The 99,039-nt window shown below is 71.1% G+C and carries 77 protein-coding genes and 6 pseudogenes; 33 read left to right on the plus strand and 50 right to left on the minus strand.

Annotation, left to right across the window (positions count from 1 at the left end):
* Positions 1-402 precede the first annotated feature (402 nt).
* From N5I75_RS38130 to N5I75_RS38140, 3 genes and pseudogenes are all read left to right on the plus strand, one after another.
* A complete protein-coding gene (locus N5I75_RS38130; RefSeq protein WP_476684964.1) occupies positions 403-1,722 on the plus strand; it encodes an MbnB/TglH/ChrH family RiPP precursor modification enzyme in 1,320 nt (439 codons plus the stop codon).
* A 108-nt stretch (positions 1,723-1,830) separates the two neighbouring features.
* Entirely contained in the window at positions 1,831-2,565 is a 735-nt protein-coding gene (locus tag N5I75_RS38135; protein WP_476684966.1) for a DUF4142 domain-containing protein, read from the plus strand.
* A 98-nt stretch (positions 2,566-2,663) separates the two neighbouring features.
* Positions 2,664-4,261: pseudogene (locus N5I75_RS38140) on the plus strand (alpha/beta hydrolase).
* Positions 4,262-4,264: 3 nt separating this feature from the next.
* Here N5I75_RS38140 and hemQ read toward each other — a convergent pair.
* Both hemQ and hemG read right to left on the minus strand, forming a co-directional pair.
* Positions 4,265-4,996: a hydrogen peroxide-dependent heme synthase gene (gene hemQ / locus N5I75_RS38145; RefSeq protein ID WP_476684968.1), complete on the minus strand. Its 732-nt coding sequence runs from the start codon at positions 4,994-4,996 to the stop codon at positions 4,265-4,267.
* A gap of 4 nt (positions 4,997-5,000) precedes the next feature.
* Entirely contained in the window at positions 5,001-6,506 is a 1,506-nt protein-coding gene (gene hemG, locus N5I75_RS38150; RefSeq protein WP_476684970.1) for a protoporphyrinogen oxidase, read from the minus strand.
* A 142-nt stretch (positions 6,507-6,648) separates the two neighbouring features.
* Between hemG and N5I75_RS38155 the strand changes: the two genes are divergently transcribed.
* Together N5I75_RS38155 and N5I75_RS38160 are read left to right on the plus strand one after the other, a co-directional pair.
* Positions 6,649-7,599 (plus strand): DUF4349 domain-containing protein, encoded by a 951-nt coding sequence (locus tag N5I75_RS38155; RefSeq protein WP_476684972.1) that lies wholly within the window; start codon positions 6,649-6,651, stop codon positions 7,597-7,599.
* A 10-nt stretch (positions 7,600-7,609) separates the two neighbouring features.
* Positions 7,610-9,001, plus strand: a complete 1,392-nt coding sequence (locus tag N5I75_RS38160; RefSeq protein ID WP_476684974.1) for an FAD-dependent oxidoreductase — start codon at positions 7,610-7,612, stop codon at positions 8,999-9,001.
* 191 nt (positions 9,002-9,192) lie between these two features.
* Here the strand turns inward: N5I75_RS38160 and hemE are convergent, their stop codons facing one another.
* On the minus strand, positions 9,193-10,272 hold the full coding sequence (hemE, locus tag N5I75_RS38165) for a uroporphyrinogen decarboxylase (RefSeq protein ID WP_476684976.1): 1,080 nt from the start codon (positions 10,270-10,272) through the stop codon (positions 9,193-9,195).
* Between the two features lie 228 nt (positions 10,273-10,500).
* Between hemE and N5I75_RS38170 the strand changes: the two genes are divergently transcribed.
* The 6 genes from N5I75_RS38170 (at position 10,501) to N5I75_RS38195 (ending at position 17,826) form a co-directional block, all read left to right on the plus strand.
* Entirely contained in the window at positions 10,501-11,190 is a 690-nt protein-coding gene (locus N5I75_RS38170; RefSeq protein ID WP_476684978.1) for a DUF3000 domain-containing protein, read from the plus strand.
* Between the two features lie 277 nt (positions 11,191-11,467).
* On the plus strand, positions 11,468-12,130 hold the full coding sequence (locus N5I75_RS38175; RefSeq protein WP_361071171.1) for a response regulator transcription factor: 663 nt from the start codon (positions 11,468-11,470) through the stop codon (positions 12,128-12,130).
* Between the two features lie 121 nt (positions 12,131-12,251).
* Complete coding sequence (locus tag N5I75_RS38180; protein WP_476684980.1) at positions 12,252-13,526, plus strand: HRDC domain-containing protein; 1,275 nt, start codon at positions 12,252-12,254, stop codon at positions 13,524-13,526.
* Between the two features lie 92 nt (positions 13,527-13,618).
* Entirely contained in the window at positions 13,619-14,404 is a 786-nt protein-coding gene (locus N5I75_RS38185) for a ferritin-like domain-containing protein (RefSeq protein ID WP_476684982.1), read from the plus strand.
* Positions 14,405-14,470: 66 nt separating this feature from the next.
* The gene (locus tag N5I75_RS38190; protein ID WP_476684984.1) at positions 14,471-15,697 is read left to right on the plus strand and encodes a thiolase family protein; all 1,227 of its coding nucleotides are present in this window, start codon (positions 14,471-14,473) and stop codon (positions 15,695-15,697) included.
* Entirely contained in the window at positions 15,694-17,826 is a 2,133-nt protein-coding gene (locus N5I75_RS38195; protein WP_476684986.1) for a 3-hydroxyacyl-CoA dehydrogenase NAD-binding domain-containing protein, read from the plus strand. The genes N5I75_RS38190 and N5I75_RS38195 overlap by 4 nt, the downstream gene beginning before the upstream one ends.
* Before the next feature lie 94 nt (positions 17,827-17,920).
* Here N5I75_RS38195 and N5I75_RS38200 read toward each other — a convergent pair whose 3' ends face one another.
* The 6 genes from N5I75_RS38200 to N5I75_RS38225 all read right to left on the minus strand — a co-directional run bounded on the left by N5I75_RS38200 (position 17,921) and on the right by N5I75_RS38225 (position 25,738).
* Entirely contained in the window at positions 17,921-18,952 is a 1,032-nt protein-coding gene (locus tag N5I75_RS38200; RefSeq protein WP_476684988.1) for a hypothetical protein, read from the minus strand.
* Positions 18,953-19,001: 49 nt separating this feature from the next.
* On the minus strand, positions 19,002-20,063 hold the full coding sequence (locus tag N5I75_RS38205; RefSeq protein ID WP_476684990.1) for an NlpC/P60 family protein: 1,062 nt from the start codon (positions 20,061-20,063) through the stop codon (positions 19,002-19,004).
* A gap of 31 nt (positions 20,064-20,094) precedes the next feature.
* Positions 20,095-20,577 (minus strand): poly-gamma-glutamate biosynthesis protein PgsC/CapC, encoded by a 483-nt coding sequence (locus N5I75_RS38210; protein WP_476684992.1) that lies wholly within the window; start codon positions 20,575-20,577, stop codon positions 20,095-20,097.
* Positions 20,574-22,061 carry a poly-gamma-glutamate synthase PgsB gene (pgsB, locus tag N5I75_RS38215; RefSeq protein WP_476684994.1) on the minus strand — a complete coding sequence of 496 codons (1,488 nt, stop codon included), beginning with the start codon at positions 22,059-22,061 and terminating at the stop codon, positions 20,574-20,576. The genes N5I75_RS38210 and pgsB overlap by 4 nt, the downstream gene beginning before the upstream one ends.
* 9 nt (positions 22,062-22,070) lie before the next feature.
* A complete protein-coding gene (locus N5I75_RS38220; protein WP_476685070.1) occupies positions 22,071-24,305 on the minus strand; it encodes a HAMP domain-containing protein in 2,235 nt (744 codons plus the stop codon).
* 254 nt (positions 24,306-24,559) lie between these two features.
* Positions 24,560-25,738: a CapA family protein gene (locus N5I75_RS38225; RefSeq protein ID WP_476684996.1), complete on the minus strand. Its 1,179-nt coding sequence runs from the start codon at positions 25,736-25,738 to the stop codon at positions 24,560-24,562.
* Between the two features lie 65 nt (positions 25,739-25,803).
* Here N5I75_RS38225 and N5I75_RS38230 point away from each other — a divergent pair, with 65 nt between their 5' ends.
* Together N5I75_RS38230 and N5I75_RS38235 are read left to right on the plus strand one after the other, a co-directional pair.
* Positions 25,804-26,781 (plus strand): hypothetical protein, encoded by a 978-nt coding sequence (locus tag N5I75_RS38230; protein ID WP_476684998.1) that lies wholly within the window; start codon positions 25,804-25,806, stop codon positions 26,779-26,781.
* Positions 26,778-27,131, plus strand: a complete 354-nt coding sequence (locus tag N5I75_RS38235) for a PIN domain-containing protein (RefSeq protein WP_476685000.1) — start codon at positions 26,778-26,780, stop codon at positions 27,129-27,131. The genes N5I75_RS38230 and N5I75_RS38235 overlap by 4 nt, the downstream gene beginning before the upstream one ends.
* Positions 27,132-27,162: 31 nt before the next feature.
* On the opposite strand, the gene N5I75_RS38240 is transcribed toward N5I75_RS38235, so the two are convergent.
* From N5I75_RS38240 to ngcE, 10 genes are all read right to left on the minus strand, one after another.
* Entirely contained in the window at positions 27,163-28,599 is a 1,437-nt protein-coding gene (locus N5I75_RS38240) for a glycosyltransferase family 39 protein (protein WP_476685001.1), read from the minus strand.
* 23 nt (positions 28,600-28,622) lie between these two features.
* The gene (locus tag N5I75_RS38245) at positions 28,623-30,128 is read right to left on the minus strand and encodes an amino acid permease (protein WP_476685002.1); all 1,506 of its coding nucleotides are present in this window, start codon (positions 30,126-30,128) and stop codon (positions 28,623-28,625) included.
* Between the two features lie 219 nt (positions 30,129-30,347).
* Positions 30,348-32,276 carry a 1-deoxy-D-xylulose-5-phosphate synthase gene (dxs, locus tag N5I75_RS38250; protein WP_476685003.1) on the minus strand — a complete coding sequence of 643 codons (1,929 nt, stop codon included), beginning with the start codon at positions 32,274-32,276 and terminating at the stop codon, positions 30,348-30,350.
* Positions 32,277-32,499: 223 nt separating this feature from the next.
* A complete protein-coding gene (locus tag N5I75_RS38255) occupies positions 32,500-33,792 on the minus strand; it encodes a sugar ABC transporter permease (protein WP_394429340.1) in 1,293 nt (430 codons plus the stop codon).
* Positions 33,789-34,580, minus strand: a complete 792-nt coding sequence (locus tag N5I75_RS38260) for an ATP-binding cassette domain-containing protein (protein ID WP_476685004.1) — start codon at positions 34,578-34,580, stop codon at positions 33,789-33,791. Before N5I75_RS38260 ends, N5I75_RS38255 begins: the two co-directional genes overlap by 4 nt.
* A 180-nt stretch (positions 34,581-34,760) precedes the next feature.
* The gene (locus N5I75_RS38265; RefSeq protein ID WP_476685006.1) at positions 34,761-35,888 is read right to left on the minus strand and encodes a sugar ABC transporter substrate-binding protein; all 1,128 of its coding nucleotides are present in this window, start codon (positions 35,886-35,888) and stop codon (positions 34,761-34,763) included.
* Between the two features lie 121 nt (positions 35,889-36,009).
* A complete protein-coding gene (locus tag N5I75_RS38270; protein ID WP_476685007.1) occupies positions 36,010-37,209 on the minus strand; it encodes an ROK family transcriptional regulator in 1,200 nt (399 codons plus the stop codon).
* Between the two features lie 205 nt (positions 37,210-37,414).
* Complete coding sequence (locus N5I75_RS38275) at positions 37,415-38,353, minus strand: carbohydrate ABC transporter permease (RefSeq protein WP_476685008.1); 939 nt, start codon at positions 38,351-38,353, stop codon at positions 37,415-37,417.
* A complete protein-coding gene (locus N5I75_RS38280) occupies positions 38,353-39,276 on the minus strand; it encodes a carbohydrate ABC transporter permease (RefSeq protein WP_476685009.1) in 924 nt (307 codons plus the stop codon). The genes N5I75_RS38275 and N5I75_RS38280 overlap by 1 nt, the downstream gene beginning before the upstream one ends.
* 88 nt (positions 39,277-39,364) lie before the next feature.
* The gene (gene ngcE, locus N5I75_RS38285; RefSeq protein WP_476685010.1) at positions 39,365-40,828 is read right to left on the minus strand and encodes an N-acetylglucosamine/diacetylchitobiose ABC transporter substrate-binding protein; all 1,464 of its coding nucleotides are present in this window, start codon (positions 40,826-40,828) and stop codon (positions 39,365-39,367) included.
* A gap of 800 nt (positions 40,829-41,628) precedes the next feature.
* On the opposite strand from ngcE, the gene N5I75_RS38290 reads away from it, so the two are divergent.
* Together N5I75_RS38290 and N5I75_RS38295 are read left to right on the plus strand one after the other, a co-directional pair.
* Positions 41,629-41,964 carry a hypothetical protein gene (locus tag N5I75_RS38290; RefSeq protein ID WP_476685011.1) on the plus strand — a complete coding sequence of 112 codons (336 nt, stop codon included), beginning with the start codon at positions 41,629-41,631 and terminating at the stop codon, positions 41,962-41,964.
* 226 nt (positions 41,965-42,190) lie between these two features.
* Positions 42,191-46,024 carry a GH92 family glycosyl hydrolase gene (locus tag N5I75_RS38295; RefSeq protein ID WP_476685012.1) on the plus strand — a complete coding sequence of 1,278 codons (3,834 nt, stop codon included), beginning with the start codon at positions 42,191-42,193 and terminating at the stop codon, positions 46,022-46,024.
* Between the two features lie 73 nt (positions 46,025-46,097).
* On the opposite strand, the gene N5I75_RS38300 is transcribed toward N5I75_RS38295, so the two are convergent.
* From N5I75_RS38300 to N5I75_RS38310, 3 genes are read right to left on the minus strand one after another with little or no spacing between them, the layout of a single operon-like run.
* Complete coding sequence (locus N5I75_RS38300; protein ID WP_476685013.1) at positions 46,098-46,430, minus strand: type II toxin-antitoxin system PemK/MazF family toxin; 333 nt, start codon at positions 46,428-46,430, stop codon at positions 46,098-46,100.
* Entirely contained in the window at positions 46,427-46,660 is a 234-nt protein-coding gene (locus N5I75_RS38305; protein WP_476685015.1) for a hypothetical protein, read from the minus strand. Before N5I75_RS38305 ends, N5I75_RS38300 begins: the two co-directional genes overlap by 4 nt.
* A gap of 10 nt (positions 46,661-46,670) precedes the next feature.
* Entirely contained in the window at positions 46,671-47,078 is a 408-nt protein-coding gene (locus N5I75_RS38310) for an ATP-binding protein (protein WP_476685071.1), read from the minus strand.
* Positions 47,079-47,251: 173 nt separating this feature from the next.
* Between N5I75_RS38310 and N5I75_RS38315 the strand changes: the two genes are divergently transcribed.
* From N5I75_RS38315 to N5I75_RS38330, 4 genes and pseudogenes are all read left to right on the plus strand, one after another.
* On the plus strand, positions 47,252-48,031 hold the full coding sequence (locus N5I75_RS38315; protein WP_476685016.1) for a helix-turn-helix domain-containing protein: 780 nt from the start codon (positions 47,252-47,254) through the stop codon (positions 48,029-48,031).
* A pseudogene (locus N5I75_RS38320) lies at positions 48,028-48,096 on the plus strand (DUF397 domain-containing protein); the annotation flags it as partial. The gene N5I75_RS38315 and the pseudogene N5I75_RS38320, both read left to right, overlap by 4 nt.
* A gap of 6 nt (positions 48,097-48,102) precedes the next feature.
* A pseudogene (locus N5I75_RS38325) lies at positions 48,103-48,387 on the plus strand (DUF397 domain-containing protein); the annotation flags it as partial.
* On the plus strand, positions 48,384-49,214 hold the full coding sequence (locus N5I75_RS38330) for an arylamine N-acetyltransferase family protein (RefSeq protein WP_476685018.1): 831 nt from the start codon (positions 48,384-48,386) through the stop codon (positions 49,212-49,214). The pseudogene N5I75_RS38325 and the gene N5I75_RS38330, both read left to right, overlap by 4 nt.
* A gap of 66 nt (positions 49,215-49,280) precedes the next feature.
* On the opposite strand, the gene acnA is transcribed toward N5I75_RS38330, so the two are convergent.
* Complete coding sequence (acnA, locus tag N5I75_RS38335; protein WP_476685019.1) at positions 49,281-51,995, minus strand: aconitate hydratase AcnA; 2,715 nt, start codon at positions 51,993-51,995, stop codon at positions 49,281-49,283.
* A 303-nt stretch (positions 51,996-52,298) separates the two neighbouring features.
* Here acnA and N5I75_RS38340 point away from each other — a divergent pair, with 303 nt between their 5' ends.
* Positions 52,299-52,499 carry a DUF4236 domain-containing protein gene (locus N5I75_RS38340; protein ID WP_476685021.1) on the plus strand — a complete coding sequence of 67 codons (201 nt, stop codon included), beginning with the start codon at positions 52,299-52,301 and terminating at the stop codon, positions 52,497-52,499.
* A gap of 64 nt (positions 52,500-52,563) precedes the next feature.
* Positions 52,564-54,093, plus strand: a complete 1,530-nt coding sequence (locus tag N5I75_RS38345; protein WP_476685023.1) for a helix-turn-helix domain-containing protein — start codon at positions 52,564-52,566, stop codon at positions 54,091-54,093.
* 19 nt (positions 54,094-54,112) lie between these two features.
* Here N5I75_RS38345 and N5I75_RS38350 read toward each other — a convergent pair whose 3' ends face one another.
* From N5I75_RS38350 to N5I75_RS38360, 3 genes are all read right to left on the minus strand, one after another.
* Positions 54,113-55,246: a hypothetical protein gene (locus N5I75_RS38350; RefSeq protein WP_476685025.1), complete on the minus strand. Its 1,134-nt coding sequence runs from the start codon at positions 55,244-55,246 to the stop codon at positions 54,113-54,115.
* Positions 55,247-55,376: 130 nt separating this feature from the next.
* Complete coding sequence (locus N5I75_RS38355; RefSeq protein ID WP_476685027.1) at positions 55,377-56,105, minus strand: cysteine hydrolase family protein; 729 nt, start codon at positions 56,103-56,105, stop codon at positions 55,377-55,379.
* Positions 56,105-56,689, minus strand: a complete 585-nt coding sequence (locus tag N5I75_RS38360; protein WP_476685029.1) for an isochorismatase family protein — start codon at positions 56,687-56,689, stop codon at positions 56,105-56,107. Before N5I75_RS38360 ends, N5I75_RS38355 begins: the two co-directional genes overlap by 1 nt.
* Before the next feature lie 143 nt (positions 56,690-56,832).
* Here N5I75_RS38360 and N5I75_RS38365 point away from each other — a divergent pair, with 143 nt between their 5' ends.
* Complete coding sequence (locus N5I75_RS38365; protein WP_476685030.1) at positions 56,833-57,831, plus strand: GlxA family transcriptional regulator; 999 nt, start codon at positions 56,833-56,835, stop codon at positions 57,829-57,831.
* Positions 57,832-57,845: 14 nt separating this feature from the next.
* On the opposite strand, the gene N5I75_RS38370 is transcribed toward N5I75_RS38365, so the two are convergent.
* The 3 genes from N5I75_RS38370 to N5I75_RS38380 are packed head-to-tail and all read right to left on the minus strand — an operon-like array spanning position 57,846 to position 60,312.
* The gene (locus N5I75_RS38370; protein WP_476685032.1) at positions 57,846-58,682 is read right to left on the minus strand and encodes an alpha/beta fold hydrolase; all 837 of its coding nucleotides are present in this window, start codon (positions 58,680-58,682) and stop codon (positions 57,846-57,848) included.
* A gap of 32 nt (positions 58,683-58,714) precedes the next feature.
* Entirely contained in the window at positions 58,715-59,113 is a 399-nt protein-coding gene (locus tag N5I75_RS38375) for a RidA family protein (protein ID WP_476685034.1), read from the minus strand.
* Positions 59,110-60,312 carry an acyl-CoA dehydrogenase family protein gene (locus N5I75_RS38380; protein WP_476685035.1) on the minus strand — a complete coding sequence of 401 codons (1,203 nt, stop codon included), beginning with the start codon at positions 60,310-60,312 and terminating at the stop codon, positions 59,110-59,112. The genes N5I75_RS38375 and N5I75_RS38380 overlap by 4 nt, the downstream gene beginning before the upstream one ends.
* A gap of 185 nt (positions 60,313-60,497) precedes the next feature.
* Between N5I75_RS38380 and N5I75_RS38385 the strand changes: the two genes are divergently transcribed.
* The 8 genes from N5I75_RS38385 (at position 60,498) to N5I75_RS38420 (ending at position 68,454) form a co-directional block, all read left to right on the plus strand.
* Entirely contained in the window at positions 60,498-62,153 is a 1,656-nt protein-coding gene (locus N5I75_RS38385) for an AMP-binding protein (protein WP_476685037.1), read from the plus strand.
* Between the two features lie 4 nt (positions 62,154-62,157).
* Positions 62,158-63,000 (plus strand): PaaX family transcriptional regulator, encoded by an 843-nt coding sequence (locus tag N5I75_RS38390; protein ID WP_476685039.1) that lies wholly within the window; start codon positions 62,158-62,160, stop codon positions 62,998-63,000.
* A gap of 116 nt (positions 63,001-63,116) precedes the next feature.
* The gene (locus N5I75_RS38395) at positions 63,117-64,010 is read left to right on the plus strand and encodes a sulfotransferase family protein (RefSeq protein WP_476685040.1); all 894 of its coding nucleotides are present in this window, start codon (positions 63,117-63,119) and stop codon (positions 64,008-64,010) included.
* Positions 64,007-64,459 (plus strand): hypothetical protein, encoded by a 453-nt coding sequence (locus N5I75_RS38400; protein ID WP_476685042.1) that lies wholly within the window; start codon positions 64,007-64,009, stop codon positions 64,457-64,459. Before N5I75_RS38395 ends, N5I75_RS38400 begins: the two co-directional genes overlap by 4 nt.
* On the plus strand, positions 64,456-65,724 hold the full coding sequence (locus N5I75_RS38405; RefSeq protein ID WP_476685043.1) for a glycosyltransferase family 4 protein: 1,269 nt from the start codon (positions 64,456-64,458) through the stop codon (positions 65,722-65,724). The genes N5I75_RS38400 and N5I75_RS38405 overlap by 4 nt, the downstream gene beginning before the upstream one ends.
* Positions 65,721-66,290 (plus strand): adenylyl-sulfate kinase, encoded by a 570-nt coding sequence (gene cysC / locus N5I75_RS38410; protein ID WP_476685045.1) that lies wholly within the window; start codon positions 65,721-65,723, stop codon positions 66,288-66,290. The genes N5I75_RS38405 and cysC overlap by 4 nt, the downstream gene beginning before the upstream one ends.
* Positions 66,287-67,189 (plus strand): sulfate adenylyltransferase subunit CysD, encoded by a 903-nt coding sequence (cysD, locus tag N5I75_RS38415; RefSeq protein WP_476685046.1) that lies wholly within the window; start codon positions 66,287-66,289, stop codon positions 67,187-67,189. Before cysC ends, cysD begins: the two co-directional genes overlap by 4 nt.
* 2 nt (positions 67,190-67,191) lie before the next feature.
* Positions 67,192-68,454: a sulfate adenylyltransferase subunit 1 gene (locus N5I75_RS38420; protein ID WP_476685047.1), complete on the plus strand. Its 1,263-nt coding sequence runs from the start codon at positions 67,192-67,194 to the stop codon at positions 68,452-68,454.
* A 206-nt stretch (positions 68,455-68,660) separates the two neighbouring features.
* On the opposite strand, the gene N5I75_RS38425 is transcribed toward N5I75_RS38420, so the two are convergent.
* Positions 68,661-70,952, minus strand: coding sequence for a bifunctional salicylyl-CoA 5-hydroxylase/oxidoreductase (locus N5I75_RS38425; RefSeq protein WP_476685048.1), 2,292 nt, complete (start codon positions 70,950-70,952; stop codon positions 68,661-68,663).
* A gap of 7 nt (positions 70,953-70,959) precedes the next feature.
* Complete coding sequence (locus N5I75_RS38430; protein ID WP_476685049.1) at positions 70,960-71,790, minus strand: enoyl-CoA hydratase family protein; 831 nt, start codon at positions 71,788-71,790, stop codon at positions 70,960-70,962.
* A gap of 241 nt (positions 71,791-72,031) precedes the next feature.
* On the opposite strand from N5I75_RS38430, the gene N5I75_RS38435 reads away from it, so the two are divergent.
* On the plus strand, positions 72,032-72,499 hold the full coding sequence (locus N5I75_RS38435; protein WP_476685050.1) for an ATP-binding protein: 468 nt from the start codon (positions 72,032-72,034) through the stop codon (positions 72,497-72,499).
* Here the strand turns inward: N5I75_RS38435 and N5I75_RS38440 are convergent.
* The 13 genes and pseudogenes from N5I75_RS38440 to N5I75_RS38500 form a co-directional block, all read right to left on the minus strand.
* Entirely contained in the window at positions 72,453-73,919 is a 1,467-nt protein-coding gene (locus tag N5I75_RS38440; RefSeq protein WP_476685051.1) for an amino acid permease, read from the minus strand. The two genes, N5I75_RS38435 and N5I75_RS38440, sit on opposite strands and share 47 nt — an antisense overlap.
* Before the next feature lie 135 nt (positions 73,920-74,054).
* Complete coding sequence (argF, locus tag N5I75_RS38445; protein ID WP_476685052.1) at positions 74,055-75,071, minus strand: ornithine carbamoyltransferase; 1,017 nt, start codon at positions 75,069-75,071, stop codon at positions 74,055-74,057.
* Positions 75,072-75,170: 99 nt separating this feature from the next.
* Entirely contained in the window at positions 75,171-76,400 is a 1,230-nt protein-coding gene (locus N5I75_RS38450) for an arginine deiminase (RefSeq protein ID WP_476685053.1), read from the minus strand.
* Positions 76,401-76,591: 191 nt separating this feature from the next.
* A complete protein-coding gene (locus tag N5I75_RS38455) occupies positions 76,592-79,192 on the minus strand; it encodes a polynucleotide kinase-phosphatase (RefSeq protein ID WP_476685054.1) in 2,601 nt (866 codons plus the stop codon).
* Positions 79,189-80,691, minus strand: a complete 1,503-nt coding sequence (locus tag N5I75_RS38460; RefSeq protein ID WP_476685056.1) for a 3' terminal RNA ribose 2'-O-methyltransferase Hen1 — start codon at positions 80,689-80,691, stop codon at positions 79,189-79,191. Before N5I75_RS38460 ends, N5I75_RS38455 begins: the two co-directional genes overlap by 4 nt.
* A gap of 194 nt (positions 80,692-80,885) precedes the next feature.
* Positions 80,886-81,806: an LLM class F420-dependent oxidoreductase gene (locus tag N5I75_RS38465; RefSeq protein ID WP_476685057.1), complete on the minus strand. Its 921-nt coding sequence runs from the start codon at positions 81,804-81,806 to the stop codon at positions 80,886-80,888.
* A gap of 207 nt (positions 81,807-82,013) precedes the next feature.
* Positions 82,014-82,505 (minus strand): DUF6099 family protein, encoded by a 492-nt coding sequence (locus tag N5I75_RS38470; protein WP_476685059.1) that lies wholly within the window; start codon positions 82,503-82,505, stop codon positions 82,014-82,016.
* Positions 82,506-82,810: 305 nt separating this feature from the next.
* Positions 82,811-83,134 (minus strand): annotated as a pseudogene (locus N5I75_RS38475) (nucleotide pyrophosphohydrolase); the annotation flags it as partial.
* Entirely contained in the window at positions 83,131-84,312 is a 1,182-nt protein-coding gene (locus N5I75_RS38480; protein WP_476685060.1) for an AAA family ATPase, read from the minus strand. The pseudogene N5I75_RS38475 and the gene N5I75_RS38480, both read right to left, overlap by 4 nt.
* A gap of 160 nt (positions 84,313-84,472) precedes the next feature.
* The gene (locus N5I75_RS38485) at positions 84,473-84,859 is read right to left on the minus strand and encodes a cell division protein SepF (protein WP_398193452.1); all 387 of its coding nucleotides are present in this window, start codon (positions 84,857-84,859) and stop codon (positions 84,473-84,475) included.
* Positions 84,860-84,984: 125 nt separating this feature from the next.
* Positions 84,985-86,382 carry an ABC transporter permease gene (locus N5I75_RS38490; RefSeq protein ID WP_476685073.1) on the minus strand — a complete coding sequence of 466 codons (1,398 nt, stop codon included), beginning with the start codon at positions 86,380-86,382 and terminating at the stop codon, positions 84,985-84,987.
* Between the two features lie 12 nt (positions 86,383-86,394).
* Complete coding sequence (locus N5I75_RS38495; RefSeq protein ID WP_476685061.1) at positions 86,395-87,315, minus strand: ABC transporter ATP-binding protein; 921 nt, start codon at positions 87,313-87,315, stop codon at positions 86,395-86,397.
* Positions 87,316-87,456: 141 nt separating this feature from the next.
* Positions 87,457-88,215: an ABC transporter ATP-binding protein gene (locus tag N5I75_RS38500; RefSeq protein WP_476685074.1), complete on the minus strand. Its 759-nt coding sequence runs from the start codon at positions 88,213-88,215 to the stop codon at positions 87,457-87,459.
* Positions 88,216-88,528: 313 nt separating this feature from the next.
* On the opposite strand from N5I75_RS38500, the gene N5I75_RS38505 reads away from it, so the two are divergent.
* A complete protein-coding gene (locus N5I75_RS38505) occupies positions 88,529-89,866 on the plus strand; it encodes a sensor histidine kinase (protein ID WP_476685062.1) in 1,338 nt (445 codons plus the stop codon).
* Positions 89,863-90,525 (plus strand): response regulator, encoded by a 663-nt coding sequence (locus N5I75_RS38510; RefSeq protein WP_476685064.1) that lies wholly within the window; start codon positions 89,863-89,865, stop codon positions 90,523-90,525. Before N5I75_RS38505 ends, N5I75_RS38510 begins: the two co-directional genes overlap by 4 nt.
* Positions 90,526-90,528: 3 nt before the next feature.
* On the opposite strand, the gene N5I75_RS38515 is transcribed toward N5I75_RS38510, so the two are convergent.
* From N5I75_RS38515 to N5I75_RS38540, 6 genes and pseudogenes are all read right to left on the minus strand, one after another.
* Positions 90,529-91,179, minus strand: coding sequence for a potassium-transporting ATPase subunit C (locus N5I75_RS38515; RefSeq protein WP_476685066.1), 651 nt, complete (start codon positions 91,177-91,179; stop codon positions 90,529-90,531).
* Positions 91,180-91,204: 25 nt separating this feature from the next.
* Positions 91,205-93,226: a potassium-transporting ATPase subunit KdpB gene (kdpB, locus tag N5I75_RS38520; protein WP_476685067.1), complete on the minus strand. Its 2,022-nt coding sequence runs from the start codon at positions 93,224-93,226 to the stop codon at positions 91,205-91,207.
* On the minus strand, positions 93,223-94,887 hold the full coding sequence (gene kdpA / locus N5I75_RS38525; protein WP_476685069.1) for a potassium-transporting ATPase subunit KdpA: 1,665 nt from the start codon (positions 94,885-94,887) through the stop codon (positions 93,223-93,225). The genes kdpB and kdpA overlap by 4 nt, the downstream gene beginning before the upstream one ends.
* An 8-nt stretch (positions 94,888-94,895) precedes the next feature.
* Positions 94,896-94,985: a K(+)-transporting ATPase subunit F gene (gene kdpF, locus N5I75_RS38530; RefSeq protein ID WP_476679851.1), complete on the minus strand. Its 90-nt coding sequence runs from the start codon at positions 94,983-94,985 to the stop codon at positions 94,896-94,898.
* Between the two features lie 300 nt (positions 94,986-95,285).
* Positions 95,286-97,614: pseudogene (locus N5I75_RS38535) on the minus strand (ATP-binding cassette domain-containing protein).
* A 1-nt stretch (position 97,615) separates the two neighbouring features.
* Positions 97,616-99,039, minus strand: a pseudogene (locus N5I75_RS38540) (cryptochrome/photolyase family protein); the annotation flags it as partial.

The raw sequence follows: 99,039 nt of genomic DNA on the forward strand, positions 1-99,039 counted from the left end.
CGCGCCGGGGTCGCCGAACTCCCCCGAGACCCCGGGACCGCACCGCGCACAGCGCCACAGGCGGCCGGGACGTTCTCGCCGACGCACGCCCCGGCCTCACGCCCTCCCGGTATCCGGAGCGAACTCCCGCACGCCCCTGGGCCGACGAGGGCGACGAGCACGCGAACCGCGCCGGGGGAGACGCGTCCTCGCGTGTTCACAGGCCGCCGCCGATGCCGGCACAGCCGCCGGCGGCGGCCGCTCCCTCCTCCGCGCACCCTTGCGGACACGTGCGCCCGGCGATGTCACGCCGAACCTCAAATGTAGCTCTGAACGAACCTTCTCCAGGGTTCACCGCCGCCGCTCCTGGCGAGGACAACAGCACGCAGCAGCGCGTGCGCACGGCACAGGAGGGGGACGGCCATGCAGCGACCGACACGGCTGGGGACGGGGATCGGCTGGCGGCCGGAGATCGCCGACATCGTCGAGGCCATGCCCGGCATCGACTGGGTGGAGGCCGTCGCCGAGAACGTCTGCTCCGGGCATCTGCCCGACTCCCTGCGGCGGCTCCGCGCGCGCGGGGTCACCGTCGTACCGCACGGCGTCTCGCTCGGCCTCGGCGGCGCCGAACGCCCGGACGAGCACCGGCTCGCGGCCCTCGCCGCGCGCGCGGAGGCGCTCGGCTCCCCGCTGGTCACCGAGCACATCGCGTTCGTCCGGGCGGGCGGCGAGCGCACGGCGTCGCCGCTCCTGGAGGCCGGGCACCTGCTGCCCGTACCCCGCACCGAGGACGCGCTCGACGTGCTCTGCGAGAACATCCGCATCGCCCAGGACGCGCTGCCCGTACCGCTGGCCGTGGAGAACATCGCGGCGCTGTTCGGCTGGCCGGACGAGCGGATGACCGAGGGGCAGTTCCTGTACGAGCTGGTCGAGCGGACCGGCGTACGGCTCCTGGTCGACGTGGCGAACCTGTACACCAACTACGTCAACCGCGGTGAGGACCCGGGCCGGGCGCTCGACGAGATGCCGGTCGAGGCCATCGCGTACGTCCATGTCGCGGGCGGCTTCAAGCGGGACGGCGTCTGGCACGACAGCCACGCCCACCCGGTGCCGCCCGCCGTCTTCGGCATCCTCGCCGACCTGGCCTCCCGGGTCGCGCCGCCGGGTGTCCTCCTCGAACGGGACGAGAACTTCCCCTATGACGAGACGGCCCTGGAGCGGGAGGTGACGAAGATCAGGGCGACCGTGGCCGCCGCGACACCCGCGCCGCCCGCCGACCGTGCTCCGGTGCGGCCGGCGCCGGCCGCGGCGACGCCTGTCGCCGAGGGCGTACGCGAGCGGGTCGCGCTCGCCCAGGCCGCCCTGCTCTCCGCGCTCGTCGCGGGCACCCCCGTGCCGGAGGGCTTCGACCGCGCGCGGCTCTCCGTGCAGGCCCAGGCGCTGCTCGCCAAGCGGGCCGACGTCGTCGCCAAGGTGGCGCCCGAACTGCCGAACATCCTGGGCGCGCAGGCGTACCGCACGGCGTTCCTGGCGTACGCGCAGAAGCGGCCCATGACGGACGGCTACCGGCGCGACGCGCTCGACTTCGCCGAGGACATGCTGCTCGAACAGCGCGTCGAGGAACCGTTCCGGCGCAAGCAGCTGACCGACTGGTGGCTGGAGCGGTCGGGCCCCGCGTCGCTGAAGGGGCGCCCGATGGCGCGGGCGCTGCGGGCCGCCCGGTTCGCGCTGCGGCGGAGCTGACGCAGGGCGTCCGACGGGTTCCCGTACCTCAGCCGGCGTAGTCGGCGCCGATCCGCGGCGCCGCGTGCCCACGGCGCACTAGCGTGCGGTGCCGCACCAGGAGGCACCATGCGATCGTCACGCGTCAACGGCACCGCGCTCATCGTCACCGCGCTCGTGGCGACCCTCGCCGCGCTCGTCTTCCCCGTCTGGTCCTACGCCGACCGCTCCGGCACCGGCCTCGACACGCTGGACTCCGAGACGGTGGCGACCCCGTACGGGCCGCTCTCGGGCACCGACCGGATCTTCGTCACCAAGGTCCGCCTCGCCGGACTCTGGGAGCTCCCCGCGGGGCAGCAGGCCGAGGAGCGGGCGCCGAGCCGGGCCGTCGTGACGGCGGGCCGGCATCTCGTCGAGGGGCACACGTTCCTGGACGCGCGCGTGCGCGAGGTCGCGGCGCGGCTCGGCCTGGAGCTGCCGAACCAGCCGAACGAACAACAGCGGGGCTGGCTGCGGACGTTGACCGCCGCGCGGGGCGACGACTACCAGCGCACGTTCGCCAACATCCTGCGCCGCGCGCACGGCCAGGTCTTCGCCCTGGTGGCACAGGTGCGCGCGGCGACCCGCAACGCGCTCGTGCGGGAGCTCGCGGACGACGCCAACACCACCGTCCTGGACCACATCAAGGTCCTGGAGGCGACCGGGCTCGTCGACTTCGACGGGCTCGCGCGGGACGCGGCCACGGCGAGCCCGCCGCCCGCGACCCGCTCCCCCGCCCCGCCGGGCCCGCTCCCGTCCCCGCCCGCGGCGACACCGCTGACGCCGACACCGGCGCTGCCGCCCGCCACGCACCGGGTCCGTTGACCGACGGTCGTTGATCGACGGTCGCCGAGCCGACAAAGTATCCCTTTGACCGTGATCCGCGACGGGCCGGTCCGGAGCACCACGAAAGGGATGCGTCCATGCGTCAAGGAGTGCGAACCGTGTCCGCCGTCCACGCCGCCGCGGGATCGCTCGTCCTGTCCCTCCTCGTCGCGGTCCCGGCGGGCGGCGCGAGCGCCGACACGGCGTGGCCCGGCTCGCCGGAGGCGCAGGGCACCGCGGTCGCCGCGCAGCGCGCCGCCGCGCAAGGCGTCACGTTCGGCACGTGCCCGGCTGTCGAGGACCTGCCCTCGCCCGTGACCTGCGGCACCGTCTCCGTACCGCTGGACTACGCGCTCCCCGACGGCAAGCAGATCAAGCTGACCGTCAGCCGCGCCAAGGCCACCAGGAAGCTCGGCAAGGCGCGGGTCGCGCGGCAGGGCACGCTCGTCTTCAACCCCGGCGGGCCCGGCGGCAACGGCATGTACTTCCCGCTCGTGCGCATGGTTCCCGAGTGGAAGCGGATCGGCGCCGCCTACGACCTCGTGGGCTACGCGCCGCGCGGCGTCGGCCGCTCCGCGCCGCTGTCCTGCAAGGACCCGAAGAAGTTCGGCAAGGGCCCCACGCAGGCGCCGACGCACCCTTCCGAGGCGTACAAGCGGAAGCGGATCGCACGGGCCAAGGCGTACGCGCGCGGCTGCGCGGAGCGGAACCCGGGGCTGCGGCACTACACGACGCTGAACAACGCCCGCGACCTGGACGTGCTGCGGGCCGCGCTCGGCGAGAAGAGGCTGACCTACATGGGCGGCTCGTACGGGACGTACATCGGGGCCGTCTACGCGCACCTGTTCCCGCGCACGTGCGGCGCATGGTGTTCGACTCGGCGGTCGACCCGGACCCGCGGAAGATCTGGTACCGGAGCAACCTGGCGCAGTCGGCCGCGTTCGAGCGCCGCTGGGCCGACTTCCGGGCCTGGGTCGCCAAGCACGACGCCACGTACCACCTCGGTAAGACCGCTGAGAAGGTGGCGCACGCGTACGCGCGCGTACGCGCGGCACTCGCGCGCAAGCCGGCCGGCGGCAAGGTCGGCCCCGGCGAACTGCAGTCCGCGTTCCTCCAGGCCGGGTACTACGACGACTACTGGCCGAGGCGGGCCGCCGCGCTCTCCGCCTATCTGAAGGGCGACCCGGAGCCGCTGATCGCGCAGGCCGCGCCGCCGGGCCCGAAGGCCGCCGTGGAGAGCGAGAACAGCTCCGCCGTCTACACGGCCGTCGAGTGCAACGACGCGCCCTGGCCGACGGACTTCCGCGTCTGGGACCGCGACACCACGCGCGTGGCGCGCACCGCCCCGTTCGAGACGTGGGACAACACGTGGATGAACCTGCCGTGCGCGTACTGGCCCGCGCCGCGCCAGACCCCGGTCGACGTGCGGACCGGGCCCGGCGTCCTGCCGCCCACACTGATCCTGGCCGCCGAGCGGGACGCGGCGACGCCGATCGCGGGCGCGCGCGAGCTGCGCGACCGGATCGGCGGCTCGGTCCTGGTGACAGAGCGGGGCGCGGGCACCCACGGCGTGGCGGGCGGCCCCAACGCCTGCGTCAACGGGCACCTGGACGCCTACCTGCTGCACGGCACGGTGCCGGCCCGGCGCGCGGCGACGTGCGCGCCCCATGCCGAACCGGCACCGGTCAAACCGTAGGAGCTAGGCCAGGCCCGCCACCAGCTCGGCCACGCTCTTGCGGCGGCCCGTGTAGAACGGGACCTCCTCGCGCACGTGGCGGCGCGCCTCGGAGGCGCGCAGGTGACGCATGAGGTCGACGATGCGGTACAGCTCGTCGGCCTCGAAGGCGAGGATCCACTCGTAGTCGCCGAGCGAGAACGAGGCGACCGTGTTGGCGCGCACGTCCGGGTAGCCGCGGGCCATCTTGCCGTGGTCGGCGAGCATCTTGCGGCGCTCGTCGTCGGGCAGCAGGTACCACTCGTAGGAGCGCACGAACGGGTAGACCGAGACATAGTCGCGCGGCGTCTCGTCGGCGAGGAACGCCGGGATGTGCGAGCGGTTGAACTCGGCGGGGCGGTGCAGCGCCATGTTCGACCACACCGGCTCCAGGGCGCGGCCCAGCTTGGTGCGGCGGAACAGGTTGTACGCCTCCTGGAGCTCGTCCGCGGTCTCGGCGTGCCACCAGATCATGAGGTCGGCGTCGGCGCGGAGCCCGGAGACGTCGTAGGTGCCCCGGATCGTCACGTCCTTCGCGGCGAGCTGGTCGAACAGCTCCTGGACCTCGTCCGCGTAGCCCGTCCGGTCGTCGGGGAGGACGTCCTTCAGCTTGAAGACCGACCACAGGGTGTAGCGGATGACCTCGTTGAGGTCCTTGGCCAGCTTGCCCTTGTTGGGGATCCGCGCCGGGTCGGTGTTGGGGGTGTCGTCGCTCATGTCCTCATTCTCCCGCTCCGCCGTGCAGGCTCTGCACCGGGTTGGCCTTCAGCGCGGTACGCGCGCGTGAGTCGCCGCCCAGCTCGTCGGCGGCGGCGTACGCGCTCGCGATGCACGCGGGGATGCCGACCCCGTCGTACGCGGCTCCGCACACGGCCAGGCCGGGCAGCTGCGCGACGTGCTCGCGGATGCGGGCCACGCGCGCGGTGTGGCCCACCGGGTACTGCGGAAGGCCGTCCTGCCAGCGGGTGACATGGGCGGCGACCGGGGCGGCCGCGAGGCCGGTGGCGGCGCGCAGGTCGCGGCGGGCCACGTCGACGAGGTCGGCGTCGTCGCGGGTCAGGTCCTTCTCGTCGCCGTAGCGGCCCACCGAGGTGCGGACGACGAAGAGGTCCGGGTTCTGCTCGCCGATCCAGCCCCACTTGTGCGAGGCGAACGTGGCCGCCTTGATGGTGTGTCCGTCGACCGGCGGGACGAGGAAGCCGCTGCCCTCGGGGAGGCTTGCCTCGCTCCTGCGGAACGCCATGGTGATCAGCGCCATGGAGGCGTAGTCGATGCCGCGCAGCTCCTGGGAGGCGAGCGGCGACGCGGTGCGCAGGAGGCTGGCGGCGGCCGGGGCGGGGAGCGCGATCACGACCTGGTCGGCGGTGAACGTGCGGCCGTGCTCGGTGACCACGCGCCACAGCGGCTCGGCCGGGGACGGCGTCCCGTTGGCCCGCAGGGTGCTGGCCCGCTCCCCCGTCAGGATCGTGCCGCCCTTGGCGCGCACCGCGTCGGCGACCGCGCCCGGCAGGGTGCCGATGCCGCCCTCGATGCCCGCGAACACAGGTCCCGTCTGCTGGTTCCGCGCGGCCCGCTCCTGGATCGCCCGGACGGCCGCCGTCAGGGACGGATGGCGGCGGGCCTCCTCGAAGAGCTGGGGCACGGCGCTGCGCATCGAGATGCGGTAGGCGTCGCCCGCGTAGACACCGCCGAGGAGCGGCTCCACGAGCCGGTCGACGACCTCACGGCCGAGGCGGGCCGCGACGTACTCGCCCACGGCGATGTCGTCGCCGATCTCGGTCGGCGGCAGTCCGGCCTCCTCGCCGATGCGGCGCAGGCCCTCCTCGGAGAGGACCCCGGCGAGCGCGTCGGCGGTGCCGGGGACGCCCATGACGTGGCCCTTCGGCATGGGGCGCAGGGCGTCGCGGGTCCAGATCGACGCCGTCGCGGTGGACGGCGGCTGCATCCGGTCCGCCAGTCCGACCGCGCGGGCCAGGCCCACCGCCTCCGGGCGGCGCGCCAGCATCGACTCGGCGCCGAGGTCCACGCGCGCGCCCGCGATCTCGCCCGCGAGGAGCTTGCCGCCGAGCCGCTCGGACGCCTCAAGGACGGTCACCTCGACCCGTGCGCCGTCCTCCCCCTCGGTGTCGAGCAATCGGTGAGCGGCCGCCAGACCCGCGATGCCGCCGCCGATGACGAGGACTTTCCTGCCCCCTGCTGTTCCCGTACCTGTGTCCGTTTCGCGCATGCCCCCACTCTCTCAGAGCCCGGCGCGCGTCCCGCCGAGTCCCGACCGTGACCCGTTCGGAACCGCCCGGCAACCACCGAAAGGACCACTCCGGCGTCGTAGGGGCGTCAGAAGACCAGGACGTCCCCCGGGGGTTACCACCATGCACCTCTCCCATCCCTCCCGTACGCGGGCGCTCGCCGCGCTGCTGCTCACCGCGGTGCTCGCGCTCGCGGGCTGCAGCTCGGGCGGGGACGACGGTGACTCGAAGAGCGCTTACGGTGCCGGGGCCCGGCAGGACGCGGGCGGGGACGCGGACAGCGGCTCCGGCAGCGCCAAGTCGGGCGCCGCGCCGGGCTCCTCGTCGAGCGCCAGGAAGCCGCCGAAGCTCACCGGCGTCCACGTCATCCGCACGGCGAGCCTCTCCGTACGCGTCAAGGACGTGCCGGACGCCGTCGGCAAGGCGCGCACGGCCGCCGAGGACGCGGGCGGCATGGTCGGCAACGAGACGACCGACCGCGACCGCCACGGCCAGGAGCGCTCGCGCCTCACGCTGCGGGTGCCGCAGGACGCGTACGAGGAGGTCCTCGGACAACTTTCCGGTTCGGGGCGCCTGTTGAAGCGCCAGGAGAGCGCGAAGGACGTCACCGACCAGGTCGTCGACGTGGACAGCCGCATCGCGACCCAGCGGGCGAGCGTGGCGCGCGTACGCGAACTCATGGACCGTGCGACGAAGTTGAGCGACGTGGTGACGCTGGAGGGCGAGCTGAGCAGCCGCCAGTCGGAGCTGGAGGCGCTGCTCGCGCAGCAGGCGTCCCTCAAGGACCGCACGACGCTCGCGACGATCACCCTGACGCTCTCCGAGAGGGCCCCGGAGGCGGCGGGCGACGACGAGGACGGGCCCGGGTTCCTCGACGCGCTGGCGGGCGGCTGGAGCGCCTTCGTGACCGTGCTGCGGTGGGCGGCGATGGCGCTCGCGGCCGTGCTGCCGTTCGCGGCGGTCGCGGCGGTGCTCGTGTGGGTGTGGCTGCGGCTGGTGCGGCCCCGGCGGCCGCGGCGCGAGGTGCCCGCTCCGGTCCACGGGACGCGGGAAGGCGACGGGCAGCCGACGTAGCGTTGAGCGCATGAGTATCGACACCCCCGCGCGGGAACGGCTTGTGGTCATCGGTGGCGACGCGGCGGGCATGTCCGCCGCGTCGCAGGCGCGCCGCCTCCGCGGCGCCGGCGAGCTGGAGATCGTGGCCTTCGAGCGCGGGGACTTCACCTCGTTCTCGGCGTGCGGCATCCCGTACTGGGTGGGCGGCCTGGTGGAGAGCCGGGACGAGCTGATCGCGCGCTCGCCCGAGGAGCACCGGGCGCGCGACATCGACCTGCGGACGCGGACCGAGGTCGTGGAGATCGATGTCGCCGGGCGGCGCGTACGGGCACGCGCGCGTGACGACGGGGCCGAGTCCTGGGTCGCGTACGACAAGCTCGTCATCGCGACCGGGGCACGGCCGCTCCGCCCCGACCTGCCCGGCATGGACGCGCCCGGGGTGCACGGTGTGCAGACGCTCGGCGACGGGCAGGCGCTGCTCGACACCCTGGGCACGACGGAGGGCCGCAAGGCCGTCGTGGTGGGCGCCGGCTACATCGGCGTCGAGATGGCCGAGGCGCTGCTGCACCGCGGCTACGAGGTGACCGTCGTCAACCGGGGCGCCGAGCCCATGGCGACCCTGGACCCGGACATGGGCCGTCTGGTGCACAAGGCGATGACGGGCATGGGCATCACGCTGGTCGACGACGCCGAGGTGACGGAGGTCCGCACCGGGGACGACGGGCGGGCGCGGGCGGTCGTCACGAAGGACGCCGAGTACCCCGCGGACGTCGTCGTCCTGGGCATGGGAGTACGCCCGGAGACCACGCTGGCCCGCGCGGCGGGGCTGCCCCTCGGCGCGTCCGGCGGCCTGCTCACGGACCTCTCCATGCGTGTGCGGGGCCATGAGGACATCTGGGCGGGCGGCGACTGCGTGGAGGTCCTCGACCTGGTCGCGGGCCGCGACCGGCACATCGCGCTCGGCACGCACGCGAACAAGCACGGCCAGGTCATCGGGGCCAACGTCGGCGGCGGCTACGCCACGTTCCCCGGCGTCGTCGGCACGGCGGTCAGCAAGGTCTGCGACCTGGAGATCGCCCGCACGGGCCTGCGCGAGAAGGACGCCCACCGCGCCGGGCTGCGCTTCGTGACGGCGACGATCGAGTCGACGAGCCGCGCCGGCTACTACCCCGACGCGGCGCTGATGACCGTGAAGATGCTGGCCGAGCGCCGCACCGGCCGTCTCCTCGGGGTCCAGATCGTCGGCCGCGAGGGCGCCGCGAAACGCGTCGACGTGGCGGCCGTCGCCCTGACGGCCGGGATGACGGTGGACCAGATGACCGCCCTGGACCTGGGCTACGCGCCCCCGTTCTCCCCGGTGTGGGACCCGGTCCTGGTGGCGGCCAGGAAGGCGGTGGCGGCGGTGCGGGCGGCCGGGTAGCCGCCCGCGGCGACGGCTAGGGCCTGTCTGACAATTCCCGTCGTCGCCCGCAGGGCGGCCCCGCGGCGTCTGGTGCGTGCTCTCGGCGTGCCGGGTGCAAGGCCTCGTACTGGACGTACTTGGCCTTGTGCCCGGTGCGGCGAGAGTGCGTGCCAGGCGTCGTGGGGCAGACGGGAATTGTCAGACAGGCCCTAGCGGGCCGTCTGCGTGTGCACGTACTCGACGAGACGGGTCAGCGCGTCCGGGTCCGTCGTCGGCAGGACGCCGTGGCCGAGGTTGAAGACGTGGCCCTCCAGGGAGGACGCCGCGTCGAGCACCTCGCGGGCCTTCGTCTCGATCGCCTCCGGAGTGGAGAAGAGGACCGCCGGGTCGAGGTTGCCCTGGAGCGCCTTGCCGGGGCCGACGCGGCGGACCGCCTCGTCGAGCGGGACGCGCCAGTCGACGCCGACGACGTCCGCGCCCGCCTCGCCCATGAGGCTGAGCAGTTCACCGGTGCCGACACCGAAGTGGATGCGGGGCACGCCGTACGCCTCGACGGCCCGGAAGACCTTCTGCGAGGCGGGCATGACGGAGCGCCGGTAGTCGGCGGGCGACAGGGCGCCGACCCAGGAGTCGAAGAGCTGGACGGCGCTCGCGCCCGCCTCGATCTGCACCTCGAGGAAGGCGGAGGTGATGTCGGCGAGCCGGTCGAGCAGGTCGGCCCAGAGCTGCGGGTCCCCGTACATGAGCGCCTTGGTCCGCTCGTGGTTGCGGGACGGGCCGCCCTCGATGAGGTAGCTGGCGAGCGTGAAGGGCGCGCCCGCGAAGCCGATGAGCGGCGTGGCGCCGAGCTCGGCGGTGAGCAGGCCCATGGCCTCGGTGACGTACCAGACGTCGGCCGGGGTGAGGTCGCGGAGCCGGTCGAGGTCGGCGCGGGAGCGGATCGGGTTCGCGACGACCGGGCCGACGCCCGGCTTGATGTCGAGGTCGACGCCGATCGCCTTGAGCGGGACCACGATGTCGCTGAAGTAGATCGCCGCGTCCACCTTGTGGCGGCGCACCGGCTGCATCGTGATCTCGGCGACCAGCTCGGGCCGCATGCACGACTCCAGCATCGGGATGCCCTCGCGGACCTTCAGGTACTCGGGCAGTGAGCGCCCCGCCTGCCGCATGAACCACACCGGCGTGTGCGGCACGGGCTCGCGCCTGCACGCCCTGAGGAAGGCGGAATCCTTGACGGCGTCGTGCGTCGCTGACGGCTGCTGGCCCGTGGCCTCGGTGTTGGCACTCACACCGGAAAGTCTCGCATGACCGGGAAGTGCCACGGTTACGGCGTCGCGGGCGGGTGTCCTTGCCCGCGCGCGGGCCCTCTTCCCCTTAACCTTCCCCGCATGGCCGCGGACCGGGGACGCCGTCGGGCGGCCGGACGGACACACGGCACCCCAGGGCGACACACGGCGACGCAGGACGACACGGACGGGATGAGTGAATCGGTGCGGGAGGGGCAGAACGCTCGGGACATGAACGCTGCACATGACGACGGCACGGCCGGTTCGGCCGGTTCGGCTCCGTCGACCCCCCTGCCCTTCCGGACGGCGGTCGACGCCTTGCGCTCCGCGCGCCTCCGCCCGGAGATCGAGATCGACCCCACGCGCCCACCGCAGCGCCTGGCCCCCTTCTCCTACGCCCTGGAGGCGACGGTCGTCGACCCGGCCGAGGACGTCGACCCGGACGACGACGTGCTGGCCGACGGGCGCCTCGTCCTGCTGCACGACCCGTCCGGGCACGAGGCGTGGCACGGCACGTTCCGCCTGGTGACCCTGGTGCGGGCGGAGCTGGAGGCCGAGATGGCCGCCGATCCGCTCCTTCCGGACGTCTGCTGGTCGTGGCTGACGGGCGCCCTGGCCGCGCGCGGCCTCGCGTACGGGGAGCCGTCCGGCACGGTCACGCGCGCGAGTTCGCACTACTTCGGCGGGATCGGCGACCGGCCCGCCGCCTCGCAGATCGAGATCCGGGCGTCCTGGACGCCGCGCGAGGGGCGGGGCGGGGTGCCGGACACGGCCGCGCATCTCGCCGCGTGGTGCGAGCTGCTCTGCCAGGTCGCGGGGCTGCCGCCGGTGGCGGCCGGTGCTCCGCACCCTGCGCTGGACGGCACGGCGGACGGTGCCGTGGTCACGCTGCCCCAGCGCCGGGGGCCCCGCCCCACCTGATCCGCACGAGCGATTGTTTTCGGCCGCGTCGGCGAGTGCCCGGCGCGGCCGTCGCTCGTTCGGGGGACGAGCTGGTCCCGCTGGGTTCCGCTTCGATTCGGTTCGATCTTCGGATGATCGATACTGTGTCTGAATTGCCTGGATTGTTACTCACCAAATCGTGATCTTTCTCTAAAGGCGGGCGGGTTTGGTGCCGAAGACCTCTGTGACCTTGAAAGCACGGTTCGTCCCGGCTTCATCCCCGAGCCGGCACAGTCCGCACCCCCCAGGAGGCCTGGTGTCCGTTCTCCTCGAGCAGCCCTCAAGCCTGGTCGCCTACCGCCCGAACAAGCCGACCGCGATGGTGGTCGTGGCCGACCCCCGCGTCCGTTCCACCGTCACCCGCCATCTGTGGGCGCTCGGTGTGCGCGACGTGATCGAGGCCTCGTCCGTCGCGGAGGCTCGTCCCCGCATCGGCAACCCCCGTGACATCTGCGTCGCCGACGTCCACCTCCCCGACGGATCCGGCCTGACGCTCCTCTCCGAAACCCGAGCCGCGGGCTGGCCCAACGGCCTCGCCCTCTCCGCCGCCGACGACATCGGTGCCGTGCGCAACGCCCTCGCGGGCGGCGTGAAGGGCTACGTCGTCACCGGCACCCGCACCAACGTCGGACTCCCCTCCCGGCCCGGCGCCGCCCCGATCGGTGCCGCCGCCGCCCGTATGCACCGCCGCCCCCCGGGTGCCCCGAGCCACCCGGGCGGCTACCGCGAACTGTCCGGACGCGAGGTCGAGGTGCTCCGCCTCGTCGCCGAGGGACAGTCCAACAAGGCCATCGGCGTCTCGATGGGCCTGTCCGCGCTGACCGTCAAGAGCCACCTCGCCCGGATCGCCCGCAAGCTGGGCACGGGTGACCGGGCCGGGATGGTGGCGGTCGCCCTGCGCACCGGCATCATCCACTGAACCCGGGGCCCGGCCCCCTTCGATCACCTCTGGCCGGATCTTTCCGGTTCGCATCTCTTCGGCGCCCGTCGACGGAACGTTCCGTCGACGGGCGCCGTCCGTTCACAGATACCCTTGACAGGTGACCGACGCCCAAGAGACCGCAGCAGACAGTTCACTGCGCACCACCGGAGGCGCTCCTCCGGACGACGTCGAGACGGCGCCGATCCCCCTGCTCGAACCACGCGAGGGCATTCCGCCGGTGATCGCCGACGAGGCCGCGCTCGCCGAGGTCGTCGCGGCCTTCGCCGCGGGCACCGGACCCGTCGCCGTCGACGCCGAGCGCGCTTCCGGTTACCGCTACGGGCAGCGCGCCTACCTCGTGCAGCTGCGCCGCGAGGGAGCGGGCAGCGCGCTGATCGACCCCGTCGCCTGCCCCGACCTCTCCGGGTTCGGCGCGGCGATCGCGGACGCCGAGTGGGTGCTGCACGCCGCGACCCAGGACCTGCCGTGCCTGCGCGACATAGGCATGGTCCCCACCGAGCTGTTCGACACCGAACTGGCGGGGCGCCTCGCAGGCTTCCCGCGGGTCGGCCTCGGCGCGATGGTGGAGAACGTCCTCGGCTACGTCCTGGAGAAGGGGCACTCGGCGGTCGACTGGTCGACGCGGCCGCTCCCCGAGCCCTGGCTGCGCTACGCCGCGCTCGACGTCGAACTCCTCGTCGACCTGCGCGACGCCCTGGAGAAGGAGCTCGACCGGCAGGGCAAGCTCGACTGGGCCCACCAGGAGTTCGAGGCGATCGCGGCGGCGCCGCCCGCGCCCCCGCGCAAGGACCCCTGGCGGCGCACGTCCGGCATGCACAAGGTGCGGCGGCGCCGGCAGATGGCCGTCGTGCGCGAGCTGTGGACCGCCCGGGACCGGGTCGCGCAGCGCCGTGACGTGTCGCCGGGCAAGGTGCTCGGGGACACCGCGATCGTCGAGGCGGCGCTGGCGCTGCCCGCCAATGTGCACGCCCTCGCCGCGCTGCCCGGCTTCGGGCACCGCATGGGCCGCCGTCAGCTCGAGCAGTGGCAGGCGGCCGTGGACCGGGCCAAGGAGCTGCCGGACTCCGAACTGCCCCAGCCCGGGCAGCAGGTGGCCGGCCCGCCGCCGCCCCGCGCCTGGGCGGACAAGGACCCGGCCGCGGCGGCCCGCCTCTCCGCGGCGCGCACGGCGGTCTCCGCACTGGCCGAAACGCTGAACATGCCGCAGGAGAACCTGATCACCCCTGACACGGTGCGCCGGGTCTGCTGGGAGCCGCCGAAGCCGGTCACCCCGGAGTCGGTGGCGGAGTCCCTCACCGCGCACGGGGCGCGGCGCTGGCAGGTGGAACAGGTGACGCCGGTGCTGGTGCGGGCCCTCTCGACAGGGAGCTGATCCGGCGGCCCGCAAGGCTGTTGCCGAATCCGGACATCGCCAGGCTGTTGAACATGTTCAGAACTCACTAGGTTCTGAACATGTTCTTGAGCGTGTTCAAAAACAGACGGCCCAGCGCGGCACCCGGCTACGGCGACTGGATCCAGGACTTCGAGGCGGCCCGCGACGCCCGCGCCCGGCAAGGCGACCCGGACTGGTCACGCGGCGCGCGCCTCCCCGCCGCGCTGGTCCGCAGCGTGCAGCGGTTCCAGGTGGGCGAGGACGGGGACGGCGGCGAACTGCTCGCCAAGGCGGCCCGCGCGGGCGATCCGACGTACACCGCCGCCGCCCGGCTCTTCGTCGCCGAGGAGCAGAACCACGCGCGCGTGCTCGCGCACGTCCTGGCGGCGGCCGGAGCGGAGACCCTGGGTACGCACTGGAGCGACGCCGCGTTCGTCCGCCTGCGCCGCCTGCTCGGGCTCCGGCTCGAACTGCTCGTCCTGATGGTCGCCGAGGTCGTGGCGCTCAGGTACTACAGGGCGCTGCGCGAGGGCGCGCCCGATCCACTGCTCGCCGAGGTCGCCGGGCGCATCCTCGACGACGAGCGGCGCCATGTCCCCTTCCACTGCCGACGGCTCCGGGAGGGCTTCGCCCGCCTCCCGCGACCCGCCCGGCACCTGGTGACCACGGCGTGGCGGGCACTGCTCGCGGGCGCCGCGGTGGTGGTCGCCGCGGACCACGGACCGGCTCTGCGGCGGTGCGGCGTGACCCGGCGCGCCTTCGTCCGGGACGTCGTCTCCTCCTCCGCGCCGATGGCGGCTGTGATCGCGGGCGCGGATGTGACGTTCGCCGCTTGGGGCGAGGGGGCTGGGCAGTCTGGTTACCCGCAAGTAGCATGAGGGTGTGAGCGCGCGCTCAGGCGCGCGCCGTGGCAGTGCCGTCCCGCATCTTGGAGGAGAGCCATCGTGCCTCGTACCGTCAGGGACGTCGTCTTCGTCGACGGCGTCCGCACCCCGTTCGGCAAGGCGGGCCCGAAGGGCATCTACCACGAGACCCGCGCCGACGACCTCGTCGTCAAGGCCATCCGGGAGCTGCTGCGGCGCAACCCGAACCTCGACCCCGCCAAGATCGACGAGGTCGCCATCGCCGCGACCACGCAGATCGGCGACCAGGGCCTGACCCTCGGCCGCACCGCCGGCATCCTCGCGGGCCTGCCGCAGTCGGTCCCCGGCTACTCGATCGACCGCATGTGCGCGGGCGCGCTGACCGCCGTCACGACCGCCGCCGGCTCCGTCGCGTTCGGCGCGTACGACGCCGTGATCGCCGGTGGCGTCGAGCACATGGGCCGCCACCCGATGGGCGAGGGCGTCGACCCGAACCCGCGGTTCGTCTCCGAGAAGCTGGTCGACGAGTCCGCCCTGTTCATGGGCATGACCGCGGAGAACCTGCACGACCGCTACCCGCAGATCACCAAGGAGCGCGCCGACAAGTACGCCGTCGCCTCCCAGGAGAAGGCGGCGAAGGCGTACGCGAACGGCAAGATCCAGCAGGACCTGGTCCCGATCTCGGTGCGCAACACCAACGCCGAGGTCGGCGAGCAGGGCTGGGGCCTCGTGACGGCCGACGAGCCGATGCGCCCGGGCACGACGCTGGAGAACCTGGCGAACCTGAAGACGCCGTTCCGCACGCACGGCCGCGTCACCGCGGGCAACGCGGCGGGCCTGAACGACGGCGCCACCGCCTCGATCATCGCGTCCGAGGACTTCGCCCGGGAGAACAACCTCCCGGTCAAGATGCGCCTCGTCTCCTACGCCTTCGCGGGCGTCGAGCCGGAGGTCATGGGCTACGGCCCGATCCCGGCCACGGAGAAGGCGCTCGCCAAGGCGGGCCTGTCCATCGAGGACATCAACCTCTTCGAGATCAACGAGGCGTTCGCCGTCCAGGTCCTCGCCTTCCTGGACCACTACGGCATCGCCGACGACGACGCGCGCGTCAACCAGTACGGCGGCGCCATCGCCTACGGCCACCCGCTCGCCTCCTCCGGCGTCCGTCTCATGACGCAGCTGGCCCGCCAGTTCGAGGAGCAGCCGGAGGTCCGCTACGGCCTCACCACCATGTGCGTCGGCTTCGGCATGGGCGCCACGGTGATCTGGGAGAACCCGCACCACAAGGACGCCGGAGGCGACAAGTGAGCACCACCACCGCTGAGCTCCTGAAGGGCGCGGCCGAGCTGTTCCCCGGCGAGGTCGTCACCTCGGCGCACGTACGCCACCTCGACCTGCCGTACGGGGCCGGACGCTTCGCGCTCATCACCCTGGACAACGGCTTCGACCACACCAAGCCGACCACCTTCGGCCCGGGCTCGCTCGCGAACCTGAACACCGCGATCGACCAGGTCGAGGCGGAGGCCAAGGCGGGCGACATCGTCGGCGTCGGCATCACCGGCAAGCCGTTCATCTTCGCGGTCGGCGCCGACCTCAAGGGCGTCGAGCTGCTGAAGAACCACGACGACGCGCTCGCCATCGGCAAGGGCGGCCACGAGGTCTTCAAGCGCCTCTCGGGCCTGGCCGTGCCGACGTTCGCGTACTACAACGGCGCGGCGATGGGCGGCGGCGTCGAGGTCGGCCTGCACTGCCAGTACCGCACGGTGTCGAAGGCGCTCCCCGCCTTCTCCCTCCCCGAGGTCTTCCTCGGCCTGGTCCCCGGCTGGGGCGGCTGCGCCCTGCTGCCGAACCTGATCGGCGCCGACAAGGCCGTCTCGGTGATCATCGAGAACAGCCTGAACCAGAACAAGCAGCTCAAGGGCGTGCAGGTCTACGACCTCGGCATCGCCGACGCGATCTTCGAGGGCGCTGACTTCCTGGAGCAGTCGCTGCTCTGGACCGCGCAGGTCCTGAAGGGCGACGTCAAGGTCGAGCGCCCCGACGTCGACCGTGGCGAGGCGTGGGACCAGGCCGTCGCGCGCGGCCGGTTCATCGCCGACTCCAAGGTGCACGGCGCGGCCCCGGCCGCCTACCGCGCCCTGGAGATCATCGCCGCCGCGAAGAGCGGCGACCTCCAGGCCGGTTTCGACGCCGAGGACAAGGCCCTCGCGGACCTCATCATGGGCGGCGAACTCCGCGCCGGGATCTACTCGTTCAACCTCGTGCAGAAGCGCGCCAAGCGCCCTGCCGGGGCCCCGGACAAGAGCCTCGCGCGCCCGGTCACGAAGGTCGGCGTCGTGGGCGCGGGCCTGATGGCCTCGCAGCTCGCGCTCCTGTTCCTGCGCCGCCTGGAGGTGCCGGTCGTCCTGACCGACATCGACCAGGAGCGCGTCGACAAGGGGGTGGGCTACGTCCACGCCGAGATCGACAAGCTGCTCGGCAAGGGCCGCGTCAACCAGGACAAGGCCAACCGCCTGAAGGGCCTCGTCTCCGGCGTCCTCGACAAGGCCGAGGGCTTCGCCGACGCGGACTTCATCATCGAGGCCGTCTTCGAGGAGATCGGGGTCAAGCAGCAGGTGTTCGCCGAGGTCGAGGCGGTCGCCCCGGCGCACGCGATCCTCGCCACGAACACCTCCTCGCTCTCGGTCTCCGAGATGGCGTCGAAGCTGAAGCACCCCGAGCGGGTCGTCGGCTTCCACTTCTTCAACCCGGTCGCGATCCTCCCGCTCCTGGAGATCGTGCGCGGCGAGAAGACTGACGACGCGGCGCTCGCCACGGCGTTCGGCGTCGCCAAGAAGCTGAAGAAGACCGCGGTCCTCGTCAAGGACGCCCCGGCGTTCGTCGTGAACCGCATCCTGACCCGCTTCATGGGCGAGATCCAGAACGTCATCGACGAGGGCACCCCCGTCGAGGTCGCCGAGAAGGCCGTCGAGCCGCTCGGCCTGCCGATGTCGCCGCTGGTCCTCCTTGAGCTGGTCGGCCCGGCGATCGGTCTGCACGTCTCCGAGACCCTGAACCGCGCCTTCCCGGAGCGCTTCACCGTCTCCCCGAACCTCGCGGCCGTCGTCAAGGCGGGCAAGCGCGGCTTCTACGTGTACGACTCCGGGAAGCCGGAGCTGGACCCCGAGGTCGCCGCGCTGCTCAAGCAGGGCGATGTCGTCCTCACCGAGGAGCAGGTCCGCGACCGCGTGCTCGACGCCGTCGCCCAGGAGATCGGGCTCATGCTCGACGAGGGCGTCGTCGCCGAGGCGCAGGACATCGACCTGTGCCTGATCACGGGCGCGGGCTGGCCCTTCCACCTGGGCGGGATCACTCCGTACCTGGACCGGGAGGGTGTCTCGGAGCGGGTCAACGGCAAGCGGTTCCTCGATGCCGGGGTTGCCAGCGTGCCCGCCTAAGGGCGTACGCACCGTCCTGCATGCCTGAGGGGCGTGGGGCGACTGCGGACCGGTTGGGGCCGGTCGCGCAGTTCCCCGCGCCCCTTGCGGCGTTCTAGCCGACCCCGCGCCACGCCTCCAGGGCCAGGCCCGGCTCGTCCTTGCGGCGGGTGAGGTGCATGCGGGGCGGGTTGCCGGGGACGTAGGTCGCGGCGACCACGCGGTCCGTCGCGTCCTTCGCCAGGGCGATCCGGGCGTCGGAGGGCAGGGCGGGGCCCGACTCCGCCCACCAGGCGCCGGCCGACTCCGTCTCCGTGGGGTACGCGGCGAAGGCGACACGGCCGCTGTCGGCGCGCTGCGCGAGCAGGGTGCAGTCGACCCCGTCCAGCAAGCAGCGGATCGCCGCGACGGCGCCGGGGCCCGCCGCGTCCACGAGGCGTACGGGAGCGTCGTCGCCGCGCCAGGCGCACAGGCCGCCGTCCTCGTCGGTGAAGAAGAGGGTGGTGTGCTCGGGCGAGGTCGCCACGGCGCGCAGGGTGTCGGGGCGGGCGGTCGCCGGACACGGCTTCTCGTCCAGGACGGGGTTGCCGCCGGGCTTCTCCTGGCGCCAGCGCAGGACGGATTCGCCGGTGGCCGCGTACAGGGTGATCAGGCCCGACTCCCCGGCGACGGCGGCGAGTTCACCGCGTACGCCCTTGCCCTTGAGGTCGCGCCAGGGCCCCCAGCCGCCCTTCTCCGCTTGCGCGCGCATGCTCACGCCGCCGCCCCGGTTGCGGACGAAGACATGGGCGCGGCCCTGCGCGTCGACGGCGACGGCGGGCGGGCCCGTGCGGTCGCCGGTCCGGTTCGGGTGGCCGATGGACGCCCAGTCGAGCGCGGCGAGGTGCGGCTGGAAGTGCGTGGCGTGGACGAGGCCCGACTCGCCGGGGACGGTGGGCCGCCACGACACCAGGTGCACGTAGCCCGCCCGCGCCTGCGCCAGCGCGAGAACCGGGTGCAGCCGCTGGTCGCCGCCGACCGTGCGCGGATCGCTCCAGGCGCCGCCCGGGACGCGTTCGGTGCGGCACTGGACCGCGTCGCCGTCGGGGGTGAACGCGTAGGCGCAGAGCCCGCCGTCGCGTCCGCGTATCAGCCAGTCACCGTTCACGGTTCCACTGTAAAGGGGGCGGATCATGTCCGATGACCGCCCCGTACGGTCACAGGCGCTTGGCGCTGCGGAACAGCCCCGCGTAGAAGCCGTTGCCGTCGATCCGCGACGTACCGCCCTTGTCACCCATCGTGGGACCGTTCACCTCCTTGCGGCTGGAGATGAAGACGCGGTGGCCGTCACCGTCGAGGCCCAGGTAGAGGGCCACGTGGTCCAGGTGGTTGCCCGTGCGGTGGTCCATCTTGAAGAACAGCAGGTCACCGGGTTGCAGCACGTCGATGTTGGCCGGGCGCTCGTACCAGGGCGACGCGCCCTGCAGCTTGATGACGTCGACGCCGACCTTGGAGCGGGCCATGCCGTCCGCGGTTCGCGCCAGGCCGTCGCCCACACTGTTGGTCGCGGCCAGCGGAAAGCGGGCCCGGTAGCCGAACACCATGCGCATGAAGCCCGAGCAGTCCAGCGAGCGGAAGCGCTCCTGGTGCGCCTGGAGGGTGGTGCCGTCGCGGAAGGTGTAGGGGGTGCCCAGGTAGTCGTAGAAGTCGTTCTGCTCGAGTCGGTCGACGCCGTCCTCCTTGAACGGCCCGAAGAAGGCGTCGCCCGCGTACTGGATCCCCTCGTCGTCCTTCTTGGCGGGCGCGCCCTCCGCGTACTGGAAGGCGTACGCGAAGATGTCGTCCTCCTCGCTGCCGTAGAACTCCTTGAACCAGTCCTTGAACCACTTCTCCTTCTCGGCGCCCTTGCGCCACGCCTCGGGCATGAGGCGCACCCAGTCCTCGGTGACGACACGGGACTTGGTGTTGGCGGGCTCGCTGAAGGTGCGCGAGGGGCCCTTGAGCGTGGCGGTGCGGGCGCCGTCGGTGAACGTGGCCAGCACCTGGCCGCTCTCGCCCCGCAGCACGGAGCGCTCGGGGCTCTTCAGCCGTTCCCAGGTCTGCGCGCCCCCCTTCTGCCCGCTGCTGGACTCGAGGAGGGGCGAGTCGGTGACGGCCTGCACCGCGGGCGCCTTCTCCTGCTCGTCCTTCTTCAGTTCCACGGTGAGGTAGCCGCTGGCGCCGAGCAGGGCGAGCACGGTGACGGCGTGCAGGACAGGGCGCTTCTTCTTGGGAGGCACGAGAAATCAGCTCCGGTCGGATGGTCGGCGGTCAGACGGACGGCATGAAGCCGAGAAGGATCGCGGCGGTCAGCACCACGTACGCCATGAGGGTCACCGAGCCGGTCGCGAGCAGAGTGGGGCCCTTGGGCTGACGGACGAGCTGGTACGCGATCAGGCCGGGCACGATGAAGCCGAGCGTCTGGTTCGCGTACATCAGCGGGAACTCCAGGGACAGCACGATCATGACCGTGCCCTGGAGGCTGACGCCGAGCAGTACGACCGCCGCGAAGAGCCGCTTGCCGTAGAGGATCACGTACTTCTGCAGCAGGAGCGTGCCCGCGTAGGTCAGGACCGTGACGCCGACGACCATGGCCGCGCGCTGCAGGTCCTCGACGAGGGTGAGGGCAAGCCAGCCGGGCGTGATCATGCCGCCCGGCGACAGGTTCGTGGTCAGGTAGCAGACCAGGGAGAACATCAGCCCGATGGCGATACCCACCGCGGCGATCTCGGGGGTGAGGACGGAGGGGATCAACGGTGCTGCTCTCCTGCTGGATCGTGCCACTGCCCGAGGTCGTCGGCAGGGGTGGTCGGGGGGACGACGGGCTCGAACAGGCCGCGCGGGGCGGCCGGTTCGCGGTGCTGCCGCTCCGGGTACGGCTGGTGCGCGTCGCGCTGATCGGGCACGGCGGGCGGCGTCGCGTACCGCGTCTCGAACGCGGGCGAGTACTGCTGGTACGGGTCGATGTGCGGGGCGTACAGCTGGAGCGTCTCCGCGTGCCGGGGCGGTTCGACGGACACGGCGGCGGACGTCTCGGCCGGTGCCTCGTCGGGCGTCTCGTCGGCCGGCAGTTCGGCGAGGTACTCCAGGAGGTGCTCGCCCTGGCCGTGGATGTTGCCGATGGCGACGAGGGAGGAGTCCGGACCGAGGCGGCCGAGGAGCTGCCCCATGAACTCCTCGGGGTCGCGGCGGTCGCCGCCGAGGTCGACGGCCCGGTCGCGGTAGGCGGCGGGGATCGCGTCGATCGCGGACTTGGCGGGGTGCCCGATGACGAAGACGTGCTCGGGGTCGAGCTCGGGGATGATCTCGCCCATCTGGCCGTTGCGCTCGACGCGGTCGGGGCGGCAGTTGATGACGACGTTGAGCGGGCGGTGGATGGCGCCCAGGTCGAGGAGCTGGTTGATGTTCATCAGCGTCGACTCGGGGTCGTTGGCCGCGAAGACGTTGGCGAAGCGGAGCTTCTTGTCGTCGGGGGTCACGTATCGCTCGACGGAGAGGACACCCGGGTCCGGCGGAGCGTCGTACATGCCCTGCAGGGCGGTGTCCCGGTCGACGCCGAGGAGGTCGGCGACGACGAGGGCGATGGCGACGTTCTCCTTGAAGGTGAACCAGCTGAAGCCGCGCAGTTCCTCGTCGCTGACCATCTCGGGGTCGGCGTAGACCAGCTTGCAGTTCCGCGCGTCCGCCTCCTCCTGGAGGATGTGGAAACGCTCCACCTCGGCCGTGACGCAGATGCCGTCCTGCGGCATCGAGCGGCACAGCGAGCGCGCGACGTCGTCGAGGGTGGGGCCCATCTCGGCGAGGTGGTCCTCGCGGACGTTGCACAGGACGCCGATCGTGGAGCGGATCAGCTTGGACTGGTTGATCTCCTGGAGCGCCGGCATGACCGCCATGCACTCGATGACGAGGGCGTCCGGGTTGTACGCGGCGGCCCGGCGCACGATGCCGATCTGCTCGACGACGTTGGCGATGCCGAACTTGCGGTAGACCGGCTCCTCCGTGGCGTCGGGGTGGATGAAGCGGGCCGCGGTGCCGGTGGTCTTGGCGACCGTCGTCAGGTTCCCGCCGCGCAGGGCGCCCGCGCACAGGCGGGTGATGGACGACTTGCCGCGGATGCCGTTGACGAGCACGCGGGTGGGTATGTGTTCGAGGTTGACGAAGTGGCGTCGCTGTTCGATCACTCCGGCGATCGCCAGGATGACTCCGCCCGCCACGAGCACGGTGTAGAGGAAGAGCACGGGTCGGTCCTAGTTCCTTCCGGTGCCGGCGGACGTGCGCGGGCCGCCCTGCCGTCGCTGCTGTTGCTGCCTGTCCTGGAGCTGCTGCCGGACGAGTTCGAGACTGCGGGTGACCGCTCCGACCTCGTCGTGGTGGCGGGGGTAAAGGACCGACTTGCGGTCGCCGTCGGCCAGCCGCTCGGCCCGGTCCGCCAGCTCACGCAGCGGGCGGACGACGATGATGTGCAGCCAGCCGAGGCAGGCCGCCGCCGCGGTGATGCCGAGCAGCCCCGCGAGGACGGTGCGGTTCTGGTACTGGTACTCGGGGATGGCGAGGCCGGAGGCGGGCTGCCAGCTCACGACGGTCCAGCCCAGCTCCTTGGCGGCGCCGCCGCCGACGAACGGGGCGGCCGCGGCGATCTGGTTGTCGCCGCCGGCGCGGTACAGGACGCCGCTGGGCTTGGCGGCCATGCCGACCTTCTGGTTGGTGGCGTCGGCCAGCTCGTCGATCCGGGAGGGCAGCTTCTGGAACTCGCGGTAGCCGGAATTGCCCGCGATCACCCGGCGGTCGGCGTCGACGACCCGGACGGTCCCGAGGCCCGGCCGCTTGACGAGCGAGTTGAGGAAGTCGATGCGGAACTCGCCGACGACGGCGGCGCCGTCGCGGCCCGGGATCTCGGCGGTGCCGATCACCACCGGCTTCTTGCCGGAGTCGTCGAGGACGCGCAGCGGCTTGTCGGAGGGGCCCTTGCCCGTGGGGCTGTGGACGTCGCCGCCCGCCTTGGCGACGATCTCGCCGTGTGCGCCGAGGACGTACAGCGCGTCGTAGCGGGGGTGTTCGGTCATGGTCCGCTTGAGGACCTCGGTGATCTGCTCGGGGCCGGTGCGGTCGCCGATCAGGGTGCCGACGGCGGCGAGGTCGGCGTGCCCCTCGTTGAGGGCGCGGCGGACCCGGTCGGTGAGGGTGTCGGTGCGCTCGCGCTGGTCGCTGACCATCTGCTGCGGAACGGCGACGTCGTCGCCGGCCCGGTTGAGGAAGAGGACCAGCGGCACGCACCACACGAGGAGCAGCGCGCCGCTGACCGCGACGAGCACCCGGGCGCCGAGGCGGCCACGGACGGGCCGCACCTCGTCGCTCTCACCGGTCAGCTGGCGGCGCAGCCGTTCCAGGGCGTTGCCGATGCGGGCGCCCTCGCCGTAGCGGGGCGCGGACACCGGCCGGGTCAGATCACCGCGGGTGAGGCGGCGGCTCTCGAGGAACAGCCGGATCAGCGGGCGCTGCACGGTGCCCAGGAGCAGCGCGACGGTGAGCGCGCCGATGAGGAGCAGGGCGCCCGCGGCGAGCAGGCCGAACGCGAGCGAGGCGATGTGCGTGGCGTCGTCGGTGACGTGGACCAGGGTGACGACGGTCAGCCCGAGCTCGCTCGCCCGGGTGAACTCGCCGGGCTCGGGGCCGGTGAGGGAGGCGTAACCGGCCAGGGCCCGGTCGCCCTGCACGGTGTCGCCGAGCAGCGAGCCGCTGACACCGAGGTACCCGCCCGAACCGGGTTCCTTGGTCGTGGAGGGTTCGCGGGAGGCCTTTCGCGCGGCCGTCTTCGCGAAGTCGTCGAGCTGCTTGCGGGAGGCGGCGGACGCCTCCTTCACGGTGTCCGAGAGGATCTGTTCGGGGGCGAGGATGCCGTCGCTGCTGAGCACGGTGCCCTCGGCGTCGACGACGGCGATGGCCCGGAACTTGCCCAGGCTGACGCCCGGGAACTTCAGGCTGCTGGTCGTGACCAGGAGTTGCTGCGGGCGGCCCTCCCAGGAGAGCAGGGCCAGAGTGAGCAGCCGGGTCTCGCCGTTCTCCAGGCGGATCAGGCGGGGCCGCAGCCCGTCGTCGGCGGAGAGCTTGCTCCGGTCGATCGCGGTGACCGGCACGTTCTCACCGCGGGCGGCGAGCATCTTGCCCGACTTGATCTCGATGACGGCGGAGCCGCGCCACTTCTGGTAGACGTTGCCGACCTTGTCGAGGACGGTGTCGGCGCTGACCGGCCGGCCCGCGCTGAACAGACTGGCCGTCCGGTTGAGGTCGGTGATGGACTCGTCGAGCGACGCACGCAGAGCGACGGCGCCGTCCTCCGCGAAGTGCTGCTGGGACTGGAGCACCGCCTTGGGCACAGGCCCGTCGGCGGACCGCCCGATGGTGAGGGCGGTGACACCGGCCAGACCGAGCAGCAGGACCGACAGCAGTGCGATGGGCGGCCGGATACCGCCGAGCAGGGACATGTCGGCCCTTTTGCGGACCTTGTGCCGTCGCTTCACCTTGGAAGCGGCCAACGGGGGCTCCTCTCCTGGAGTGGTGGATGTGCCTGGCGGAGTGCGTACATCCCGCCCTGGAGCGCCGCACAGGGGAGCGCGTCAGGCACATGTGTGCGACCCGATCACTCACGACCAGGGCAGGGCCTGAAAGGTTGTGAAAAAGCAGCAGATTGTGATGCACGTCATGGTTTGCGACGTGCATTCCGGAAACGTCCGGTGCGCTACGGCAGCCGGTTCAGCGGCTCGAGACCGTCCTCACCGGCGCCGCGGTTGAGCAGCGTGCCCTCGGTGCGCTCGAACGCGAGGCGGTAGCGGGCCCGCTGCTGCGCGCTCAGGCCGTCGCCGTCACGCAGGGCCGCGGCCACGTCGACCAGGCGGTGATCCTTGACGGCCCCTTCGGGCACGGCGCCGTCCGCGTCCGGATCCGGCGGGATGTCGATGAACGTGGGCTCGTACTTGGCCCGGACGTCCCAGGTGCCGCCTCGTTCGGTGAACTCGAACCAGCCGGTGACGCCTTCCTCGGAAAGGCCGCTGGGCACTTCGTGCCGGGCGATCTGGTTGCCCAGACCGTACGCGACCCAGGTGTCGCCGATCTCCTCCATCGGCTGCACCACATGGGCATGGTGGCCGATGACCAGGTTCACACCGGTCTGCTCGGCGATGCGCCGGGCCAGGTCGAGCTGCACCGCGTTGGGCGTCGGCTGGTGCTCGCGCCCCCAGTGGATGCTCAGGATGACGACCTCGGCACCTGCCTTGCGGGCCCGCGACTCGGCCGCCTTGATGGCCTTCACCGACGTCTGGTTGACCAGCCACGGCTTGCTCGCGGGGATCTCGTGGCCGTTGAAGCCGCCCGCGAAGGAGAGCTGGGCGACCTTCACGCCCTTGACATCGAGAATGTTCGGTTTCGCCGCCTCCCCGGCACTGCGTGCCGAGCCCGTGTGCTTGACTCCGGCCTTGTCGAGGGCGTTCAAGGTGTTGGTGACACCCGTGGCCCCGTGGTCGAGGGTGTGGTTGGACGCGGTGGAGCAGGTGTCGTAGCCGATGTTCTTGATCGTGGTCGTGATCTGTGGCGGCACGATGAACGCGGGGAAACTTTCGAACGGACCTTTCGTGCTGCCCGACGTCACCGGTTCGAAATGACAGATGGCCAGGTCCGCCTTGCTGATGACCGGCTTGATGCCCGCCATGACCGGATCGAAGTCGAGCCCCGCCTCACCCTTCCCCGTCACCTTCGCGTCCTTGGCCGCCTGGTCGGTGAGCTGCGGATGGATGAGGATGTCGCCCGCGGCGGCCACCGTGAACGAACGTCCGGCGGAAACGCCCTTGCCGTCATCGTCCGAGCCGAACGGGCCGCACGCCGCGGTGCCCGCGAGCAGCGTGACGAGTGCGGCGCCGGACATGCCGAGACGGCTACGGCGAGAGGAGTTGATGGGACGTTTGATCACCCGACTATCTTTATACAACTATGACGACCAACCGGACAAAGACGATAACGATTGCAACAACACTGATCGTTGCCGTCGCCGCGGCCGCGCTGCTGACGCTGACCCCCGCCCTCAGGGACACCGTCGGGGACGACCGCACCTCGCGTCCGGACGACCGCACATCGGTGGACCTGATGGCCCGCGTGACGGATCACACCGCGCGCTTCGGTCCCGGCACGGGTTACCGCGGACCCTCCCGCAGCGACCGCGCGACCGTGGCACGCGGGGTCACCCTGCTCCTCGACGGCGACCGGCCCCGTGCCGAGAAACACCTGTCCGACGTCGATGTCACGCTTCGCACCCTGACTGACAGCGTCTCGGGGCGCCGCTACACGGAGATCGCCGACGGCACGGACACCGGTGCCGCGCCACGCGGGTGGGGGCGGATCTACCTCGCCGAGGACGGCACGCCGCCGGACCGGCGCTGGATGGTCCAGGTTCCGCATCCGGTCGCCGACCGCAATACCGAACGTCTCGGCGTCGGCGTCCTGCGCGGCACCCAAGGCGGGATCATGGTGATTGCAGGTGCACATCGCAACGCCGGCGAGAACGGCTCGGCCGATGTCGCGCATCGCCGCGACACCGTGTTCGACGCGGTGTGCGCCGCCTTGGCCGAGCGCGGCCTGCCCGCTGTGCAACTGCACGGCTTCGCCGACGGCTCGGCGCCGCGCCACGACATCGTGGCGTCGACCGGCCGCGGGTCGGTCGCCCGCGATGAGGGCCGTCTCCTCGCGGACGCGTTCGACGCGCGCGAGTTCTCCGTGTGCCGCGCGTGGGCCCGCGACTGTCCGCTGGCGGGCCGCACCAACGTGCAGGGTCGCAAGGCCGAGGCGGAACACGTACCGTTCCTGCACATCGAGGTGAGCAACAGCGTCCGCACGGACGAACGGCGGTCGGCGCGGGTCGTCGCGGCCGTCGGCCGGGTCACGGATCTGTGGCGGAGAGGCGGGCGCCCATGACGAGGACCGTGCTGGTGGTGGACGGCGCGAACGTCGTCGGCTCCGTTCCCGACGGCTGGTGGCGCGACCGCCGCGCCGCCGCCGTACGCCTCCGGGACCGCCTCGCGCTCCACGCGCGGGAACATCCGGACGAGGAGATCGTCCTGGTCGTCGAGGGCCGGGCCCGGGGCGTCGAGCCGGTCCCCGGGGTCCGGATCGAGGAGGCTCCCGGCGAGGGCGACGACCACATCGTGGCGGTGGCGGCGGCAGCGACGGGCCCCTGCGTGGTCGTCACCGCCGACCGGGAGCTGCGCCGCAGGGTGGAGGAGACGGGCGCCCGGTGCGCGGGCCCGCGCACGGTGTACCCGTAACGGGCCCGGCCCTCCGGGTACCGCCCGCCCCTCACCCCCGCCGCACGTACACCACCGCCCCGTCCACCTCCCCCGCCACCTCGTACGGCGCGAGGAGGCCGTGCAGGGGACGGACGCGTTGAGGGGCGTACGGGGCGCCCCGGGAGTCGTCGACGACCAGGCGGGGCGGGCGGGTGGTGAACTCGCGGCGGAAGGCCGTCCAGGCGCCCTCCACGGCGTACTTCGCGCCCACGCGCGCCCCGTCCCTGCCCCCGCTGTAGTTGGTCAGGAGGCCCGCCGTCAGATAGCGGGTCGCGGGGGCGCGGCCGGACAGCCAGTACGTCTCCGGGTGTATGCCCCAGATCAGCACCGGGTCGTCCGGCGCCGAACGGGCACGGACCTCCTGCGCCAGCCGCTGGGCGTGCGCGAGTTCGGGGCGGGGGGCCAGCGCGCCCCAGGTCAGGAACAGGACGCAGCAGCACGCGCACGCCAGCATCGCCCTGGCGCGGCGTGCGGCGGGCAGGGTGTGCAGGGCCGCCGTGGCGAGAAGGGCCAGCGCGGGGGTCAGCTGCAGGTAGTAGTGGCCGAAGAAGTGGAATCCGCAGAGCACCGCCCCGGCCGACGCCGCCAGCCAGAGCCACAGCTCCGCGCAGCCCTTGAGCCGGGTCCGGACGAGCACCGGCAGGAACCCCGCGCACGCCACCCCCAGGATCGCCGCGTTGGCCAGACCCCGGCCGAGGGCGTGCAGCTCCGAGCCGGTGAACGTGGCGTACGAGCCCGAGCCCGTGACCGTCCAGAACAGGAAACCCGCCGGGTTCGTCACCAGCGCGGCCGCGAGGACCGGCAGCGCCGCTCCCGCCGCGCAGCGCAGCACGCCCGCGCGCGGCGCACCGCACCTCCACAGCATCCAGGCGACCGGCACGAGCACCGCTCCCCCGGTCTGCTTCGTCAGGAAGGCACAGGCCACGGCGGTACCGGCGAGGCCCCATCGGCGCCGGTCGGCGCACCACACCGCCGCCGCCGTGCACGGCAGCATGAACACCTCGAACGTCGCCGCCTGCGCGTCCTCCGGGTTGAGCCCGATGGAGATCAGCAGATACAGCACGCCCGCCGTGCGCCCGGCGGCGTCGCCCCAGCGGCGGCGCGCCAGGGACGCGAGCAGTACGGCGGTGGCGAACTGGGCCACGACCGCGCAGATCCGCACCCAGGTGAGCGAGCCGGAGCCGGAGACCGCGAACACGGCCTCGTAGAGCCACGGCACGAGCGGGGGTTTGCGGTCGACGACCGTCTCGTAGAGCGCGCCGCCGTCCGCGAGGAGGCGGGCCTGCACGGCGAGGAAGCCCTCGTCGGGGTTCCACAGGGGGTGGGCGAAGGACGGGAGGCGGGTGACGGCGGCGAGGAGGGCGAGCAGCGGGGCGAGCCGCCGCCAGTGACCGGAGGCGCGGGCCCCTGCCACGGACGGTGGCGGGACCCGCGCCTCGGTGAGCACGGAGCTTCTCGGTCGGTCGAAGGTCACTTCGCGGTGCCGGCGCCCAGCCTGCTGTGCGTGCGGCCGTACACGAAGTAGATGATCAGGCCGAGCACCATCCAGGCGAGGAAGCGCAGCCAGGTCTCCACGGAAAGGTTCAGCATCAGCCACACGGACGCGGCGACCGAGGCGACGGGCAGCAGGGGCACCCACGGCGCGCGGAAGTTGCGGTGCAGGTCGGGGCGGGTGCGCCGGAGGATGATCACGCCGAGGGCGACCACGACGAAGGCGAAGAGCGTGCCGATGTTGACCAGCTTCGACAGCTCTTCGAGGGAGACGAACCCGGCGAGCAGCGCGGAGGCGACGCCGAGGATGACCGTCGAGCGGTAGGGCGTGCGGAACTTCGGGTGGACGTCGCTGAAGACCTTCGGCAGGAGCCCGTCGCGGCTCATGGCGAAGAAGACGCGGCCCTGGCCGAGCAGCAGGATCATGACGACGGTCACGAGGCCGATGATGGCGCCGAAGTTGATCAGCCCGGCCCAGAACGGCTGGTCGATGGCCTTGAACGCGTCGGCGAGCGGGGCGTCCGCGCTGAGGGTGCTGTACTTCTGCATGCCGGTGACGACGATGGAGACGCCCACGTACAGGGCGGTGCAGATGGCAAGCGAGCCGATGATGCCGCGCGGCACGTCCTTGGCCGGGTCGATGGTCTCCTCGGCGGCGGTGGCGACGACGTCGAAGCCGATGTACGCGAAGAAGACGATGGCGGCGGCGGTGAAGATGCCCATGATCCCGAAGGCGGACGGGGTGTAGCCGAAGATCGATTCGAGCAGCGTCGCGCTGAGCCCCGAGCCGCCCGCGACCTCCTCCTTCGGCGGGATGAACGGCTTGTAGTTGGCGCCGACGATGTGGAAGCTGCCGACCGCGATGATGATCAGGACGACGAGCACCTTGACGGCGACGACGAACGACGTGACGTGCGCGGAGAGCTTGACGCCCACCACCAGGACGCCGGTCATGACGAGGATGAGCAGCGCGGCGGCGATGTTGAAGCCGAACTTCCCGTCCTGCGGGCCGACGAGGAAGCCGGGCAGCGGGATGCCCCAGCTGTCCAGGAGCGACTGGACGTAGCCCGCCCAGCCGACGGCGACGGTGGCGGCGCCGAGCGCCAGCTCCAGGACGAGGTCCCAGCCGATGATCCAGGCGACGAACTCGCCGAGCGAGGCATAGGCGAAGGTGTACGCGGACCCGGCCACCGGGACGGTGGAGGCGAACTCGGCGTAGCAGAGCGCGGCGAGCGCGCAGACGATGCCCGCGACGACGAAGGCGAGGGCGACGGCCGGGCCCGCGTAGTCCTTGGCGACCGTGCCGGTGGTGACGAAGATGCCGGCGCCGATGACGACGCCGACACCGAAGACCGTGAGGTCGAGGGCGGACAGCGATTTGTTGAGCTTGTGCTCGGGCTCCTCGGTGTCCTGGATGGACTGTTCGATGGACTTCGTTCTGAACAGCCCACTGCGTGCGCGTGGCGCGTCTGGCCTGGTGGTCACCGGCTACCTCCGTCGTCCTGTCGTCCCCGACATGATTCGGACAAGTAACCGCCGACCGACTGATCAGTCCTGTGTGTTCACGCGAAAGAGCGCGGGGCCGGACCCCCCATTGGGTGAGTCCGGCCCACATCAAGCCCCCTGTCAAGCCCCTCCGGCCCACATAAAGCCCCTCCGGCGATTGAGGAGCGGGGTCCGGGGCAGAGCCCCGTGAGGACGCGCTCAGTCCCGAGCAGGCTCCATGGCCCCCTCAGCGGAGCGGTCCCGCTCCATACGGCCGTCCAGCTTGGACACGAGGCCGGTCACCTGACGGGCGATGTCAGGCGCGGTGAGCCCGATCTCCGCCATGACCTCCTTGCGAGAGGCGTGGTCGAGGAACCGCGGCGGGATGCCGAAGTCCCGCAGCGGCACGTCGACCCCCGCGTCCCGCAGCGCCTGCGCGATGGTCGAGCCGACACCACCGACGCGGGAGTTGTCCTCGACGGTCACGACGACACGGTGCCGCTCGGCCAGCGGCGCCATCGCCTCGTCGACCGGCTTGACCCAGCGCGGGTCGACGACGGTCGTCGTGATGCCCTGCTTGTCGAGCAGACCGGCGATCTCCAGGCACATCGGGGCGAGCGCGCCGACGGAGACGAGCAGCACGTCGGGCCGGTCGCTGCCGGGCTCGCGCAGGACGTCCATGCCCCCGACCGTGGAGACGGCCTCGACGGCGGGCCCGACCGCGCCCTTGGAGTACCGCACGACGGTCGGCGCGTCGTCGACCTGGACGGCCTCGCGGAGCTGGGCGCGGAGCTGGTCGGCGTCGCGCGGCGCGGCGATCCGGAGGTCGGGGACGACCTGGAGGATCGACATGTCCCACATGCCGTTGTGCGAGGCGCCGTCGGTGCCGGTGACGCCGGCCCGGTCCAGGACGAAGGTGACGCCGCACTTGTGCAGGGCCACGTCCATCAGGAGCTGGTCGAAGGCGCGGTTGAGGAACGTCGCGTAGACGGCGAAGACGGGGTGCAGGCCACCGGCGGCGAGGCCGGCCGCGCTGGTCGCGCCGTGCTGCTCGGCGATGCCGACGTCGTAGACCCGCTCGGGGAACTTGTCCGCGAACTTCTTCAGGCCGACCGGCTGGAGCATGGCCGCCGTGATGGCGACGATGTCCTCGCGCTCCTCGCCGAGCTTGACCATCTCGTCGCCGAAGACGGAGGTCCAGTCGGCGCCGGACGCCTTGATGGGCAGGCCGGTGTCGGGGTGGATGGGGCCGATGCCGTGGAAACGGTCCGCCTCGTCCTGGAGGGCGGGCGTGTAGCCGCGGCCCTTCTCGGTGAGGCAGTGCACGATGACGGGGCCGCCGAAGCGCTTGGCGCGGGTCAGCGCCGACTCCAGGGCCTCGATGTCGTGGCCGTCGATCGGGCCCACGTACTTCAGGCCGAGGTCCTCGAACATGCCCTGCGGGGCGATGAAGTCCTTGAGGCCCTTCTTGGCGCCGTGCAGGGTCTCGTAGAGCGGGCGGCCGACGACCGGGGTGCGCTCCAGGAGGTCCTTGCCGCGGGCGAGGAACCGCTCGTAGCCGTCGGTGGTGCGCAGGGTGGCCAGGTGGTTGGCGAGGCCGCCGATGGTGGGCGCGTAGGAGCGCTCGTTGTCGTTCACCACGATGACCAGCGGGCGGTCCTTGGCGGCGGCGATGTTGTTCAGCGCCTCCCAGGCCATGCCGCCGGTGAGGGCGCCGTCACCGATGACCGCGACGACGTGGTCGTCCGTGCCGCGGACCTCGTTGGCCTTGGCGAAGCCGTCGGCCCAGCCGAGGACGGTGGAGGCGTGGCTGTTCTCGATGACGTCGTGCTCGGACTCGGCCTGCGAGGGGTAGCCGGAGAGGCCGCCCTTCATCTTGAGCTTGGAGAAGTCCTGGCGTCCGGTGAGCAGCTTGTGCACGTAGGACTGGTGGCCGGTGTCCCACAGCACCTTGTCCTTCGGGGACTCGAAGACGCGGTGCAGGGCGATGGTCAGCTCGACCACGCCGAGGTTGGGGCCGAGGTGGCCGCCGGTCTTGGAAACCGCGTCGACGAGGAAGGTCCGGATCTCTCCTGCCAGCTGGTCCAGCTGCTCCAGGCTGAGCCGGTCCAGATCGCGCGGTCCCGTGATGCGGGTCAGCAGCGGCACCCGTGCCTCCTTGCGATAGAGCTGTGAGTAGCTGGTTGAGCTGTTCGAGTTTGCCGGGCTTGTCGAGTCTAATGTTCCGCTCCCGATCCTGGCGGGCGGGCCGGGCGTTCACCGCGGCACGTTGCGCCGACCGGCGCCCCCGCGCACAGGACAGCGCCCGGCGTCGTCCTTGACGCCGGGCGCTGTCAGCCCTGGTGAACCGGGTGAAACGGACCGGAAGCGGTCAGGCGCGGCCGGCCGACTTCTGGGTCTTGCGGCTGATCGAGTCGATGACGACCGTGGCGAGGAGCACACCACCGGTGATCATGTACTGGATCGGGGTCTCGATGCCCTGGAGGGCCAGGCCGTACTGGATCGAGGTGATGACGAGCACACCGAGCAGCGCGTTCCAGGTGCGGCCCCGGCCACCGAAGAGGCTGGTGCCGCCGATGACGGCCGCGGCGATGACGTTCATCAGGAGGTCGCCGGCGCCGGCGCTCTGGTTGGCCGCCGCGATCTTGGAGGCCCAGAAGAGGCCGCCGACCGAGGCGAAGAGGCCCGCGATGGCGAAGACGGAGATCCGCACGGCGGTGACGTTGATACCGGCACGGCGCGACGCCTCGACGCTGCCGCCGAGCGCGAAGACCTTGCGGCCGTAGGAGGTGCGGCGCAGCACGAAGTCGGAGCCGACCAGGACGATCGCGAAGAGCAGCACCGCGAGCGGCAGGCCCTTGTACTGGTTGAAGATGATCGCCACACCGAACGCGGCGATGGCGAGCAGCACCGTGCGCAGGACGATGTCGCTGAGCGGCCGGGACGGGATGCCCGCGGCCTCGCGGCGGCGGTTGGAGAGGAACGTCGGCACGAAGTACCCGGCGACCGCGACGACGGCAAGCCCGTAGGCGGCGGCGACGTCGGAGAAGTAGTAGTTCGTGAGGTTGCCGACGACGCCTTCGCTGTCGATGTTGATCGTGCCGTTGGAGCCGAGCACCTGGAGCATGAAGCCGTTCCAGAACAGCAGGCCCGCCAGCGTCACGGCGAACGCGGGGGCGCCGATCCGGGCGAAGAAGAAGCCGTGGATGGCGCCGATGACGGCACCGGCCGCGAGGGCGGTGAGCACGGCCAGCCACTCGTTGACCCCGTGGGTGACGCTCATCACGGCCATGATCGCCGAGGAGACACCGGAGACGGAGCCGACCGACAGGTCGATCTCGCCGAGCAGCAGCACGAAGATGATGCCGACCGACATCATGCCCGTCGCGACCATGGCGACGAAGATGTTGTTCAGGTTCTGCGCGCCCAGGAACGCCGAGTTCAGGCTCTGGAAGATGACGCAGATGACGATGAGGCCGATGACGACGGGTATCGCGCCGAGGTCACCGCCGCGCAGCTTGCGCTTGAACTCGCCGACGTACCCCGCGAAGCCCTGCTCGCGCACGAGGAGGCGGGGGTCGACGGCGGCCACGGTGGCGCCGGCCGCCGCGGGGGCGGCGTCCACGGGGGCCTTGGTGACCTTGGTGGTCTTGTCGATGCTCACTTCTGAGCCTCCGCGTTATTGCGCGCCGCACGACGGGTCACGGCGTTGTCCGTGGCGCCGGTGATGGCGGAGATGATCTCTTCCTGCGAGGTCGTCTTGACCTCGAACACGCCGTTGTTGCGGCCGAGCCGCAGCACGGCGACCTTGTCGGCGACGGCCTTCACATCGGCCATGTTGTGGCTGATGAGGATGACCGCGTGGCCGCGCTCGCGAAGGCGCTCGACGAGGTCGAGGACCTGGGCGGTCTGCTCGACGCCGAGGGCGGCGGTCGGCTCGTCGAGGATGACCAGCTTGGGCTCGCCGAGCATGGAGCGGGCGATGGCCACCACCTGGCGCTGACCGCCGGAGAGGGAGGCGATCGGGATGCGCACGCTCGGGATGCGGATCGAGAGGGTCTCCAGGAGCTCGCGCGAGCGGCGCTCCATCTCGATCTCGTCGAGGACGCCGCGGCGCTTGATCTCGCGGCCCAGGAACAGGTTGCCGACGACATCGATGTTGTCGCAGAGCGCGAGGTCCTGGTAGACGGTCGCGATGCCCAGGTTCTGGGCGTCGTGGGGCTTGTTGACCGCGACGGCCTTGCCGTCCCACTCGATGCGGCCCTCGTCGATCGGGTGCACCCCGGCGATCGTCTTGACCAGGGTGGACTTTCCGGCACCGTTGTCGCCGACCAGGGCGACCACCTCACCGGCGTGGACCTCAAGCTCTACGTCGGTGAGCGCCTGGACGGCACCGAATCGCTTGGAGACCCCGCGCAACGCCAGCACGGGCGTAGCGGACACGTGAACCATCTCCTTCGCCGCCAAAGGCCTGACCCGGCGGGAGGTTGAACAGAAGTGAAGACTGAGGGGGGTGTTTCCGTCCGGCGCCCCGCCGTCGAGCTTGCGGGGCTGTTTGCGGCGGGGCGCCGGACGTACTCACACAGGAGCGCTACCGGAAGGGGCGCGCAAGTCCCGTGCGGGACAGAGGGGTTACTTCAGACCGATCTTGTCGCAGGCCGCCTTGTACTTGGCGGTGCAGATCTCGTCGAGGGTGTAGTAACCCTCCTTGATGACCGTGTCCTTGATGTTGTCCTGGGTCAGCGAGACGACCGGGACGATGACCGCGGGGACACCCTTCTCGGTGCCGCTGTCGACGGTGCCGGTGGCGATGGAGCTGTCCAGCTTGCCGTCCTTGGCGATCGAGACGGCCATCTTGGCGACGGTCTCGGCCTCCTGCGGGTACGACTTGAAGACGCTCATGTACTGCTCACCCGTGACGATGCGCTGCACACCGGCGAGCTCGGCGTCCTGGCCGGTGACCGGCGGGAGCTTGGAGAGGCCTGCGGACTTCAGGGCGGTGATGGAGCCGCCCGCCATGCCGTCGTTGGCGGAGTAGACGCCGGCGATGTTGTTCTTGCCGACCGCGGAGATCGCGCCCTCCATGTTGGCGTTGGCGTTCTCCGGCTTCCACTCCTTGGTGTCGTACTCCTTGGCGATCGTCACCTTGCCGTCGAGGACGGAGTGGGCGCCCTTCTTGAACTGGGCGGCGTTCGGGTCGGTGACCGCGCCGTTCATCATGACGATCTTGGTGCTCTTGGTGGCCTTGGAGCCCAGGGCCTTCAGGAGCGCCTCGCCCTGCGTCTTGCCGACCTCCTCGTTGTCGAAGGAGGTGTAGGCGGCGATCGGGCCCTCGGCCAGGCGGTCGTACGCGACGACGGGGATGCCGGCGTCCTTGGCCTTCTTGACGCCGCTGGCGACGGCCTTGTAGTCGACCGCGTCCAGGATCAGCACGTCGACCTTCTTGGTGATCATCGTGTCGATCTGCTGCGACTGGAGGGTCGCGTCCTGCTTGGCGTTGAGGTACTCGAGCTTGCCCTTGCCATTGGTCAGCGTGGATATCTGCTTCTCAATGATCGGCTTGTCGAACTTCTCGTAGCGCGCGGTCTGGTTCTCCGGCAGGAGCAGGCCGACGGTGATGTCGTCGCCCTTCTTGCCGGACGAGGCCTTGTCGCCGCTGTCGTCGCCGTTGGACTCCTTGGCGGAGCCACAGGCGGCGAGCGAGACGGCCATGGCGGTGGCACAGAACGCAACGGCGGCACGACGCATACGCGTGTTCACTTCAGAAACCTCCCTGACGAGGCCGCGACGTTGCGGCCGAGGTGGCTGGAAGTCAACTCGGCCGCAACCCCAGCGTCAAGGAGTAAATCCTTAACGAGATGGCAACGGTGTCATGCGTTCTCTAAGTGAAGGCAGGTGTCACGGTGGGCACAGTGCCGTCCAAAAGGGTTGAATCGCCCATCTCGCTGAGGGCCAGGGCGAGCGCCCCGAGCACCTCCGCACGGCCGCCCAACGCCCCCGGGAGGACGGAGAGTTGGCGGGCGGCGCTGGGGATCGCGTAGCGCCCCACGGACTCCCTTATGGGCCCCAGGACCAGCTCTCCGGCCTCGGCCAGATCGCCGCCGAGGACGACCCGGCTGGGGTTGAGCAGGTTGCAGAGATTCGCGACACCCGAGCCGATGTGACGGCCCACGTCGGCGATCACGCGGCGGCAGCCGGGGTCCCCGTCGCGGGCGAGGCGGACCACGCCCTCCAGGGTCAGATCGGTGCCGTGGCTCGACTGGAGCAGCGGCAGGACGTACCGGGCGGCCGTGAACGTCTCCAGGCAGCCCCGGTTGCCGCAGCGGCAGACCGGGCCCGACTCGTCCAGGGTGATGTGACCGATCTCGCCCGCGGTGCCGCCGGGCCCTCGGTAGATCTTCCCGTCGATGACCAGGCCCGCGCCGACGCCGCTGGCGACCTTGATGTAGGCCAGGTCCTTCACACCCCGCCCGCTGCCCCAGACCAGCTCGCCGAGGGCGCCCAGGTTGGCGTCGTTGTCGACGTGCACGGGGACGCCCAGGCGGCGGCCCAGCTCCTCGGCGGGCCGCGTCCCGGTCCAGCCCGGCAGGATCGAGGTGGAGCCGAGCGTGCCGCTCTCCACGTCGATGGGGCCCGGCACGCCGAGCCCGACCCCGGCCACCTTGGAGCGGTCCACGCCGGTCGCCGCGACGAGGCGCTCGACCAGCTCCTCGGCGCGGTCGAAGCCCTGCGCGGCGCTCGCGTCCACGTCGAGCGGCTCGGACTCCTCGGCGAGCACCTGGTGCGCCAGGTTGCCGATGGCCACGCGCAGGTGCGTGTGGCCGAAGTCGACGCCGATCACGATGCCCGCGTCGCCGCTGAGCGAGACGCTGCGGGCCCTGCGCCCCCCGGCCGAGGTGGGCGTGACCTCGACCGTTCCGCCGTCCTTGAGCTCCCGGACGATGTTGGAGACCGTGGCCGCGGACAGCCCCGTCGTCCTCGCGATCTCCGCCTGCGTGAGCGAACCGGCGAGCCGTACGGCGCGTACGACCCGCTCCAGATTGGCCCGGTGCAGCGACGACTGCGACCCCGGAGTCTCCATTGACTCTCTCCACCCTCTGCCCCTGGCCCGCGTCACACCGCGTGACCGGCCCTTGTACAAGTTATGAACTCCAAGCTCCGCTGAAGTGCTATCTGCCGTCAAGCCCTTGACAGAAATCGGTTCCAACGAGCGCGCGCACGGGTCCGGCCCCGGAAGGCATCCTTCCGGGGCCGGACCGTACGCTCACGAGCGGTCGCGCTCGGTGCTACTTGAGCGCTCCCGCCGTCAGACCCTGCACCACCTGGCGCTGGAAGATGATGTAGGCGGCGAGCACCGGGAGCATCGCCATGACCAGACCGGCGAACAGTCCCGACCAGTCGCCCTTGTAGCCCTGGCTGGTGGCCAGCTCGACGAGGCCCTGGGCGAGCACCCGTTTGTCGGGGTCCGTGTTCAGGACCGTCGGCAGCATGTACTGGTTCCACTGGCCGAGGAAGTTGAAGATGCCCACGCTGATGAGGCCGGGCTTGGCCATCGGCAGCATGATCTGGAAGAAGGTCCGGGTGTGGGAAGCGCCGTCGACGAAGGCGGCCTCCGCGATCGAGCTCGGCAGCGTCCGGAAGAACGACGTCAGGAAGAACACCGTGAACGGCAGCGAGTACGCGATGTAGGCCAGGATCAGCCCGGGCAGCGTGTTCAGCAGCGCCATGTTGTTCATCACGTAGAACAGCGGCACCAGGGCCAGCATGATCGGGAAGCTCATGCCCGCGACGAACAGGAAGTAGATGAACCGGTTGCCGGGGAACTCGAAGCGCGCGAGGACGTAGGCGGCCATCGAGCCGAGCACCAGCGTGCCGACGAGCGAGCAGCCGACGACGATCAGGGTGTTGGCGAAGTAGTCGCTCATGTGCGCCTGCGACCAGGCCCGCGACCAGTTCTCGAAGTGCAGCTTGTCCGGGAGCGACCAGGGTGAGCTGAGAATCGAGTTGTCGTCCTTGAACGACGTCATGACCGCCCAGAGCAGCGGCAGCACCACCAGGATCGCCCAGATGATCAGCACGCCGTGGGAGAAGACGTTCAGGGTCGAGCCGGTGACGTCCTTGCCCGTCGAGGGCGTGGCGTCGTGCTTGGCCACGCGCGGGCCCGGCACGCGCCCGGCGGTCTCGCCCCGCTGCTCGGCGGGGGGCGGGGTGTCGGTGGTCTTCATCAGTACTCCAGCCGCTCGCGCCGGCCAAGACGCATGACGATCGCCGCGAACAGCAGCGTGACGACGAGAAGGGCGACACCGATGGTGGTCGCGTAGGCGGCGTTCGCGTCACGGAACGCCGACTGGTAGACGTACAGCGGGAGGACGGTCGTCGAGTAGTCGGGACCGCCGGGGCCCACCGTCATGATCTGCACCGCGGCGAACGCCTCGGCCCCGAGGGCGAGGATGCCCATGTAGACCCAGCCGGACTGGATGGTGTCCCACAGCAGCGGCAGCGTGATCCGGAAGAACGTGGTGACGCGGCTGGCGCCGTCGAGCAGGGCGGCCTCGTAGAAGTCCTTGGGGATGGAGGCCATGCCCGCGGAGAACAGGACGACGAAGAAGCCGGTCGTGCCCCAGACGAGGACCGCCATGACGGCCCACAGCGCCCAGGTCGGGTCGCCCAGCCATTCCGGCTGGAAACTGCCCAGCCCGACGGCTTTGAGCGCCGCGTTCAGCGCGCCGCCGTTGGGGTTGTAGATGAATCGGAAGAGCAGGGCGACGATGGCGATCGAGAGCACCTGCGGAAAGAAATAAGCGATCTTGTAGAAACCGGATCCGCGTACTCCGGAGATGGCGGCGCCTTTACGGCGCCGCCCGCCGACGTTGAGCATGAACGAGAAGAACAGCGCGAGGCTCAGCGTCACCAACGGCAGCAGCAGAACGAGCATCACACTGTGCTGCAACGATTTCCAGAAGATGTCGTCGTGCAGCATGCGCGAGTAGTTGTCGAAACCCACCATCTTGAAGTCGGGGCTCAGACCGGTCCAGTCGGTGAACGAGTAGTAGATCGACTGGATGAACGGCCAGATGACGAAGATGGCGTACAAAGCCAGCGGGGCCACCAAAAAACCCACTATGAAGCGGTACTTGCCGTGTTGCATGGTTACCGACCCCGATCGCTGTGCGGGTGCCGCCGTTGATGACGTGTGCGCACGTGCCGCTCTCTCGCTCGTCGCTTACTGGTGTCGCTTACTGGTGCTTGTAGTGCTTGATGGACTGGTCCTTGGCCGCCGCGTCGGCGAAGCCCTGGATCTTCTTGATGGCCTCCGCCGGGGTGAGCCGGCCGGCCATCATCTCGCCGAGACCGGCGACGCCGATCTGCTCCTTCTGGAGCTTGACGTACCAGTCCTGCAGACGCGGGTTGACCACGTTGTCACCGGCCTTCTCCAGGGCCGCGACACCGGACTTGAGGCCCGGGGTCAGCTCGATGCCGTCGGTGCCGCCGTTGAAGGCCGACAGCGACTTGACCTGGCTGGTGAAGTTCTTCGAGGACGCCTCACTGAGCATGATGCGCAGCTGCTCCATGCCGCCCTCGACGTTGGCCGCCTTGGCGGGCACGATGTACGGCTCGCCACCGGACGCCCAGATGGTGCCGAACGGCATCTTGTCGCTCTTGTCGAGGCCGGACGGGGCGCCGACGGAGAGCTTGAAGTCGGCCGGGATAACCTTCGCCGACTCGTTTTCTACCCAGGAACCGTTCGGGATGAACAGCGCCTTGCCCTTGGCCCACTCCGTCTGCGACTGGATGTGGTCGATGCCGGGCGTGCCCTTGAGGATGTAGCCCTTGGCGTACAGCTCGTAGTACGCGTCGAAGGCGGCCTTGACGGCCGGGTGCTTCCAGGCGTTCGGCTCAAGGTTGTCGATCGCGTCGAGGACGTCGCGGCCACCGATCTTCGCGATGAACGGGTAGAGCGAGAACGGCAGGTAGTACGGGTACTTGCCCGCGTACGTCCAGCCGGCGATGCCCTTCTTCTTCGCCTTGGCGCACAGCGCGAGCATGTCGTCCCAGGTCTCCGGGTACGTCGCGTCGAGCTTCTCCAAGTTGGTCTGCGAGTACCAGACGCCGTAGACCGTGTACGCGTAGTACATGATCCAGACCGGGTCGCCGTCGAACTGGCCCATCTCGACGATGCCGGGGCGCAGCGTGTCGCGGACCTTCTTGTTCGGGTCGTCGACGGACGGCGCGTCGAGCAGCGGCGTCAGGTCGGCGAGCTGCTTCTTGCCGACGAGGACGCCCATGTCCATCTGCTCGGCGCCGGAGTTGTCGATCAGGTCCGGCGGGGTGCCGCCGTTGAACTTGGGCTGCAGCTCGGACTGGATCTTCTGGGTCGAGTGGAACGTGACCTTGGCCTTCGGGAACGCCTTCGTGTAGGCGGCGTTGGCGTCGGTCGCGTACTTCGTGCCGAAGCCGCCGTCGAAGATGACCACGGACAGGCCGGCGCTCTCGTTGACCGCCAGCGGGTTGGTCTTGGACTTCGTGCCCTTCTCGACCTTGTCGTCGGAGCCGCTGTCGCCGCTCGCGCACGCCGAGAGGAAGCCCATCGACGGGACGGCGATCAGGCCGAGCGCCGCGGACCGCTTGATCAGATCGCGACGGTTGGTGCCGGGCTTCGTGACCGCGCCGGTGTCGTTCGCGTCGGAAGTGGATCCCATGCTCAAGTCCTCGCCTTCTCCAGGACTCAGGCGGTGAACCGGATCCTCCCCGGCACCGCGGTGATGTGCTGTGTCGTGCCGGGACTGAAATCCCGGGCCACGGGACGGAAAAGCACCCCGGAGCGCGTCCGGAAATGCCCCGTCCCGAGGGAACGCAGTTGGAGCTGGGTGGTACTGGAAGTGCCGGGATCATCAGGGAGTAACGGCTGTCGGTGCTCGTGGGTGCTTGTCGGTGCTCCCGCACGTCCCGCCGATTCCCCCTGGTCCCCCCGAGTCCGACCGCGGCCGGAACACGGCCGGGGCGGACGCCGACAGGTATAGTCCACTCTCTGTGAGCTGGGCAAGATCGAATGCAGGTTTGGGCGCCGGTCTTTTCCGAGTTGAGACCTCCCGGAAATAAGCCGCAGGGCGGTAGATGTGGATCATCTCAACTCCCTTGCGTACAAAGCATGTAGCGGTATGGCCCGCCCTTTCGGACCGAGTGCGTTCGAGGAGTGAACGATCGGCCCGGGCGCTCGCCGGGGCCTGTGCACCCGGCCTATGCCCCGCGCAACCGATGCACCCCCTTCGGGGCTATCCGCCGCAGGTGCGGCGAGAGTACGCTCCGTACCAGTCCGTGGACTTTGTGTGGCCGTAAGCGCGGCGGCATACGTCCGGCGATCTCTCGGGCCCCTTGGAGGCCCCCCACGCCAGCGGCTGCCTTCGCGGGGAATTCGGTCCCGCGCCACAAGCGCCGCCTCGATCATCCGTGGCCGGGCCCTCGTCGCTCGCCGGACGGCGCATTGCCACTGGGACCCGCCATGCGCAACAACTACTTCGTCGACGAACTCCTCCTCATCACCCCCCTCCACAAGGAGCCCGGCGTCCGCCTGTCCGGCCAGGTGGTCGGCGCCCACAAGGCGTCCCTAGCCGTCGCCGTGGCCGAGCACAGCCGCACGCACGACGAGGTCACTGTGGACCTGACGCAGGTGGACTACCTGGCCAACGGCGCCCTTGAGACGCTCGTCGCCCTCGCCCGCAGCCTCACCCCGCCGCAGCGGCTGCGCCTCCTGGCCGCGCCCGGCCTGCGCGTCCAGGAGCGGCTCGCGGCGGAGGGCTGGGACCAGATCGACACACTGTGGGTCGTCCGGACCTGACCACCCGCCCCGCCGGATCGGCACGCTCCAAGTCGTCCGGGCCCGACCACCCGCCCCGCCCAGCTCACACCCCCTGTACCGTTCGGGCCCGAACACCGCCCCACCTGGCCCCACTCCGTCCGGCGACACACGCAACACCCTTGACACCGCTTGCCACTTACCTCCCTACTGGACGTTGCGCAGCAACTTGACAACGTTGTCGACAGCGCCGGGAGGGTGCACAGCGATGCAGGGCAGATCGATCCGAGCCAGCCGTTCCAGATACAGATACGCCACGACGGCGGCCGTGGGCGCGGCCGCCCTGGTCCTGACGGCGGTCGGCCAGGGGGCCGCGGCAGCCGCGCAGGCGGGCAAGGTGCGCCCGGCCAAGGAGTTCAGCTCCTCCTTCGAGGAGGGCCAGCCGGCCCCGGACTGGCTCAACACGGTCGACACCGCCAAGGACGGCTCCAAGCGCTCCAGCGGCGTCGACGGCGGCTACAGCGGCGGCATCCCGGGCAATGTCAACGCCCATGTCACCGAGGTCCGCGCGAGCGGCGAGAACGCGGGCGGCGGCGAGACCAAGGAGAACCTGGTCGACGGCGAGTCGACCAGCAAGTGGCTGGCGTTCACGCCGACCGCCTGGGTCGAGTACGACCTCGACGAGCCGGCCAAGGTCACCAAGTACGCGCTGACCTCCGCCAACGACCACGACGAGCGCGACCCGAAGGACTGGACCCTCAAGGGCTCGGCCGACGGCAAGGAGTGGACGACGCTCGACACCCGCTCCGGCGAAACGTTCGCCCAGCGGTTCCAGACGAAGACGTACGAGATAGCCGACCCGGCCGAATACTCCCATTTCCGGATCGAGTTCACGAAGAACAACGGCGCGGGCGACGCGACCCAGCTCGCCGACCTCCAGCTCTCGACCGGCGACGAGCAGGCGCCGACGCCCGAGGACATGCTCTCGCTCGTAGACCGCGGCCCCAGCGGCTCGCCCACCGCCAAGGCGGGCGCGGGCTTCACCGGCAAGCGCGCGCTGCGCTACGCCGGTACGCACAAGGCCGACGGGCGCGCCTACTCGTACAACAAGGTCTTCGACGTCGACGTGGCGGTGCAGCGCGACACCGAGCTGTCGTACAAGGTCTTCCCGCAGATGGCGGACAAGGACCTCGACTACGACGCCACGAACGTCTCCGTCGACCTCGCCTTCACCGACGGCACCTACCTGAGCGGCCTCAAGGCGGTCGACTCGCACGGCGGGCTCATGACGCCGCAGGGCCAGGGAGCCGCCAAGCGGCTGTACGTGAACCAGTGGAACGCGGTGAAGTCGTCCATCGGCTCGGTCGCCGCGGGCAAGACGATCGACCGGATCCTCGTCGCGTACGACTCCCCGAAGGGTCCGGCGAAGTTCCGCGGCTGGGTCGACGACATCGACATCAAGCGCGCGGAACCGGTCCGTCCGAAGGCCCACCTGAGCGACTATGCGTCCACGACACGCGGCACGAACTCCAGCGGTGGATTTTCCCGGGGCAACACCTTCCCGGCGACGGCCGTCCCGCATGGCTTCAACTTCTGGACGCCGGTGACGAACGCGGGTTCGCTGAGCTGGCTGTACGACTACGCGCGGGACAACAACGCGGACAACCTGCCGACGATGGAGGCGCTGGCCGCGAGCCACGAGCCGAGCCCGTGGATGGGTGACCGCCAGACGTTCCAGATGATGCCCTCGGCCGCAGCGACGGTGGACACGTCCCGCACCGGCCGCGCGCTCCCCTTCAAGCACGAGAACGAGACGGCGAAGCCGTACTACTACGGCGTCACGTTCGAGAACGGCGTGAAGGCGGAGATGGCGCCGACGGACCACGCCGCCGCGCTGCGCTTCAGCTACCCGGGCAAGGACGCGAGCGTCGTCTTCGACAACGCCTCCGAGCAGGGCGGCCTGACCCTGGACAAGGACAACGGGGTCGTCACCGGCTACTCGGACGTCAAGTCGGGTCTGTCGACGGGCGCCACGCGTCTCTTCGTGTACGGCGTCTTCGACAAGCCCGTCAAGGACGCGGCGGCCTCCGGCGTGAAGGGGCACTTCACCTTCGACGCGGGCAAGGACCGCACGGTGACGCTGCGCCTCGCGACCTCGCTCATCAGCATCGACCAGGCGAAGGACAACCTGGCGCAGGAGCTGCCGCAGAGGAAGTCGTTCACTTCGGTGCGCAATGCGGCGCGTGCGCAGTGGGACGCGCTGATGAACAAGGTGGAGGTGGAGGGCGCGACGGAGGACCAGCGGGTCTCCCTCTACTCCTCGCTCTACCGCCTGTACCTGTACCCGAACTCGGGCTTCGAGAAGGTCGGCAAGAAGTACCTGTACGCCTCGCCGTTCACCGCGATGACCGGCCCCGACACCCCGACCCACACGGGCGCGAAGATCGTCGAGGGCAAGCCGTACGTCAACAACGGCTTCTGGGACACCTACCGGACGACGTGGCCCGCGTACTCGCTGCTGACGCCGAAGAAGGCCGGTGAGCTGGTCGACGGGTTCGTGCAGCAGTACAAGGACGGCGGCTGGATCTCCCGCTGGTCGTCCCCCGGCTACGCGGACCTGATGACGGGCACGTCCTCGGATGTCGCCTTCGCCGACGCGTACGTCAAGGGTGTCGACTTCGACGCCGAGGACGCCTACAAGGCGGCCGTGAAGAACGCGACCGTCGTGCCGCCGCAGTCGGGTGTGGGCCGCAAGGGCATGGAGACCTCGCCCTTCCTCGGCTACACCAGCACCGACACGCACGAGGGCCTGTCGTGGGCCCTTGAGGGTTACCTCAACGACTACGGCATCGCGCAGATGGGCCAGGCCCTCTACAAGAAGACGGGCAAGAAGCAGTACAAGGAGGAGTCCGAGTACTTCCTCAACCGCGCCCGTGACTACGTCAACATGTTCGACGACAAGGCGGCGGGCACCGGCTTCTTCCAGGGCAAGACCGCCAAGGGTGACTGGCGCGTGGAGTCGTCGAAGTTCAACCCGGCGATCTGGGGTTACGACTACACCGAGACCAACGCCTGGGGCTACGCCTTCACGGCCGTCCAGGACAGCAAGGGCCTGGCGAATCTGTATGGCGGCAAGAACGGCCTCGCCGACAAGCTCGACACGTACTTCAACACGACCGAGACGGGCTCGGCGGACGTCGCCGGTTCGTACGGCGGTGTCATCCACGAGATGACCGAGGCGCGTGATGTCCGCATGGGCATGTACGGCCACTCCAACCAGGTCGCGCACCACGTCACGTACATGTACGACGCGGCCGGCCAGCCGTGGAAGACGCAGGAGAAGGTCCGTGAGGTCCTCTCCCGCCTCTACACCGGCAGCGAGATCGGCCAGGGCTACCACGGCGACGAGGACAACGGCGAGCAGTCGGCCTGGTACCTCTTCTCGTCCATGGGCTTCTACCCGCTCGTCATGGGCAGCGGCGAGTACGCGATCGGCTCCCCGCAGTTCACGAAGATGACGCTGCACCTGGAGAACGGCAAGAAGCTCGTCATCAAGGCGCCCAAGAACAGCGCGCAGAACATCTACGTGCAGGGCGTCAAGGTCAACGGCAAGGCGTGGAACAAGACGTCGTTGCCGCACTCGGTCGTCGCCAAGGGCGGCACGATCGAGTTCGCGATGGGCGCGAAGCCGTCCGCCTGGGGCACCGGCAAGGACGCGGCTCCCGTGTCCATCACGCAGGACGACAAGGTGCCGTCGCCGCGCAAGGACGCCATCACCGGTTCCGGCGCGCTGTTCGACAACTCGTCGGCTACGAGTGCCGCCGCCACGTCTGTCGACCTGCCGGTCGGCGCCGAGGGCACGAAGGCCATTCAGTACACGCTGACCTCGGCCGACAAGGCGTCCGCCCCGACGGGCTGGAAGCTTGAGGCGTCGGCGGACGGTACGTCCTGGAAGACGGTGGACCAGCGGTCCGGCGAGTCCTTCGGCTATGACAAGCAGACGCGGGCCTTCACGGTGCCGAAGCCGGGCTCGTACAAGCAGTACCGGCTCGTGTTCACGGGCGGGGCCGCGACGGTGGCGGAGGTCGAGCTGCTGTCGTAGTACCTGGTTCCACCTGAACGAAGCCGCGGGCGGGCGTGGAGTGTTCACGCCCGCCCGTACTCATTCACCGAGGTCAGTCGGTCAGGTCCAGCGAGAGCCGGATGGCCCGCGACACGGCTTCCATCTCGTCAGCGGGAACGAACCCGAGGTACCTCCCCACCGCGAGGAACGAGGCCGTGACGGTGTGGATCTGGGTACCGATGACTGTCGCCGTCACCGGCCTCGTGATCGGTGCCGACAACAGGGTGTTGGGAGCGGTGCCGGAGGTGTCGCACACCGCGGTGACCGCCGTGTGCGGATAGGCGGCCATGGCCGCGTCCGCCTGCAACACGATGAACGTACGGGAGCGGCCCCGGGGCGTGACCGCCTCCCACACCTGTCCCCGCCGCACGGGTGGTGCGCTCACACGTCACCGCCCGGCAGCGCGTCGAGCGCGTCGAAGGACAGGTCCTGCAAGTCGTCGGCCATGCCGGTCTGCGTGGCCTGCCAGGCAGCAAGACGATCCGCCGCGTCCCGGACCGCCTGCGCTTTGAGGGCCTTCGCCGTGTAAGCCGACACGTTCCCATCTGCCTCGGTCTGGATCGCGGCCAGTATGTCGGTCGGCAGCGTGACCGTGATGCGCTTAGTAGCCGTCATGCATCACAGCTTATCTCCCCGCATACTGACACGCATACTGCTGCGCTGCACTCAGTCGGCATGCTCCGATTTCGCACCATACGACCTTGCCGGGGTCCCGCTCCCCTACGCCCCACCTGTCGGCCAGCGCCGTCACCAGGAGCAGGCCCCGGCCCCCTTCGGCGTCGGCCGCCGGACTCGGTGCAGCCGGTACGCCGTCGCCGCTGTCATGGACCTCTACGCGGACCCCGTCGTCGTACGCCGTCACGCGCAGGAGGAAGCCCCGGCCGGGCGGGACGCCGTGCAGCAGCGCGTTCGTGGTGAGTTCGCTGACGCAGAGCGCGATGTCGTCCGCGCGGTCCCTGATGCCCCAGTCGTGCGGCGCGGCCCGGGTGAAGTCGCGGGCGGCTGGGACGGATTGGCGTTCGCGGCGGTACATGCGCTCGCGGGATTCGTGGTTCACGCGAGCGATGGTTGCGCAGAGTGATTGACTGTGACAGTGCGCGCACCCCGACGGATTTTCCGTCTGGGTACGCGCGGGGTCGGTCGAGCCTGAAGGTGGGGACAGTGCGCACTATGAAGCGTCCGCCGAAGAGTCCGTCCGCGATGAGGATGGTTGCCGACCTCGTCGCCCTGTTCCGGAGATCCGCCGGGCTCACGCAGGCGCAGCTCGGGGAGAGACTGGGGGTGGCCGAGTCGACCATCGCCGCGATTGAGCAGGCGCGGCGGCCGTTGGTCCCGGAGCTGGCCGCCGCCATGGACGAACTGGTGGGCTCACCCGGGGTGTTGGGCGTGGCGGTGGCCGCCTTGCCAGAGGTCGACCAGTACCCCATGTGGGCCGAGTCGTACATCCAGCACGAGCGGGAGGCGATCGCGCTGTGCTGGTACGACACCCTGGTCGTGCCCGGTCTGCTTCAGACCGAGGAGTACGCCCGCACCCTGCTGAGGCAGCGCGTGCCCGCGTACGACGCGGATGAGATCGAGTCGAGGACTGCGGGACGCGTCGAGCGCCGGGCCATACTGCGCCGCAAGTGTCCGCCGACGCTGAGTTTCGTCGTATGGGAACCTGCGCTCAGGATGGCCATCGCGGAACCGGCGGTGCGGGCGGAGCAGCTGCGATTCCTGCGCGAGTGCGCGGACCTGCCCGGCCTGTCCTTGCAGGTCCTGGCGCTCGATGCCCAGGAGAACGCTGGTACCGCGGGGCCTTTCATCCTCCTGGAAACCGCAGAGCATCAACGCCTCGCATACACCGAATCCCAGCGCGGAAGCCAGTGGGTTTCCGACCCGAGCGAGGTGTCCAGGCTGGAGCGCAAGTATGCGATGCTGCGGTCACAGGCCCTCAGCCCCAAGGAGACCAGGGGCCTGCTGGACCGGCTGGCAGGAGAGCAATGAGCACCGCACTGAACTGGTTCAAGTCGAGTTACAGCAGCGACGAGGGCGGCGCCTGCCTCGAAGTCGCGTACAACTGGCGGAAGTCGAGCTACAGCGGCAGTGAAGGCGGTGCCTGCGTCGAAGTCGCGCACGAATGGCAGAAGTCCAGCTACAGCGGCAGCGAGGGCGGACAGTGCCTCGAAATCGCCTATGACTGGCGGGCGTCGAGCCACAGCGGCGACGAAGGCGGCCAGTGCGTAGAAGTCGCCGCCCACCCCACCGCCATCCACATCCGCGACTCCAAGAACCCGGACGGCCCCCACTTCACCGTCACCCCGGGCGCCTGGGCCGAGTTCCTGAACGGTGCCGCTGCGTGATCGACGTAGACAGATACCTGGCCGTGCTCGGAGTAGCGCGGCCAGCCGCCCCGACCGCCGACGCCCTCTGGGCCTTGCACCGCGCCCACGTCGAGCGCATCCCCTACGAGACGCTCGACAACCAGCTCGGGCGGCACACGGACATCGACCCCGCCGCATCCGTCACCCGGTTCCTCCGAGGACGCGGCGGGTACTGCTTCACCCTCAATGGCGGCTTCGCCGCGCTCCTCGAAGCCCTCGGCTACGACGTGACGATGCACGTAGCAGGGGTGCAGGACGAGGTCGAGGACCCGGACGGGCCCGGCGGCGACCACCTCGCGCTGACGGTCGGGCTGGATGGCGAACGCTGGCTCGTCGATGTCGGCCTAGCAGGGGGCATGCACGAACCCCTCCCGCTCCGCCAAGGGACATACACGCAGGGCCCGTTCACATACGGCATGGCACCTTCGACCGTCGTGCCCGGCGGCTGGCGGTTCACCCACGACCCGCGCGGCGCGTTCGACTCGATGGTGTTCGCACCGGAGCCCGTCGGCATCGCCGCGTTCGAGGCGAAGCACGTCGAGCTGTCGACGTCGCCCGAGTCCGGGTTCGTCCGGGTCTTTCAGGCGCAGCTCCGGGAGGCCAAGGGCGTCGTCATGTTGCGCGGCTGTGTGCTGCGCAGGATCGACGCCGGGGGCACGGAGGAGCGGATCATCGATGTCGCCGAGGACTGGTACGACGTACTCGGCGACGCCTTCCACCTGAACCTGGACGACGTGGACGCGTCCGAGCGGGCGCGACTCTGGGACCACGTCCGCACCGAACACCGGAAGAGATACGGCTCGTAGAACAACGACAGGGCCGCACCCCCGGGGTCACCGGGGATGCGGCCCTGAACTGCGTTACCGGCCCGCTTACTTGCGGATCAGGTTGCGCAGCACGTACTGCATGATGCCGCCGTTGCGGTAGTAGTCCGCCTCGCCGGGGGTGTCGATGCGGACGACCGCGTCGAACTCCACGCCGGTGTCGGTCGTGACCTTGACCGTGCTCGGGGTCGTGCCGTTGTTCAGCTCCTCGATGCCGGTGAAGGAGAAGGTCTCCTCGCCGGTGAGGCCGAGGGAAGACGCCGACTGGCCCTCGGGGAACTGGAGCGGGAGGACGCCCATGCCGATGAGGTTCGAGCGGTGGATGCGCTCGTACGACTCGGTGATGACGGCCTTGACGCCGAGGAGCGCGGTGCCCTTGGCGGCCCAGTCGCGGGACGAGCCGGAGCCGTACTCCTTGCCGCCCAGGATGACGAGCGGGGTGCCCTGCTCGATGTAGTTGCGCGAGGCGTCGTAGATGAAGGAGACGGGGGCGTCCTCCTTCGTGAAGTCGCGGGTGTAGCCGCCCTCGGTGCCCGGCGCGAGCTGGTTGCGCAGGCGGATGTTGGCGAACGTGCCGCGGATCATGACCTCGTGGTTGCCTCGGCGCGAGCCGTAGGAGTTGAAGTCGCGGCGCTCGACACCGTGCTCCGTGAGGTACTTGCCGGCCGGGGTGTCGGCCTTGATGGCGCCGGCGGGCGAGATGTGGTCCGTCGTCACCGAGTCGCCGAGCTTGGCGAGGACGCGGGCGCCCGTGATGTCCGAGACCGGCTCCGGGTCCATCGTCATGCCCTCGAAGTACGGGGGCTTGCGGACGTAGGTGGACTCGCTGTCCCACTCGAAGGTGTTGCCGGTCGGGATCGGCAGCGCCTGCCACTGGGCGTCGCCCGCGAAGACGTCGGAGTAGGACTTGTTGAACATGTCCTCGCCGATGGCGTTCGCCACGACGTCGTTGACCTCGGCCTCGGTCGGCCAGATGTCCTTGAGGAAGACCGGGTTGCCGTCCTGGTCGGCGCCCAGCGCTTCCTTGGTGATGTCCACCTTCATCGAACCCGCGATGGCGTACGCGACGACCAGCGGCGGGGACGCCAGGTAGTTCATCTTGACGTCGGGGTTGATGCGGCCCTCGAAGTTCCGGTTGCCGGAGAGGACCGAGGTGACGGCGAGGTCGTGGTCGTTGACGGCCTTCGAGACCTCCTCGGGCAGCGGGCCCGAGTTGCCGATGCAGGTGGTGCAGCCGTAGCCGACGAGGTTGAAGCCGACCTTGTCGAGGTAGGGGGTGAGGCCCGCCTTGTCGAAGTAGTCCGTCACCACCTTCGAGCCCGGGGCGAGGGTGGTCTTGACCCACGGCTTGCGGGTCAGGCCCTTCTCGACCGCCTTCTTGGCCACCAGCGCGGCGGCGACCATGACGTACGGGTTCGAGGTGTTGGTGCAGGAGGTGATGGCCGCGACCGTCACCGCGCCGTGGTCCAGCTCGTACGTCGAGCCGTCGGGGGCGGTCACGGTGACCGGGTTCGACGGGACGCCACCCGTGGCGGCCGGGGCGTCGGAGGCCGGGAAGGACTCCTTGCCCGCCTCGTCGACCGAGTCGACGTAGTTGAGGACGTCCGTCTTGAACTGCTCGGCGGCGTTCGCGAGGACGATGCGGTCCTGCGGGCGCTTCGGACCGGCGATCGACGGGACGACCGTGGCGAGGTCGAGCTCCAGCTTCTCGGAGAAGTCGGGCTCGGCGGCCGGGTCGAGCCAGAGGCCCTGCTCCTTGGCGTACGCCTCGACGAGCGCGACCTGCTGCTCGGAGCGGCCGGTGAGCTTGAGGTAGTTCAGGGTCTCGCCGTCGATCGGGAAGATCGCGGCGGTGGAGCCGAACTCCGGCGACATGTTGCCGATGGTGGCGCGGTTGGCGAGGCTCGTGGCCGCCACACCCTCGCCGTAGAACTCGACGAACTTGCCGACGACGCCGTGCTTGCGCAGCATCTCGGTGATCGTGAGGACGAGGTCGGTGGCGGTGGTGCCCGGCTTCAGCTCGCCGGTCAGCTTGAAGCCGACGACGCGCGGGATGAGCATGGAGACCGGCTGGCCGAGCATCGCGGCCTCGGCCTCGATGCCGCCGACGCCCCAGCCGAGGACGCCCAGGCCGTTGACCATCGTGGTGTGCGAGTCGGTGCCGACGAGGGTGTCGGGGTAGGCCTGGCCGTTGCGGACCATGACCGTGCGCGCCAGGTGCTCGATGTTGACCTGGTGGACGATGCCGGTGCCCGGGGGGACGACCTTGAAGTCGTCGAACGCGGTCTGGCCCCAGCGCAGGAACTGGTAGCGCTCCTTGTTGCGGCCGTACTCCAGCTCCACGTTCTGGCCGAAGGCGTCCTTCGTGCCGAACTTGTCGGCGATGACGGAGTGGTCGATGACCAGCTCGGCCGGGGAGAGCGGGTTCACCTTGTCGGCGTCGCCGCCCAGCTCCTTGACGGCCTCACGCATGGTGGCGAGGTCGACGACGCAGGGGACGCCGGTGAAGTCCTGCATGATCACGCGGGCCGGCGTGAACTGGATCTCCTGCGAGGGCTGGGCCTGGGAGTCCCAGCCGCCGAGGGCACGGATGTGGTCGGCGGTGATGTTCGCGCCGTCCTCGGTGCGGAGCAGGTTCTCCAGCAGAACCTTGAGGCTGTAGGGAAGGCGAGCGGAGCCCTCGACCTTGTCCAGCCTGAAGATCTCGTACGACTCGTCGCCCACGCGCAGCGTGCTGCGGGCGTCGAAGCTGTTCGCCGACACGACAGTCTCCTTCATTGATGTGCGCGTTCCACCGCAATCCTGCCGCCACGCCGTGTTGCCGATCAGCTGAGGTAAGGCTAAGTTAGGTAACCCTTACTACCCTTACCGTCACAGTCGGCGGCGCCGGGCGGCCGCGGGGCGCCTCGGCAGATATCTCGATGTCGAGATAACTCTAACACCAGCCCTCCGGAGGGCTCGACTGATACCCGCGCGCGCGGGTAAGCGGGTCCCACGAACGGACCGCAAGGGACCGCAACGGACCGCACGGACCACGGGTGTCCATCAGGGAGGGGATGAGTCCTCATGCCGCTCACGTTCCGCAAGAGCTTCCGGATCCTGCCGGGGGTGCGCGTCAACATCAACCGCAAGTCGTGGTCGATCACCACGGGCGGCGGCTCGCACGGACCGAAGCACACGCACAGCAGCACCGGCCGCCGTACGACGTCGATGGACCTGCCGGGCCCGTTCGGCTGGCGCAAGACGACTACCAAAAAGCGCCACTGAGGCGTAGGGGACTCGGTCGGCCCCCTCGGGATGCGGCATCTCATATGTGAGATAGCCTGCCGCCATGGCAGACGATTACCTCGTACGTATCGGCAAGCTCATCCGTGACGCCCGTCAGCACCGGGGCTGGACACAGACGCAGCTCGCCGAGGCGCTCGGCACGAGCCAGAGCGCTGTGAACCGCATCGAGCGCGGCAATCAAAACATCAGCCTTGAGATGATCGCCCGAATCGGCGAAGCTCTCGACAGCGAGATCGTCTCCTTGGGCTACGCCGGACCGATGCATCTGCGCGTGGTCGGCGGGCGCCGGCTCTCGGGCGCGATCGACGTGAAGACGAGCAAGAACGCGTGCGTGGCGCTGCTCTGCGCGTCGCTGCTCAACGACGGCCGCACGGTGCTGCGCCGCGTCGCCCGCATCGAGGAGGTCTACCGCCTCCTGGAGGTGCTCAGCTCGATCGGCGTACGCACCCGCTGGATCAACGACGGCGTCGACCTGGAGATCGTGCCGCCCGCCCGCCTCGACATGGAGGCGATCGACGCGGCGGCGGCGCGCCGCACCCGTTCGATCATCATGTTCCTGGGCCCGCTGCTCCACCGCATGGACCGCTTCACGCTCCCCTACGCGGGCGGCTGCGACCTCGGCACCCGCACCATCGAGCCGCACATGATCGCCCTGCGCCGCTTCGGCCTGGACATCACCGCGACCGAAGGGCTCTACCACGCCGAGGTGCAGCCGGAGGTCGCCCCCGACCGCCCGATCGTGCTGACCGAGCGCGGCGACACGGTGACGGAGAACGCGCTGCTCGCCGCCGCCCGCCACGAGGGCACGACGGTCATCCGCAACGCCTCGTCCAACTACATGGTCCAGGATCTCTGCTTCTTCCTGGAGGCGCTCGGCGTCCGCGTCGACGGCATCGGCACGACCACCCTCACCGTGCACGGCCTCGCGAAGATCGACGTCGACGTGGACTACTCGCCGTCCGAGGACCCGGTCGAGGCGATGAGCCTGCTCGCCGCCGCCGTCGTCACCGAGTCCGAGCTGACGGTGCGCCGCGTCCCGATCGAGTTCCTGGAGATCGAGCTGGCGGTCCTGGAGGAGATGGGCCTCGACCACGACCGCACGGCCGAGTACAGCGCCGACAACGGGCGCACGCGCCTGGTGGACCTCACCGTCCGGCCCTCCAAGCTGGAGGCGCCGATCGACAAGATCCACCCGATGCCGTTCCCCGGCCTCAACATCGACAACGTGCCGTTCTTCGCGGCCATCGCGGCGGCTGCCCAGGGCCAGACCCTCATCCACGACTGGGTCTACGACAACCGCGCGATCTACCTCACCGACCTCAACCGCCTCGGCGGCCGCCTCCAGCTCCTCGACCCGCACCGCGTGCTCGTCGAGGGCCCGACCCGCTGGCGCGCCGCCGAGATGATGTGCCCGCCCGCGCTGCGCCCCGCCGTGGTCGTCCTCCTCGCGATGATGGCGGCCGAGGGCACGTCGGTGCTGCGCAACGTGTACGTCATCAACCGCGGTTACGAGGATCTGGCGGAGCGGCTCAACTCGGTCGGCGCGCAGATCGAGACGTTCCGGGACATCTAGCCCCGGGCACCCGCCCTTTCTAGTGCGGGACCGGGCACACCCCGGCGGCGGAAGCGGTGGCGACCGTGTTGTAGGAGGGCGCGGACAGGGTCGTCACCGTGGTGCTGCCGAGCTGCTTGAGGATCTCGTCGGAGAGCAGGTCCTGCTGGCCCTTGAGGGCGTCGGCGACCGTCGTGTCCTTCGGGAAGACCATCTCGGCCGCGATGTTGTCCTGCACGATGCGGGCGAGGTTGTCGAGCGCGGTGAAGACCGGGTCGGCCGGCGGCTCCAGGCCGGGCAGGTCGATGAGGTGCGTGGACACCTTCGCCGCGTTCATGCAGTCCTTGAGGATGATGGTGTTCTGGTTGAGGACGCTCGTCGTCCACTGCGAGAGCACCACGCAGTAGAGGTCCGCCCACGCCGCCTCGCCGACCTTGGCGCGCCAGGTCTTCATGATGTCCTGGACGCCCTTGATCTGGGCCTGCGAGGCGTGCTCCATGTTGGTGCGGATCGCCGGGTAGACGCTGCCGGAGAAGTCCTCGAAGGACTTCATGTCGAACCGCTTCGCGGCGATCGACGCGGTGATGAACTTCAGGCCGCCGTCGAGGATCGTCGCGCAGGACGTGGCGAGGGTGGACGGCAGACCGGCGGCCGGCAGGTTGGCGCGGGCGGTGGTGAGCTTGGCGGCGTACGCCTTCAGCGGCTCGATCCAGGCCGTCGACGTCTCGTCGTTGAACGCGACCATCACCAGGTCGTGCGGGTCGATCCGGTGCGCGTTGGGCAGGTTCGGGATCTTGTCCGCCAGGTAGGAGGCGATCACCGAGAAGATGCCGAGCGGGACGTGGGCGATGGACTTGGCCAGCTCGAACGTCTGCGAGACGGGGTTGGCGGACTCCTGTCCGTCCTTCGTCACGAGGGTGAACCGGCCGCCCTTGGCGTCGTTCTGGACGACGACGACCGGTGAGAGGTGCTTGATCAACTCCGCCTTCAGCGTGGCGTAGTTGGCGCGCATGCCCGCGTTCACCGCGAACAGCGACTCGCGGGCCTGGGTCTGGGTGACCGAGGCCGCCGCGCTGCCACCGGCGTCCGCGGCGCTCGGGGCCGCGGAGTAGCCGATGAGGGCGGCGGTGCCGACACCGGTGGCGCCGCCTATGAAACCTCTGCGCGTAGCCATCTTCGTTTTCTCCCTCGTTGCTTCGGATGGGGTCTGGTCTGCCTGGGGGGGATGCCGTTCATGGGGGGAAACCTTTGGTTGGGGGGATGGGGGGACGTGGGGGTGGGGGCTGGAGAGGGGAAGCGTTACGTCACTTGATGTCGCGCTGCTTCGGGACGACGACGCCGAACCGGTCCTGGATCGTGGCCAGCGCCGACTCGTGCACCTGCTTCGCCGGGATGCCCCGCGGGTTGCCCTTGACGGGCAGCGGGCGGGTGGCCGAGGCGTCGCCGACGACGGTCGGGTTGTAGCCGTTGTAGACGGCGCCCTCGGTGGTGAAGAGGGTGCACATGTGTGTCATGAAGCCGGAGATGATGACGTTCTTGCGGCCCGTCTTCTTCAGCACGGCGTCGAGGTCCGTGTCGTGGAAGCCGTTCGGGACGGCCTTCTCCACGACGGTCTCGCCCTTCGCGGGCTTGAGCGCCGGGATGATCTGGCCGGCCTTCGACGAGAGGTCGTAGCCCTTCTCGACGATGTGGACGACTGGCGTGTGCGCCTCGCGGGCGCGGTCGAGGAGCGCCTTGGTGTTGTCGACGGCCTGGCGCCAGCCGGTCAGCTCCATCGCGCCGCCGGTGTAGACGTTCTGGTAGTCGACGAGGACCAGGGTGGCGTTCGACAGCTTCGCCGGGGTCTCGTCCAGCTTCATCAACTGGCGCAGCGTTGTCGTCTTCTGCGCGTAGTCACGGGCACGGTCCTGCTTGTCCGTGCGGGTGGCCGCCTGCGAGTCTCCCCCGCAGGCGGTCATGGTCGCGGCGAGGACGGCGGCGGCGCCGAGCGCGGCGGCGGTGCGGAACAGCTTCGGCTTCTTGTCCGTCTGCATCAGACGATCTCCTTCTGGGTCGGGACGACGACGCCGTACAGGTCGGCGATGGTGGCGAGGGCCGACTGGTGCACCTGCGCGGCGGGGACGTCGGCGCCCGCGACCGGGAGCGAGCGGGTGGCGGTGGCCTCGGCGACGACAGTCGGGCGGTAACCGCCCAGGAAGGCGCCCTGCGCGGTGAACGCCACGCACATGTGCGTCATCCAGCCCGCGATGATCACGTCCTGGCCGTCGGTGAGGTGCGTGGCCAGGTCCGTGCCCACGAAGGCGTTCGGGACCTGCTTGACGACGACCTCCTCGCCGTCGACCGGCGTCAGCCTCGGGTGGATCCGGCCGATCTCCGCGCGGATGTCGTAGGGGGTGCCCTCCCCGCCGTCGTTGATGACGTGGACGACCTTGGTGCCCGCCTCCCGCGCCCGGGCGAGGAGTCCGGCCGCGGCGTCGAGGGACGCCTCCCACCCGTCGAGCTCCATCACGCCCTGGGTGTAGGTGTTCTGGAAGTCGATGAGGATCAGCGTCGAGCCGGCCAGGGTCGCGGGGGTCTCGTCGAAGCCGTTGAGCTCGCGCAGCGTGGTTCGGGACATGGGAGTACCGCCTAACGAAATACGGGTGGGAGGCGTGGTCCGGGATCTCCCCCGGGCCACGTCCACCACGCTATGAGCCCGCTGTGACGTCGGCAATGACGTCTAACATGCAGATACCGACATAGCCATGGGGGTGTCCGTCCGTGCCGGACCGCGTCAGACGAACCGTCCTGATCGTGCTCTTCGAGGGCGTCGACCTGCTCGACGTCACGGGGCCGCCGGAGGTGTTCTCGCTCGCCCTGCGCGAGACCGAGGAGGCCGCCGGGTACCAAGTGCTGCTCGCCGCCGAGACCCTGGACCCTGTCACCACGGGTGCGGGCGTGCGCATCCTGCCGGACATCACCTTCGCGCAGGCCGCCGCGGGCACCATCGACACGCTCATCGTGCCGGGCGCGGTGGAGTGCGACGAGGAGCGGCGCGTCCATCCGCTCGTGGACCCGCAACTGGTCGAGTGGGTACGGGTGCTGGCCGGGCGGACGCACCGGATCACGTCCGTGTGCGTCGGGGCGCATCTGCTCGCCGCCGCCGGGCTGCTCGACGGCAAGCGCGCCACCACGCACTGGTCCACCGCGCAGCAGCTCGCCGCCGACCATCCGGCGGTCGAGGTCGACGCCGACCCGATCTTCATCCGCGAGGGCAACGTGTGGACCGGCGCGGGGATCAGCGCCTGTCTCGATCTCTCGCTCGCGCTCATCGCCGACGACCTGGGCGAGGCGGTGGCCCTGCGGGTCGCGCGGCAGCTCGTGATGTACCTGAAGCGGCCCAGCGGGCAGAGCCAGTTCAGCGTGCCGCTGGAGCAGGTGTCCACGACGCGGCGCATCGAGGACCTGCGCCATCACATCCTGCGCCACATCGGCGAACCGCTCACCGTCGTCGATCTCGCCGAGTACGCCCACGTCAGCGACCGGCACCTGACCCGGCTCTTCAAGACGGAGCTCGGGACGACGCCGCACGCGTACATCGAGTCCGTACGGGTGGAGAAGGCCCGCCACGAGCTGGAGTCCTCCGACGCCACGCTGGAGCGGGTGGCGTCGCTGTGCGGCTTCGGGACGACGGACACGCTCGTCCGGGCGTTCCGGCGGCGGCTGAACACGACGCCGACGGAGTACCGGCGGCGCTTCCGGGTGCCGCCCGCGGTCTGAGCACAGCCTTTGGTTCAGTCCCTGATGAACTCCTTGATCACCGCCGCGAGGGCGACGGGCTGGTCCAGCGGGATGAGGGTGCCGCACTCGTCCAGCTCCACCAGGCGCCCCTGCGGCAGGAGTTCGGCCAGGCGGCGACCGTGGGCGGGCGGCATCATCCTGTCCTGCCTGCCCCACACGACGAGCGCGGGCCGGTCGTGGGCGCGCAGGGCGGCGACCGTCTCCATCATCTCCGTCTTCACCGTGGCCCTGAGGTAGTCCCGGAGGACGGCGCGGGCCACCGGGTCCTTGCGCAGAGGCTCGATCCAGCGGTCGATCAGGTCGTGCGGGACGGGGCGGTGGGACATCACCGCGTACCCCGTGCCGGGCACGCGGCGCAGCGGGCGTACGGCGAGGACCCGCGCGAGCGCCGCCAGGCCGCCGGGGACCCGGGACGCCACGTCGAGCAGCTTGCCGCCGGGGCCCGGCGGGTAGTTGTCGAACGCCTCGCAGCCCGCGATGACCAGGCGGCCGACCCGCTCGGGCCGCTGCGCGACGAGCTGCTGGAGACGGCCTCCGTCGTTCTCCACGAAGACGGTGTCCTCGCCCAGCTGGAGGGCGTCGGCGAACTCGCCGATCAGCGTCGCCATGGTGCGGGGCGAGAGCCGGACGCCGGGGCGCAGCGGCACGCGGTGGCTGCCGTACGGGAGGGTCGGGACGACACAGCGGACGGACGCGCCGAGCGCGTCCACGACGTGCCGCCACACGGTGCCGTCCTGGGCGGGCCCGTGCAGCAGGACCACGGGCGTGGCGGCGCCGCCCGTGTCGTCGTACGCGATCGGGCCCACGGCGAGTTCGACCTGTTGCGTCATGGGGCCGAGCTTATGACGTCCGGCCCGGGGCCTCAGCGAAGTACGGCCGTGCCGTCGATCTCGACCAGGGCCTGTTCGTCCCAGAGGCGGGAGACGCCGATGACCGCCATCGCCGGGTAGTCGCGGCCCGCCAACCGCCGCCATACGCGGCCCAGTTCGCGGGCGTGGGCGCGGTAGTCCGGGACGTCCGTCGTGTAGACGGTGACGCGGGCGAGGTCGGCCGGGGTGCCGCCCGCGTGGCGCAGGGCGGTGAGCAGGTTGGCCAGGGCCCGCTCGAACTGTTCCGGGAGCGTGGCGCCGGTGACCTTGCCGTCCGCGTCCAGGGCGGTCTGTCCGGCCAGCATGACGAGCCGGGTCCCGGTGGCGACGACGGCGTGGGAGAAGCCGGTGGGCGGGGAGAGCTCGGGCGGGTTGCGACGATCGAGGGTCACGGCTTCCTCTCCTCCGCACGGCGGTACGGGCCCCGGGTGCGGTCCGTACCGGCGTACGAGCCACGGGCGTCCGCCGTACCGCGGTACAAGTCCTTCGCGATGACAGCCCGTTGGATCTCCGTCGCGCCCTCGTAGATGCGCGGGGCCCGTACCTCGCGGTACAGGTGTTCCAGGAGGTGGCCGCGGTGCAGCGCGCGCGCCCCGTGCAGTTGCACCGCCGCGTCGACGACCTGCTGGGCCGTCTCCGTCGCGAGGAGCTTGGCCATCGCCGCCCGCCGGGGCACGCCGTCCGCGCCCTCGTCGTACGCCGACGCCGCCGCGTACACCATGAGGCGGGCCGACTCGACGCGCAGCGCCATGTCGGCGACCTGGTGCGCGACGGTCTGGAGGTCCTTCAACGGGCCGCCGAACGCGCGGCGTTGCGCGGTGTGCGCGAGGGTCGCGTCGAGCGCCGCCTGCGCCATGCCGACGGCGAACGCGCCGACACTGGGCCGGAACAGGTTCAGGGTGTTCATGGCGGTACGGAAGCCGCCGCCGACCTCGCCGAGCACGTCGTCCGGGCCGACCGGTACGTCCGCGAAGGTGAGCAGGCCGATGGGGTGCTGGGAGAGCATGTCGAGGTGGTCGCCGGTGAGGCCGGGGCGGTCGGCGGGGACGAGGAACGCCGTCACGCCGCGGGCGCCCTCCGCCGGGGCGCCGGTGCGGGCGAAGACGGTGTAGAGGTCGGCCTCGGGGGCGTTGGAGATCCAGCACTTCTCACCGGTCAGCCGCCAGCCCCCTGCTGTGGAGCCGTCCGGCTCGGCGCGGAGCGCGAGCGCCGCCGCGTCGGAGCCCGCGCCCGGCTCGCTCAGCGCGAAGGCGGCGACCGCGCGCCCCGCGCTCACCTCGGGCAGCCAGCGCTCACGCTGCTCCCTCGTGCCGTGGGCGTGCACCGGATGCGCGCCGAGACCTTGCAGGGCGAGGGCCGTCTCCGCCTCCGTACAGACCTGGGCGAGCGACTCGCGCATCAGGCACAGGTCGAGCGCGCCGGACGTGAACAGGCGCTGAAGCAGGCCGAGTCGGCCCAGCTCCGCGACGAGGGGGCGGTTGACGCGGCCCGGTTCGCCCTTCTCGGCGAGCGGGGCGAGCCGGTGCCCCGCCAGTTCGCGCAGCTCGGCGCACCAGGCGAGGTGGTCGGGGGCGAGCGAGAACGTGCCCATACGCCGGGGCTCCTCCCAGGACAGGACGAGGACAGGACAGACAGACGCCGGGGTCCATGGCTCCCCGCACCGTATCGCGTGCCGTTGACTGTCGTCACCATCACGATACGCTCCAGGGACGAGCGCGGCCCGACGCACGACCACGGCCCGACGCGCGACCACGCCACGGCAAGGGGGCGCCTCCCATGACCCTGCTGACCCTGCACCCGTCCGCCCACACCGACACGTTCGCGCGCGACCACCTGCCACCCCCGTCCCAGTGGCCCGGCCTCACCTTCGACCTGCCCGAGCTGCGCTACCCGGAGCGGCTGAACTGCGGTGCCGAACTGCTCGACGCGACGGTGCGGCGCTTCGGCCCGGACCGGCCCGCCTTCCACTCCCCCGGCCAACCTCTGTGTACGTACGGGGAGTTGCAGGCAAGGGTCGACCGAATAGCCCACGTCCTGACCGAGGATCTCGGGGTCGTGCCGGGCAACCGGGTGCTGCTGCGCGGGCCCACCACCCCCGGCCTCGCCGCGTGCTGGCTCGCCGTGATGAAGGCGGGCGCCGTCGCCGTGACCGTGCTGGCGCAGCAGCGCCCCGCCGAGCTGGCGACGATGTGCGGGATCGCGCGGGTGCGGCACGCGCTGTGCGACGTCCGGACCGTCGACGACCTGGTCAAGGCGGACGTGCCGGACCTGCGGATCACGACGTTCGGCGGCGACGGGCCCGACGACCTCTCGCACCGGACGCCCGCGAAACCGTCGTCGTACGAGGCCGTGCCGACCGCCTCGGACGACGTCGCCCTGATCGCGTTCACCTCCGGGACGACCGGGCGGCCCAAGGGGTGCATGCACTTCCACCGGGACGTGCTCGCCATCGCCGACACCTTCGCGCGACACGTCGTGCGGCCGACGCCGGACGACGTGTTCGCGGGCAGTCCGCCGCTCGGCTTCACCTTCGGGCTCGGCGGGCTCGTCGTCTTCCCGCTGCGCGCCGGAGCCTCCGCGCTGCTGCTCGAACAGGCGGGTCCGCGGCAGTTGCTGCCCGCCGTCGCCGCGCACCGGGTGTCGGTCCTGTTCACGGCGCCGACCGCGTACCGCGCGATGCTCGCCGACCCGGCCTGGGCCACGTACGACGTGAGCGGTCTGCGGCGCTGTGTCTCCGCCGGGGAGAACCTGCCCGCCGCCACCTGGCACGCCTGGCACGAGGCGACCGGCCTGCGCATCATCAACGGCATCGGGGCGACCGAGCTGCTCCACATCTTCGTCTCCGCCGCCGACGACGAGATCCGGCCGGGGACGACGGGGCGCCCGGTGCCGGGCTGGCAGGCGCGGGTGCTCGACGCGGAGGGGCGTGAACTGCCGGACGGGGAGCCGGGGTTGCTCGCCGTGCGCGGGCCCGTCGGCTGCCGCTACCTCGCCGACGAGCGGCAGACCACGTACGTACGGCACGGCTGGAACATCACCGGGGACACGTATGTCCGCGAACCCGACGGGCATCTCCGGTACGTCGCCCGCGCGGACGACATGATCATCAGCGCCGGGTACAACATCGCGGGCCCCGAGGTCGAGGACGCGCTGCTGCGCCACCCGGACGTGACGGAGGCGGCGGTCGTGGGCCGGGCCGACGAGACGCGCGGGCAGATCGCGGTCGCCTACGTGGTGACGCGGGCCGGGGCAGCGCAGGACGCGGACGCGCTGCGCGCGTTCGTCCGGGCCGAGCTGGTGCCGTACAAGTGCCCGCGGGAGTTCGTGTTCCTGGACGCGCTGCCGCGGACGGCGACGGGGAAGCTGCAGCGGTTCAGGTTGCGCGCGGCCGGAACCACACATGGGCCGGGCGCCCCCGGAACCGTACAGTGATCGCGTGTCCGAGCAGCAGACTTCGTCCAGCGGCCCAGGCGGGCAGGCGCACGCCCCTCGCTCTCTCATCGTCACGCTGTACGGCGCCTACGGGCGCGGGCTCCCCGGCCCCGTACCGGTCGCCGAGCTGATCCGGCTGCTCGGGGCCGCCGGGGTCGACGCGCCCTCGGTGCGCTCGGCGGTGTCCCGGCTGAAGCGGCGCGGGCTGCTCCTCGCGGCGCGCAGCGCGTCGGGGGCCGCCGGGTACGCGCTCTCGGACGACGCGCGCCAGCTCCTGGCCGACGGTGACCGGCGGGTGTACGGGGCGCCTGATGACGGTGGGGCGGGCGGCTGGGTGCTCGCCGTGTTCTCCGTGCCCGAGTCACAGCGCGCCAAGCGGCACGTGCTGCGCTCCACGCTCACCGGGCTCGGCTTCGGCACGGCCGCGCCCGGCGTCTGGCTCGCCCCCGCGCGGCTGTACGAGGAGACGCGGCACACGCTGGAGCGGGCCGGCTGCGCCGCGTACGTCGACCTGTTCCGCGGCGAGCACCTGGGATTCGCGGCGACCGCCGACGCGGTGGCCCGGTGGTGGGACCTCGCGGCGCTGGCCAAGCTGCACGAGGCGTTCCTCGACGAGCACGCGCCGGTGCTGCGGGCCTGGGAGGCCCGCGCCGACACCCCGCCCCGCGAGGCCTACCGCGACTATCTGCTCGCCCTCGACTCCTGGCGCCACCTGCCCTACGCCGACCCGGGCCTCCCCGCGCGGCTGCTGCCGGAGGGCTGGCCGGGGGTGCGGTCGGCGGAGGTGTTCCGGGCGCTGCACGAGCGGTTGCGGGAGGCGGGGGCCGCGTTCGTGGCGGAGGCGTGAGCTGAGACACGTGTGAGGGGGAGGGTGCTGAGCGAACCCTTGAGGAAGTGGGTGCTAAGCGAACCCTCAGGATTCTGAGGCCCTCCTCTCAGAATGCCGCTCTAGCGTCGGGACGCATGAGCCTGAAGCGCAATCTGAACCGGGCGCTGTCCGCTGCCACGGGTCTCGAGGTCCGCCGGGCAGGAAGCGGCGCGCCCCGTAGGCCCCTTCCCCCGGGCACGTCACCGAGGTCCGCGAAGCGGCCCGCGCCCGCGTACCGATGTACCGACGACCTCGCGGCGGACCGGCTGCTGCGGCGGCCGGTCTTCATCATGTCGCCGGTGCGGTCGGGCTCGACGCTGCTGCGGATGCTGCTCGACGCGCACCCGCGCCTGCACGCCCCGCACGAACTGCACATCCGCCGCCTGGAAGTCGCCTACGGCAGCAAGCTGTCCGAGCGGGCCATGGACGCCCTCGACCTCAGCCGCGGCGACCTCGAACACCTCCTGTGGGACCGCGTCCTGCACCGCGAACTCGACAGGTCCGGCAAGGACGTCCTCGTCGAGAAGACCCCCAGCAACGCCTTCGTGTACCAGCGCATCCGCGACTGCTGGCCCGACGCCCGTTTCGTCTTCCTCCTGCGCCACCCCGTCTCCATCGCCCGCTCCTGGCACGAGAGCGACCCGGAGAAGCGCACCTACGACGAGGCGTGCGCCGACGCCCTGCGCTACATGAAGGCCGTCGACCACGCCCGCAAGGGCCTCACCGGCGGACACACCCTGCGCTACGAGGAGCTGACCGCGGACCCCGAGAAGAAGCTGCGCGGGCTGTGCGACTTCCTCGGCGTCGACTTCGAACCGACGATGCTGGAGTACGGCAAGCGCGACGGCACGGACCTGCGGAAGGGGCTCGGCGACTGGCGCGACAAGATCCGCACCGGCACCGTGCAGCAGGGCCGCCCGCTCCCGTCCGACGACGAGATCCCCGACATCCTGCGCCCCCTCTGCACGGCCTGGGGGTACCTCAGGTGAAACCCCATGCCGAGGTCGAGCAGGTGTGGCCGCGCGACGGCCGCATCAGCCTCGTCGGCCGCCTCCACGGCCTGCCCGCGGGCGCCGGCGACGGCTGGCGGCTGCAGCTCACGCGCCGCTCGCGCACCGACCACGTGCTGCGCTACGACGTCGATCTCGACGGCAACCGCTTCGCGTGCGCGTGGCCGGTGTCCGACCTGGCCGCGTACGACGGGTTCGGCCGCAGCGACCAGTGGGACCTGCACCTCACCGACGGCGGCCTGCGTCTGCGCGTCGGCCGCAAGCTCGACGACGTCCGCGGCAAGAAGGCGGTCTTCGTCTATCCGAGGCAGCCGGTGCCGGGCGCACGGTTCGGCGTACGCCCGTACTTCACGGTCGAGGACAACCTGTCGCTGTCCCTCTCCCTGTCCCGCTCCCCGTCGGCGTCCGGATCGGCGGGCCGCGCATGAGGACGACGAGGATCCGCTATCTGCTCCTGCACGCCTACGGCCGCGGCGGCACCGTCCGCACCGTCTTCAACCAGGCGAACTCGCTGGTCGCGGCGGGGTGGGACGTCGAGATCGTCAGCGCGGTGCGGCGGCGCGACGCCGTGCAGTTCCCGCTGGACGAGCGGGTGCCGGTGACGACGATCGTGGATCTGCGCGATGAAGAGGAACAGGAAGCGGAGGCGGCCCCGGGGCGCGGAGTCACCGGCTGGTGGCGGGCGCGCAGGCGGGACAAGCACGCCGGCCGCCCGCCGCGCGAGATACCCGCGGGCGAGTTCGGCCACCGCTACTTCGACCGCCGCCTGGAACTGGCCCTCGGCACCTGGCTGCGCTCGCTCACCGACGGCGTGCTCGTCACCACCCGCCCCGCCCTGAACTTCCTGTCCGCCGCACACGCCACGGGCGGCGTCGTGCGCGTCGCCCAGGAACACATGAACCACGGCACACACCGCCCCGACGTACAGCGACGCATCGTCGACACGTATGGACACTTCGCGGCGGTCGCCGTGCTCACGGAACGGGACCGCGCCGAGTACGCGCGCCTCCTGCCCGGCACCCGCGTCGTCCGCATCCCGAACGCCGTGCACTCGCTGGACCAGACGCCCTCGCACCACGGCACGAAGATCGCGGTCGCGGCCGGCCGCCTCTTTCCGCAGAAGGGCTTCGACCTGCTGATTCCGGCGTGGGCCAAGCTCGTCGGGGCGTACCCCGACTGGCAGTTGCGGATCTACGGCAGCGGGGAGAAGAAGGCGCAGCTGCGTGCGCTCATCGAGGAGCACCACCTCTACAACCACGTGTTCCTGATGGGCCACACGGACCGCCTCGACGACGAACTCGCGAAAGCCTCGCTGTACGTGCTGAGTTCGCGGTTCGAGGGGTTGCCGATGGTGATGATCGAGGCGATGAGCCACGCCCTGCCCGTGGTCTCCTTCGACTGCCCGACCGGCCCCGCGGACGTCCTGACCCACGGCGTGGACGGGCTCCTCGTACCGGAGCAGGACCCCGACGCCCTCGCCGACGCGCTCGGCCGCCTCATGGGCGACCGCGGGCTGCGGGCCGAGATGGGCACGGCGGCGCTCCTGACGGCCGCCGCCTACGGGCCCGACGCGGTGCATCCGCGCTGGGAGGCCCTGTTCACCGAACTGACCCACCCGTCGGAAGACATGCGGCCCAGCGCAGGTGCGCGATCCGGTGTGCACTCCGACGGCGCGAAAGGAACACACGTATGACAACGGCCACCGAGGCCAGTGCGGCCGTCACGGCACGCGGAGCCACCATCTGGCTGACGGGGCTGCCCAGTGCGGGCAAGACGACCGTGGCGCGGGCCCTCGCCGGGCGGCTGCGCACGGAGGGCCGTCGCGTCGAGGTGCTCGACGGCGACGAGATCCGGCGCTTCCTCTCGGCGGGGCTCGGCTTCAGCCGCGCGGACCGCAACACGAACGTGCAGCGCATCGGCCTCGTCGCCGAGGTCCTCGCCCGCAACGGCGTCCTCGCCGTCGTCCCCGTCATCGCCCCCTACGCCGACAGCCGCGAGGCGGTGCGCACACGGCACGACGCGAGCGGCACCCCGTACCTCGAGATACATGTCGCCACACCGCTGGAGGTGTGCAGCGAGCGTGACGTGAAGGGTTTGTACGCCCGTCAGGCCGCCGGCGCGCTCAAGGGCCTGACCGGGGTCGACGACCCGTACGAGGCGCCGGTCTCCCCGGACCTGCGCCTGGAGACGCGGGCCCGGACGCCGAGGGAGTCGGCGGACGCGGTGCACGCGGTACTGACGGCGAGGGGCCTGATATGAGCACCCCTGCCATGAGCCACCTCGACGTGCTCGAGTCGGAGGCGGTGCACATCTTCCGCGAGGTGGCGGGCGAGTTCGAGCGGCCGGTGCTCCTGTTCTCCGGCGGCAAGGACTCGATCGTCATGCTGCATCTGGCGCGGAAGGCGTTCGCCCCGGCGCCCGCCCCCTTCCCGCTCCTGCACGTGGACACGGGCCACAACTTCCCGGAGGTCCTCGCCCACCGCGATCGGGTGGTGGACACGTACGGGCTGACTCTGCACGTGGCATCGGTGCAGGACTACCTCGACAGAGGTGTGCTGAAGGAGCGCCCGGACGGGACACGCAACCCGCTCCAGACGCTGCCGCTGACGGAGACGATCCGGACGGAACGGTTCGACGCGGTGTTCGGCGGCGGGCGGCGTGACGAGGAGAAGGCCCGCGCCAAGGAACGCGTGTTCTCGCTGCGGGACGAGTTCTCGCAGTGGGACCCACGGCGCCAGCGCCCCGAGCTGTGGCAGCTCTACAACGGCCGCCACGCGCCCGGCGAACACGTACGTGTCTTCCCGCTCTCCAACTGGACCGAGCTCGACGTGTGGCAGTACATCGCCCGCGAACACATCGACCTCCCCTCGATCTACTTCGCCCACCACCGCGAGGTGTTCCGCCGGAACGGCATGTGGCTGACGGCGGGCGCGTGGGGCGGCCCGAGGGCCGCCGAGACACCCGAGAAACGCCAGGTCCGCTACCGCACCGTCGGCGACATGTCCTGCACCGGCGCCGTCGACTCCGACGCGGAGACGCTCGACCAGGTCATCGCCGAGATCGCGGCGTCCCGGATCACGGAGCGGGGTGCGACGCGCGCCGACGACAAGATGTCGGAGGCGGCGATGGAAGACCGCAAGCGCGAAGGGTATTTCTAGCGATGTCTGTTCCCGCTGTTTCTGCTGATGCTGCTGTTTCTGCCGATCCTGTCACCGAGCCCTCGGCGGAGGCCGGGACCCTGCGCCTGGCCACCGCCGGCTCGGTCGACGACGGCAAGTCCACCCTGGTCGGCCGCCTCCTGCACGACTCCAAGTCGGTCCTCGCCGACCAGCTGGAGTCGGTCTCCCGCACGGGCACGCCCGACCTCGCCCTGCTCACCGACGGCCTGCGCGCCGAACGCGAACAGGGCATCACGATCGACGTGGCCCACCGCTACTTCGCCACGCCGCGCCGCCGCTTCATCCTGGCCGACACGCCGGGCCACGTGCAGTACACCCGCAACATGGTGACCGGCGCCTCCACGGCCGAGCTGACGGTCATCCTGGTGGACGCCCGCAACGGCGTGGTCGACCAGACCCGCCGCCATGCCGCGATCGCGGCGCTCCTCCGGGTCCCGCACGTGGTCCTGGCCGTCAACAAGATGGACCTGGTCGCCTACGCGGAGGCCCCGTTCGCGGCGGTCGAGGCGGAGTTCGCGTCGCTCGCCCGGGCGCTCGGCATCCCCCGGGTGACCGCGATCCCGATCTCGGCGCTGGCGGGCGACAACGTCGTGGACCCGTCCTCCCACATGCCCTGGTACGAGGGCCCCACGGTCCTGGCCCACCTGGAGACGGTGCCGGTCGAGACGGACGCCCTCGCCGCCCCCGCCCGCTTCCCGGTCCAGTACGTGATCCGCCACGACGGGGCCCGCCACTACGCGGGCCGGCTGGTCTCGGGCACGCTGCGGGTCGGTGACGCGGTGACGGTGCATCCGTCGGGGCGTACGTCGGCCGTCGCGGCGCTGGATGTGCTGGGCACGCCCGTGCGCGAGGTGTCGGCGGGGGCGTCCCTGTCGCTCCGGCTGACGGACGACCTGGACGTGTCCCGCGGCGACCTGCTGTTCCCCACGGACGGGCCGGGCCCCGGTCGCACCCAGGACATCGACGCCGATGCCTGCCACTTGGCGGACGAGCCGCTGCGGGTGGGGCAGCGGGTGCTGCTCCGCCATACGACGCGCACCGTGCGGGCTGTGGTGACGTCGCTGCCCGGCACGGATGCCCTCCGGGCGAACGACCTGGGCCGGGTGACCCTGCGCACGGCCGCGCCGCTCGCCGTGGACCGGTACGCGGAGAACCGCTGGACGGGTTCCTTCCTCCTGCTCGACCCCTCGGACGGCACGACGCTTTCGGCCGGGATGACGCGTCTGCCCCATCGCGGCGAGTGACTGGCTGACGGCCGCGTCGTGGCTGGTCGCGCAGTTCCCCGCGCCCCTGAGATGCGCACTGCGTGCGCCATCTCATCTGAGATGGCGCACGCAGTGCGCATCTCCCGAGGAGGCGCGGCGAAGCCGCATGCCTCCAGGGGCGCGGGGAACTGCGCGACCAGCCACGACGGCGGTGCACCCGACGATGGCCCGCATCAGGCAGACGCTCAGCACCCCGGCAAGGAAAGACGCGGCTTCGGGGCATCCGCCCGCCCCGTCCGCGGCCGCCGGCAACCCGCACGATAGGGCTCGGGCCACACCACCCCCACCCCCGCATACCCTTGCTCGGCCGCCGCGTGCAACGCCCAGTGCGGGTCGTACAGATGCGGCCGGGCCAGCGCACACAGATCCGTCCGCCCCGCCAGAAGCAGCGAGTTCACATCGTCCCAGGACGAGATCGCCCCCACGGAGATCACCGGAACCCCGGCCTCCCCGCGGATGCGGTCCGCGTACGGCACCTGATAGGAGCGCCCGAACGCAGGCCGCTCCTCGGCGACCACCTGCCCCGTTGACACATCGATCGCATCGGCCCCGCGCCCGGCGAACGCCCGCGCCATGACCACCGCGTCCTCCGCCGACGTCCCCCCGTCCGCCCAGTCCGTCGCGGAGATCCGCACCGTCATCGGACGGTCCCCGGGCCACACCTCCCTGACCGCGTCGAACACCTCCAGCGGATAGCGCAGCCGCGCTTCCAGCGACCCCCCGTACTCGTCGGTGCGCCGATTGGTCAGCGGCGAGAGGAACCCGGACAGCAGGTACCCGTGCGCGCAGTGCAGCTCCAGCAGGTCGAACCCCGCCTCCGCCGCCCGGCGCGCCGAAGCCGCGAACTCCGCACGGATGGACGCGAGTTCACCCCGCGACAGCGCCCTCGGCACCTGGCTCCCCTCCCGGTAGGGAATCGCCGACGCCGCCCCCACCGGCCAGTTCTCCTCCGGCACCGGCAACGGTTCGTCCATGCCCTCCCACATCAGCCGGGTGGAACCCTTGCGCCCGGAGTGCCCGAGCTGGACGCCGATCGCCGTGCCGGGGGCCCGCGTGTGCACGAAGTCGGTGATGCGGCGCCACGCCGCGCCTTGCTCGGCGGTGTAGAGCCCGGCGCAGCCCGGTGTGATGCGGCCCTCGGGGCTGACGCAGACCATCTCCGTCATGACGAGGCCCGCCCCGCCGAGCGCACGCGCCCCGAGATGGACGAGGTGGAAGTCGCCGGGGACGCCGTCGACCGCCGAGTACATGTCCATCGGGGAGACGACGACCCGGTTGCGCAGCCGCAGCCCGCGCAGGGCGAACGGCGTGAACATCGGCGGTGTGTCCGGCGGGCAGCCGAACTCCTCCTCCACCGACGCCGTGAACGCCGGATCGCGCAGCCGCAGATTGTCGTGTGTCACCCGGCGGCTGCGGGTGAGCAGGTTGAACGCGAACTGCTTCGGCGGCCGGTCGAGATGGCGCGCCAGGTCCTCGAACCATTCCAGGCTGGCCCGCGCGGCGCGCTGCGTGGAGGCGACGACGGGCCGCCGCTCGGCCTCGTACGCCGTCAACGCCTCCTCGGTCGTGGGCTGTTCGTGCAGTGAGGCGGCGAGCGCGAGCGCGTCCTCGACGGCGAGCTTCGTGCCGGAGCCGATGGAGAAGTGCGCGGTGTGCGCCGCGTCGCCGATGAGGACGCAATTGCCGTGCGACCAGCGCTCGTTGGTGACCGTGCGGAACGTCAGCCACGAGGAGTCGTTGGAGCGCAGGCCGCGGCCGTCCAGCGCGTCCGCGAACACCTTCGCCGCCCGCTCGACCGACTCGCGCACGTCCAGGTCCGCGTACCCGGCCGCCCGCCACACCTCCTCCCGCATCTCGACGATGACGGTGGACGCGTCGCCGCTGTACGGGTAGCCGTGCAGCTGCATCACCCCGTGCTCGGTCTCCGCGATCTCGAAACGAAACGCGTCGAGGGCGAAGTCGGCGGCCAGCCAGATGTACCGGTTGCGGTGCTCCTCGACGCGCGGGCCGAACACGTCGGCGTACGTCCCACGGGTCCTGCTGCCCACTCCGTCGGCGGCGACCACCAGATCGTACGCAGTGCGCAGCTCGGCGACGGGCGGCGCCTCGGTGCGGAAGCGCAGCGTGACGCCGAGGCCGCGGCAGCGGTCCTCCAGGATCTCCAGGAGGCGGCGGCGGCCGAGCGCCGCGAATCCGTGGCCGCCGGAGGTGTGGCGCACGCCCCGGTGCACGACGTCGATGTCGTCCCAGCGCACGAACTCGTCCCGCAGGGACGCGTACACCACCGGGTCGGCGTGTTCGATGCCGCCGAGGGTCTCGTCGGAGAGGACGACGCCGAAGCCGAACGTGTCGTGCGGGGCGTTGCGCTCCCAGACCGTGATGTCGCGGTCCGGGCCGAGGCGTTTGAGGAGCGCGGCCGCGTACAGGCCGCCGGGGCCGCCGCCGATGACGGCGACGCGCTGCGCACGCGGGGTCACGCCGGGGTCACCTCCCCTGCCACTTGGGCGGCCGCTTCTCGGTGAAGGCGGCGTGGAACTCGGCGTAGTCCTCGCCGTGCATGAGCAGCGCCTGCGTCGCCGCGTCCAGCTCGACGGCGGCGGCGAGCGGCATGTCGAGTTCGGCGGTGAGCAGCGCCTTGGTCTGCGCGTACGCGAGCGCGGGCCCCTCGGCGAGGCGGCGGGCGAGGGCGAGCGCCGCCTCGTCGACCCCGCCTTCCTCCGCCAACTGGCTGATGAGGCCGATGCGTTCGGCCTCCGGAGCGCGGACGGTGTCGCCGAGCATGAGGAGCCGGGTGGCGTGGCCGAGGCCGACGACGCGCGGCAGCAGATAGGCGGCGCCCATGTCGCCGCCGGAGAGCCCGACCTTGGTGAAGAGGAACGCGAAGCGCGCACTCGGGTCCGCGACGCGGAAGTCGGCGGCGAGGGCGAGGACCGCGCCCGCGCCCGCCGCGACCCCGTGCACGGCCGCGACCACGGGGAACGGCGCCTCCCTGATCGCCCGCACCACCTGGCCCGTCATCCGGTTGAAGTCGAGCAGCCGGGCGGTGTCCATGGCGAGGGTGGCGCCGATGATCTCGTCGACGTCGCCGCCGGAGCAGAAGCCGCGCCCCTGCCCGGCGAGGACGAGGGCGCGCACCGTCTGCTCACGGGACAGCTCGGCGAGGAGGTCGCGCAGGTCGGCGTAGGCGCCGAAGGTGAGGGCGTTGAGCTTCTCGGGCCGGGCGAGGGTGACCGTCGCGACCCCGGTCGCGTCCACGGCGTAGGAGAGGTGGTGCCAGGTCTCGGTGCGCGGAGTGGAGCCGGTGAAGGGACTCATACCACTCGAAGCTATCACCGATTCGTGACTGTCGTCAGCAGTACGCAATAACCGGTCGACGCATGGAACGGGTACATAAGCCGCGCGTCAGCGCATAAGGCCCAATGTCCCGAGGAACACCACCGGGAGCCTCTATCGGCGCACGCCGTACCATTCATAAGGTTGAAGTCAGGACGGCACTCCGACGACGTGGGACGTCCTGGTCGTAGCCCGTCCCCGAGCCACCCACTCAGGACTCGCCTTGCCCTCTTCATCCGGCTCCCCCACCGGCCCTCCCACCCCGACCTCATGGCGTCTCGCGCTGCCGCACACGGCCGCCGCCGTGCCGGTGGCGCGCGCCCTCGTGCGTACGGCGCTCGCCGAGATCGACGCACCGGCGGCCGACACGGACACCGCCGAGCTGCTCACGGCGGAGCTGGTGGCGAACGCGGTGGAGCACACGACCGGGGAGACCCCGATCGAGCTGGTGGTGGAGCTGCTCGAGACCTGCTGCCAGGTCGAGGTGCACGACCCGGACCCGTCGCCGCCCACGGACCTCACCAACCCGGACGACGCCGAGATGCCGGACCCGTGGCAGGAGCACGGCCGCGGTCTGCTCCTCATCCGTACGCTGAGCGCGTCGTGCGGGCACCGCCCCACCGCCACCGGCAAGGCGGTCTGGTTCACGCTCCCCGCGATCCCGCGTCAGCGCCGGGCGCCCGCGAAGTAGCCGGTCCCGCGGCGCCGAGCCGCGAGTGCCGGCGGCCGTAGAACGCGTAGACGAGCGCTCCGGCCACGAGGAACACCGCGAACTGGACCCACGTCGTCCATCCGGTGCCCCAGATCAGATACAGGCACATCGCCACGCCGAGGACCGGGCTCAGCGGGTACAGCGGGACCCGGAACGAGCGCGTCAGGCCGGGGTGCGAGCGGCGCAGGGCGACCACGGCCACGTTGACGACGGCCATGGTGGCGAGCGTGCCGATGGTGGTCAGGTCGACCACGGCGTCCAGCGACGAGAAGGCCGCCGGGACCGCGAAGACGAGCGCGACGATCCAGGTGTTGGCGACCGGCGTCGCCGTCCTCGGCGAGACGCGTTCGAAGACCCGCGGGACCAGTCCGTCCCGCGACATCGACATCAGGATGCGCGTCTGCCCGTACATCACCGCGAGGACGACGGACGCGATGGCGACGACCGCGCCGAACGCGATGATGCCGCCGCCGACCGTGGAGTCGGTGACCTGGTTGACGACGAGGGAGAGCGCGGCGGGCTTGTCGCCGACGGCGTCCGCGCCGAGCGCGCCGATGGCCGCCACGGCGACGGCGCAGTACAGCAGCGTGACGACACCGATGCAGACCAGGATGGCGATGGGGATGTTCCGCCGCGGGTTCTTGACCTCCTCACCGGCCGTGGTGATCGCGTCGAAGCCGATGTACGAGAAGAAGGCGAGGGAGGCGCCCGAGGTGATGCCGCCGATGCCGGCCGACATGAACGGCGTCAGATGGCCCGCCTTGAACGCGCTGAAGCCGATCGCGCAGAACGCGACGAGAATGCCGATCTTGAGGACCGCCATCGCGGCGGTGGCCCGCGCGCTCTCGCGCACGCCGCGCACCAAAAGCGTCGCGGCCATCAGGATGACGAGCACGGCGGGCAGGTTGATCACGCCGCCGTCGCCGGGCCCGGCGGACAGGGCGTCCGGAAGGCGCCAGCCGACGAGGCTGTGCAGCAGCTCGTTCAGGTACTGGCTCCAGCCGACGGCGACGGCCGAGACGGACACCCCGTACTCCAGGAGCAGGCACCAGCCGGTGAGGAACGCGACGCGCTCGCCGAGACTCGCGTAGGCGAACGAGTACGAGGACCCGGAGACCGGGATCGCGCTGCCCAGCTCCGCGAAGGAGAACGCCGTGAAGATGCAGGTGATCGCGGCGAGGACGAAGGAGACGAGGACGGCGGGCCCGGCCTCGGCGACCGTGTCGGACAGGCCGACGAAGATCCCGGTGCCGACGATCGCGCCGACCCCGAAGCACACGAGCTGGAAGAGCCCCATGGTGCGCTTGAGGCCGTGCCCCTCCAGATCGGCGCCGGACTCGGCGAGGAGGGACTCGGGTGACTTGATGCGCAGGCCGGTGGGGGACGGCGACGGCGACATGGGGTGGTGCTCTTTTCTTGTCGTGCGGGTGCGGCGGGGATGGGCCGCGGGGCCGGTGGGGTCGGGAGGGTGTTCCGCCCCACCAGTGTGGTGGTTCGTCGGTGTTCTGCGGTGGGTGGTCCGCGGTGGTTCGGGTTACTTCTTGCCGAGCGTGGCGACCATGACGGCCTTGATCGTGTGCATCCGGTTCTCGGCCTCGTCGAAGACGACGGAGTGCGCCGACTCGAAGACCTCGTCGGTGACCTCCAGGGACTCCAGACCGTACTTGGCGTGGATCTCGCGGCCGACCTTGGTGCCGAGGTCGTGGAAGGCGGGCAGGCAGTGCATGAACTTCACGTCCGCGTTGCCGGTCGCGCGCAGGACGTCCATGGTCACCGCGTACGGCGTGAGCGACGTGATGCGCTCGTCCCACACCTCCTCCGGCTCCCCCATCGACACCCAGACGTCGGTGACGACGAAGTCGGCGCCCACGACACCCTCCTCGACCGACTCGGTGAGCGTGATCCGGGCGCCGCTGCGGGCGGCCAGCGCACGGGCCTGGGCCACGATCGGCTCGGCGGGCCAGTACGACCTGGGTGCGACGATCCGCACGTCCATGCCGAGCAGGGCGCCGGTGACGAGGTAGGAGTTGCCCATGTTGAAGCGGGCGTCGCCGAGGTAGGCGAAGACCATGTCGGTCAGCGGCTTGTCGCTGTGCTCGGTCATGGTGAGCACGTCGGCGAGCATCTGGGTCGGGTGCCAGTCGTCGGTCAGCCCGTTGTACACGGGGACGCCGGAATGGGCCGCGAGCGTCTCCACGGTGTCCTGCGCGTCGCCCCGGAACTGGATCGCGTCGAACATCCGGCCGAGCACGCGCGCCGTGTCCTTGCTCGACTCCTTCTTGCCTATGTGCGAGCCGGAGGGGTCGAGGTACGTCGTCGCGGCACCCTGGTCGGCGGCGGCCACCTCGAAGGAGCAGCGCGTCCGCGTCGAGGACTTCTCGAAGATCAGCGCGATGTTCTTCCCGCGTAGACACTGCTGCTCGGCGCCGGCCTTCTTCGCCGCCTTCAGCTCGGCGGCGAGCTCGACCAGCCCGCGGAACTCCTCGGCGGTGAAGTCCACCTCCTTGAGGAAGTGGCGGCCGGTGAGGTCGGGACGCTGGTCAGTCGCCATGGGGGCGCTCCTGGGGTACGACGGGTGGTTCGACACGGGACGGATGGAAGTATATACGAGCCTCCGCAATTCTATACGGTCGCTGTTGTGCGGCCACGCCTACACGGTCACGGGGTCGCGCTCGACGGGGCAGCTCATGCAGCGCGGGCCGCCGCGGCCCCGGCCGAGTTCGCTGCCGGGGATCTCGATCACCTCGATGCCCTGCTTGCGCAGATAGGTATTGGTGGTCGCGTTCCGTTCGTAGGCGACGACGACGCCCGGCTCGACGGCCAGCACGTTGCAGCCGTCGTCCCACTGCTCGCGCTCGGCGGCGTGCACGTCCTGGCTGGCGCTCAGGACCCGGATCGAGCTGAGGCCGAGCGCGGCGGCGATGGCGCGGTGCATGTGCTCCGGCGGATGGTCGGTGACCTTGAGCTCGCGCGCGGAGCTGCCCGGTTCAATGGTGTACGAGCGCAGCATGCCGAGCCCCGCGTACTGCGTGAACGTGTCGCCGTCGACCATGGTCATCACGGTGTCCAGGTGCATGAGCGCGCGCCGCTTCGGCAGGTCGAGAGCGACGATGGTCCGCGCGGAGCCCGCCGCGAACAGCTTGTGGGCGAGCATCTCGACGGCCTGCGGGGTCGTGCGCTCGCTCATCCCGATGAGCACGGCGCCCTGCCCGATGACAAGGACGTCGCCGCCCTCGATGGTCGACGGATAGTCGGCCTGCCCCTCCGACCACACGTGGAAGCTCTCGTCGCGGAAGAGCGGGTGGTGCCGGTAGATCGCCTCGAAGTGCACGGTCTCGCGCTGCCGGGCGGGCCACCGCATGGCGTTGATGGAGACGCCGTCGTAGATCCAGGCGGAGGTGTCGCGGGTGAAGAGGTGGTTGGGCAGCGGCCCGAGCAGGAAGTCGTCCAGCTCCATGACGTGGAAGCGGACGGAGGTCGGCTCGGCGTGCTTCTCCAGGAACTCCCGCTTCGTCATCCCGCCGATGAGCGCCTCGGCCAGCTCGGGCGCGCTCAGCGTCTCGAAGGCGTCCCGGAGGGGGCCGGTGGCGAGCGGCCCGTACTCCTTCTCGTCGAAGACCCGGTCCAGGACGAGCCCGCGGGCGGCGTCGGACTCCAGCGTCTCGGTGAGCAGATCGCCGAACAGATGCACGGTGACCCCGCGGTCCCGCAGCACATCGGCGAACCCGTCGTGCTCCTGCCGCGCCCGCCGCACCCAGAGCACGTCGTCGAAGAGGAGCTGATCCTTGTTGCTCGGCGTGAGCCGCTTCAGCTCCAGATCGGGCCGATGCAGTATGACGCGACGCAACCGCCCGGCCTCGGACTCCACGCAAAATCCCATGCGCTCATCCTTGCCCCGCCAGGGACAGGAGGAACGGTTTCTCCCCATCCCCGCCAGGTAAGCGCCCTGCAAGGGACAACAACCCGCAACCCCGAGCAGGCGCCCTGAAGGGGCGCGGGGAACTGCGCAACCAGCCACGACGGCGCCGCACCGGCCGAACAACCTCCCCGCACCCCCCGGAGGGCAACGCATTACAGCCGAGGATCGACCGGCTCGGACTCAAGCGCCAACACCCCGAACACAGCCTCATGCACCCGCCACAACGGCTCCCCCTCCCCGAGCCGCTCAAGCGCCTCAAGCCCCAGCCCGTACTCCCGCACGGCCAGCGACCGCTTGTGCCCGAGGAACCGCTGCCGCAGCACCGCCAGATTCTCCGGCCGCGTGTACTCCGCCCCGTAGATGATCCGCAGATACTCCCGCCCCCGGCACTTCACACCGGGCTGCACGAGCCGCCCCTTACCGTCCCTGACCAGCGCCCCGACCGGCTTGACGACCATGCCCTCACCGCCGCGCCCGGTCATCTCCAGCCACCAGTCGACCCCGGCCCGCACGGACTCCGCGTCCCCCGTGTCGACGTACAGCCGCCGCGTGGTCCGCAGCAACCCGCTCCCGTCGTGCTCGACCATCCGGTCGATGAGCGCGAGCTGCTGGTCGTGCGGCACCCCGGCCATCGACCGCCCTTGCGCGGCAAGAACCTGGAACGGCGCGAGCCGCACCCCCTCAAGCCCCTCCGTGCTCCAGCAGTACCGCCGATAGGCGTCGGTGAACGCGGCGGCGTCCGCGGCCCGCCCCCGCTGACGCGTCAGCAGCGCGGCGACGTCGATCCCGCGCCCGGCGGCCGTCTCCAGCGCGCCGAGCGCCGGCGGGAACACGGCACCGGAGGCGGCGCCCACCGCCGCGTACTGCGACCGCAGCAGCCCGGACGCCTTGAGCGACCAGGGCATCAGCTCGGCATCCAGCAACAGCCAGTCGGTACCCAGCTCGTCCCAGAGCCCGGCGGCGCCGACCGCGTCCCGCACCCGCCCCAGCACCTCCTCCGTCATCTCACGACTGTCGAAGAACGGCCGCCCGGTACGGGTGTACAGCGACCCGGTGACGCCCGCGCCCTCCGCACCCTCTACGTCCTCCACCCCGAACCGCGCCCGCGCGGCCTCCGCGTCCTTGCAGACGAGCACGACCGCCCGCGACCCCATGTGCTTCTCCTCGCACACGACGCGCTCGACCCCGTCCGCGGCGTACTGCGCGAACGCCTCGGCCGGGTGCTCCAGATATCCGGGCACCTCGGACGTCGCGGTCGGCGCCATGGTCGGCGGCAGGTACGGCACGAGACGCGGGTCGACCGCGAACCGGCTCATCACTTCCAGCGCCGCCGCCGCGTTCTCCTCCCGTACGGTGACCCGCCCGGTGTGCCGGGTCTCGACGGTGCGACGCCCGTGCACATCGGCCAGGTCGAGCGGCCGCCCCTCGTGCCCGCCGGGCGCCTCGCTGGCGAGCGGCCGGGCCGGCTCGTACCAGACACGCTCGGCCGGCACCTCGACGAGCTCCCGCTCGGGCCAGCGCAACGCGGTCAGCTTGCCGCCGAAGACGGCACCTGTGTCCAGGCAGATGGTGTTGTTGAGCCACGTCGCGGTCGGCACGGGCGTGTGCCCGTAGACCACAGCCGCCTTGCCCCGGTAGTCCTCGGCCCACGGATAGCGCACGGGCAGCCCGAACTCGTCGGTCTCGCCGGTCGTGTCCCCGTACAGCGCGTGCGACCGCACCCGGCCCGAGGTCCGCCCGTGGTACTTCTCGGGCAGCCCGGCGTGGCAGACGACGAGCCTCCCGCCGTCGAGGACGTAGTGGGAGACGAGTCCGCGGACGAACTCGCGCACCTCGGCGCGGAACTCCTCGCTCTCCGCCCCCAGCTGCTCGACGGTCTCGGCGAGCCCGTGCGTGTGCTGCACGGTCCGGCCCGCGAGCCAGCGCCCGAGCTTGTTCTCGTGGTTGCCCGGCACGCAGAGCGCGGTCCCCGCCTTCACCATGCCCATGACGCGGCGCAGCACGCCCGGCGTGTCGGGCCCGCGGTCGACGAGGTCGCCGACGAACACGGCCGTACGCCCCTCCGGGTGCGCCCCGTCCACGTACCCCAACTTGCCGAGCAGCGCCTCCAGTTCACTCGCGCAGCCGTGGATGTCGCCGACGATGTCGAACGGTCCGGTGAGGTGTCGCAGGTCGTTGAACCGCTTCTCCCGCTCGACACGCGCGCCCTCGACCTCCGCGACCCCGCGCAGCACATGCACCTTGCGGAAGCCCTCGCGCTCCAAGTGCCGCAGCGAGCGCCGGAGTTCGCGGGTGTGCCGCTGGATGACGTGGCGCGGCATGTCGGCGCGGTCGGTGCGTGCGGCGTTCCGCGCGGCGCACACGTCCTCCGGTACGTCGAGGACGATGGCGATCGGCAGCACGTCGTACTTCCGGGCGAGTTCGACGAGCTGGCGGCGGCCGTCCTGCTGGACGTTGGTCGCGTCGACGACGGTGAGCCGTCCCGCGGCGAGCCGCTTGCCCGCGATGTAGTGCAGCACGTCGAACGCGTCCCGGCTCGCCCCCTGGTCGTTCTCGTCGTCGGCGACCAGACCGCGGCAGAAGTCGCTGGAGATGACCTCGGTCGGCGCGAAGTGCGTCCGCGCGAACGTGGACTTGCCCGAGCCCGACGCGCCGACCAGCACGACGAGGGACAGATCGGTGACGGCAAGCGCCCGCGCGCCGCCCGCTCCGGTGCCGGTGTGGTTACTGTTGCTGTTGCTGTTGACGCTCACGCTGCTGCCTCCTTCGTCTTAGTCGTGGCCGTGGCCGTGACCGTGGTCGTGGTGCTGCGGTCATCGGTCAGGCTGAACACGGCCATCTGCGTGGGCGGCCCCACCTCGGGGTCGTCGGGCCCCACGGGCACGTACCGCACCCGGTATCCGTGCCGCCCGGCGACGCGTTCCGCCCAGGCGCGGAACTCCTCCCGCGTCCACTCGAACCGGTGGTCGCCGTGCCGGACGTGCCCGGCGGGCAACGTCTCCCAGCGCACGTTGTACTCCACGTTCGGCGTGGTCACGAGCACGGTGCGGGGCCGCGCCGAGCCGAACACCGCGTACTCGAGCGCGGGCAGCCGGGGCAGGTCGAGGTGTTCGATCACCTCGCTCAGGACCGCCGCGTCGTACCCCTTGAGCCGCTTGTCCGTGTAGGCGAGCGACCCCTGGAACAGCTGCACGCGCGCGGCCTGCCGCTCCCCCAGCCGGTCCAGCCTGAGCCGCCGGGCGGCTATGGTCAGCGCCCGCACGGACACGTCGACGCCCACGATCTCGCTGAACCGCACGTCCTTCAGCAGCGCCTGCACCAACTGCCCCTGTCCGCACCCGAGGTCGAGCACGCGCGCCGCCCCGGCCGCCTGCAATTCGGCGAGGATCGCGTCACGCCGCTGCACCGCCAGCGGCACGGGCCGCTCCTCGGTGTCGCTGTGCTCGTCGACCGCGTTGTCGATCGCCTCGACGACCGTGTCGTCGGCGTCCGCGAGCCGCACCAGTTCGAGCCGCTCCATGGCCTCCCGCGTCAGCGACCAGCGCCGCGACAGATACCGGCTGGTGATCAGCTTCTGCTCGGGGTGCTCCGCCAGCCACCCCTCGCCCGCCCGCAGCAACTTGTCGACCTCGTCCGCCGACACCCAGTAGTGCTTCGCGTCGTCGAGCACCGGCAGCAGCACATACAGATGCCGCAACGCCTCCGCGAGCCGCGCCTCCCCCTCCAGCACGAGCCGCACGTACCGCGAAGCCCCCCACTCCGGGAAGCTCTCGTCCAACGGCACCGACTCGGCCTCCACCGCCCAGCCAAGCGGCTCGAACAGCTTCCGTACGAGGTCGGGCCCGCCCCGCGCGGGCAGCGCGGGCACCTCCATCCGCAGCGGCAGCGCCTCCCGCGCCCGCTCGGGCCGCGCCTTGCACACCCCGCGCAACGCGCTGGAGAACACCCCGCTCAGCGCCACCGCCAGCAGCGACGACGCGGCGTACGGCCGGTCGTTCACGTACTGCGCGAGCGCCGCGTCCGGAGCGCCGCCGCGGCCCTTCCCCTTGCCGCGCCTGACCAGCGCCACCGGATCGACCTCGAGCAGCAGCGCGGCCGTGCACCGCTCCGCGCTCGCCTCGGGGTAGAAGACGTGCGCGGTGCCGTAGGAGGTCGAGAACGCCTGCGCGCTCTCGGGATGCTTGTGCAGCAAGAACCCGAGGTCGGTCGCGGGGCGTTCCGGGGTGCCGGTGGTACTGATCGTCAAGAACACAGCCAGAGTCTCCCGTGCCAGGCGCTCCGCGGGCCAGCGATTTTCCCTGGTGGGACGGGGTGCGTCCGGATGCGGCGGGATGCGTCCGGATGCGGCGGGATGCGTCCGGATGCGGCGGGGCGCGTCCTCGCGAGGCGGGATGCGGTGCCTCCTCGCGAGGCGGGATGCGGTGCGTTCTCGCGAGGCGGGGTGCGTCAGAGCTGGGACTGCACCTGTGCGGAGATCAGTTCCAAATGGTCCAGGTCGTCCAGGTCCAGGACCTGGAGGTAGACCCGCTCCGAGCCGATCGCCGCGTAACGGCCCAGCTTGTCCACCACCTCGGCGGGCGAACCCGCGAGCCCGTTGGCCTTCAGCTCCTCGACATCACGGCCGATCTTCTCCGCCCTGCGCTTCACCTCCTCGTCGTCCTTTCCGACACACACCACCAGCGCGTTGGAGTACACCAGGTTGCCGCTCGCGCGCCCGGCCCGCTCCGCGGCGGCCCGGACCCGGCCGAACTGCCGCTCGCTGTCCTCGATCGACGCGAACGGGATGTTGAACTCGTCCGCGTACTGCCCGGCCAGGCGGGGCGTGCGCGTCGCCCCGTGCCCGCCGATGAGCACCGGCACCTTGGTCTGCGTGGGCTTGGGCAGGGCCGGGGAGTCGGTCAACTGGTAGTACGTGCCGTCGTAGCTGAACGTGGAGCCGGTCTCGGTGGCCCACAGCCCTGTGACGATCGCCAGCTGCTCCTCGAGGCGGGCGAACTTCTCCTTCGGGAACGGGATGCCGTACGCCTTGTGCTCCTCCTCGAACCAGCCGCTGCCGAGGCCGAGTTCGACGCGCCCGCCCGACATCTGGTCGACCTGCGCCACCTGGATCGCCAGCACGCCCGGCAGCCGGAACGTGCCGGCGGTCATCAGCGTGCCGAGCCTGATCCGCTTGGTCTCCCGGGCGAGACCGGCCAGCGTGATCCAGGCGTCCGTCGGGCCGGGCAGCCCGTCGGACGTGCCCATCCGCAAGTAGTGGTCCGAGCGGAAGAAGGCGTCGAAGCCGAGGTCCTCCGTCGCCTTGGCCACGGTCAGAAGGGTGTCGTAGGTGGCCCCTTGCTGGGGCTCGGTGAAGATTCGAAGATCCATACCTCCATCCTGCACGGTGCGGCGTGCCACCGCGCGAACCACGCACGGCCCCTCCGGGTGACCCAGCGCCGAATGCCAGGTCGGCCCGCCGAGCCAGCGCGCCGAGCCAGCACGCCGCGTCAGGGGCCCAGCCGGGCGGCGAGTCGCACCGCTCAGCCAGACCTCCGGTTCAGGCCGCCGCGTCGAAGCGCACGGCCGGGTCCCGGCTCACGCCGCCGAGTCCGAGCCCGGGGCCGGGTTCGTTCTGCTGGGGCGGCTGTCCCACTCCGGAAGGCGGCGGAGTATCTCCAGTGCGCGGTCCCTGGACTCGTCCGCCGCGTCGATCGCTTCCATGCACTGCCAGTAGGCCCCCTCCTCGAACGACGCGCTCGCCACCCCGACGAGCGCGATGCCGACATCACCGAGCAACGCGCCGAGGTCGCGCAACGCCTCGTACACATCGCCCAGTTCGGTCAGCTGCGCCGCGCGGATGCCACCCGCGCCCACCACCGGAATCACCGAGCCACCGCTGCCCCGGGTTCCCGCCTCCGTCAGCGCCTGCGCGTCGCCCCGTAACTCCGGCGGCCCGAGCAGCGCGAGGCGACTGCCTATCGCCTGTGCCAACGCCTGTGCCTGCCATGCCTCCCTCATGATGTCCGGCGCGTCCTGGCTCGTCGCCAGGGCCCGTCGGCCGACCCCGATGAGCCGCACCGCATCCATCCGCTTCCCCGTCCCGTCCCGCGTCCCGCTCTCCCTGTTTCACTACCCAGAGTGAGGGTCTCCGAGTCGAAAAGCCAGAGGTCGCCCGAAATCTGTGGACGCAGAGCCCGTTGTGGATATTTCTATGACTCCGGAGAGTGACGACCGACGTGGCGCGCGCCCGATACGTCAGCTTCCGGCGCGCCCGTGGCGTCGGCTCCCGACGCGCCTGTGACATCGGCTCCCGGCGCGCCCGCGGCATCGGCTCCCGGCGCGCCCGCGGCATCGGCTCCCAGCGCGCCCGCGGCATCGGCTCCCAGCGCTTCCGGAACCGGAAAGCGGATCTCGTTGCGGTCGATCTTCGCGGAGAGCGCCGCGAGCGGGTCGACGCCGAGAACCTCGCAGAACTGGAGGAGGTAGGCGAGGACGTCGGCGACCTCGTCCTCGACACGGTGCGCCGACCCGGGGTCGTCCATGATCCGGGCCGATTGCTCGGGAGTCAGCCACTGGAAGATCTCGACCAGTTCGGACGCCTCCACGCTCAACGCCGCGACCAGGTTCTTCGGGGTATGGAAGCGTTCCCAGTCGCGCGCGGCGGCGAAGCGGGCGAGCCTGGTCTGCAGCGCCCTCACATCGATCTTGTCTGTCACACCTTCAGGTCTACCACCGTCGCGCCCAGCGCCCTGGCCTCCTGCACCGCGGGGCCGTTCTCCCCCGTGGCCGCGACGAGGCGGATGTGGCCGCGGGCGCACATCCGGGCGGCCAGCTGGACGAGTTGGGTGCACTGGGCGGGGTCGAGGGCGCGGTCGAGATTGTCCGCGAGGACGGTGAGGCTCTGGTAGGCCTCGGGCACCTCGGCCGCCGGGTCGACCTCGAGGACGCGGGGGCCGGTGAGCAGGACGAGGGCGAGCGCCAGATAGCGCAACTCGCCGTCCGCGAGCCGTTCGACCGGGCTGCGCGGTCCGTCGCCGCGATCGATGACGGCACGTACGGCGCCTTCGGGGGTGGGTTCGGCGAGCACGTCGGCGACCGGCCCCGCGAGGCCCGCGCGGGCGGCGGCGACGAGCAGGGAGTGCCGGGTGGCGCACTCCGTGCGCGTGCGGCGCAACACGGTCGCGAGGTTGTCGCAGCCGCCGAGCAGCCGGTCGGCGCGGCTCCTGGCCGGGGCGCGCATCCGGGCGGGCACGGGGTCGCAGGCGAACACCGAACGCAGCCCGACCACGACCTGTTCGGCCGCAGCCAGGACCTGGCGCTGGCCCTCGGTGCGGCCGGCGACGCGCAGCGGGAGCAGCGCGGTGCCGAGGAAGTCGTCGGGGAGCGGGCCCCGGGTGACGGGCACCGAACCGGCGGTGTGCCAGGCGGCCTGGACGTCGCGGCGGCCGGGGTCGCGCAGCGCCGTCTCCAGGTAGCGGACGTCGGGCCCGGTCAGGCGCTCGCCGACGATGCGGAGTTCGGGTTCGGCCTGGACGGCGAGGTCGAGGTGGACGGGGCCCGCCGGTCCTTCGACGGTGCAGCCGATGCGGAAGCCGCGGCGTTGCTGTGCGTCGGGTTTGGCGCGTTCGGGGACATAGCGCCTCGGCTCGGGGAAGACGTCGGCCAGGCAGGCGCCGCCGCCGAGTCTGGTGAGTGCTTCGAGGGCCCGCAGCGCACTGGTCTTCCCGCTGCCGCTGGGGCCGGTCAGCACGGTGAACGGGCCGAGGGGCAGGGTGGCGGCTCGATGGCGGCCGAAGGCGGAGAGCCGCAGTTCGGTGACGCGGGGGCGGTTCGTGGACGAGTCCGGGGACGGGGCCTGAGGCGCTGGGGGCGTGCCCCGGTGGAGCACTGTCATGCGGTGAAAGTAGGGGGACCCGGGTCCGGAGAATCGTTTGTCCCCCGGACCTTCCTACGATCGGGGGACTATGCCTTCCGGGCTTGCCACCACAGGGCCGTAGCCCCGCGGTGGTTCTGCGGCGGCCCCGCGGTGGTCCCGCCCGGGCGCCGAGCCGGGGTCAGGAGAGGGCGCCCGCTCCCGCCACCAGGCCCTGCACCTCGGTGCCGGGAGGCGCGAGGAGGAAGACGTTGCGGTCGACGCGGTGCATGCCGCAGCCCAGGCCCATGACGACGCCGCTGCTGAAGTCCAGGACCCGCTTGGCCACTTCGGTCTCGGCGCCGGAGAGATCGAGGAGGACCGGAATGCCCGACATGACGGTCTCGGCGACCTCGCGCGCGTCGCCGAAGACGTTGACCCGCAGGACGACGAAGCGGCGGCGCGGTTCGGTCTCGGGTTCGGGGATCGCCCGGTGGCCCACCGCCGACGGCCACTCATTGCGGCTGCGCAGCGGTACGACCTGGGCGAGCCCTTCCCACTGTTCGTCGGTGACGTCGTGGCCGTTCACTGCCCCCACCCCGTCCGGGCTCGCACTGTTGTCTGCACCGAACAATTCTTACGCCATGTCACCCGTTCAGCCCAACACCGACACGGACCGGAGTCCCGCGGGTGCGGGGTCCGGTCCGCGATGTCCTAGGCGGCCAGGGCGACGGCCTCCACCGCAGGTACCCGTACGCCGCGGCGGGCGGTGATCAGGCTGGTCACCAGCGTTGCGGCGGCGGCCAGGGCCACCACGGCGAGCCAGATGCCGGGGCCGCGGTCGGGCAGCACGCCGTCGGTACGGACGAGTGTGAAGGGGACGATGCCGGCGAGCGCGGAGAGTGTGCCGAAGAACACTCCGGTGACGGTGAGGACGGTGCCCTCGACCGCCACGGTGGCCAGGACCTGGGAAGGGGTCGCACCGGCCAGGCGCTGCTGGCCGAACTCGCGTACGCGGTAGGCCGTGGCCGCGTACAGGGAATTGATCAACATGATGCAGGCGAACACGACGATGATGCCGACCACGACGAGGTTGAGCGTCTCGAGGTTCTTGTCGTCGATCGACTTGGTCAACCCCGATGCCTTGATCGCGTCGTTCTCGACGGCCTGCATGTACAGCGTCGCCGTGGCCATGCCCGTGAAGAGGATCAACGGCATCAGGATGCCGGACAGTTCGGGGGCACGGCGGCGCATGGTGCGCACGGTCAGATAGCCGCTCGCGCCCGTGAGCGCCGTCAGGAGCGGTTCGACGCGGCCGAGCACGGTGCGCAGCAGGCTCGGCGAGACGAGGGCGAAGCCCACGGAGAGCAGGATCGCGCCGTACGCGGGAGGTGCCATCAGGGCTGCGCTCGTCCCGTCCATGGCGAAGGTGGCGCAGGCCGTGAGCGCTCCGGCGCCGAGCGTCGCCCAGGCCGCGCCCCGCCGCCCCCGGCCCGTCTTGCGCACTCCGCCTGCCTTGCGCCCCCAGCCCGCCTTTCGCTGCCCGCCCACCTTGGCCTTCCGGCCGGTGTCCGCGGTGGCCCGGGTGGCGCGGCGCACCGCCAGGAAGGCCGCGCCCGCCGACGCGAGGAGCGAGACGCCGACGCCCGACATGAGGGCGATCGGGCCGAAGGCGGGGTCGACCGAGTCGGCGACCTGGCCGCTGTCCTTGAACACGGAGAGCAGGACGGTGCCGCCGAGCATCGCGGGACCGACGGCGAGGAGCGCGGCCACGAGGCCGACGACCGTGGACTCGCCGACGACCATGCGCTTGACCTGGGCGGGGGTGGCCCCGGTGGCGCGGAGCAGGTTGATCTCGTCCGTACGTTGACGGACGTTGACCGTCAGCGCCGAGGCGATCGCGAAGAAGACCAGGAGCGTGCCGTAGCCGCCGACGACGCTCGCCGAGGTCCGCAGGGTCTCCGCGCTGGCCGCGTCGACATCGTTCGCGTTCGCCGTGTCGTGCAGGGAGTTGAACGTCATGATGATGGTCGCGCCGAGGAAGGCGGACAGGAGCGTCGCCAGGAAGCGGCCGGGGCGCTGTCGTACGGAGCGCATGGCGAGGCCGAGCATGGTGAACACGGTTCACACCTCCAGGCGGGTGTCGGCGCGGCGGGGGTCATCGTGGCGGGCGTCGTCGCCGAGGTGGGCGAGGCGTTCGGCGATCTGGTCGACGGTCGGGGCCTGCGTCTGCCCGGCGAGCCGGCCGTCGGCGAGGAACTGCACCGAGTCCGCGTAGGACGCCGCGACCGGGTCGTGCGTCACCATCACCACCGTCCTGCCGTGCGTCCGCACCGCTTCCTGGAGCAGCCGCAGCACGTCACGGGCGCTGCGGGTGTCCAGGGCCCCCGTCGGCTCGTCCGCGAAGATCACGGAGGGTTCGGTGACCAGGGCGCGGGCGATGGCGACGCGCTGGCGCTGGCCGCCGGAGAGCTGGTCCGGGGTGTGCCCGAGCCGGTCGCCGAGGCCGACGTCCGCGAGGATCCGCTCGACTCGCGCGCGGTGCACGCGCCGCCCGGCGAGTCGGAGCGGCAGGACCGTGTTCTGCGCGACGGTGAGCGTCGGCAGCAGGTTGTACTGCTGGAAGACGAAGCCGATGCGAGTGCGGCGGAACTTGGTGAGCGCGGCCTCGTCGCGGGCCGGTCCGGGGCCGCCGGTCATCTCCTCGCCGTCGACCACGACCAGGCCGCTGTCGGGGCGGTCGAGCCCGGCCGCGCAGTGCAGCAGCGTCGACTTGCCGGAGCCCGACGGCCCCATCACGGCCGTGAAGCTGCCGGTCGCCAGCGACAGGGTGATGTCGTCGAGCGCCTTGACCTCAGTGCCATGGGTGCCATGCGTGCCATGGGTGCCATGCGTGCCGTGGGTGCCATGGGCGCCACTGCCGGACGCGCCCGCGCGATCCCCGTCCGGCGGCGTCGCCCCGTACGTCTTGCTGACCCTGACCAGACGGAGCGCCTCGCCCCGGCCGTACGCGGATGTCTGCCCGTGCTGCTGACGGTTTCGCATGTCGCCGATCCCCTCGTCCGGCGCCCCGTGCGCCTCGCCTTCGACGCTAGGGACGACGGCCGCGCGGCACATTGGGCGTACGGCCCGGACGAGGGGTGGTGCTACGTACACCCGGCCTGTACGGGCCGCCCCCCGCCCGCTCTACAGGTGCCCGCCCGAGCGGGCCAGCCAGCGGCCCGCGTGGCGCGTGACCTCGATGGGGCGGCCGAAGCAGGCGGTCATGCGGTCGGCCGTCAGGACCTCCTCGACCGGGCCGCGCGCGAGGACGCGCCCCTCGCGCAGGAGCAGCCCGTGGCTGATCGCCGGGGACAGCTCCTCCAGGTGGTGGGTGACGGTCACGGTCGCGAGGCCGGGCCTGTTGACCGCCAGTTGACGCATGGTGTCGATGAGGTCTTCGCGCGAGGGCAGGTCGAGCGCGTTGAACGGTTCGTCGAGCAGCAGCAGCGCCGGGTCCGCCATGAGGGCGCGGGCGATGAGGACGCGGGCGCGCTGGCCGCCCGAGCAGACGCCGTACGGACGGTCGGCGAGGTCCTTGATCTGGAGCTCGGCGAGCAGCGCGTGGGCACGTTCGCGCACCTCGTCGTCGTACGACTTCCAGAGCGGCTGGACAGTGCCGGTGTGGCCGGTCAGGACGACGGTGTGGCCGGGGAGGTCCTGCGGGACGCGCTGGGAGGTGGAGACGTGGCCGATGAGGGCGCGCAGTTCGCGCACGTCGACGCGGCCGAGGCGGTGGCCGAGGACCTCGACCGTGCCGGTGGTGGGGAACGCGGTGGCGCCGACGAGGCGCAGGATGCTGGTCTTGCCCGCGCCGTTCGGGCCCAGCAGTGCCCAGTGCTCGCCGGGGCGGACGGTCCAGTCGATGCCGTCGAGGATGACCTGGCCGGTGGTGAGGCGGCGCATGCTCACGCCGTCGAGGGCGGCGACGGCACGGCCGTCCCGCTCGTCGCGTGTCTGGTCGACCGGCTCTGCCGCCACCTGGTCGGCCTGCTGGTCGGCCACCTGGTCGGCCTGCTGGTCGGCCTGCCCGTTCGCCTCGTCCGTCCCGTTCATGGCGCCTCCCGCTCCGTCGCGTACCGGAGGCGAGACTAGCTGTACGCCACATTTATCCGCGTCCGCGTCCGAGTCGTGGACGGGCGCACCGCCCCGGTCGCGGGATACGGCAGAGGCACGAAGCGCCGGTCGCGCCGCCACCGGCGAACGTAGGCTGATCGCCATGGACTTCAGCCGGCAGCCCGCCGCCGCCCACGCCCAGGGCTTACCCGTCGTCCCCGCCGCGCACCGCTGGAACGCCGTCCTCTGGGTGCTGTGCGGGCTCGTGCCGCCCGCCATCGCCGTCTCGGACCGGGCGGCCGGGGTGAAGTTCACGGTGTACGGGCTGCTGGCCTTCCTCACCGTCGCCTACGCGGCCGTGGCGATGTTCCCCACGCGGCCGGTCCTGCGGCCGCCGATGTACCTCACGGTCCTGGCCGCCGGGCTCGGCGCCGTCGCCTACGTGATGGGCGGCGGTGCCGCCTTGTTCGTCGTGTCGCTGCCGCACTTCTGGATCTACACGTCCGGGCCCGCCGCCGCTCTCTCCTTCAGCGGCGCGGCAGCGGCCCTCACCGCGCTGGCGGGCGCCGCCGGACGTGACCCCGACCCGGCGCTGCTCACCGGGGACACGGCCTTCGTCGCGCTCGGATACGTCGTGGGCGCCGGGGTCGGCCTCCTGGTCCACCGGATCAGCGCACAGGGCGAGGCGCGGGCTCAACAGTTGACGGATCAACTCGTCGATACACAGGCCGCTTTGGCGGAGGCGCACCGGCGGCAAGGCGCGGCGGACGAGCGGGAGCGGCTCGCGCGCGAGATCCACGACACGCTCGCGCAGGGCTTCGCCTCGATCATCGTGCTCGCGGAAGCCGCACGCGCGGGCCTGGACGCACACACGGGCACGCGGACAGATTCACAGACGGATGCCCAGACGGATGCACCGAAGGATGCACAGACGGATGCACAGACGGATGCACAGACAGGTCCTTACACGGGTCCACACCTTGAGCGGTCCGCTCAACAGTTGTCATCCATTGAGCAGACCGCCCGGGAGAATCTGGCGGAGGCCCGCGCCCTCGTCGGAGCGACACCACCGCCCGGCGGCGCCGTACAGGGCTCCGTCGCCGCGACCCTGCGCCGCACCCTCGACCGGTTCGCCGAGGACACCGGCATCGCCGTCGACGCGGACCTCGCGGACGCCGACTGCGACCAGCAGACCCGGATCGCCCTGCTGCGCTGCACCCAGGAGTCGCTCGCCAATGTCCGCAAGCATGCGGGAGCCTCGACGGTGATCGTGGTCCTCGCGCCGGGCCCGTACGGCGTCGATCTGGAGATCACCGACGACGGGCGGGGCTTCGACGTGGGCGCGGCGCGCGGCTTCGGCCTCGACGGCATGCGCAAGCGGCTCGCCGAGCTCGGCGGTGAGCTGACCGTCACCAGTTCGGTCGGCGACGGCACCCGGATACTCGCCTCCCTGCCCACCCCCTCCGCCCCCTTCGGTTCCGGCCACGAGGAGCTCGTATGACCGTGCAGGACGAGGACGCCCGGCCGCTGCGGGTCGTCGTGGTCGACGACCACACCGTGATGCGCGCCGGTGTCGTGGCGCTGCTCGCGCCCGAGGCCGGGATAGAGGTCGTCGGCGAGGCGGACGACGGCCGGGCGGGTGTGGCGCTCGTCGAGGAACTCCGTCCCGATGTCGTCCTGTTGGACCTGCGGATGCCGGTCCTGGACGGCGTCGCGGCCACGCAGCGGATCGTCGCGGGCCCGAGCGGCACCCGCGTGCTGATCCTGACGACGTACGACACGGACACGGAGATCGAGCGCGCGGTGGAGGCCGGGGCCATCGGCTATCTGCTCAAGGACACCTCGCGCGAGCAGCTCGTCGACGCGATCCGCGCGGCGGCGCGCGGCGAGACGGTGCTCGCGCCGCGCGTCGCGCAGAAGCTCGTGGCGAAGATGCGCCGCCCGGTGCAGACGGCGCTCACCGCCCGCGAGGTGGACGTCCTGCGGGCGGTGGCCGACGGTCTGTCCAACGCGGACATCGGCAAGCGCCTTGTGATCGGCGAGGCGACCGTGAAGACGCATCTGCTGCGCGTCTTCGCGAAGCTCGACGTCAGCGACCGGACGCGGGCGGTCGTGGTGGCGATGGAGCGCGGGCTCCTGGCACCGGCCGGCCGGGACTGACACTCACTTGGCGGCGGCCGACTCCCGCAGCGCCACGTTGAGTTCGAGGACGTTCACCCCCGGCTCCCCCATGAAGCCGAGCACGCGGCCGTCCGTGTGCTGCTCGACCAGTTCACGGACCCGCGCCACGGACAGGTGGTTCCGCTCGGCGACCCGGTGGACCTGGAGGTCCGCGTAGTCCGGTGAGATGTGCGGGTCGAGGCCCGAGCCGGACGAGGTGACGGCGTCGGGCGGGACGTCCGAGGGGCGCACCTTGTACGTGGCCGTGGAGTTGTCCGCGACGACGGCGTTCCTGGCGTCCTTGACCTGCTTGACCAGGTCAGGGTTGTCGCCGGCGAGGTTCGTGGCGCCGGACAGGATCAATGTGTACCGAGTGTTGACGCTGTTGGTGCCGAGCCCGTTGGAGGGGCGGGGCTGGAACCAGCGCAGGTCGGGCTTACCGTCCTTGGTCAGGTAGGTCTGGCCGATGAGGGACGAGCCGACGACCTTGCCCCCGGCCTTGATCTCGGAGCCGTTGGCCTGGTGCGGGAAGGCTGCCTGGGCGACGCCGGTCACCGCGAGCGGGTAGAGGACGCCGCACACGACGGTGAGGAGGAGCAGGGCGCGCAGGCCCGCGCCGAGCAGCCGGCCGGTGGTGCGTACGGAGGTGTTCATAGCTGATCAGCACGCTTTCCGAGAGTTAGAGCCCGGGGACGAGGGAGAGGAGCAGGTCGATGATCTTGATGCCGATGAAGGGGGCGATCAGACCGCCGAGCCCGTAGACGCCGAGGTTGCGGCGGAGCAGCCGGTCGGCGCTGACGGGCCGGTAGCGGACGCCCTTCAAGGCCAGTGGGACGAGGGCGACGATGATCAGCGCGTTGAAGATCACCGCGGCGAGGATCGCGGAGTCCGGGCTGGACAGGCGCATGATGTTGAGCTTGTCGAGGCCGGGATAGACCGAGGCGAACAGGGCCGGGATGATCGCGAAGTACTTCGCGACATCGTTGGCTATGGAGAAGGTCGTCAATGCGCCTCGTGTGATCAACAGTTGCTTACCGATCTCGACGATCTCGATGAGCTTGGTCGGGTTCGAGTCGAGGTCGACCATGTTGCCGGCCTCCTTCGCGGCCGACGTGCCGGTGTTCATGGCGACGCCGACGTCCGCCTGCGCGAGGGCCGGGGCGTCGTTGGTGCCGTCCCCGGTCATCGCGACGAGGTTGCCGCCCGCCTGCTCCCGTTTGATCAGCGCCATCTTGTCCTCGGGCGTGGCCTCGGCGAGGAAGTCGTCGACGCCCGCCTCCTCCGCGATGGCCTTCGCCGTCAGCGGGTTGTCGCCCGTGATCATGACGGTCCTGATGCCCATGCGGCGCAGCTCGTCGAACCGTTCCCGCATGCCGTCCTTGACGACGTCCTTGAGGTGGATGACGCCGAGCACGCGGGCGCCGTCGGCGTCCTCCACCGCGACGAGCAGCGGCGTGCCGCCCGCCTCGGAGATCGCCTCGACCAGCCGGTCCGCGTCCCCGGTGGCCCGGCCGCCCCGTTCCCCGACCCAGGCGGCGACCGACCCGACCGCCCCCTTGCGGATCGCGCGCCCGTCGACGTCCACGCCGGACATCCGGGTCTGTGCGGTGAACTCGATCCAGTCGGCGCCGGTCAGTTCGCCCTGCCCGCGCTCCCGCAGCCCGTACCTCTCCTTGGCGAGGACGACGACCGAGCGGCCCTCGGGGGTCTCGTCGGCCAGCGACGACAGCTGTGCGGCGTCGGCGAGTTCGGCCTCGGTGACGCCCTCGACCGGGACGAACTCCGCGGCCCGGCGGTTGCCGAAGGTGATGGTGCCGGTCTTGTCGAGGAGCAGGGTCGACACGTCACCGGCGGCCTCGACGGCACGCCCGGACAGCGCGAGGACGTTGCGCTGGACGAGGCGGTCCATGCCCGCGATGCCGATGGCGGAGAGCAGGGCGCCGATCGTGGTCGGGATGAGACAGACGAGCAGCGCGACCAGGACGACCATGTCGAGGTTCTTGCCCGCGTAGTGCGCGAACGGCGGCAGCGTGGCCACGGCGAGGAGGAAGACGACGGTCAGCGAGGCGAGCAGGATGTTGAGCGCGATCTCGTTCGGCGTCTTCTGCCGGGCCGCGCCCTCGACCAGGTTGATCATGCGGTCGATGAACGTCTCCCCCGGCTTCGTCGTGATCTTGATGACGACGCGGTCGGAGAGGACCTTCGTGCCGCCCGTGACGGCCGAGCGGTCGCCGCCGGACTCGCGGATGACGGGCGCGGACTCGCCGGTGATCGCGGACTCGTCGACGGAGGCGACGCCCTCGACGACGTCGCCGTCGCCCGGTACGACGTCACCGGCCTCGCAGACCACGAGGTCGCCGATGCGCAGCTCCGTGCCGGGGACGTGCTCCTCGGCGGTTCCGGTGAGGCGGCGCGCCACCGTGTCGGTCTTGGCCTTGCGCAGGGTGTCGGCCTGGGCCTTGCCGCGCCCCTCCGCGACGGCCTCCGCCAGGTTGGCGAAGACCACCGTCAGCCAGAGCCAGGCGCTGATGGTCCAGCCGAACCAGTCGGAGGGGTGGGCGAAGGAGAACACGGTCGTCAGGACCGAGCCGACGAGCACCACGAACATCACCGGGGACTTGACCATCACCCGGGGGTCCAGCTTGCGGCAGGCGTCGGGCAGGGACTTCAGCATCTGTCGCGGATCCATACGTGCGGTCATGAGGCGAGCCCTTCCGCGAGCGGGCCGAGCGCCAGGGCGGGGAAGTACGTCAGCCCGGCGACGATGGCGACCGTGCCGACGAGCAGGCCGGTGAACAGGGGTTTCTCGGTGCGCAGGGTGCCCGACGTGGCCGGGACGGGCCGCTGCCCGGCGAGCGAGCCGGCGAGCGCGAGCACGAACACCATCGGCAGGAAGCGGCCGAGCAGCATGGCGAGCCCGATCGTGGTGTTGAACCAGGTGGTGTCGGCGCTCAGGCCCGCGAAGGCGGAGCCGTTGTTGTTGGCGCCGGAGGTGAACGCGTAGAGGATCTCGGAGAACCCGTGTGCGCCCCCGTTGAGCATGGAGTCCTTCGGCGTCGGCAGGGCCATCGAGAAGGCGGTGAGGAGCAGGACGAGCACCGGGGTGATCAGGATGTAGCAGGCGGCGAGCTTGATCTCGCGGGTGCCGATCTTCTTGCCGAGGTACTCGGGGGTTCGGCCGACCATCAGTCCGGCGAGGAACACCGCGATGATCGCCATGATCAGCATGCCGTAGAGGCCGGATCCCGTGCCGCCGGGCGCGATCTCGCCGAGCTGCATGCCCAGCATGGTGATGCCGCCGCCGAGGCCGGTGTAGGAGGAGTGGAAGGAGTTGACCGCGCCGGTCGAGGTCAGCGTCGTGGCGACCGCGAAGATCGACGAGCCGCCGATGCCGAACCGGTTCTCCTTGCCTTCCATGGCGCCGCCCGCGAGGTCGAAGGCGGGGCCGTGGTGGGCGAACTCGGTCCACATCATGAGGCCGGAGAAGAGGACCCAGATCGACGCCATCGTGGCGAGGATCGCGTAGCCCTGCCGGACCGAGCCGACCATGACGCCGAACGTGCGGGTCAGCGCGAACGGGATGACCAGGATGAGGAAGACCTCGAAGAGGTTGGTGAAACCGTTCGGGTTCTCGAAGGGGTGGGCGGAGTTGGCGTTGAAGTAGCCGCCGCCGTTGGTGCCCAGCTCCTTGATGGCTTCCTGGGAGGCGACGGCGCCGCCGTTCCACTGCTGCGAGCCGCCCATGAACTGGCCGACCTCGTGGATCCCCGAGAAGTTCTGGATCGCGCCGCAGGCGACCAGGACGAGCGCGCCGACCACCGCGACGGGGAGGAGGACGCGGACGACGCCGCGGACGAGGTCGGCCCAGAAGTTGCCCAGTTCGCCGGTGCGGGTCCGGGCGAAGCCGCGTACGAGGGCGACGGCGACGGCGATGCCCACGGCGGCCGAGACGAAGTTCTGCACCGCGAGGCCGCCGGTCTGCACGACGTGGCCCATGGCCTGCTCGCCGTAGTACGACTGCCAGTTGGTGTTGGCGACGAAGGACGCGGCCGTGTTGAACGCCTGGTCGGGGTCGATCGACGTGAAGCCGAGCGAGCCGGGCAGCGCGCCCTGGAGCCGCTGGAGGAGGTAGAGGAACAGGACGCTCACGGCGGAGAACGCGAGGACGCCGCGCAGGTACGCGGTCCAGCGCATCCGCGTGTCGGGGTCGGCGCCGATGCCCTTGTAGATCCACTTCTCCACCCGGAGGTGCTTCTCGGAGGAGTAGACCCGGGCCATGTGGTCGCCGAGCGGACGGTGGGCCAGGGCGAGCGCCACGCAGAGGGCGAGGAACTGCAGCGCCGCGGCGAGTACGGGGCTCATGTCGGCGCTCAGAACCTCTCCGGGTACAGGAGGGCGAGGACGAGATAGCCCAGGAGGGCGACGGCCACGACGAGGCCGACGACATGTTCGACGGTCATAGCTTGGTCACCCCCTTGGCGACGAGGGCCACCAGCGCGAAGACCGCGACCGTGGTGACGACGAAGGCCAGATCGGCCATCGTGGGCTCCCGGATGGGTGCGAGAGGGACAGGGACGGAACCGGACCGATCCGAACCGGACGGAAACGGTTGGATCCGTTGGAACGGTTAGAGCAAACATCCGCTCGTGGCCGGTTCCGATCCCTGTTGACGCCTCCTATACGGGAACGTGCGTGCCCTTGACGCTTCTCATACGGGTGGCCGGGCGGGGCCGCCCGTCACGGCCGCGCTGGACCGCCGGTCACGCCTTCACGTACTCCGCGAGGTGCTGTCCCGTGAGCGTCCCGCGGTGGGCGACGAGGTCCGCCGGGGTGCCCTCGAAGACGACCTTGCCTCCGTCGTGACCTGCGCCGGGGCCGAGGTCGATGATCCAGTCGGCGTGCGCCATGACGGCCTGGTGGTGCTCGACGACGATGACGGACTTGCCGGAGTCGACGAGCCTGTCGAGCAGCCCGAGCAGCTGCTCGACGTCGGCCAGGTGCAGCCCGGCTGTCGGCTCGTCGAGGACGTACACGCCGCCCTTCTCCCCCATGTGCGCGGCGAGCTTGAGCCGCTGCCGCTCGCCGCCGGAGAGCGTGGTGAGCGGCTGGCCGAGGGTGAGGTAGCCGAGCCCGACGTCGTCGAGGCGCTCCAGGATCTTGTGCGCGGCGGGCGTGCGGGCGTCGCCCGCGCGGAAGAACTCCTCGGCCTCGGCCACCGGCATCGCGAGGACCTCGCTGATGTCCCGGCCGCCGAGGCGGTACTCAAGGACGGAGGCGTCGAACCGCTTGCCGTCGCACTCCTCGCAGGTCGTCGACACCCCGGCCATCATCGCGAGATCGGTGTAGACGACGCCGACGCCCTTGCAGGTGGGGCAGGCGCCCTCGGAGTTGGCGCTGAAGAGAGCGGGCTTGACGCCGTTGGCCTTGGCGAACGCCTTGCGGATCGGGTCGAGGACACCGCTGTACGTGGCCGGATTGGAGCGCCGCGAGCCGCGGATCGCGCCCTGGTCGACGGAGACGACGCCCTCCCCCGCCGGGATCGAGCCGTGCACGAGGGAGCTCTTGCCGGATCCGGCCACACCGGTGACGACGGTCAGCACGCCGAGCGGGATGTCGACGTCGACGTCCTGGAGGTTGTGGGTGGAGGCGCCGCGGATCTCCAGGGCGCCCGTCGGCTTGCGCACGGAGTCCTTCACGGCGGCGCGGTCGTCGAAGTGGCGTCCGGTGACGGTGTCGGCGGCCCGCAGCCCCTCCACGGTCCCCTCGAAGCAGACGCTGCCGCCGCCCGCGCCGGCCCCGGGCCCGAGGTCCACGACGTGGTCGGCGATCGCGATCATCTCGGGCTTGTGCTCGACGACGAGGACGGTGTTGCCCTTGTCGCGCAGGCGCAGGAGCAGCTCGTTCATCCGCTGGATGTCGTGCGGGTGCAGCCCGGTCGTCGGCTCGTCGAAGACGTAGGTGGTGTCGGTGAGGGACGAGCCGAGGTGGCGGATCATCTTGACGCGCTGGGCCTCACCGCCGGACAGGGTGCCGGAGGGCCGGTCGAGGGAGAGGTAGCCGAGGCCGATCTCGACGAACGACTCCAGGGTCTGCTGGAGCGTCTCGAGGAGCGGGGCGACCGAGGGGTCCGTCAGTCCGCGCACCCAGGCGGCGAGGTCGCGGATCTCCATGGCGCAGGCGTGGGCGATGCTGACGCCCTCGATCTTGGAGGAGCGGGCGCCCTCGTTGAGCCGCGTGCCCTCGCACTCGGGGCAGACGGCGAAGGTGACGGCGCGCTCGACGAAGGCCCTGATGTGCGGCTGGAGCGAGTCGACGTCCTTGGAGAGCATGGACTTCTGGATCCGCGGGATCAACCCCTCGTACGTCAGGTTGATCCCGTCAACCTTGATCTTCGTCGGCTCCTTGTACAGCAGATCGTGCAGCTGTCGCTTGGTGAAGCGGGCGATCGGCTTGTCCGGCGGGAAGAAGCCGCAGCCGGTGAAGATGCGGCCGTACCAGCCGTCCATGCTGTAGCCGGGGATGGTGAGCGCGCCCTCGTCGAGGGACTTGCTGTCGTCGTACAGGGCGGTCAGGTCGATGTCGGAGACCGCGCCGCGGCCCTCGCAGCGCGGGCACATGCCGCCGGTGATGCTGAAGGCGCGCCGCTCCTTCACATCCACGCCGCCGCGCTTGACGGTCACCGCGCCGGCGCCGCTGATCGAGGCGACGTTGAAGGAGAACGCCTTGGGCGAGCCGAGGTGCGGGGTGCCGAGGCGGCTGAAGAGGATGCGCAGCATGGCGTTGGCGTCGGTCGCGGTGCCGACGGTGGAGCGCGGGTCCGCGCCGAGCCGCTGTTGATCAACGGTGATCACTGTGGTCAACCCGTCGAGGACATCGACCTCGGGGCGGGCGAGCGTCGGCATGAAGCCCTGGACGAACGCGCTGTACGTCTCGTTGATCAGGCGCTGCGACTCGGCGGCGATCGTGTTGAACACCAGGGAGCTCTTGCCCGACCCGGAGACCCCGGTGAACACGGTCAGCCGGCGCTTGGGCAGTTCGACGCTGACGTCCTTGAGGTTGTTTCTCGCGGGCCCCGTACACCCGGATCAGGTCATGGCTGTCGGCGACGTGCCGCGCGGACTCCCCGGACGGTCCGGACTGCCGGCGTGTCGGTCTTCCTGGCCTTGGCGGTCATCACTGTCTCCATACGTCGGGCGACCCGGCTGGGAGCAGTATGTACAGGCCGGACGCTCCGGAGCTTCTCCGTTCGTGACCGATTCGAGCCGCGCTCAAGGCGCCTCCAGTCCCGGCGGCCCCGCTCCTGTTCCAGGAGTTCGTCGAGGTCACGGAGGCGGTCCGAGGCCGCGGACCGGCTGGGACATGCGGGCGTTTGTGCTCGAAGCGCTCGCGGTGGCGGTGGAGGAAGGTCCAGTAGCCGGCGGTGAAGGGGCAGGCGTCGTCGCCGACGCGTACGGACGGCTTTGTACCGGCAGGGCCCGCACAGGTCGCTCATCCGGTCGATGTAGGCGCCGCCCGACGTGTACGGCTTGGTCGTCATGCGGCCGCCGTCGGCGTACTGGGACATGCCGACGACGTTCGGCACCATCACCCAGTCGTAGCCGTCGACGAAGCTGCGGTGGAACCAGTCGGTGAGGGCCTTCGGCTCCCAGCCGCGTTGCAGCGCGTAACTGCCGAGGATCATGAGGCGGGGGATGTGGTGGCGTCCAGCCGGTCGTGCGGACCTGGTCGGAGGACGTGGGTCAGGCAGTTCGCGTCGGTCCCCGCCGAGGACAGCTCGGTGAACCAGTCGGGCAGCGGCGCGCGGTGGCGCAGTTCGTTGCTGTCGCGGTACCCCGGTGCCGGAAGTGCCAGTAGAGGTGCCAGACGAATTCGCGCCACCCGGCGATCTGCCGGATGAACCCCTCGGCGCTGTTGAGCGGGACGTCGCCCGCGCGCCAGCGCGCCTCGGCCCCTTCGACGCATTCGGCGGGGTCGAGCAGGCGAGGTTTGAGCGAGGAGGAGAGCCGGCTGTGGCTCATGGCCGCGTCGTCGGCGAGGACGGCGTCCTCGTAGGCGCCGAAGGTGGCGAGCCGGTGGTCGAGGAAGCGGCGGAGCGCGGCGAGCGCCTCGCGGCGGGTGGCGGGGAACTCGCGCGGGCCGTCCTCGCCGACGAACTCCACGTCGCCGTCGCGGGCCCAGCGGTCGAGGTCGGCCCGCACCTCGGCGTCGATGTCGCTCTCGCGCGGCCGGTAGGGCGGGGCACGTCGAGGTGGCCGGCGCCCTTGGGCGGGGGCTCGCGGTTGTCGTGGTCGAGGTTCCAGCGCCCGCCGGCGGGCTGGTCGCCGTCCATGAGGAGGTCGTGGGTGTGGCGGACCCAGCGGTAGAAGTCCTCCTGGCGCAGGTGTTTCGTGCCGTGGCCGGCCGCCCAGGCGGTGAAGTCGTCGTGCGGGACGAGAAAGCCGCGGGCGGGCAGCACGCGTACTGCGGGCAGGGCGTCCACGAAGGTGCGGGCCGCGTGCGAGGTCGGGGTGGTGG

Source organism: Streptomyces sp. R818, assembly GCF_056172735.1.

Coding starts and splice junctions, on each gene's coding strand:
- N5I75_RS38305 (WP_476685015.1), bottom strand. CDS start 46,660: ATGACGGCTACTAAGCGCATCACGGTCACGCTGCCGACCGACATACTG.
- N5I75_RS38505 (WP_476685062.1), top strand. CDS start 88,529: ATGGACTTCAGCCGGCAGCCCGCCGCCGCCCACGCCCAGGGCTTACCC.
- N5I75_RS38310 (WP_476685071.1), bottom strand. CDS start 47,078: ATGTACCGCCGCGAACGCCAATCCGTCCCAGCCGCCCGCGACTTCACC.
- kdpA (WP_476685069.1), bottom strand. CDS start 94,887: ATGAGCCCCGTACTCGCCGCGGCGCTGCAGTTCCTCGCCCTCTGCGTG.
- N5I75_RS38155 (WP_476684972.1), top strand. CDS start 6,649: ATGCACCTCTCCCATCCCTCCCGTACGCGGGCGCTCGCCGCGCTGCTG.
- N5I75_RS38315 (WP_476685016.1), top strand. CDS start 47,252: ATGGTTGCCGACCTCGTCGCCCTGTTCCGGAGATCCGCCGGGCTCACG.
- N5I75_RS38160 (WP_476684974.1), top strand. CDS start 7,610: ATGAGTATCGACACCCCCGCGCGGGAACGGCTTGTGGTCATCGGTGGC.
- kdpF (WP_476679851.1), bottom strand. CDS start 94,985: ATGACCGTCGAACATGTCGTCGGCCTCGTCGTGGCCGTCGCCCTCCTG.
- N5I75_RS38230 (WP_476684998.1), top strand. CDS start 25,804: ATGACGACCAACCGGACAAAGACGATAACGATTGCAACAACACTGATC.
- N5I75_RS38430 (WP_476685049.1), bottom strand. CDS start 71,790: ATGAGTCCCTTCACCGGCTCCACTCCGCGCACCGAGACCTGGCACCAC.
- N5I75_RS38135 (WP_476684966.1), top strand. CDS start 1,831: ATGCGATCGTCACGCGTCAACGGCACCGCGCTCATCGTCACCGCGCTC.
- N5I75_RS38345 (WP_476685023.1), top strand. CDS start 52,564: ATGGCAGACGATTACCTCGTACGTATCGGCAAGCTCATCCGTGACGCC.
- ngcE (WP_476685010.1), bottom strand. CDS start 40,828: ATGGGATCCACTTCCGACGCGAACGACACCGGCGCGGTCACGAAGCCC.
- N5I75_RS38220 (WP_476685070.1), bottom strand. CDS start 24,305: ATGTCCCTGCTCGGCGGTATCCGGCCGCCCATCGCACTGCTGTCGGTC.
- argF (WP_476685052.1), bottom strand. CDS start 75,071: ATGGCGACTGACCAGCGTCCCGACCTCACCGGCCGCCACTTCCTCAAG.
- N5I75_RS38385 (WP_476685037.1), top strand. CDS start 60,498: ATGACCCTGCTGACCCTGCACCCGTCCGCCCACACCGACACGTTCGCG.
- N5I75_RS38395 (WP_476685040.1), top strand. CDS start 63,117: ATGAGCCTGAAGCGCAATCTGAACCGGGCGCTGTCCGCTGCCACGGGT.
- N5I75_RS38130 (WP_476684964.1), top strand. CDS start 403: ATGCAGCGACCGACACGGCTGGGGACGGGGATCGGCTGGCGGCCGGAG.
- N5I75_RS38355 (WP_476685027.1), bottom strand. CDS start 56,105: ATGCAGACGGACAAGAAGCCGAAGCTGTTCCGCACCGCCGCCGCGCTC.
- N5I75_RS38225 (WP_476684996.1), bottom strand. CDS start 25,738: ATGTCCGGCGCCGCACTCGTCACGCTGCTCGCGGGCACCGCGGCGTGC.
- N5I75_RS38480 (WP_476685060.1), bottom strand. CDS start 84,312: ATGACAGTGCTCCACCGGGGCACGCCCCCAGCGCCTCAGGCCCCGTCC.
- N5I75_RS38380 (WP_476685035.1), bottom strand. CDS start 60,312: ATGGGCACGTTCTCGCTCGCCCCCGACCACCTCGCCTGGTGCGCCGAG.
- kdpB (WP_476685067.1), bottom strand. CDS start 93,226: ATGACCGCACGTATGGATCCGCGACAGATGCTGAAGTCCCTGCCCGAC.
- N5I75_RS38260 (WP_476685004.1), bottom strand. CDS start 34,580: ATGGTTCACGTGTCCGCTACGCCCGTGCTGGCGTTGCGCGGGGTCTCC.
- N5I75_RS38275 (WP_476685008.1), bottom strand. CDS start 38,353: ATGAAGACCACCGACACCCCGCCCCCCGCCGAGCAGCGGGGCGAGACC.
- N5I75_RS38350 (WP_476685025.1), bottom strand. CDS start 55,246: ATGGCTACGCGCAGAGGTTTCATAGGCGGCGCCACCGGTGTCGGCACC.
- N5I75_RS38405 (WP_476685043.1), top strand. CDS start 64,456: ATGAGGACGACGAGGATCCGCTATCTGCTCCTGCACGCCTACGGCCGC.
- cysD (WP_476685046.1), top strand. CDS start 66,287: ATGAGCACCCCTGCCATGAGCCACCTCGACGTGCTCGAGTCGGAGGCG.
- N5I75_RS38290 (WP_476685011.1), top strand. CDS start 41,629: ATGCGCAACAACTACTTCGTCGACGAACTCCTCCTCATCACCCCCCTC.
- N5I75_RS38420 (WP_476685047.1), top strand. CDS start 67,192: ATGTCTGTTCCCGCTGTTTCTGCTGATGCTGCTGTTTCTGCCGATCCT.
- N5I75_RS38235 (WP_476685000.1), top strand. CDS start 26,778: ATGACGAGGACCGTGCTGGTGGTGGACGGCGCGAACGTCGTCGGCTCC.
- cysC (WP_476685045.1), top strand. CDS start 65,721: ATGACAACGGCCACCGAGGCCAGTGCGGCCGTCACGGCACGCGGAGCC.
- N5I75_RS38440 (WP_476685051.1), bottom strand. CDS start 73,919: ATGTCGCCGTCGCCGTCCCCCACCGGCCTGCGCATCAAGTCACCCGAG.
- hemG (WP_476684970.1), bottom strand. CDS start 6,506: ATGCGCGAAACGGACACAGGTACGGGAACAGCAGGGGGCAGGAAAGTC.
- N5I75_RS38450 (WP_476685053.1), bottom strand. CDS start 76,400: ATGGGATTTTGCGTGGAGTCCGAGGCCGGGCGGTTGCGTCGCGTCATA.
- N5I75_RS38500 (WP_476685074.1), bottom strand. CDS start 88,215: ATGCGCCGCCTCACCACCGGCCAGGTCATCCTCGACGGCATCGACTGG.
- N5I75_RS38370 (WP_476685032.1), bottom strand. CDS start 58,682: ATGACGCAACAGGTCGAACTCGCCGTGGGCCCGATCGCGTACGACGAC.
- N5I75_RS38170 (WP_476684978.1), top strand. CDS start 10,501: ATGAACGCTGCACATGACGACGGCACGGCCGGTTCGGCCGGTTCGGCT.
- N5I75_RS38360 (WP_476685029.1), bottom strand. CDS start 56,689: ATGTCCCGAACCACGCTGCGCGAGCTCAACGGCTTCGACGAGACCCCC.
- N5I75_RS38490 (WP_476685073.1), bottom strand. CDS start 86,382: ATGCTCGGCCTCGCCATGCGCTCCGTACGACAGCGCCCCGGCCGCTTC.
- hemQ (WP_476684968.1), bottom strand. CDS start 4,996: ATGAGCGACGACACCCCCAACACCGACCCGGCGCGGATCCCCAACAAG.
- N5I75_RS38470 (WP_476685059.1), bottom strand. CDS start 82,505: ATGGATGCGGTGCGGCTCATCGGGGTCGGCCGACGGGCCCTGGCGACG.
- N5I75_RS38510 (WP_476685064.1), top strand. CDS start 89,863: ATGACCGTGCAGGACGAGGACGCCCGGCCGCTGCGGGTCGTCGTGGTC.
- N5I75_RS38465 (WP_476685057.1), bottom strand. CDS start 81,806: ATGGATCTTCGAATCTTCACCGAGCCCCAGCAAGGGGCCACCTACGAC.
- N5I75_RS38295 (WP_476685012.1), top strand. CDS start 42,191: ATGCAGGGCAGATCGATCCGAGCCAGCCGTTCCAGATACAGATACGCC.
- N5I75_RS38515 (WP_476685066.1), bottom strand. CDS start 91,179: ATGAACACCTCCGTACGCACCACCGGCCGGCTGCTCGGCGCGGGCCTG.
- N5I75_RS38280 (WP_476685009.1), bottom strand. CDS start 39,276: ATGCAACACGGCAAGTACCGCTTCATAGTGGGTTTTTTGGTGGCCCCG.
- N5I75_RS38340 (WP_476685021.1), top strand. CDS start 52,299: ATGCCGCTCACGTTCCGCAAGAGCTTCCGGATCCTGCCGGGGGTGCGC.
- N5I75_RS38495 (WP_476685061.1), bottom strand. CDS start 87,315: ATGCGAAACCGTCAGCAGCACGGGCAGACATCCGCGTACGGCCGGGGC.
- N5I75_RS38270 (WP_476685007.1), bottom strand. CDS start 37,209: ATGGAGACTCCGGGGTCGCAGTCGTCGCTGCACCGGGCCAATCTGGAG.